Source organism: Patescibacteria group bacterium (assembly GCA_041651155.1).
Classification (GTDB): Bacteria; Patescibacteriota; Patescibacteriia; order CAIXNZ01; family CAIXNZ01; genus JAPLYF01.
On record JBAZJU010000004.1, the window covers coordinates 1 to 115343 of the forward strand.

99 protein-coding genes and 3 tRNA genes (1 of these 102 running past the window's edge) are annotated in these 115343 nt (G+C 37.7%); 82 read left to right on the forward strand and 20 right to left on the reverse strand.

Translation table 11 applies throughout. From position 1 onward, the window contains the following. Nucleotides 1-530 precede the first annotated feature (530 nt). Both topA and dprA read right to left on the reverse strand, forming a co-directional pair. Nucleotides 531-2738 carry a type I DNA topoisomerase gene (gene topA / locus WC460_03680; GenBank protein MFA5188435.1) on the reverse strand — a complete coding sequence of 736 codons (2208 nt, stop codon included), beginning with the start codon at nt 2736-2738 and terminating at the stop codon, nt 531-533. Between the two features lie 152 nt (nt 2739-2890). After that, nucleotides 2891-3988 carry a DNA-processing protein DprA gene (dprA, locus tag WC460_03685; protein ID MFA5188436.1) on the reverse strand — a complete coding sequence of 366 codons (1098 nt, stop codon included), beginning with the start codon at nt 3986-3988 and terminating at the stop codon, nt 2891-2893. Between the two features lie 648 nt (nt 3989-4636). On the opposite strand from dprA, the gene WC460_03690 reads away from it, so the two are divergent. Beyond that, nucleotides 4637-5254, forward strand: coding sequence for a hypothetical protein (locus WC460_03690; GenBank protein ID MFA5188437.1), 618 nt, complete (start codon nt 4637-4639; stop codon nt 5252-5254). A gap of 198 nt (nt 5255-5452) precedes the next feature. Here WC460_03690 and pth read toward each other — a convergent pair whose 3' ends face one another. The 5 genes from pth to WC460_03715 all read right to left on the reverse strand — a co-directional run bounded on the left by pth (nt 5453) and on the right by WC460_03715 (nt 10157). Continuing rightward, nucleotides 5453-6025 carry an aminoacyl-tRNA hydrolase gene (gene pth, locus WC460_03695; protein ID MFA5188438.1) on the reverse strand — a complete coding sequence of 191 codons (573 nt, stop codon included), beginning with the start codon at nt 6023-6025 and terminating at the stop codon, nt 5453-5455. A 66-nt stretch (nt 6026-6091) separates the two neighbouring features. Then, nucleotides 6092-6436, reverse strand: coding sequence for a four helix bundle protein (locus tag WC460_03700; protein ID MFA5188439.1), 345 nt, complete (start codon nt 6434-6436; stop codon nt 6092-6094). A gap of 41 nt (nt 6437-6477) precedes the next feature. Further along, nucleotides 6478-7347 (reverse strand): diacylglycerol kinase family protein, encoded by an 870-nt coding sequence (locus WC460_03705; GenBank protein MFA5188440.1) that lies wholly within the window; start codon nt 7345-7347, stop codon nt 6478-6480. Further along, nucleotides 7348-8721 (reverse strand): ribosome biogenesis GTPase Der, encoded by a 1374-nt coding sequence (gene der, locus WC460_03710; GenBank protein MFA5188441.1) that lies wholly within the window; start codon nt 8719-8721, stop codon nt 7348-7350. A gap of 38 nt (nt 8722-8759) precedes the next feature. Continuing rightward, nucleotides 8760-10157: an LCP family protein gene (locus WC460_03715; protein MFA5188442.1), complete on the reverse strand. Its 1398-nt coding sequence runs from the start codon at nt 10155-10157 to the stop codon at nt 8760-8762. A gap of 159 nt (nt 10158-10316) precedes the next feature. On the opposite strand from WC460_03715, the gene lepB reads away from it, so the two are divergent. The 37 genes from lepB (at nt 10317) to WC460_03900 (ending at nt 68359) form a co-directional block, all read left to right on the forward strand. Further along, nucleotides 10317-10934 (forward strand): signal peptidase I, encoded by a 618-nt coding sequence (lepB, locus tag WC460_03720; GenBank protein ID MFA5188443.1) that lies wholly within the window; start codon nt 10317-10319, stop codon nt 10932-10934. A 40-nt stretch (nt 10935-10974) separates the two neighbouring features. Next, nucleotides 10975-12336 carry a histidine--tRNA ligase gene (gene hisS / locus WC460_03725; GenBank protein MFA5188444.1) on the forward strand — a complete coding sequence of 454 codons (1362 nt, stop codon included), beginning with the start codon at nt 10975-10977 and terminating at the stop codon, nt 12334-12336. Between the two features lie 140 nt (nt 12337-12476). Then, entirely contained in the window at nt 12477-12698 is a 222-nt protein-coding gene (locus tag WC460_03730; GenBank protein MFA5188445.1) for a 30S ribosomal protein S21, read from the forward strand. A 110-nt stretch (nt 12699-12808) separates the two neighbouring features. After that, nucleotides 12809-13249, forward strand: coding sequence for a GatB/YqeY domain-containing protein (locus WC460_03735; GenBank protein MFA5188446.1), 441 nt, complete (start codon nt 12809-12811; stop codon nt 13247-13249). Between the two features lie 25 nt (nt 13250-13274). Further along, nucleotides 13275-15377, forward strand: coding sequence for an Ig-like domain-containing protein (locus WC460_03740; GenBank protein ID MFA5188447.1), 2103 nt, complete (start codon nt 13275-13277; stop codon nt 15375-15377). 11 nt (nt 15378-15388) lie between these two features. Further along, on the forward strand, nt 15389-24964 hold the full coding sequence (locus WC460_03745; GenBank protein ID MFA5188448.1) for a LamG-like jellyroll fold domain-containing protein: 9576 nt from the start codon (nt 15389-15391) through the stop codon (nt 24962-24964). A gap of 13 nt (nt 24965-24977) precedes the next feature. After that, nucleotides 24978-30473 (forward strand): carbohydrate binding domain-containing protein, encoded by a 5496-nt coding sequence (locus WC460_03750; GenBank protein ID MFA5188449.1) that lies wholly within the window; start codon nt 24978-24980, stop codon nt 30471-30473. Between the two features lie 17 nt (nt 30474-30490). Beyond that, nucleotides 30491-32911, forward strand: coding sequence for a DUF1566 domain-containing protein (locus WC460_03755; protein MFA5188450.1), 2421 nt, complete (start codon nt 30491-30493; stop codon nt 32909-32911). A gap of 77 nt (nt 32912-32988) precedes the next feature. After that, complete coding sequence (locus WC460_03760) at nt 32989-33675, forward strand: hypothetical protein (protein MFA5188451.1); 687 nt, start codon at nt 32989-32991, stop codon at nt 33673-33675. Between the two features lie 59 nt (nt 33676-33734). Beyond that, a complete protein-coding gene (locus tag WC460_03765) occupies nt 33735-34802 on the forward strand; it encodes a hypothetical protein (GenBank protein MFA5188452.1) in 1068 nt (355 codons plus the stop codon). Nucleotides 34803-34833: 31 nt separating this feature from the next. Continuing rightward, the gene (ybeY, locus tag WC460_03770; protein MFA5188453.1) at nt 34834-35277 is read left to right on the forward strand and encodes an rRNA maturation RNase YbeY; all 444 of its coding nucleotides are present in this window, start codon (nt 34834-34836) and stop codon (nt 35275-35277) included. Then, nucleotides 35274-35645, forward strand: coding sequence for a diacylglycerol kinase (locus WC460_03775; protein ID MFA5188454.1), 372 nt, complete (start codon nt 35274-35276; stop codon nt 35643-35645). The genes ybeY and WC460_03775 overlap by 4 nt, the downstream gene beginning before the upstream one ends. Nucleotides 35646-35663: 18 nt before the next feature. Next, nucleotides 35664-36908, forward strand: coding sequence for a cell division protein FtsA (gene ftsA, locus WC460_03780; protein MFA5188455.1), 1245 nt, complete (start codon nt 35664-35666; stop codon nt 36906-36908). Nucleotides 36909-37013: 105 nt separating this feature from the next. Next, on the forward strand, nt 37014-38183 hold the full coding sequence (gene ftsZ / locus WC460_03785; GenBank protein ID MFA5188456.1) for a cell division protein FtsZ: 1170 nt from the start codon (nt 37014-37016) through the stop codon (nt 38181-38183). Nucleotides 38184-38468: 285 nt separating this feature from the next. After that, nucleotides 38469-38975, forward strand: a complete 507-nt coding sequence (gene nrdR, locus WC460_03790) for a transcriptional regulator NrdR (GenBank protein MFA5188457.1) — start codon at nt 38469-38471, stop codon at nt 38973-38975. Nucleotides 38976-39065: 90 nt separating this feature from the next. After that, nucleotides 39066-41111, forward strand: coding sequence for a ribonucleoside triphosphate reductase (locus WC460_03795; protein MFA5188458.1), 2046 nt, complete (start codon nt 39066-39068; stop codon nt 41109-41111). Between the two features lie 71 nt (nt 41112-41182). Then, nucleotides 41183-41311, forward strand: a complete 129-nt coding sequence (gene nrdD, locus WC460_03800) for an anaerobic ribonucleoside-triphosphate reductase (GenBank protein ID MFA5188459.1) — start codon at nt 41183-41185, stop codon at nt 41309-41311. Between the two features lie 331 nt (nt 41312-41642). Next, nucleotides 41643-42338: an anaerobic ribonucleoside-triphosphate reductase activating protein gene (locus WC460_03805; protein ID MFA5188460.1), complete on the forward strand. Its 696-nt coding sequence runs from the start codon at nt 41643-41645 to the stop codon at nt 42336-42338. Nucleotides 42339-42364: 26 nt separating this feature from the next. Beyond that, nucleotides 42365-42670, forward strand: coding sequence for an MGMT family protein (locus WC460_03810; GenBank protein MFA5188461.1), 306 nt, complete (start codon nt 42365-42367; stop codon nt 42668-42670). 52 nt (nt 42671-42722) lie between these two features. After that, nucleotides 42723-42950 carry a hypothetical protein gene (locus tag WC460_03815; GenBank protein MFA5188462.1) on the forward strand — a complete coding sequence of 76 codons (228 nt, stop codon included), beginning with the start codon at nt 42723-42725 and terminating at the stop codon, nt 42948-42950. 67 nt (nt 42951-43017) lie between these two features. Further along, entirely contained in the window at nt 43018-44283 is a 1266-nt protein-coding gene (locus WC460_03820) for a trypsin-like peptidase domain-containing protein (protein ID MFA5188463.1), read from the forward strand. Nucleotides 44284-44487: 204 nt separating this feature from the next. Then, the gene (locus tag WC460_03825; GenBank protein ID MFA5188464.1) at nt 44488-45213 is read left to right on the forward strand and encodes a hypothetical protein; all 726 of its coding nucleotides are present in this window, start codon (nt 44488-44490) and stop codon (nt 45211-45213) included. 142 nt (nt 45214-45355) lie between these two features. Then, complete coding sequence (locus WC460_03830; GenBank protein MFA5188465.1) at nt 45356-45700, forward strand: four helix bundle protein; 345 nt, start codon at nt 45356-45358, stop codon at nt 45698-45700. Nucleotides 45701-45730: 30 nt separating this feature from the next. Further along, nucleotides 45731-46825 carry a peptide chain release factor 2 gene (prfB, locus tag WC460_03835; protein ID MFA5188466.1) on the forward strand — a complete coding sequence of 365 codons (1095 nt, stop codon included), beginning with the start codon at nt 45731-45733 and terminating at the stop codon, nt 46823-46825. A 2-nt stretch (nt 46826-46827) separates the two neighbouring features. Next, entirely contained in the window at nt 46828-47772 is a 945-nt protein-coding gene (locus tag WC460_03840) for an NAD-dependent epimerase/dehydratase family protein (GenBank protein ID MFA5188467.1), read from the forward strand. After that, a complete protein-coding gene (locus WC460_03845) occupies nt 47759-48433 on the forward strand; it encodes a glycosyltransferase family 2 protein (GenBank protein MFA5188468.1) in 675 nt (224 codons plus the stop codon). The genes WC460_03840 and WC460_03845 overlap by 14 nt, the downstream gene beginning before the upstream one ends. A 79-nt stretch (nt 48434-48512) precedes the next feature. Continuing rightward, nucleotides 48513-48854 carry a DUF2304 family protein gene (locus WC460_03850; protein MFA5188469.1) on the forward strand — a complete coding sequence of 114 codons (342 nt, stop codon included), beginning with the start codon at nt 48513-48515 and terminating at the stop codon, nt 48852-48854. A 142-nt stretch (nt 48855-48996) separates the two neighbouring features. Then, nucleotides 48997-49866: a 16S rRNA (adenine(1518)-N(6)/adenine(1519)-N(6))-dimethyltransferase RsmA gene (gene rsmA, locus WC460_03855; protein ID MFA5188470.1), complete on the forward strand. Its 870-nt coding sequence runs from the start codon at nt 48997-48999 to the stop codon at nt 49864-49866. An 80-nt stretch (nt 49867-49946) separates the two neighbouring features. Continuing rightward, nucleotides 49947-50801: a thrombospondin type 3 repeat-containing protein gene (locus WC460_03860; GenBank protein MFA5188471.1), complete on the forward strand. Its 855-nt coding sequence runs from the start codon at nt 49947-49949 to the stop codon at nt 50799-50801. A 35-nt stretch (nt 50802-50836) separates the two neighbouring features. Beyond that, nucleotides 50837-59182, forward strand: coding sequence for a hypothetical protein (locus WC460_03865; protein MFA5188472.1), 8346 nt, complete (start codon nt 50837-50839; stop codon nt 59180-59182). Nucleotides 59183-59190: 8 nt separating this feature from the next. Continuing rightward, a complete protein-coding gene (locus WC460_03870) occupies nt 59191-62289 on the forward strand; it encodes a hypothetical protein (GenBank protein ID MFA5188473.1) in 3099 nt (1032 codons plus the stop codon). Between the two features lie 15 nt (nt 62290-62304). After that, the gene (locus WC460_03875; GenBank protein ID MFA5188474.1) at nt 62305-63636 is read left to right on the forward strand and encodes a hypothetical protein; all 1332 of its coding nucleotides are present in this window, start codon (nt 62305-62307) and stop codon (nt 63634-63636) included. Nucleotides 63637-63757: 121 nt separating this feature from the next. After that, a complete protein-coding gene (locus WC460_03880; protein ID MFA5188475.1) occupies nt 63758-64204 on the forward strand; it encodes a PrgI family protein in 447 nt (148 codons plus the stop codon). A gap of 104 nt (nt 64205-64308) precedes the next feature. Beyond that, the gene (locus WC460_03885; GenBank protein ID MFA5188476.1) at nt 64309-64962 is read left to right on the forward strand and encodes a hypothetical protein; all 654 of its coding nucleotides are present in this window, start codon (nt 64309-64311) and stop codon (nt 64960-64962) included. A 27-nt stretch (nt 64963-64989) separates the two neighbouring features. Beyond that, on the forward strand, nt 64990-66930 hold the full coding sequence (locus WC460_03890) for an ATP-binding protein (GenBank protein ID MFA5188477.1): 1941 nt from the start codon (nt 64990-64992) through the stop codon (nt 66928-66930). A gap of 30 nt (nt 66931-66960) precedes the next feature. Next, nucleotides 66961-67599, forward strand: a complete 639-nt coding sequence (locus WC460_03895) for a hypothetical protein (GenBank protein ID MFA5188478.1) — start codon at nt 66961-66963, stop codon at nt 67597-67599. A 37-nt stretch (nt 67600-67636) separates the two neighbouring features. Next, entirely contained in the window at nt 67637-68359 is a 723-nt protein-coding gene (locus WC460_03900) for a ComF family protein (protein ID MFA5188479.1), read from the forward strand. Between the two features lie 208 nt (nt 68360-68567). On the opposite strand, the gene WC460_03905 is transcribed toward WC460_03900, so the two are convergent. Continuing rightward, nucleotides 68568-68654 (reverse strand) — tRNA-Ser (locus WC460_03905). A gap of 163 nt (nt 68655-68817) precedes the next feature. Continuing rightward, nucleotides 68818-68908 (reverse strand) — tRNA-Ser (locus tag WC460_03910). A 105-nt stretch (nt 68909-69013) separates the two neighbouring features. Here WC460_03910 and WC460_03915 point away from each other — a divergent pair. The 3 genes from WC460_03915 (at nt 69014) to recG (ending at nt 72122) form a co-directional block, all read left to right on the forward strand. Then, complete coding sequence (locus tag WC460_03915) at nt 69014-69535, forward strand: hypothetical protein (GenBank protein ID MFA5188480.1); 522 nt, start codon at nt 69014-69016, stop codon at nt 69533-69535. A gap of 321 nt (nt 69536-69856) precedes the next feature. After that, a tRNA-Arg gene (locus WC460_03920) sits at nt 69857-69928 on the forward strand. 127 nt (nt 69929-70055) lie between these two features. Next, on the forward strand, nt 70056-72122 hold the full coding sequence (recG, locus tag WC460_03925) for an ATP-dependent DNA helicase RecG (GenBank protein MFA5188481.1): 2067 nt from the start codon (nt 70056-70058) through the stop codon (nt 72120-72122). 65 nt (nt 72123-72187) lie between these two features. On the opposite strand, the gene WC460_03930 is transcribed toward recG, so the two are convergent. The 10 genes from WC460_03930 to WC460_03975 form a co-directional block, all read right to left on the reverse strand. Further along, nucleotides 72188-72817 (reverse strand): DNA-3-methyladenine glycosylase, encoded by a 630-nt coding sequence (locus tag WC460_03930; protein MFA5188482.1) that lies wholly within the window; start codon nt 72815-72817, stop codon nt 72188-72190. Nucleotides 72818-72894: 77 nt separating this feature from the next. Continuing rightward, the gene (radA, locus tag WC460_03935) at nt 72895-74229 is read right to left on the reverse strand and encodes a DNA repair protein RadA (protein MFA5188483.1); all 1335 of its coding nucleotides are present in this window, start codon (nt 74227-74229) and stop codon (nt 72895-72897) included. A 160-nt stretch (nt 74230-74389) separates the two neighbouring features. After that, entirely contained in the window at nt 74390-74686 is a 297-nt protein-coding gene (locus tag WC460_03940) for a hypothetical protein (GenBank protein ID MFA5188484.1), read from the reverse strand. Between the two features lie 175 nt (nt 74687-74861). Next, nucleotides 74862-76424 carry a hypothetical protein gene (locus WC460_03945; protein MFA5188485.1) on the reverse strand — a complete coding sequence of 521 codons (1563 nt, stop codon included), beginning with the start codon at nt 76422-76424 and terminating at the stop codon, nt 74862-74864. A gap of 37 nt (nt 76425-76461) precedes the next feature. After that, entirely contained in the window at nt 76462-77154 is a 693-nt protein-coding gene (locus WC460_03950; protein MFA5188486.1) for a thioredoxin domain-containing protein, read from the reverse strand. Nucleotides 77155-77195: 41 nt separating this feature from the next. Continuing rightward, nucleotides 77196-78458 carry a hypothetical protein gene (locus WC460_03955; protein ID MFA5188487.1) on the reverse strand — a complete coding sequence of 421 codons (1263 nt, stop codon included), beginning with the start codon at nt 78456-78458 and terminating at the stop codon, nt 77196-77198. A 25-nt stretch (nt 78459-78483) separates the two neighbouring features. After that, nucleotides 78484-78942, reverse strand: a complete 459-nt coding sequence (locus WC460_03960) for a hypothetical protein (protein ID MFA5188488.1) — start codon at nt 78940-78942, stop codon at nt 78484-78486. 19 nt (nt 78943-78961) lie between these two features. Then, nucleotides 78962-79747 carry a hypothetical protein gene (locus tag WC460_03965; protein MFA5188489.1) on the reverse strand — a complete coding sequence of 262 codons (786 nt, stop codon included), beginning with the start codon at nt 79745-79747 and terminating at the stop codon, nt 78962-78964. 41 nt (nt 79748-79788) lie between these two features. After that, complete coding sequence (locus WC460_03970; protein MFA5188490.1) at nt 79789-80724, reverse strand: M48 family metallopeptidase; 936 nt, start codon at nt 80722-80724, stop codon at nt 79789-79791. A 20-nt stretch (nt 80725-80744) separates the two neighbouring features. Further along, nucleotides 80745-81299: a LemA family protein gene (locus WC460_03975; GenBank protein ID MFA5188491.1), complete on the reverse strand. Its 555-nt coding sequence runs from the start codon at nt 81297-81299 to the stop codon at nt 80745-80747. Nucleotides 81300-81485: 186 nt separating this feature from the next. On the opposite strand from WC460_03975, the gene WC460_03980 reads away from it, so the two are divergent. The 16 genes from WC460_03980 to WC460_04055 all read left to right on the forward strand — a co-directional run bounded on the left by WC460_03980 (nt 81486) and on the right by WC460_04055 (nt 96700). After that, nucleotides 81486-82631 (forward strand): polymer-forming cytoskeletal protein, encoded by a 1146-nt coding sequence (locus tag WC460_03980; GenBank protein ID MFA5188492.1) that lies wholly within the window; start codon nt 81486-81488, stop codon nt 82629-82631. A 179-nt stretch (nt 82632-82810) separates the two neighbouring features. Continuing rightward, nucleotides 82811-84154 (forward strand): phosphomannomutase/phosphoglucomutase, encoded by a 1344-nt coding sequence (locus tag WC460_03985; protein MFA5188493.1) that lies wholly within the window; start codon nt 82811-82813, stop codon nt 84152-84154. Nucleotides 84155-84260: 106 nt separating this feature from the next. Beyond that, nucleotides 84261-85064, forward strand: coding sequence for a glutamate racemase (murI, locus tag WC460_03990; GenBank protein MFA5188494.1), 804 nt, complete (start codon nt 84261-84263; stop codon nt 85062-85064). A gap of 347 nt (nt 85065-85411) precedes the next feature. Next, nucleotides 85412-86521 (forward strand): RIP metalloprotease RseP, encoded by a 1110-nt coding sequence (gene rseP / locus WC460_03995; protein MFA5188495.1) that lies wholly within the window; start codon nt 85412-85414, stop codon nt 86519-86521. Between the two features lie 36 nt (nt 86522-86557). Next, a complete protein-coding gene (locus WC460_04000) occupies nt 86558-86965 on the forward strand; it encodes a hypothetical protein (GenBank protein ID MFA5188496.1) in 408 nt (135 codons plus the stop codon). A gap of 6 nt (nt 86966-86971) precedes the next feature. Continuing rightward, nucleotides 86972-87997 carry a phenylalanine--tRNA ligase subunit alpha gene (gene pheS, locus WC460_04005; protein ID MFA5188497.1) on the forward strand — a complete coding sequence of 342 codons (1026 nt, stop codon included), beginning with the start codon at nt 86972-86974 and terminating at the stop codon, nt 87995-87997. Nucleotides 87998-88097: 100 nt separating this feature from the next. After that, nucleotides 88098-88376, forward strand: a complete 279-nt coding sequence (locus WC460_04010; protein ID MFA5188498.1) for a hypothetical protein — start codon at nt 88098-88100, stop codon at nt 88374-88376. Nucleotides 88377-88380: 4 nt separating this feature from the next. Next, nucleotides 88381-89019, forward strand: coding sequence for a hypothetical protein (locus WC460_04015; GenBank protein MFA5188499.1), 639 nt, complete (start codon nt 88381-88383; stop codon nt 89017-89019). Nucleotides 89020-89040: 21 nt separating this feature from the next. Beyond that, nucleotides 89041-89241, forward strand: coding sequence for a hypothetical protein (locus tag WC460_04020; protein ID MFA5188500.1), 201 nt, complete (start codon nt 89041-89043; stop codon nt 89239-89241). A gap of 7 nt (nt 89242-89248) precedes the next feature. Further along, nucleotides 89249-89587, forward strand: coding sequence for a hypothetical protein (locus tag WC460_04025; GenBank protein MFA5188501.1), 339 nt, complete (start codon nt 89249-89251; stop codon nt 89585-89587). A 1-nt stretch (nt 89588) separates the two neighbouring features. After that, a complete protein-coding gene (gene pheT / locus WC460_04030) occupies nt 89589-91997 on the forward strand; it encodes a phenylalanine--tRNA ligase subunit beta (protein MFA5188502.1) in 2409 nt (802 codons plus the stop codon). A 51-nt stretch (nt 91998-92048) separates the two neighbouring features. Continuing rightward, the gene (locus WC460_04035; protein ID MFA5188503.1) at nt 92049-92468 is read left to right on the forward strand and encodes a hypothetical protein; all 420 of its coding nucleotides are present in this window, start codon (nt 92049-92051) and stop codon (nt 92466-92468) included. 82 nt (nt 92469-92550) lie between these two features. Beyond that, a complete protein-coding gene (locus WC460_04040; GenBank protein MFA5188504.1) occupies nt 92551-93945 on the forward strand; it encodes a hypothetical protein in 1395 nt (464 codons plus the stop codon). A gap of 110 nt (nt 93946-94055) precedes the next feature. Next, the gene (locus WC460_04045; GenBank protein ID MFA5188505.1) at nt 94056-94349 is read left to right on the forward strand and encodes a hypothetical protein; all 294 of its coding nucleotides are present in this window, start codon (nt 94056-94058) and stop codon (nt 94347-94349) included. Nucleotides 94350-94460: 111 nt separating this feature from the next. Continuing rightward, complete coding sequence (locus WC460_04050) at nt 94461-94934, forward strand: SH3 domain-containing protein (GenBank protein MFA5188506.1); 474 nt, start codon at nt 94461-94463, stop codon at nt 94932-94934. A gap of 194 nt (nt 94935-95128) precedes the next feature. Then, the gene (locus tag WC460_04055) at nt 95129-96700 is read left to right on the forward strand and encodes an L-histidine N(alpha)-methyltransferase (protein ID MFA5188507.1); all 1572 of its coding nucleotides are present in this window, start codon (nt 95129-95131) and stop codon (nt 96698-96700) included. A 102-nt stretch (nt 96701-96802) separates the two neighbouring features. Here the strand turns inward: WC460_04055 and WC460_04060 are convergent, their stop codons facing one another. Beyond that, nucleotides 96803-97540: a helix-turn-helix domain-containing protein gene (locus WC460_04060; protein ID MFA5188508.1), complete on the reverse strand. Its 738-nt coding sequence runs from the start codon at nt 97538-97540 to the stop codon at nt 96803-96805. Nucleotides 97541-97848: 308 nt separating this feature from the next. Between WC460_04060 and WC460_04065 the strand changes: the two genes are divergently transcribed. The 25 genes from WC460_04065 to holB form a co-directional block, all read left to right on the forward strand. Then, a complete protein-coding gene (locus WC460_04065; GenBank protein ID MFA5188509.1) occupies nt 97849-98157 on the forward strand; it encodes a hypothetical protein in 309 nt (102 codons plus the stop codon). A gap of 121 nt (nt 98158-98278) precedes the next feature. Further along, complete coding sequence (locus tag WC460_04070; protein ID MFA5188510.1) at nt 98279-98566, forward strand: hypothetical protein; 288 nt, start codon at nt 98279-98281, stop codon at nt 98564-98566. 147 nt (nt 98567-98713) lie between these two features. Beyond that, nucleotides 98714-99019, forward strand: a complete 306-nt coding sequence (locus WC460_04075) for a hypothetical protein (GenBank protein MFA5188511.1) — start codon at nt 98714-98716, stop codon at nt 99017-99019. 154 nt (nt 99020-99173) lie between these two features. After that, nucleotides 99174-99359 (forward strand): hypothetical protein, encoded by a 186-nt coding sequence (locus WC460_04080; protein ID MFA5188512.1) that lies wholly within the window; start codon nt 99174-99176, stop codon nt 99357-99359. Nucleotides 99360-99468: 109 nt separating this feature from the next. Further along, nucleotides 99469-99882, forward strand: a complete 414-nt coding sequence (locus tag WC460_04085) for a hypothetical protein (protein ID MFA5188513.1) — start codon at nt 99469-99471, stop codon at nt 99880-99882. Between the two features lie 36 nt (nt 99883-99918). After that, nucleotides 99919-100419 carry a hypothetical protein gene (locus WC460_04090; GenBank protein ID MFA5188514.1) on the forward strand — a complete coding sequence of 167 codons (501 nt, stop codon included), beginning with the start codon at nt 99919-99921 and terminating at the stop codon, nt 100417-100419. A gap of 122 nt (nt 100420-100541) precedes the next feature. Then, a complete protein-coding gene (locus WC460_04095; GenBank protein ID MFA5188515.1) occupies nt 100542-100895 on the forward strand; it encodes a hypothetical protein in 354 nt (117 codons plus the stop codon). Nucleotides 100896-101088: 193 nt separating this feature from the next. Next, nucleotides 101089-101535, forward strand: a complete 447-nt coding sequence (locus WC460_04100; GenBank protein ID MFA5188516.1) for a hypothetical protein — start codon at nt 101089-101091, stop codon at nt 101533-101535. Between the two features lie 137 nt (nt 101536-101672). Then, nucleotides 101673-102167: a hypothetical protein gene (locus WC460_04105; protein MFA5188517.1), complete on the forward strand. Its 495-nt coding sequence runs from the start codon at nt 101673-101675 to the stop codon at nt 102165-102167. 111 nt (nt 102168-102278) lie between these two features. Further along, the gene (locus WC460_04110; protein MFA5188518.1) at nt 102279-102647 is read left to right on the forward strand and encodes a hypothetical protein; all 369 of its coding nucleotides are present in this window, start codon (nt 102279-102281) and stop codon (nt 102645-102647) included. Nucleotides 102648-102803: 156 nt separating this feature from the next. After that, nucleotides 102804-104660 (forward strand): hypothetical protein, encoded by a 1857-nt coding sequence (locus WC460_04115; GenBank protein MFA5188519.1) that lies wholly within the window; start codon nt 102804-102806, stop codon nt 104658-104660. A 62-nt stretch (nt 104661-104722) separates the two neighbouring features. Continuing rightward, entirely contained in the window at nt 104723-105028 is a 306-nt protein-coding gene (locus tag WC460_04120) for a hypothetical protein (protein MFA5188520.1), read from the forward strand. A 19-nt stretch (nt 105029-105047) separates the two neighbouring features. Then, a complete protein-coding gene (locus WC460_04125) occupies nt 105048-105218 on the forward strand; it encodes a hypothetical protein (GenBank protein MFA5188521.1) in 171 nt (56 codons plus the stop codon). Between the two features lie 120 nt (nt 105219-105338). Then, nucleotides 105339-105659: a hypothetical protein gene (locus tag WC460_04130; protein MFA5188522.1), complete on the forward strand. Its 321-nt coding sequence runs from the start codon at nt 105339-105341 to the stop codon at nt 105657-105659. Beyond that, on the forward strand, nt 105646-105891 hold the full coding sequence (locus tag WC460_04135) for a type II toxin-antitoxin system HicA family toxin (protein MFA5188523.1): 246 nt from the start codon (nt 105646-105648) through the stop codon (nt 105889-105891). Before WC460_04130 ends, WC460_04135 begins: the two co-directional genes overlap by 14 nt. A gap of 139 nt (nt 105892-106030) precedes the next feature. Next, complete coding sequence (locus WC460_04140) at nt 106031-106279, forward strand: PspC domain-containing protein (GenBank protein ID MFA5188524.1); 249 nt, start codon at nt 106031-106033, stop codon at nt 106277-106279. Between the two features lie 41 nt (nt 106280-106320). Then, nucleotides 106321-107085 (forward strand): 4-hydroxy-tetrahydrodipicolinate reductase, encoded by a 765-nt coding sequence (dapB, locus tag WC460_04145; GenBank protein MFA5188525.1) that lies wholly within the window; start codon nt 106321-106323, stop codon nt 107083-107085. Between the two features lie 57 nt (nt 107086-107142). Then, nucleotides 107143-107343, forward strand: coding sequence for a hypothetical protein (locus WC460_04150; protein ID MFA5188526.1), 201 nt, complete (start codon nt 107143-107145; stop codon nt 107341-107343). A gap of 245 nt (nt 107344-107588) precedes the next feature. Continuing rightward, nucleotides 107589-107867, forward strand: a complete 279-nt coding sequence (gene yccX / locus WC460_04155; GenBank protein ID MFA5188527.1) for an acylphosphatase — start codon at nt 107589-107591, stop codon at nt 107865-107867. Between the two features lie 91 nt (nt 107868-107958). Then, nucleotides 107959-109464 carry a glycosyltransferase family 2 protein gene (locus WC460_04160; protein MFA5188528.1) on the forward strand — a complete coding sequence of 502 codons (1506 nt, stop codon included), beginning with the start codon at nt 107959-107961 and terminating at the stop codon, nt 109462-109464. Nucleotides 109465-109638: 174 nt separating this feature from the next. After that, on the forward strand, nt 109639-110667 hold the full coding sequence (locus tag WC460_04165) for a glycosyltransferase family 2 protein (GenBank protein MFA5188529.1): 1029 nt from the start codon (nt 109639-109641) through the stop codon (nt 110665-110667). A gap of 193 nt (nt 110668-110860) precedes the next feature. After that, entirely contained in the window at nt 110861-111667 is an 807-nt protein-coding gene (locus tag WC460_04170) for a glycosyltransferase family 2 protein (GenBank protein ID MFA5188530.1), read from the forward strand. Then, the gene (locus tag WC460_04175; GenBank protein ID MFA5188531.1) at nt 111654-113732 is read left to right on the forward strand and encodes a DUF4012 domain-containing protein; all 2079 of its coding nucleotides are present in this window, start codon (nt 111654-111656) and stop codon (nt 113730-113732) included. Before WC460_04170 ends, WC460_04175 begins: the two co-directional genes overlap by 14 nt. A gap of 64 nt (nt 113733-113796) precedes the next feature. Beyond that, nucleotides 113797-114804, forward strand: a complete 1008-nt coding sequence (locus WC460_04180) for a rod shape-determining protein (protein ID MFA5188532.1) — start codon at nt 113797-113799, stop codon at nt 114802-114804. A 119-nt stretch (nt 114805-114923) separates the two neighbouring features. Further along, nucleotides 114924-115343 carry the beginning of a DNA polymerase III subunit delta' gene (holB, locus tag WC460_04185; GenBank protein MFA5188533.1) on the forward strand. The gene runs 603 nt beyond the window's last position, so the window shows 420 of its 1023 coding nt (coding positions 1-420); its start codon is at nt 114924-114926; its stop codon lies off the right edge, out of view.

The following is a 115343-nucleotide window of genomic DNA, read 5'->3' on the forward strand; positions in this document are numbered from 1 at the left end:
ACTGATTGCCGTAAAAAAAGAAGACACAGAAACGGCAAGGCGCCGATAGAAATTGCCGGCGCAGACATTACAGGAATCGATTGCTTAAAGTTGTAAAATAGCAGTCGCAAAAGGGGACGCTACCTAAAGTCAAACTATTGACATAATTATTCATCTGTGATATTATAAAGTCATAATGTAAGGGTAACACCTTATTACAAAGGGAAAAAGTCCAAGGTTCATGCCTGGGATTTTTTCTTTTACAAGCCTTCGTCCCGCTTCGGCGGGACTACGGCTTGCATAGGCGAATTTTAGGATACTAATATACAAATTTGATACCAATACTACAAATGTTTCTTGGATTATTTTTAATAATTTGTAGAATTTGTAGTTGATTTGTACATTTGTAACTTTGACAAACTCAAAAATTTCTGATATCATTCTGATGATAGGGAAGTTGACACCCTTACATTTACTTTGTAATTGGGGTTAAATCCTTCCCTGTCATTAAAAAAATCGCCCCGCGTAACGGGACGATTTTTTTATTTATATTATTCTGTTTTTTCAAAGTCACATTCTTTATTACTGCATTTGATTTTGCCTTTGCCGGCATTGATTAAAAGAGAAACACATTTCGGACATTTTTCTCCGGTTGGTTTTGACCAGAGAGCATAATCGCAGTCAGGATAACGATTGCAGGCATAAAATGTTTTGCCGCGCTTGCTTCTTTTGGCCACAATTTCTCCTTTTTGGCATTTAGGGCAGGCAACGCCTGTTGAAGACTGGATATTTTTAGTGAATTTACAGGTTGGATAATTGGAACAGGCTAGGAATTTGCCAAAGCGTCCGATTTTGACAATTAAAGGTGATTCGCATTTAGGACATTTTTCCTTGGTTTCCTCAGCTTTTTGTTCTTCGGAAGTAACCAAAAGAGGTTGGACATTTTTGCATTCAGGATAATTGGAGCAAGCCAAGAATTTGCCAAAGCGACCGGTTTTAATTACCATGGGCGAGCCGCACTTTTCACAAGTTAAATCTGTTTTTTCTTCCACTAAATCTTTTTTAGAAATTTCTTTTTCTTTAGTTTTTAACCTTTGGGCAAAGGGCTCATAAAATTCTTTAATCACTGGCTGCCACTTTCTTTTGCCCTCGGCGATCTCATCAAGCTCCTCTTCCATTTTGGCTGTAAAATTTAAATCCACGATTTGGGGGAAATGTTCTACCAATAAATCATTAACTACCATGCCGATATCAGTTGGCTGAAGTTTTTTGTCATCATTTTTTTTAACATAATTTCTGTCCTGAATTGTGGCCAAGGTCGGAGCATAAGTGGATGGCCGGCCAATGCCATATTCTTCCATGGCTTTGATTAAAGTTGCTTCGCTATAACGAGCCGGTGGCTGGGTAAAATGCTGTAATTTTTTTAATTCAATTAAATTTAATTCATCCTTTTCATTTAAGGCTGGTAAAATATTTTCTTTAACGGCAGTTTTGTAAATTTTTAAAAATCCGTCAAATTTAATAATTGAGCCTGTGGCCCTGAAAATATAATCATTAGCTTTAATATCAACCGTGGTTGAATCCATGATTGCCGGCTGCATCTGGCAGGCCAAAGTTCTTTGCCAGATTAATTTATAGAGTTTTAATTGTCTGGGTTCTAAATAATTGGCAATTTCATCAGGGGTGCGAAAAACATCAGTCGGCCTGATAGCTTCATGGGCTTCTTGCGCGCCTTTTGATTTTGTTTTGAAAAATCTTGGCTTGTCAGGAATATAATTCGGGCCGATTTTATTTTGGATATAATCCCGCGCATTATCCAAAGAAAATGCAGATAAATTAAGAGAATCAGTTCTCATGTAAGTTATTAAGCCAACCGAACCTTCGGAACCTAATTCCACGCCTTCATATAATTGCTGGGCCAGCATCATAGTTTGTTTGGCGGAATAGCCTAATTTTTTGCCAGCTTCCTGTTGTAAAGTACTTGTGGTAAAAGGAGTTGGCGGCTGTCTTAAGCTTTCTTTTTTATCAATACTGATAACTTGATATTTGGCTTTTTGCAGATCAGCAAATATCTTCTGGGCTTCTGTTTCATTTTTAATGGCCAGCTTGGTTAATTTTTTGCTGCCAATTTTAATTAATTGGGCAATAAAATTTTGTGTGTTTTTTTCCAGTTCTGCTTCAATTGACCAATATTCTTCAGTTTTAAAATTTTGTATTTCTCGTTCACGGTCAACAATAATACGCACAGCGACTGATTGGACACGGCCAGCGCTTAAACCGCGAGCGACTTTTTTCCACAGTAAAGGAGAAAGTTTATAACCAACTAAGCGGTCTAATATTCTACGCGCTTGCTGAGCATCAACTAATTTTAAATCCAGATGGCGAGGATTTTTTAAAGCATCTTCAATTGCGTTTTTTGTAATTTCATGGAAAACAATGCGTTCGGCTTTTTTAGCATCAAGATCCAAGGCCGCGCTTAAATGCCAGGCAATGGCTTCGCCTTCGCGGTCTTCGTCAGTTGCCAGAATAACTTCATCAGCTTTGGCTGCTAGTTTTTTCAGCTTATCAACGGTTTTTTTAGCTTTGGCTGGAATTTCGTATTCTGGCTCAAAATTATTTTTAACATCAATTCCCAGGGTTTTTACAGGCAAATCGCGGATATGACCAAAAGAAGACTCCACTTGGAAGTCTTTACCTAAAAATTTGGTAATTGTTCTGGCTTTGGTGGGGGATTCCACGATGACTAGGGATTTTGGCATAATATAAATTAAAAGTTTAAAGTTAAAAATTCAAAATTACAGCTTAAAATTTAAAGTTTTTAATTTTGCATTGCCATTTTGCACTTTGCATTTTGAATTTTTAACTTAGTTATTACTACTATTAATAACATTAATTTTTGATCTTGTCAAATTTAGCCTAAAAGAATGTAATTTTGCCCGCCTAGATTTTTAATCAGGCCCTTCATTTCCATCAGGCTTAAACAGCCGGTTACCAGTGAAACTGGCAAGTTGCTTTTTTTGATTATTTCATCAATGTGAACAGGCTCATGATTTAAAGTTTGGATAATGATTTTTTCTTCATTTGTTTCTGGCAAGACCTTTTGATTTGCCACAAAATTTTTAACTTCCTGTAAATTTAATTCATCTAAAATGTCCTGATAACTAGTAATTAATTTGGCGCCTTTTTGGATTAGTTTATGCGTGCCAATTGAATTGCGATTAAATAAAGAGCCGGGCACGGCAAAGACCTCGCGGTTTTGTTCCAGAGCTAAAAAGGCCGTGATTAATGCGCCCGAAGTTTCAGCCGCTTCAATTACTAATGTGCCTAAACTTAAACCAGCGATAATTCTGTTGCGGGTCGGAAAATTATGTTTTAAAGGCAACATGCCAATGGGAAATTCAGAAATTATTGTGCCATCATTATCTATAATCCCTTGTGCTAAATAGCGGTTGGAAGATGGATAAATACTTTTTTGATCCAGGCCGCTGCCTAAGACAGCGATTGTTTTACCCCGGGCTTCAACAGCAGAATGATGAGCTAAAGCATCAACTCCAAGAGCTAAACCACTAGTAATAGTAAAACCATTTTGCACCAGAGGTTTAACTAATTCAGGCGTGATTTGTTTGCCATAATTGGAAATTTTTCTAGTGCCCACAACCGCTAAATTAAATTTATTATTTAAATTTTGTGAATCGCCTTTTATATAAAGTAAAGCCGGTGGATTGAAGATTTCTTTTAAAAGTCTGGGATAATTTTCGTCTTGGACTGTTATGACTTCAATTTGCTCCTGCTTAACTTTTTCCATTTCTATATCTGGATTTATATCTTTTTTGACAACAATAAATTCCTGGGCAATATTTGGTTCTAGCCCGCTTTTTTGCAATTCTAAAAATCCAGCTTGCCAGGCCGTTTCCATATTAGGGAAATAATTGTATAATTTTTTAAATCTGGCAGCTCCGATTTTGGCAAACTGGGAAATTGCTAGCCAATATTTTAGATCGCTTGTCATTTTTATTAATTGACAATGGTTTGTTAAATATATAGGTTTTAATTTTAAATTTTTAATTTCTAATTTTTAATCAATATCTAATGAAATAATGTCTAAATTCTGTCATTAGAACATTTAATCATTGCTTAGAAATTAAAAATTAGTCATTAGTGATTAGAACCTTTTTATATTGTACAGGCATTTTTAGAAAAAGAAAAATTTTGATAAGTTGGGCTTGACAAACTGGTCTTCGGATGCTATAATGCAAAGTATTGAAAATTGATACTAATGTACTAATTATTACTAATGATACTGATAGGTTGAGTCAGGAAATAATTAGTATAATTCGTACCTGATTCGTAAATTAGTATCTATAGCTCTATCTGCCAGCGGGAAATTAAAAAGGCCCTCCTCCTTTTTGAAAGTACTGGAGTTAGGGTATCTAGCTTAATGCTTGATATTCTACGCTGGTGGGTAGAGTTGTGGATATTAAAGTAATATGTAATAGGTAATAAGTAATTTGTTCTTGGAAATTTTTTAAAATGGCAATTTGCGCTGGACTTGGTTCGGCGCTTTGTATCCCTTTTTGTGAGTAACATCAAGGGATTAAATACGCCCATGAGTAATGGGTAAGAAAAAGTGGCACAAAGTGCCAAAGGAGGAAAAGACATGAGAAATGTCAGTGAGAAGCAAGCCAATAGGATCTGGAAACTCCAGACGCAAATTGGCAAAGGGTTGATGGATGGGACACATGATCCGGAAAAGTTTGCAGATTCTCTGCAGAAATTTTTGGGGAAAAAAGATGAAATACTTCAAGGAGCTCGAGCCATTTTGGAATTGGAAAGTTATCGGTTGTTCATTAATTCCGACCAGACCATGGCCGAAATGATCAAGAAAGGCAAGTACAGCTCATTTGACGAGGACATCAACAATGAACATTTTAAGATTCAGCATACTCGTCAGCATGAGGTTGAGCTTGAACTGGTTCATTTTCGATTTGCGCATTATGGTATAACGGGCATCCATAAAAAAATAGTGCTCGCCCATTTAATAGAGGAGGGACTTAAGCCAGCCAAGATAGTGCATTTGCTCTTTCTTTGCGCGTTATATCCCGAATTACAAAGGCCATGGATAACTGCTCTCGGTTCAGAATGGGTCAATTCAAAAGGTAGACGCCTCTCTCCATATCTGAAATGTTTTGATAATCAGCGGGAGCTTAAACTTAATTGGGGCGGTGACGGTTTCCATTGGAAGGCCGATACCTGCTTCCTGGCAGTACGCGAATAAAATAAAATTTATATCATCTAAGGGCGATTTGTGAAAACGAGTCGCCTTTTTTAATTGGGGTAAGATGGGTAAGAAGGGAAAAAGGGGTAAGAGGGGAAAAGCCGAAGGCGCGAATTATGATTCGCGCCTTCGGCTGGAGAGAGAATATGTTATTCCCTCGTAGGCGCGACAAGCTTGTCGCGCCTACGAGGAGAGAGATTAATTATATTTATTTTGAACTTTGGCTAGTTTTTCACCTTCAATTAACATTTGGACAGCGTTGAGTGCGGCCAGAAAAATATTTTTTAATTTTTTTTCATCTTCAAGAGAGAATTTTTGGAGAACAAATTTGTCAACCGGGATTTTGGTTCTTAATTCATTGGCAATGCCAATTCTAATGCGAATTAGATTTTTAGATTTTAGATTATAGATTATAGATTCAATCCCTTTGTGCCCACCCGAACTTGCATCTTTGGAAATGCGCATGACTCCAATAGGTAAATCTATATCATCATGAATAATAGTAATATCTTGAGGTTTGATTTTGTAAAAAGTTTTGATTTTCTTGACCGCAATTCCGGAATTATTCATGAAAGTTTGAGGCTTGGCTAAAATAATTTTTTGTTCGCCAAAAGTGCCTTCGCAGATTTCTGCCTGGAATTTTTTATTTAGTTTTAAGGATTTTAAAATCAGATCTTCAGCGATTGTGTCAATAATGTGAAAACCAATGTTATGTCGGGTATTTTGATATTCTGGGCCGGGATTGCCGAGGCCGACGATTAATTTGGTCATATGTTTAGTATAAAGTATAAAGTAGAAAGTTTGTAAAGTTTGGAATGATTTATTATAGTAGAAAGTTTATAAAGATTTTATTAAGCCGGAGAGGATTTTTGAAATTTCTAAAGCCATATTATAATTTTTTTCAAAATCTTCTCTTGAAATATATTTTAATTCTAAAGCTAAATATAACATTGATCTTGCTTCTCCGCACGAACCCTTGGCCATATATAAAAATCTTATAAATTCCTTGTTTGTTTTTCTCTCAAATCCTTCGGCAATATTATTCATAATTGAAATAACAGCTCTTTGTATTTGATTCCTAAAACTATAATCTATGCATTCTTTAAAACAAGCATAGGCAGAAATGACTAATTCTTTACTTTTTTGCCAAGCAATAATATCCTCAAATCGTTCAAATTTCATAATATTTTCTTTATACTTTATAAACTTTATAACTTTAAACTTCACGGTAGTTTATTCGCGATTATATTTAAAGCTTGGGGCAGTACTTTGATGTCCAGATAAGGCAATTCTATCACTTCGCCGTCAATTTGCATATGAGTTTTTTTATTAAACGGCAAAATATAAACATCTTTGACTTTATGGAATTCATAACGCCAATCTTTTTGATAATCTTCAAATAAAAAGCGGCGGATTAAGATAATTAAATCTTTGAGGCGCAAGGTTTTTAAAATGCTAATATTCAAATTCCCATCGTCAATTCTTGACTCAGGATTTAATTTAAGATTAAAGAATTTAGCAAAATTGGAAATGAAAATGCTCTGGGCAGTGACCGTTTTGGAATAGCCGTCAAATTTTATGAAGAATTTATCCGGTTTAACATTGAAAAAATTTAAAATAAGGCTCAAGCCATAAGCTAGAAAACCCCAGGCTCTTTTGGCTTTACGAGAAGTATTTTTAATTATCCTGGCATCAAAGCCACAGCCAGCAGCAATCAGAAAATAATGGCGATGATTGATTAAACCAACATCAATTTTTTTTATCTGGTCAGAAAATCCGAGTTTTAAAGCTTTGGGAGTATCTAAAGGAATGCCCAATGATTGTGCCAGGATATTGCCGCTGCCTAAGGGAATGATTGCCAGGGGAGTCTGACTGTTATTATGCAATATCCAGGAGCTAATTTCTTTAATCGTGCCATCGCCGCCACAGGCAAAAATACGCTCAAAGTCATTTGGCTTTAAATTAGTAAAAGGACCGATTGAGGTATCATGCCAGACAATTTCAAAATCATATTGTTTTAAAAGGTTTTTGATTAGTTTATCTTTTGTGTTTTTTTTACCAGCAATCGGATTATAGATGAATAACGCTTTCATTTATTCTCCTTTTTTAAGGCTTATATTTAAAGGTGTCCCAGTAAGATTAAATTTATCACGTAGCGCATTTTCTAAATATCTTATATAGGATTGGTTTAAAGTGTCTCGGCGGCGAATTTGTAAGGAAAAACTCGGGGGATTGATATCTGTTTGTTTTAAATTTGTCAGATAAGGATGGAGAGCGCCTTTTTCTTGCGAAGGCTTGTGCATTTTTATAGTGCGTTTTAAAAATTTATTTAAAGCGCTGGCAGATATTTTTGTTTGGCGAGCCTGATAGACTTTTAAGGCCAGATCTAAAACCTTATGGATGTTTTGTTGAGTTAAAGCAGAAACAAAAATTACCGGCGCCCAAGTCATGTAGGGAAAATTGCGAAAAAGATATTTTTTAAATTTGTCAGCGCTTTTAGTATCTTTTTCCGGCAGCAAATCCCATTTATTTGCAATAATGACAATTCCCACTCTGGCATCAAGCAAGATTTTACTGAGCTTATTATCCTGAATGGTAATTGGCTGGGAAATATCCAAAACAAGAAAGCAAACATCAGATTGCTTGGCATTGTTTATGCTTTTTCTGACTGATTGTTTTTCTAAACCTTCACCCACATTGGCCTGCTTACGAATGCCAGCAGTATCTATTAAAATATAATTTTGTCCCTGATATTCTAAAGATGTATCAATGGCTTCGCGCGTGGTAAATGGAATAGGTGAGACAATTACCCGTTCTTCGCCTAATAGCGCATTTAAAAGCGATGATTTGCCGACATTGGGTTTGCCGATGATTGATACCTTTATGGCTTTTTTTACTTCAAATTTTTTAGATTTTCTTACTTTTTTTATTTTTTTTAAATTATTAATAACTACATCAAGCAGATCTCCTGTGTTTGAGCCATTTATAGCCGAAACATAAATTGGTTCGCCCAAGCCTAATTTGAAAAACTCAGCGCCTTGAGCTCGCCACTTGAGAGAGTCTGTTTTATTGCCTACCAAAATTATATTTTTATTAAATTTTTTTAAAGCCAGGGCTAATTCCTTGTCTTGCGGCATCAGTCCGGCTTGGATGTCAACCAATAACAAAATTAAATCCGCTTGTTTTAAGGCAGCTTGAGTTTTTTTTATAATTTCTAAGGAATATTCAAGCTGAGGTTGAGCCGAAAGTGTTTTAAGCTTTTTGGGCGGGATTATTGTTTCAATTCCACCCGTGTCCATTAATTCAAAATTAATGCCCTGCCAATAAACAGGGCTGATTAAAAAATCACGGGTGGTACCGGCTATAGCAGAGGTGATGGCTTTAGGCTTTTCTACTAAACGGTTAAAAAGCGTTGATTTGCCGGTATTCGGTCGCCCCATAATTATGACTTTGGACAGTTCTTTCATAAGAGGATTTTTAACTTCTGGATTAAAAAGTCAGAGTATTATTCTGCTCGGGAGATTGTCTGTTGATCTTGGCCTAAAATAATTAAAAAGTCAATATTTGCTGAGTAGGTAATCCCTGGTTCGGGCTGGTTAAAAGTTGCGTTGGCATTTAATTTTGCTTTTAAATCCTGCAGTTCTTCAACTTTTTGGCCATTGGTTAAATCATAAATAACGGTAGTGGTAAAATCTTGTTTTTGCGCATTGCCAATTTTTATGACTTCATAGCCTTTCTTTTTTAAATTCGTTGATGTTTGATAGGCCAGACCTTCAATTTTAGTGCCGTTTTGAATTTCCACTTTAATTTTTTCTTTGGCTTTGACCTCTTTGGCTGGTTCAAAAACATATTTAACCATTTGCTTTAGCTGGTAAAAAGACATATCTTTGGGCAAAAGCAAATAAGCGCCATTAATCATGGTGGCATAAAGCGGGCTGTTCTCTCCGTTATCTAAAACTAAAGTGGAAATATTTTGTTTATCAACTTTTTTCGCCAATTTAACGAACTTGAACATTTCCCAGATGTCCATATTTGTTGAGACGTGCTCGCTGTACATTTTCATTAAGGCAGAAATTTTGTTATAGCTTAAAAATGTTGTAAAAGATAAAGCCTGATCTTTGACTGCCTGCAGCACCTGCTGCTGTCTTTTTGAGCGGGCAAAATCAGAGCCTTCATTATTTGTGCCATGGCGAGAGCGGGCATAATTTAAAGCAGTCAATCCATCCATCTTTTGCCAGCCGGCTTTGAAGGAAATAGTCTGGTAGCCATTTGGATTTGAACTAAAATCATCAGTCGGAAATTGATTGTCGGTAAAACTATTTTCTACGTTTACGTTTACTCCGCCAAGCGCGTCAATAAGTTTTTCAAAACCAGAAAAATCAACCCGTACGTAGTAGTCAATAGGAATATCAAAAACTTGGCTGATTGTTTGCGTGGCAAATTCTGCACCTGAACCGGATTCTTTTAATTCACCAAAATGATTAGCCTCATTTATCCTGCGCCAGCCATAACCCGGGATTGGGATAGACAAATCGCGCGGAATGGAAGTTAAAACAACTTTATTTTCCGAAGGCTTAAGCGAAGCCAGAATAATTGTATCGGTCAGATAAGGGCCGGGATGGCCTTCCCCGCCCATGCCTAAAAGCAAAATATTTATCCGGTCGTTTTCTTCTCCTTTTAATAATTTATCCTGGCTGAGTGAAAATCCGAAACCGCCAAAAGGATTAATTTTTTCCAGATTCTGCGCGATGCCTTCGCCGGAAAAGATTACTTGAAATGAAAAAAAGGAGATAAAGATGATGAAAAAAATTAAAGGATAAAAAAAGATCTTGGACAAAATTTTCTTTTTTTGCTTATATTCTTTTTCAATATATTCTAGGAAGTTTATTTTTGGGATTGGCATTTTTTATAAAATAAAATAAGGCAGGAATACTTTATCATTTAATGTTCCTCTATATATTTAATCAGAAAAAGTAAAAAATTTCAAGTTATTTGAATTTGCCTAAATTATTTTTCTGTGGTATAATTTCAACAATTCTATTTATTATTAATTTTATCTCAGATGAAAGAAAATAACCAGTTTGAATGGAATACGAAGTCTACCTATGACTCTATCTGGAGAACAATAAGCGAATTTATAGGGGAGATAGTTAAAGTAATTATAATTTCCTTAGCCATTATTATCCCGGTGCGCTATTTTTTGATCCAGCCTTTTTATGTCAAAGGCGCTTCAATGGAACCAAATTTCCATGATCATGAATATTTAATAATTAATGAAATAGTCTATCGTTTTGAGAATCCCCAAAGAGGAGACATTGTTGTATTCCGCTATCCTAAAGATCCCAGCCAATATTTTATAAAAAGAGTTATTGGCTTGCCAGGCGAAAAAATTAAAATTAAAGATAATAAAGTATACGTTTATAATGATAAGTATCCTAATGGTCTGGCGATTAATGAGGATGTTTATCTGCCAGAAGATGAACAAACGCCCAATTTGGGGTTAACTGAATTTATTTTAGGCAGTGATGAATATTTTGTCATGGGTGATAATCGCGAGGCAAGTTTAGATTCGCGACGTTTTGGGCCAGTACCCAGACGCTTAATTATCGGCAAAGCCTGGATAAGAGGCTGGCCATTTGATAAGATAACAATTTTTCAGACTCCGCAATATAATATTTAACAATATGCCCAAAGTTAAAAAGACAAAGGCAAATAAAAAAATGAAAAAAATTAAACCAGTTGTGGCTAAAGAAAAAATAGAGCCGACTAGCAAAGCCGTTAAGGTGTCAAAAAAAACACCTCAGGTTTTGCGTGGCTTCAAAGATATTCTGCCGGGTGAACAAAAATATTGGAATTTGATAAAAAATAAAGCCGCGGCCATTGCCAGAGATTATGGTTTTGAAAGAATTGATTTGCCATTTTTGGAAGAGACCGGTCTTTTTAACAGAGCCGTTGGCAAGGATACTGATATTGTAGAAAAGGAAATGTTTTCTTTTGAAGATCGCGGCGGAGAAAAAATCAGTTTGAGGCCAGAAGCGACAAGCCAGATAGTGAGAGCCTATATAAATCATGGCATGTTGAATTTGCCTCAACCTGTTAAACTATATTATATCGGTCCGATGTTCCGCTATGAGCGTCCGCAATCAGGCAGATATCGCCAGCACACTCAATTTGGCTTTGAAGCCCTGGGAGACAAAAATCCGATTTTAGATGCGGAAGTCATTATAATGGCTTATAATTGTTTGCAGGAATTAGGTTTGAAAGTAAATATTCAGATCAATAGCATTGGCTGCCCTGATTGCCGTAAAGAATATAAGACGCAATTGGTTAATTATTATAAAACTCAGAGAACTGATTTGTGTCCTGATTGCAAAATCAGGTTAGGCAAAAATCCTTTGCGACTTTTAGATTGCAAAGAAGAAAAATGTCAGGCCATAGCTGAAGATGCGCCGCAAATTGTAGATTGGCTGTGTGAAGAGTGTAAAGTTCATTTTGTCAAAGTTCTGGAATTTTTAGATGAATTGGAAGTCCCATATAATTTAAATTCGCGCCTGGTCAGGGGTCTTGATTATTATACAAAAACAGTTTTTGAAATTTGGACTAATTTAAGTGAACAAGAGCAGCAAACCGAAGGCAAAAAAGCCCAGATAGCTTTGGGTGGAGGCGGACGCTACGATGATTTAGTTGAACTTTTGGGTGGCAGAAGCACGCCCGCGGTCGGCGCTTCAATTGGAATTGAGCGAGTAGTCTTAAAAATAAAGGAAGCAAATATTGAGGTTCCGGAAATTGTTAAATATGATATTTTTGTAGCGCAATTAGGTGAAGCGGCTAAAAGAAAATGCCTGGCCTTGTATGAAGTTTTACGCAAAGAGGGCTTGAAAGTTGCTGAATGTTTTTCCAAAGATGGTTTAAAAAATCAGCTGGAAATAGCTAATAAATTAGGAGTAAAATATGCTTTAATTTTAGGCCAGAAAGAATTGTCAGAAGGCACAATTTTGCTTCGTGATATGGATGGCGGCGTTCAGGAAACAATTAATTATGATAAGGCAGTTAAAGAAGTAAAAAAGCGTTTGTCAAATTAAACTGTTATATATTTTCAAATAAAAAGCGCTGGGGATAAAACCGGCGCTTTTTAGTTTATTTTAGCGATTTTCAATTTGACTTAACATAATTTTATTGGTATTATTAAAATATCTTTTAGGAAGGGAGATGTTTATACTTAATGACAGAAATTAAAAGGAAAAAAGGCGAGACTTTCGAAAGCTTGCTGCGACGTTTTAATAAAAGAATGTTGCAAAGCGGTAAGTTGCTCCAGGCTAAAAAGATAAGGTTTTTAGAAAAAGACCCGAACAAGAATTTAGCCAAAAAATTGGCTTTGAGAAGATTAAAAATCAAAGCCAAAAATGAATATTTAAAGAAAATTGGCAAGGATTTAGAAGAATAATTAAAATGCGAATGATACGAATTGGTTAAGTATTTGTAATAATTTGTAGTAGATTCGTAAATTTGCCTTCGCAGAACGTAGTTTGCTACGGCAAACGAAGGTTTGTAACTATGTCAATTTTAGAGCAAATCAACCAAGATTTTCAGCAGGCTTTTAAAAACAGGGAAACAAGCACAATTTCTACATTGCGCTTAGTTTTGGCTGCTGCCAAAAATGAAAGAATAAAAAAAATGGCTGATTTGCAAGATGAAGATATTATTCGGGTTCTTAAAAGCGAGGTTAAAAAGAGGAAAGAATCTATTAGCGATTTTCAAAAAGGAGAACGGCCTGATTTGGTTGCGAATGAAGAAGCTGAGATTAAAATTATTGAAAAATATTTGCCAGCTACCCTAAGTGAAGAGGATTTAAGACAGAAAATAAAAGCCATTTTGCAAGGGGCGGAAGACAAAGAAAATCTAGGCAAGGTTATCGGGTTGGTGATGAAAGACTTGAAAGGCACGGCAGATGGCAGCCTGGTTAGAAAAATTGTGGAAGAAGAATTGAATAAATAAAATAAAAAACATTTTAAAAAAACCCATGCTCCAGAATTTTCTCCTGGCTTTTAGCCAGGAGCAAAAAAAGAAAAAACTTGTCAGTCAAGCTGCCAAATTATTTGTAATTATGCTTTTATTTTTGGCAGTTTTTTTATTTGTTCAGCCAGTTTGGGCGGCGACAATTGAACCTGGTTTAAATACTCTTGCTCCATATATTGGCCTAACAACTACAGATGTCAGAGTAACCGTAGCAAGAATCATCCAAGTTGCGCTGGGGCTTTTGGGTATTATCGCATTAGTGATTGTGCTCTATGGCGGATTTATGTATATGACTTCACTGGGTGAAGCAGATAAGATTGATAAGGCTAAAAAGATTTTAACAAATGGTGTTATTGGTTTGATAATAATTTTAGCAGCCTTTGCTATCGCCAGTTTTGTTATTAACAATCTTATTGAAGCTACTACAGGCGGCGGTGGAGGCGAACCTCCTGGTTATGGCGATGAGGGCGGCGCTTTGGGCAATGGGATTATTGAAAGCCATTATCCGCCGCGCAATGCTATTGAGATTCCTCGCAATACCACTATTGTGGTGACTTTCAAGGTGCCAATGAATGTTGATTCTTTAGTTGATGCGAATAATAATATTGCGCAGACAAATAGCGTGCCGAATATAAAAATCCATCCAACAGCGAGTACGGCTACAGCTGATAATGTGGTTGATGTTCTTGCTTCATATACGCCTGATTTTAAAACTTATATTTTTAAACCCAATGTTTTATTAGGCAGAGATGATCAGGCAGTTAGTTATACGGTTGAATTAACCAACAACATTAAGAAATTTAATGGCAGTGATGCTTTTGGCGCTTTTGGCAGTTATAAATGGAATTTTGAAGTTTCAACTATTATAGACATCACTCCGCCGCAGATTGTTTCAGTCATTCCACAACCAGTGAATAATTCCGGCGCAACAGTGCCACGCAACATTGTCATTCAGATTAATTTTAGCGAACCAATCAATCCTCTGACAATCAGAGGCCGGGTTGAAGTGCAAAATGGGCCGTCACAGACACTGGGAGAATTAAAGCCGGGTACATTTAATAATATAAATGTCACAACAACAAGCAATAATAATACCTACAATATTGCGGGTGAATTTAGTTATGGCAATGAATATAAAACAGTAGAATTTGTGACTAATGATTTGTGCGGCACCAATTCCTGCGGCGGTGATGTGTTTTGCTTGCCCGGAGGCGCTCAAATTAATGTTTTGGCAAAAGCCGCTACTTTGTTAGGCTCAGGGCCAGCTGCGATTTTTCCTTATGATGGCTTGGTAGATATGGCCGACAATTCTTTAGACGGTAATTTTGACAATATCGCCCAGGGACCGAGCGCAAAAAGAAGCCCGCAGACAACAGCTTATGATTTAAATAGCCAGGCCAATAACAGATATGTCGCAGATACGAATGTGGGTGATGATTTGCAATGGAGTTTTTACACCAATAATCTGATTGATTTAATGCCGCCTGAAATTGATACTAATCCAGCCAACAGATATTCACCGACAGCCAATAAAACCAATGTTAGTCCGCAAGCAAATCCGATCATACCTTATACTAAATTAATGATGGCTTCTAGCTTAAAACCAGATAAAGGATATGGCGATGGTTACTGTAAATGCTCTGCTACTAATAATCCCTGTGAATTTGGCTGCGATTTTACCAAGGGCTGGTGTAATGACAGTAATGGGGCAAGGTTTGTCTGTACTAACAGCGTCCCTTTAATTAGTTGCCCGCAAAATCAAGCTTGTTTTGAAGAAGATCATATGACTTTGATCCAACCCACAGATGCAGCGCCACGAGGTTATTGGATAAGCAGCGTTAATAATAGCGCGCTGACAGCCACAATTGCAACACTTAATCATGACAACCCATTGATTGGTGAAAAAACATATAGTCTGACAGTTGGGTCTGGCGTTAAAGATTTAATGCAAAACTGTTATCAGCCTTGTTCTGGTCCAGGCTGTGATAAAATTTTAAAACCAGGCGGCAAGCCAAATGAATATATAGAAGGCTCAGTTTGGCAGCCAAAAAATACCAGTTCTGATCAGGGAGGGTTCCCGTCTTGCCAAATAACAACAACGCCATAAGGCGGTTAATTATGAAGATAGAAAAAACAAAAAAAATAATTTTAGTCGCATTAGCCATTTTTATAGGCTTGATTGCAATTTTATTGGTCAGTCCTGTTTTGGCTCAGGTTGAACCAGGTCTAAACACTCTGTCTCCATATATTGGCTTAGGCACTCAAGATCTCAGAGTGACCATTGCCAGAATTGTTCAGGTGGCTTTTGGCTTACTAGGCATTATCACTGTTGTTTTAGTTATAATTGGCGGAGTAATGTATTTGCTTTCTGGAGGTGAAGCGGAAAAAATCCAAAAGGCAAAAAATTTGTTAGTTGCCGCAGTCATTGGCCTGGTTATCACCTTATCAGCTTTTGCTATTGCCAGTTTTGTGATTAATGAATTATTAAAAGCCACTGGCGCGGGAGGGCCTGGTTTTAATATAAATACCTGTCCAAATTGTTATCCGCCATGTGATAATTGCGGTCCAATTCCGGGCCAGTGTCCTGATCCGAATAAAGACAGCCCGGCGCCATATATCTGCAGTTTATCGGGGATCAATAATGAGCCAAAAGGCGCGACAGGAGATTTTATTACAATTATGGGAGGCAAGTTTGGCGCCACTCAGGGGAATTCCAAAGTATTTTTTAGAAAAGGGCTGGCTCCAAATTATCAGTATATTGAAACTACGATTGTTAATTGCGGCAATGATCCTGTTTGGCACGATTCTCTTATCAAAGTTGAAGTTCCATCAAGCCTGCAATTTGATAATGTAAATGCTGAGCAAAATATTTATAAAGTCGTAATTAAGACAGGAGCTAATAATGAAAATACCAGTGAAGACAAATCAACCGCACTTTATCCGCCATACAATGATGATTTTACCTTGTTAGCCGGATTGCCCGGACCTGGTGTTGCCTGCCTCCAACCGGATAATGGCGCAGAAGGCACAACAGTTACTGTTTTGGGCAAACGATTTGGCACTCAGACTGCTGGTGCAGATTTTTTAAAGTTTCCCATGAATGTTAATGCACAAGTCGGGCATTGGGATGATGAGACAATCCTGAGCAGCGTACCTCCAGGCGCAGTGAGCCAGCCCAGCAATTTAGTTTTTGTGCAAAAAGGCACTATCACCAGCAATGGTTCTCCTTTTTATGTTAAATGTGACAATATAACCGCGAAATGTTCAGCAGATAATTGCTGCAGTGGAGGATATTGCTCTTTTACCACTTCAGATTATTGTAAAGGCGGGCCAGGAGAGCCATGTTCCGGTTGTAGTACGGCAGGCTGTCGGGCAGGCAATTATTGCGACACAACTAATCCTTCAAGTTGTATTTGTAAGGAAGCTGGACCTGGCGCACCCTGCAGTTCCAACACCGCCAGTTGCGTCCCTTCTAATGATTTATGCGGACGCGGATTTTATTGCGCGACTAATGCAGCGACTGCTTGCACTTGCCAATCTCTGCCTCAGATAGATTCTGTCAGACCTGATAATGGAGCCCCGGGAAATTTTATAACTATTACTGGCCAGGGTTTTGGCACTTACGATTCTAATATAAGTAAGATTATATTTTTAGGTACGACTGCCAATAATGACGAGCAAAATGCTAGTTTGCCAACAATTTGCGGCGCCGCTGTTATCTGGCAAGATAAGCAGGTTGTAGTTGAAGTGCCAGCAGGCGCTGTAAATGGCCCGATTAAATTAATAAATGCAGACAGCCAGGAAACAACTTGGGATAATCAAGGGGCAGGTGGATTTACTGTTAATAATGTTAAAAGGCCAGGATTGTGTCCGCTTAGTGCAGCCAGTCCCGATAGAGGTGAGTTTGGAACCTTAGTAAGTTTGAGCGGAAAAAATTTCGGGACAACTAAAGATTCAGCGACAATTGGTGGTGGTGAATTTGATAATAAAAACATATGGACTTGGCTTGATGATTCAATTAAAAATCTTAAAGTGCCGAATATATTGCCCGGTGTTTTACCTGTTCAGGTTAAAGTCGGGTCAGAAAATAGCAATCCGGTTAATTTTACGGTTACCCAGCCGGCAAAAGTGCCAAAAATTGATTATCTTGATCCATCAAGCGGGCCAATTGGTCAGTATGTGACAATTTTTGGCAGTAATTTTGGCGAGCAGGCTAATCTGGTTAAATTTTTAAATCTGGCTGGTGAAACTGATTTTGAAAGCTCTAATTGGCTGATTGCTGATACAAATTTTCCAGCAGGCTGTTCAAAAGCTGGGTATTGGCACGATACATATATAATAGTAAAGGTTCCGTCTGGTTTAAAAATAAATAATAGCCAGGTGGTAGTTAAATCCCAGAATAATCTTTACAGCAATACAATGGATTTTACCCGTAATAATAATCCTGTCACTCCGGGCATTTGCGCCATTGCCCCTGATCAAGGTCCGGTTGGAATCAGCGGTGTGACTTTATATGGTGAAAATTTTGGTACATATTCTTCCTCAACCAGCAGCCAGGTTAATTTTTGGCAAAATAAAATACCTGCTGATCAAGCTTTGGATTGGTCAGCGAATAAAATAGGCGCAGGACTTGATGGCAAGCAGGGTCAGTCCGGAAGTTCATTAACTGTTCCAATAGGCGCCATAACCGGACCTGTGCAGGTAACTAATTCAGCCGGTGTTTTAAGTAATAAGGTTCAGTTTAAAGTCAATGATTGCCGGGTGCAAAATATTTGTGCTGGCAGCCAAATTTGCTGTCAGGCTGACGGAGTTTGTAAAAATCCTGAAGACTGCGGCCAGGCTGTTTATGGCCAGATGTGCACGTATTCCTGGTCATTTACAACCGGCAAATTAGTTTCGGCTCTGCCCCCGCAAGTAATTGAGGATATTGCCTGTACTGACAAGCCACAGAGCCCGACGCCCTGGAAAAAATCAGTTGATAATTGCACAAATATATGGGTCTCTGCCAGATTTAACAAACTAATTGATCCAATTACCTTGCAAAAATCAGCTAATAATATTGAAGTCAAAGCCTGTGGCACAGCAGATAATTTTAATTTTGCTGATTGCAATACCCCTGCGCTTGTTCCATCGGACATTACAACTTTTTCATTCAATTTAGATAATCAAGGCGCAGAAGCCAGCGGTTTTGAATTCCAGCCAGACGGCAATTTAGAGCCAAATACCTGGTATCGGGTCACCTTAAAAAGCGGGGCCAATGGAATTTATTCATTAGAAACTGAGAATCAGGCCAGCCTGCAATTAGATGGTGATTTTGATGGCCAGCCAGGCGGGGAGTATAGTTGGTATTTTAAAACAAAAAATTCAAATTTAGCCTGCGATGTTGAGAAGGTGGTTGTTACGCCCCAAGACGCTTTAATTATCAGAAAAGATCAAACTCAAGATTATAATGCTTTTGCCCTGGCAAATAATTGCAATATATTGGATAGCAATTTTTATGACTGGAATTGGTATAAAGTATATAGCACTCAGCAAACAGAAAGCGCACAATGCGATCAGCCTGCAGACCCTGCTCCTCAAACAAATTACTGTACTGCCAAAATTTCTTTAGCAGACAATCTGCCTTTGCCTGATGGAAATAATAAAATTGATTATAAACAAACGGCTACGCCAGAAAAGCAAGGTTTAATTTATGTCGGAGCCAAAGTCTCGGATAAGAAGGATGATAATAATAGACTAGTCATTGATTTAAATATTCCAGAAATAGATTATTTTACACCGACTAACGGCCTGGTACGTCCAGAAGTAAAAACTTATGTCACAATTTATGGCAAAAATTTTGGAGCTGCTCAAGGTACAAGCCAAGTTTTCTTTGATAATATTCCTGCGCAATTAGCTGATTGTAAAGAATCCTGGTCAGACACTATGATTAAAGTCCAAGTGCCGCAAGGCCAGTCAATCCCTGCTGGAAATTCAGCCACTTATAAATTACCAACTCCAGGCAAAGAAGACGGCATGCTATTATTTTATGATTTTGAGGAAACTAGCAATGTGCTTATCAGTGATAGAATTAATGGTTTTGACGGTGAAATCAAAGGAACTCCGGCTCACATTAATGATTTATTTAAGCAGGCATTATATTTAAATAATTATCCGGTTTCCAGTGATTATAAAGATTACGTTAAATTGCCAAACCAGAATTTAGGCACCGGCAGTTTGGAATTTTGGTTTAAACCGCAGGGTAGCGGTACTTTATTCAGCGCAACAGACGGGACAGCTGTAAATGCCTTTTCCTTAGATTACAGTACGGCCGCCAATACGAAAAAGATTATTAAAGATAATGACTGGAATTATTTAGCTTACACTTATGATGGCAGCCAGGCGAATTTATATTTAAATGGTTTTAATTTTAATGATTTTACCGGTACTGGCATTATTTTGACTGGAAATTTTATTGGCACTGATAAAAACAGCATTTTGATTGGCGCAAAAAATATTACCAATCTCAGCAATTACTTTAAAGGCGAGATAGATAATTTTTCAATATTTAGCGCGATTTTGACGCAAGAACTTATTAGCCGGTATTTTGGTTTAAGCGCTGGCCAGGTTTTATTTTTAAAATTTGAAGATACTGGCAATGAAATTATTGATTCTTCACCCAATAAATTTACGGGGATTGCGTCTTCGGGCAATATAGCCAGAGTCAATGAAGGCATGTCTGGCAAGGCCATAAGTTTTAATTCTGATAATCAATATAGTTTAAATATAGCCAATGACCCTTCTTTAAATTTCAACAAAGAATTTTCAATTGAAGGCTGGATAAAAACAGGCGCAAATCCTGCTACGCAGAGTTTTTATTCATCAGATGAAGCTGCTTTCCGCACAATTGCCGGAGGCTTTTTGCGTTTGACTTTGCAAATTAATAATGGCAGTGATGTAGCGACTTATTATGCTCAAAGCACTAATAGACTCCTGCCAGATCAGTGGAATTATTTTGCCGGCACTTATGATGGACAAAAAATTCAAATAAATTTAAACGGCACAAAAACAGAATTTAACGCGCCTGGCTTTATTTCTCAAAGCAGCAATTTTAATTCTGCCTGCATCGGCTCCTGCTCGGGCACTTTTATAGGTTCGCTTGATGAAATTGCAATTTACAATCGTGTTTTGTCAGATTCTGAAATAAACAGCCGTGTTGGCGCAAAAGATATGTCGCATCTTGTTATCACGACTGATTTTGGCAAAGCAATTAGCCCTGATGTTTTTTCATTTAGCAATAATATTTATCCTTTTTTGTGTTCCTTAGAGCCGAATTTCGGAGTTGAGAATACTCCGATCACTGCGACAGGCGCAAATTTTGGCGATTCCAATAAAACTGTTTTTAATAATATCCAATATGGCGTAGGCAGTTATGTTAATTTTAATAATCTGCTTTTTAGCTTATTTTTAACTGATGATAAAATAAAATCATGGTCAAATCAGATATTAAATATTTTAAATCCTTTAAAAATTGATGCTAGTAGCTTGCCTGAGAATCAGGTTTATGTGGCAATTGATCCTTTTTCAGAACCATATAATGATTTATTGAATGCCGGCACATTTAGTGAAGGAGATCCGTTTGCTGATCTTAATAATAATGGCGTTCATGATCAGGCTGCTTATAATAATGGACAAGAGCCGGACTTAAAAAGCAACACCTTGCCGTTTTATTTGTCTCCGGTAATTACTTCTATTTCACCGGATAATGGCCCGATTAGCCAATGGGTGACTATCAGCGGATATAATTTCGGCGATACTCCAGGCAAGGTATATTTTTTCAATAATCAGGCAGCAGAATTACCGCCAGCGCCCTGTGAAAGATACTGGACCAATAATCAGATTATCGTGGTTGTGCCGGCTGGCACGCAGTCAGGTGATGTTTATTTGGTGACTGCCCAGGGCGGCTTAAATAATGAAGGTATTGAAAGCAATCGGGTCAGATTTACAGTCAATGACAATTTGCTTGGCGCAGGTTTGTGCCAAATTTTACCTGCTAAAGGTAAAATTAATCAAGCGGTGACAATAAAAGGCGTAAGATTTGAAGATACGCGAGGGGAAAGTAATTTAATTTTTAGTAAAAGTAAAATTGCTTCTATTAATAATTGGTCAGCTAAAAATATCGCGGCCTCTGTTCCTGCTGGCACTGAAACTGGCTCTGTGGTGGTGACAAAGAGAATTTTAACTGGCAAAATTTGTGCCGGCTTTCATATCGGCGCTTTTTGCCCAAGTAATACTTATGAAAATTCTTATACTGAAGTAGTCAGTAATCCATTAAATTTTAAAATTTTAACGAGTACTGGCTGTACAAGTGATACTGATTGTGAGGCTTGCGGACTCGGAACAAGCAGTTGTGTTAATGGCATTTGTACTCCATATATTGCAAATTTTACGCCGCTCAATGGCAAGGTGGGGACATGGGTTGACTTACAGGGCTGTTATTTTGGCTGTGAGACGGGCAATGCTTATTTTAAAGGCCTAATAACAGACCCACCTATATCTACTAATGATTATAAGGCCTACTATCAATTAAAATCAGATGCCAGGGACGTTACCACTAATTTTGATGGCTCGTTTTGTGTGCTTAATAATTGCCATGAGGCTAATTATACTGACCCGGCTTATTTTAATAATAATGAATTGCTTTTGAATGGCAGTGATTATGTTAAAGTGCAAAATTATTCCATAACTTCAAGTTTCACTGCTCTTGCCTGGGCAAAATCAGGGACTAATAATTGGAATCAGAATGGCTGGATTATGAGTTCAAGGAGCAACAATGGCTTTATAATTCACCCTAATAGCGGCAAAAACACCTGGACAGGATATATTTTAAATAAAGATGGTCTCTACCTTCCTATTGGCGATTACACTGTAAATGATATAAAACAATGGCATCAATATGGGGTTAGCTATAATGAGGCGACTAAAATAGGGCAGATGATTTTTGACGGGCAAGTTGTCGCCACCAGAAATTTTACGGATCTAACTCCAGTATTTCTTAGAGAAAACAGTAAGATTGATCTTTATCTGGGGGTTGATTCTCCTCCATTCATGAACAGATTTGGTCAGGGTTCAATTAACGAAGCGCGTCTTTACAACCGCGAGTTGGCGATCAATGAACTTCAGGGGATTTATACTAAAGGCGGCGGTTCATTGCAGTCCTGGATTCCGGCGCAAAAGCCGAGTGATTGTAAATTCTGGCAGTGCTCGCCAAATGCCGATAATGATCATATTATTGCTGAAGTCCCGAACAAAAATACAGCTACCACTTTAGATGATGCGATTACAGGACAAATTAAAGTTATTACGTCTTTAGGTTTGGAAACTGTTACGGCCACGAATTTTGAGGTTAATGATATTGTTCAGCCAAATATTTGCACTCAAATCAGCCAATGCGGCAATAATTCAATTGAGGCAGGGGAGCAATGTGACGGCACTGCCTTGCCATCGCCTTTGCCCGAGTGTCCTGGCAATTTGCCCAATTGTACTTATCAGTGCGCTGATACTTGTACTTTATTAAGATGTGATGCCAATGATCAAAATTGCACAACGGCAGATCAATGCGGCAATAACGCAATTGATAATGGAGAAGAATGTGATTATTCTGCAAATCCCCCTGTTCCCAGCGGTTTAGATTGCACGAATTTCGGTTATCCGACAAATTCTTGTACATTTAATTGTGATAACCAATGTCTCTTGTCGCACTGCGATATTAATGGTCAGAATTGCGTTCCGGTTGATTCTCTTTGCGGCAATGGCAATATAGATACAATAGCTGATGGCAGCGGCAATATTATTTACCAGGAAGAATGCGATGGTACAAATTTGAATAATAAAACATGTGCAGATGTGCCTGGCGGTTTTGTGGGAGGAACTTTAAGTTGCTTTGGACAAGGTAATGCCAATCAATGCAATTTTGACACTGCTTTGTGCGCTAAAGCTATTACCAGGCCAAAGGTAGAGGCAATCTCACCAGCTGACGGAGAAACAGCTTTTTGCAGAAATGGCATTATGGACATATTTTTTGACAGCTTGATTGATCAAAAGACCTTGGAACAATATCAAGATAATGTTTTAACCAACAGAAATATAAAATTGGAAGCATGCACAAATCAAACTGTAAAAAATCAGGAAAATGGCTTAACGAAAAATGTTCTGGCTTATTTTAGAAATATATTTAGCAGGCTCTTTGGCTATGAAAAGCCAGCTTTGGCCCAAACAACTTGTACTGCTTTAAGCGATGAAGATTTTTACCTAAGAATTTATAACATTAATAATAAGACAGTAATTTCAGTCACCCCCAATTATTTATTAGATCCAGCCCAAATATATAGAGTGCAGATTGTCGGCGGTGATCAAGGCGTAAAAAGTTTGAGCAATGGTACTTTGGATGTTGCTAATTCAACCGCATGCTCTAGTGCTGACACGAATAATTGTTTAGCAACCTTCCTGACTCAGGGAACTGCAGGTGATGACCAAAGCGGCATTTGCCAGGTTAACTGGATAGATACGAAGGTTTATCGCGCGCCGTTTACCAGTGAAAATGACCGTATTGCCGAATATAATAATAATGATTTATTTGTTTGCGCAGGCAAAGATGACTGCCATCTTGATGCTGATTATGATCAAGACGCGACAACTTCTGGCAACCAACACATTTATGAGGCAGTCGCCAAATATAATAATGGCTGGACATTGAAAGCTAATTATCAGTGGTCCAGGACTGAAGATATTGATCCGCAAAACGCACTGGAAATTTATAACAGGATAGACAATTTATCAACGGATATAAATAAAGTTAAAAATACAACGGGCAGAGTTTATACTACAGCTAAGCCAATAAAAGAAGTTAAATCCCAATTATTAGTAGAAGCCCAGGCACAGGGCAGTTTGCTTGCGCCTGTTACGCAAAGTTTTAATGTCTTAATTTTAATGTGCGAAAATCCCTGGCCTTCAATAAAAGAAAAGTTTCCGTTGGCCTCAATTCCACAAGCTTTTAATTCCCAGACATATTATTGCCGCGATAACCCAGCCGGACTTTTGCCTGAGGCGCGTATTTTAATTCCGCCTGTTGAAAAACGAACAACTATTGAAAATCTGGATTTTCAGTATGGCAATCTGTTTAATTGGATTCCAGAAACCGGGCAGGGTGAATTATGGTTTGTCCAGCCAGTTGAAAGCTTGATCGTCAATGAGGGCTGGATAATTAATACTGCTTTAGGCTCTTTTGGCGGCAAAGATTTTAATTTAGGCAAGCAGCCGACTGGTATTTTGTCTTCACGGCAATTTGTAATTGAAGGCGATGAATTAAGATTTAAAATTGGCGGCAGTAATCATGCCTGGCCTAGCGCCAGATTAAATCAGGATCTGACAATAACTACTTCTGAGATTGAAGAACCGGGCGCAGGCAATCTGCCTGATAATGTTACGGCCGTAACTTTAGAAGCGGCAGATGCGCCAGAATCTACATTTTATGTCCGGGCACAAGCAACTGGCAGCGGAGATAATATCTTGAGGGATATAAGTTTTAAATTACCTAGCAATTATACTGGAAAAATTGGTATAATAAAGATATATGATAATAATGTAGATGGTTATGTAATGTTTGATGATTTGAGGCAATATGAAAAAGGCGTGCGAATACCGATAAGGTTTTAATTTTTAATTTTTTATGGTGAAAATAAACAAAAATAAATATTTATTGTTTGCTATTTTTATTATTTTTTTGGTTTTGCCAATTATGGGCAAAGCCCAAAATGAACGGGTGGCTGGCGCTGATACTTTATTAAGAGAATTTTTATTTCCCATTAGTTCTTATAAAGAATCCGGCAATGTTATTAGCAAATTGGGTGTTGAGTGCGATAAGTACAGCCCTTTAAACCAAGATTATGGCAATAATTCGTGCGCAAGCACTTTAACTGACACAGGTGAGATAAAAAAAATGCCAGACAATAATAGCATTACTACCTCTGGCCAAGCCAAATTTAGCTATAAATTTAATGTCAGCAATCAAGGAGATTATGTTTTTAAAATTAGCGCGTCCAATGATTCTGATAGTTTTTCTCGGTTAACACGCCAGCAGATTGATCATATTTTAACATCTCAAGAAATGAATGGCCTTAAAGATGTTGACACTATTTTAGCTTATTTGGGAGAGGGTCTGACTGTTGCTGATTTATCACTGATTTCTACCAAAGGTGATGAAGTTTATCAGCTGGTTAAGAATCTGGTTTTTAGCGTTTACGTAGATGGTAATAAACAGGGTTATATATTTGTTAAAGACACTGATCCTGCCCAGCTTCAGGAGGGTTCAGTAAAAATTGGCAATCTTTTGCCAGGAGAACATATTATTTACCTGCATTTTTTAAGTGATTATTATTATAATTTTTATGATGCCTGGAATCAAGGTGTTTGTTCTGGACAAGAAGAGGTGAATGGGGATACATGCGAGACATCGGATGCCAATGCCTGTCTGTCTGCCGTTGCCTCTGTTTGCCAAAATTCAGTCTGCACTGGAGGTGTTAAAAATGGCTTAGCCTGCCAAACTGAGACTGACTGTATTTACCACGGTACGTGCGTTTCTCAGCTGCCTGCTATTTTAAATAATTTTAGCAATGCTGATTTAAATAATAATAAAATTTTAGATACAAATCCTGTTATTTACGGCACGGCCATTGATACGATTATGCCGACCGATGATGTTATTGGCATAAGGATCTACAGTAATTTACTGAAAAAAGATGTTGTTTCCTGGTATCAGGATAATGTAGATAATGCTGCATCAAGTTATGACTCAATTACAGTTGACGGCTATCAGGCGGTCAGAGATGAGCGCACTGTTTATGTTAATGCGGCTAATATCGTAGAAACGCCCATACCAAATACTGATCCGCCTCAAACAGCCAAGCAATTTTTTACCAATATCTATGTCATGGCCTATAATCAATCAGCACCGTCAGAGACAATTAATATCTTTAACCAGATGCTGGATAATTGGGTTTTTAATATAAACGTGAGCGCTGATGTCAAGGATAAATTAAGGCGCGATATGACTCGTTTGGTTGATTTAAATACGATTAATGATTTGTTGCAGCAATATCAGGCCAGCCATGGCAAATATCCTGTTTTGGATGCAGGAACTTTTGTCCAAGGGCATTCTCTTTCTACCTGGCCATCCTGGCAGGCAACTTTAGGCAATGAGTTAGGTTCTGGGTTGCCTCTTGATCCTTTAAATTTAATGGCCACCTCTCAGAGAGGCACTTATAATTGTCAGGATTCAGTGGAAAAAGTTAATTGTGTTAATATCTGCACTAGAGATGCTAACAATGCAGCTCTCACAGGTTGTCCAGCTAATGAGCAGTGCGTTGACAACCAATATTGCAGTATTTGTCCGGCCCCCTATGATGTCCAGACTTGCTGGGATGCTATTAATTCAAAATTTGCTTTAAATACATACGCTAATTGTTGTCCTTTAACCGCACCTTACACTACAAACATTTGTCCTATAGTAAATGGTGCACAAGCTGATGCAAAATTAAACGGTGCTTTTAATCTGGGTGGGACAACATGCGTAGAGCAGGCTTTAAAGCCCGAGACTTATGACGGGGCATATGTTTATCAATACACTGCTTTAAATGGAGGTAAAAATTATCTTTTAAATTACCGTTTAGAATATCAAGATGCAAATCTCTGCGGGCCTGACCAGTGCTATTTTGATAATAAAGATAATGATCCAACCAATGATTGCTATGGCCCAGGCAGTTGCTTGGCTGCCTGCGATTCTACTGGCCAAAATTGCGGTACTTGCAGCGATAAAAGTAAAACAACTGAAGCTGACTGCAAAGCGGCAATTGGAACCTGGACATCAATGGATCAATATAAAGATAAAAGATGCGTTTTGGGAAATTGGCAGACCTCTTGTAATGACGGCTATATTGAAGGCCAATGCGGTGAAGCCTGCGATCCAAGTGTTAATTTAGAAAATCAGGCTTGGTGCGATTTAGAATACGGCGCGCATAATTGGTATAATAAACAACTGCAGCCAAAATGCACTGCCAGTTGCACTCTTGAAGGTTTAACTGCACCTCCCCCAGCTTATTCTTCTCAACCAGGTGTAAATAATTGCGGCGGTTTTTGCGGGGATTATAAAACGCAACAAGAATATAAAGAACAGTGCGACCAGGGTTCTGTCTCTGCGCCTATTCCCACGCCAGACAAAGGGGGGATTGGAGGCATAAGCACTACTTCGCAGTATATGTGCTCTGGCCAGGCTGGCGGGACGCCTATTTCGCTTAATGGCGCTAGTTGTAATCAATTTTCTGATGACTGGTTTCTGCCCTTAGCGCAAAGTTGTGCCGCTTTGCCAACAGACAGAATAAGCAATGATAACAATATCCTATTAGCCAAGGGCGGTTTTAGAGTCAGCTATAAATTTAACGTGGCTAAAAGCGGTTCTTATTCTGTGAAATTAACAACCGCTAATTTTGGTGATGATTTAAGTTTGCTGACTAAAGATCAAATTGATTATTTTAGCCAATTAAAAACCGCTGGCCAACCTGATTTATACAATATTAATAATGATGGCAGCCTCTTTATCCCAGAATACGGCGAAGTAACCTCTGACCAAAAATACAGTCTTTTGCGCAGCTTGATTTATAGCGTCTATTTAGATCAGGACTATATTGATGAGGCCAATTCTGGCAACAGGATCGGATTTATCATAGTACCGGCCACTAACCAGGATAAAAAGCAAGAAGCTACTTTGAATCTAGGCAGCCTGCAAGCCCGAAGCAGTGATTACACGGTTTATTTGCATTTTGTCGGCGATCATTTTTATCTGCCATTTGATCCAGCCACTTTACCCGTTTATGTTGATAAATTTACCGGAGTTGATACAGATGGCAATAATGTTTTAGATATAAACCCGGCAATTTTTAATGTCCAGTTTTTCTCGCCCGAAGCAAATGTGGGCAGCTGTCAAAGTTTTGGCGGTTATTGCGGAGATAGGGAAGTGGAGCTGCAATATGGCGAGCAATGTGATTATAAAAACTATGTAGTGCCTCAGCCTGCGGAAACAGCTAATCTGGCCAGAAATCCCAGTTTTGAAAAAATCTTTTCTCCCTGGGAAATTGTGGCAGGAAATGCCAGTCTGGACGAGGGTTCTTCTTTTAATGGACAGTATAGCTTGCTTTTGAGTTATGATGCTGCCAATGAATTTTGGCTTAAGCAATTTAATACCTTTTTTGCCAATAAACAATATTTAATTTCACTGAGGTTAAAGCTCTTAGTTGGAAAAATAAATTCCCTTAGTTTCCAGACAGGCGACCAAACAAATAGCGAGACTTGGACTGAGACTGATAAAGTTGATTTTCCTTTGCCAGATTCCAATGAACAAAAAGCCGGCTGGAATTTATACCAGGTTAATTTTACACCGAGCCAAGCGGCTTATAAATTTAGAATTATTTTTAATGTAGAGCCAGGTACTAAATTTAATTTAGATGAAGTTAAGATATTTCCTGATGTGAGTGTAAGACCGCAGTATCAATGCGGCATTAATTCAGCAGGGAAAAGATGCCAATATATTGGCGGCTATTGCAGCGATGGGATTATTCAGGATGGCTCCAATAACACTGTCCATTCAGCTGAACAGTGCGATGACCGAGTGGGCTTAAGTTGCGCCAATAGTGAAGGCTGCGGTAAAACTGGCCGTTGTGAGAATGGAATTTGTCTGAGTGATAATTGCAGTGATGCTTGTCTGAATGCCTATTGCGGTGATGGCATTGTCCAGCCTAATGAGATTTGTGATACTGGTAGTGATCCATACTGCGCTGATGGCTGTAAGAGCATTAAAATGGGTGGGACTTGCAGCGCTGTTAAGCCTTGCGCTCAGAATCTTTCATGTTCAATTAGAAATTATGGTGATTATGATACAAAATGCCTGGGTGCGCGAGGCAGTTTAGGCTGTAATAGCAATAATGATTGCGTTTTAGGCTATTATTGTGATGCGAGCACGACCAAATGCGAGCCGGAAGTATCTTCTTATTTAGAGTATCATTCTCAAACTGAGACAAATTTATTTTTTCCCAAACCGCCTTATACTGCTGACATCGGGTACAGCATAAATAATTCTAAATGTCCTAATTTCAAGGTGATTATTACAGCAGACAACAAGAATTTATTAGCTGATACTTGTACTGGCTTAGTCTGGAATTCAGCTGATAATATAAGCAATCCAAATACGAACTGGACTTACCAGGCAGCTGTTGATACGGGTTGCGGTGAAGCCACGGCGACGCGATTGCCAAATATTAAAGAGCTTTACAGTTTGGTTAGACAAACGAATATTGGGCTTTTTTATGCTGACAAACAAGTTTTAAAGCTCTGCCCATTAAATTGCAGTTATAACCAGGATGGTTTATGCAGCGATTGTGGTGATGATAATTACCTTTACTGGTCAAGTACTTGCGTTGAAACCGATGCTAATAATAATTGTCTTAGTGCTTTGGCCATAAATTTTAAATATGGCAGTATTGAAAAATATGGCACTGATTCTGCTTTTAAAGTTCATTGTCTGCGGGAGACCAAATGCGGAAATGGCAATTTGGAACTGGGTGAAACTTGTGAATTTAATAAAGGCCATACATGCTTGGGAGGAGAGAACGCAGGCGCAAATTGTATTGATGATACTAATTGTCCAGGCAGCACTTGCACTCCAGGCTTAGTTGAAAAAGAAATTACTAACCAGTCATGCAAAACTAATGGTTATGACGGCGGCTTTTTACACTGCGATCCGCAAACCTGCACTTTCAGGTATGATAATTGCTATAATGATACTTTGCCGAATAAGTCATGTCAGGATATTTGCCAGGTAAAGAATTTGGATTGCAAAGCAGTCGGTACAAATATTGATAAGGCTGAGGAAATATATAATCCGGTCACAAATGAATTTGGCATTGCCAATAATAATCAAATGATGAGCATTGATTCAGGCAATAATTGTCTTTTGCAAACTATCCCTGAAACAGAAGGAAAAAATCAAGTCAATAAACGCTGCAATTATCCTTTTAACGATAAAGGCGCAAATTGTCTTGAGACTGGCACCGGACAAAGTGTCCCGGCGCCATTTAGATCTGAATATTCTTATTGTAACTGCCAGCCGAAACAATAAAAGCAGATTAAAATTTTATGAGACGAATTAAGAAAAAATTTACGTTTACCTGGTTTAACTTTTATATCTTTTTAATAATTTTAATTAGCCTAGCTTTTATTAGTTTGAATCTGCTGGCTGATTTTGAAGAAACACCGGCTAATTTACAAGATTATTTCAATAACCAGAATTGTCCGCAATTAGCAGACAGTACTGACTTAACTGTTAAGGACGTCTGCACTGGCCTGGTTTGGGTGCGCCATGAATTGCCAACTTTTAAAATTATCAATGATCCCAAGCCCGGATATGCCTGGCAAGAGGCAGCTGATAAATGCGCAGCCTTAGAGCCAGCAGGCATGTTTCGCTTGCCAACTGTTGAAGAATTATTAAGTTTAGTAAAGTATAAATGTGATGAAACAGGTTGCCAGGCAAACGCGGATATTGTGAATGATCAAGCAGGCACCAGGCCTTCTTTTTCAGGCGGTATTTACTGGACGGGCAGTGATTTCAATGAGACTGCAGCAGGGATTGCCAACCCGCAGCGGGATTATAAAAGAACAGTCAATTTATTAAATGGCAAGGCTGATAATCCGATTTTTGCCCAGGATATGAAATTAAATGTTTTGTGTATAATGGATCGCCAGCCAGAAATTTTTGAGCGCAAATTTATAAGTGCGACAACAAGCAATATTGCCAATGGCGCGCAAGTAACCAGAGGAGAATTGCAAACTATTTATCACCGTGATTGCACTGAGGCTTCACAATGTTTGGGTATTGGGGCGACTGCCTGTATCTCTTTAAGCGTGTCAGCCCAGACCAAAAATTTTTGTGCCAAAACAGAAGCAATTAACTTGACTACGCCGAGGATAGTCGGCTGTAATTCAGGTTTTCATATAGAAGGTTCTAATTGTGTGACTAATGCCGGCACTGGTGACTTGAATTGGCTGGGCACGGCTTTTAATGGTTTATGGGCAAAGGCAGCCTCCGGCGCTCACATTGCACCAAGTATTACTGTTGCGACTGATAAAACCAGTTATGTTTATCCAGCCTCAGTAATTTTGTCAGCCACAGCCAGCGCAAGCAGCCCAAGTACTATTACTTCTGTTGATTTTTATTATAATAATACAAATTATATTGGTACAGTGACAGAGCCGATTGACGGCAAATATATTTTTACCTGGAGCAATATGAGCATGGGCGCTTATGAAATTATCGCCCGGGCCATAGACAGTGCCGGCTCAACCAGCTTGTCAGCAGGCGTAAACATTACAGTTGGCAGCAATACGCCTCCGAGCGTGACAATTGCTACTGATCCGGCTTATGATGCTGCCGGTATTTCTGGTCCGGCTGATGTGGCGATTAATGTTTCGGCGCATGATCCTGACGGCAATATTACTTTGATGAAAATTTATCAAAGGAAAGATCCGGGCGGGGTGGATGCCTTAATTGCAGACTGCAGTTCTATAAATAATTTAACTAATATTGGCGGGCCTGATTTTACGGGCAGTTGCACCTGGTTATCTGTTCCGATTGGGAATTACATTATTACAGCCAGAGCAATTGATAATAATGGCGGTATGGCCGAGGCCACGGCTCAATTAAAACTTGTTAATCAGCCGCCGAGCGTTGCAATTACCCAAATTATTTATAGATTAGCAGATGGCAGCTTTAAAACAGTTGCGGGCGCTGATCTGAATAATGCGCATTTTCCACCGGGTGAAAATTTAGAAATACATGCCACAGCTTCCGATGATGTGAGAGTAAATGAGGTGAGGTTTTATAATGGTCCTGATGAGATTGAGGCGAAAGAACTGATTTGCCGTAACAATAATCTTAGATTTTTAAACCCAACGCCATGCGATTATGTGGTTACCTGGAAAAATGTGCCAGCCGGAAGTTATGGTTTGAAAGCAATAGCTTTTGATAATGGCGGGCAACAAACCATTTCCGACACGATCTATATTATAGTTTCACCGGAAATTTGCGGTAATAATTCAGATGATGATGGTAACGGCCAGATAGATGAAAATTGCTATCCATTTATGATAAATGTGCATGATTATAATGCTAATAATGATGAATTTACAGTTTATATTGCGCCTGAAAAAGAGGATACATATGAAGAAATAGGCGTGGCTGCGCTTTTTGCCGGTGCGACTTTCAATCAAGAATTGCAGTCTGGAAAATATAATATCAAAGTGGAATTTAAATGCACTGATGATCCTAAAAAGGCGGGTACTCCAGAAGTTGAAATTATAGGCAGTTTGGGAGTATCTAAAGTAGTTGTCTCTGAGCCAAGTGTTACAGGCAGGACAAGTAGTTGTGATTCTGTGGGTTTAAATAAATATGACTGCAAGTTAAATTATGCTAAATATACGAATTATCCAAGTTGTACAGTTTTAAATACTAATTCCCTTGGCACTGCTATTTTTCCAATAACTTTGACGGCTATGCCTTAGATTGAAGGCATCTCTGTCGGCAATATTCTATTAGTTCTAAAATAAAATTAATAAATTAATATTTAAGAAATAAATTTATGTTTGATCAACCAACCAAACCGCAATCAATGCCACAGCCAGGCCAGTGGCCACGACCAACAGGTCCAGCTCCAGTCGGGCCAGGGCAAGCTCCCATGGCTCCAAAACCGCCAGTCAAAGAGCCAGAAGATATTTTTTCTGGTGTTAATACAGGCGGACCAAGCACAGGACGCTCTCCAATGCCTCCTGTCATGCCAAGACGAGGAGGAGGCAAAAGAATCGCATTAATTATTCTAATCATTGTTATTGTAATTCTGGTAGCAGTTGGCGGAGTTTTGGCTTATTACAGCTTTTTTAAACAGCCCAGCCAGCCAGCAGCCAATGCTAATTTAAATGCCCAGCCCAATGTAAATCTTAACCAAAATATTAATGCTAATTTGAATGTAAATGAAAATCTCAATGCCAATGTTAATGAAAATGCCAATACAAATCTTAATGTGGAGCCAACCCCAGCGGTTGATAGCGATAATGATGGCTTAAGCGATGTTCAGGAAGTGACCTTGGGTACTAATCCGCAAAGTGCTGACACAGATGGCGATGGTCTTTTTGATGGTGAGGAAGCCAATATCTATAAGACAAATCCCTTAAATCCTGATACTGATGGCGATGGATATTCTGATGGCGTAGAGGTAAGAAGCGGCTATAACCCCAATGGCCCTGGAAAATTGCCAGTCCCTGCCATATAAATTATTGGTTAGGATTTGTCGTTTAATTATTGCTATTAAATTTATAGTTATATTTATTTATGTTTGGAAAAAAAACAGAGCCTGCGCAGCAACCTGCTGAAGCAAAGCCAAAACTTGAACCATATGAAATTCATGTCATGCCGTCAAAATTCCATAAGTATTTGGCAGTAAAAAAATCAAAGCTTGGCCGTTTACTGATAATTATTGCCATAATTATTTTAGTTTTAGGCGCAGTTACTCTGGCAGCTTACTATTTTGTTGTTCCGATGAGTCAGCCTGCTCCAGTTGCCAATCTTAATTTACCTGTAGCCAATTTACCCCAAAATCTTAACCAGCAGAACTTGAATTCTAATCAGAATTTAAATGCCGGCATAAATGCCAATGCCAACATAAATGCAAATTCTAACGAGAATTTGAATGGCAATACAAATATCAATTCAAATCTTAATACTAATGTTAATTTAAATATCAATTTAAACGTAGCGCCACCTTTGGCTGTAAATTATACAAGCAGTCTGGATTCTGATAATGATGGATTAACTGATGTGGAGGAAGATTTATATGGCACGGATAAAAGGAAGCCAGATACGGATAATGATGGTTTTCTGGATGGTGCAGAATTAGTCAATCTATATGATCCCAAAGCTGCGGGCGGCGCCTTATTGGAAAATTCCGGCTTGATAAACGTTTATACTAACCCTAATTTTAAGTATCAGATATTTTATCCCTCTTCCTGGCTAGCCAGACCAACCGATTCTAGCCTGGCAGAAGTGATTTTTCAATCAGCCACAGGTGAATATATTGAAGTTTTGGCCGAAGATAATCCAGAAAGATTAGATTTAGTGCAGTGGTTTTTAAAGCAATCACCTTTAAGCGATTTGAATCAAATCAAAAGGCAAACCACGAAACAGGGCCTGGATGCTTTAATTAACCCTGACCAATTAACTTTTTATTTGATTGGAAACGCCAGCCCGGATGAGGTTTTTGTCATTACTTACAATATCGGCACCAGAATTCAGGTGAATTTTTTGACTACCTTTAAGATGATGATAAATAGCTTTAACTTATTGCCCCAAGCCGCATTGCCGACAATTAATACCAATTCAAATACCAGCCAAAATCCGTAAGACCCATGCCTAGTTCATTAAATCTAGCATTATGATAATTAATTTTTATGTCCAGACAAAAGTAAAATTGCCTTTTAAACATAGCATTGTAAAACAGATTATCTCCCGCAGCGTAAAAGTACTAAAAGTCAGGTACAATTTTGAAATCACGATTTTGTTAGTCGGTACCAAAAAAATAACTGCTTTAAATAAGAAATTCAGGAATAAAAACAAGATTACTGATGTTTTAAGCTTTAGTCAGCAGGAAGGGAAACAGTTTATTCTTCCTCCTCAGGAAAAGAAATATCTGGGAGACCTTATAATTTGCTATCCCCAGATAAAAAAACAAGCTAAATTTTTTTCTACGAGCATCCAAACGGAGTTTTCTTTAATCCTTATACATGGCTTTTTGCATCTGCTTGGATATAATGATGAGACCCTAAAAGGGGAGAAGGAAATGCAAAAATTACAGGAAAAAATATTAACCCAACTATGATAAAATTAAGGCGCTTATTAAAAAGTTTTAAATATGCCCTGGCCGGCTTGGGCAAGGTCTTTTGGGAAGAACAAAATTTTCGCCTAGATTTGATAATTGCTTTAATTATTATACTCCTGGCTATTTATTTGGAAATTGCAGCCTGGGAGTTTATTATTCTGATCTTAATCATTTCTTTAGTCTTAATTTTGGAAATAATAAACAGTATTATTGAAAGACTGCTTGATTTGTTAAAACCCAGGATTCACCAGTATGTTAAGGATATAAAAGATATGACGGCTGCTGTAGTTTTTGTCGGAGCGCTGGCTTCAGTCTTAATAGGGATTTTAATTTTTTTACCGCCTATTATTAATAAATTTTTTAAATAAATAATTAATTAAAATACAATGCCTCAAGAAGACATTATTGTTGGGCTAGATATTGGTTCAACTTCAATAAAAATAGCGGTTGGGCAAAATACAAGCAACGAAGGCAATCCGCAAAAATTACATATTATTGGCGCGGTTGAACAGGAAGCCGAAGGTATTAATCGTGGAGTTATAACCAGCATTGAAGATGCTGTTAATAGTCTGACTAAAGCTTTAGAAAAAGCGGAAAAATTAATTGGCATGCCGATTGAGCAGGCTTGGGTTAGTATTTCCGGCGGGAATATTACTTCGCAAATTTCTAAGGGGGTAGTCGCTGTTTCCAAAACCGATGGTGAAATCAGGGAAGAAGATATGGAAAGGGCGATTGAAGCTGCGAAGACAGTGACTACGCCGCCTAATTATGAAATAATTCATGTCATCCCGCGAAGCTTTACGGTTGATGGCCAAAGCAATATCAAAGATCCGGCTGGCATGACGGGCGTGCGTTTGGAAGTGGAAACATATATTGTGGAAGGCTTGAGTTCACAAATTAAAAATTTGACTAAGTGCATTTATCAGACAGGCTTGGATATTGAGGATTTAATTTTAGCCCCTTTAGCCACGAGTGAGGCTGTTTTGACTAATAGACAGAAAGAATTGGGTGTAGTGGTGGTTAATATTGGCGGGGCAACAACAGGCATCGCTGTTTTTGAACAAGGCGATCTTTTGAGCACAGCAATCTTGCCGTTAGGTTCAGAACACATAACTTCTGATATTGCTATTGGCTTGAGAACTTCTATTGATGTGGCAGAAAAAATTAAATTAAAATATGGCCAAGCTTCGTCCAAAGGAATGGATAAAAAGGAAGAGTTTGATTTAAATGAATTTGATGAAAATGAAGAAGGCTTGGTTTCCAAAAAATATTTAGCTGAAATTATTGAAGCACGTGTTGAAGAAATTATGGATAAAGTTGATCAGGAACTGAAGCATCTTGAGCGCAGCGGCGCATTGCCAGCTGGTGTTATATTAACAGGTGCAGGCGCAAAACTGCCAAAAATAATTGATGTATGCAAAAAAAATTTACGATTGCCAGCGACTTTAGGATATCCTTATGATATTGTGAGCGTGATTGATAAAGTAAATGATTTGTCCTTTACCACTGCGGCCGGCCTGGTAAAATGGGGCAATCAGATGACCAAAAAACGCAAAGGCATTTCCAAATTTAAGAGTGTGGCAGGTGTGACAAAAAATATAAGGAAGTGGTTTAAAGCTTTGATGCCCTAAAATTCTGGTGAACAAAAAATGTATACAAAACTGTGTAAAACCGGTTTTACTAAATATGGTCAGACTGGTACAATAAGAAATAAGAGATAATAATTACTAAAAAATATGGAAATAAAGCCCGAAATTCAAACATTTGCTAATATTAAAGTAGTCGGCGTAGGCGGCAGTGGCGGCGCAGCTGTTAATCGTATGATCAATTCCAAAATCAAAGGCGTTGAATTTATAACGATTAATACTGATGTTCAGGCTTTGCATTATTCTCAGGCCAATAAGAAATTACATATTGGCAAAACTTTAACCCGTGGCTTGGGCGCAGGCATGGATCCCGAGACTGGGGCAAAAGCAGCTGAAGAAAACCAAAATGACATTAGAGATGTTTTAAAGGGCGCAGATATGGTTTTTTTGACTTGCGGTTTGGGTGGCGGCACTGGCAGTGGGGCAACGCCAGTTATTGCGAGCATAGCCAAAGAATTGGGAGCACTGACAGTTGCTGTAGTTACTAAGCCTTTTTCTTTTGAAGGCGCGCAACGTAAAACAATAGCTGATCAAGCCTGGGGAAAATTAGCTGAAAAAGTTGATACCATTATTACTATTCAAAATGATCGCTTGCTGCAGATTATTGATAAAAAGACTTCATTGCTTGAAGCCTTTTCAATAGTTGATGATGTCTTGCATCAAGCTATCCAAGGCATTTCAGAATTAGTAACAGTGCCTGGTTTAATCAATGTTGACTTTGCCGATGTAAAAGCTATTATGAAAGATCAAGGCACTGCGTTGATGGGCATTGGCCAGGCCAGCGGTGATAACCGTGCAGTGGAAGCTGCGAAGGCAGCTATCTCCAGCCCTTTGCTGGAATTATCTATGGATGGGGCAAATGGCGTCTTATTCATTATTGCCGGCGGTCCTGATCTTAGCATGCACGAAGTTAATGAGGCAGCCAAGATTATTACTGCTTCAGCTGAAAGTGATGCCAAAATTATTTTTGGCGCTATTATTGACGATGATTTGGGAGATCAGATGAAGATTACTGTGATTGCAACCGGCTTTGATTCAAATTCTCCAAAAAACAGGGAGGCTGATATAAAAGTTATAAAACGCGAGGAAATAACCTATAAGCCTAACCAATTTTTGGCTGAAGAAAATGATAAGGAATCAGAGGAAAAAAGTAAAAAGAAAATTAAGGAAGATTATAAAATTTCAGTTTCCAAAAAAGACAATGAAGCAGCTGAAGAAGATTTGGATATTCCAGCCTTCATCAGGAAAAAAATGGGATAAATTCCTAATATTTATAATATAAATAAAAGTCCCTGGTTTATACCGGGGGTTTTTTAGTTTTTTAAATGCAGCCAAAATTTTTAATTTTTAAATTCATCAAATAGTTATCCACACAATATTTTTACGACACCAAGACAAGCCTTGATTTTGGCGGGAAAATATTGATTTAGACAAAAATTTGACAGGCACAACATCTAGTATTAAAATTAATGCAGTAGACACTAAATATTGTAGTAAAAGCAAAATTGCCTTTTGCAAGTGTGCTTTTGCTTCTTTAAAAAAAGCATGAAATGTCCAGTCTGCAATTATAAAGAGACAAAAGTCGTAGATTCCCGCGTGGCTTCTGACGAAATAACCATAAGAAGACGGCGGGAATGCTTAAAATGTGGTTTTCGGTTTAGTACCTATGAACAAGTTGAGCTCTTGGATTTAATGGTCATTAAGCGGGACGGGCACAAAGAAAGCTATTCCCGTGATAAGGTTGAACAAGGCTTGAAAAAAGCTTTTGAAAAAAGGCCAATTTCTGAAGAAGCTTTTAAAATTTTAGTTAATAAAATAGAAAGAAATATTCAGGCTTTGAAGAAAAGCGAGATTACCAGCCAGGAAATCGGGGAAATAATTATTAAGGAATTAAAGAAAAAAGACCCCGTCGCTTATATAAGATTTGCTTCAGTTTATCGGGCGTTTGAAGATTTGCAGACATTTCAAAAAGAAATCAATGCTGTTTTTGGCAAAAAGAAAAATAGGGGGTCAAACTCTGAAAAATTTACACGAAAGAACGTGAAAAATTAAATATTTGCATATTTGTTTATTAGGATTAGTCTGCTGAGCTTGGATGAAAGCAGAATAATAAATTTGTGTTTAAGTTATCAATATAAAAACATGGGAAAGATTACAAAAATTAAAAAGCGCGATGATCGGATTGTAGATTATGATTTAAGCAAAGTTGAATTGGCTATATATAAATCCATGGAGGCGATTGGTGATCCTAATAAGAAAAAGGCGAAAAAGTTAGCTTTGGCAGTAGAAAAGGAATTGAATAAAAAATTTCATGAGCGAACTATTCCGGCAGTTGAAGAAGTGCAGGATTTAGTTGAAGAAATTTTAATTAAAAATAAACAGATTAAAACAGCCAAGGCTTATATTTTATATCGTGAACAGCACGCTCAGATCCGTGATTTGAGGACTTTGATAGATTCTGATGCATTAATGGAAGGCTATTTGGCGCAAAGTGATTGGCGAGTTAAAGAAAACAGCAATATGGCTTATTCCTTGCAAGGCTTGAATAATCATGTTGCTTCGGCTGTTTCAGCCCATTATTGGCTGCACAAAGTTTATCCGCAAGAAGTCAGAGACGCACATTCAAATGCGGATATTCATATTCATGATTTGCAGACTCTGGCAGCTTATTGCTGTGGCTGGGATTTGCGTGATTTATTAATGAAAGGCTTTGGCGGGGTAATGGGGAAGGTTTCTTCTAAGCCAGCTAAGCATTTTAGAACAGCTTTGGGCCAGATCGTGAATTTTTTTTATACCTTACAAGGCGAAACAGCAGGCGCTCAGGCTTTTTCCAGCTTTGATACGTATTTAGCGCCTTTTATTGCTTTTGATAATTTAACTTACGGCGAAGTGAAGCAATGCATACAGGAATTTTTATTTAATATGAATGTGCCAACACGCGTTGGCTTTCAAACGCCCTTTACCAATATAACGATGGATTTGATTATTCCAGACATGATGAAAGACGAGCCTGTCGTGATTGGCGGTAAATTCCAGGATAAGACTTATAAGGAATTTGCCAAAGAAATGGATATGATTAATATTGCTTTTACGGAAGTTATGACTGCAGGAGATGCGAGCGGGCGTGTTTTTACTTTTCCAATCCCGACTTATAATATTACCAAGAATTTTAGCTGGGATAATGAAGTAGTTGATAAAATCATGGAAATGACAGCGAAATATGGCATCCCATATTTTTCCAATTTTATTAATAGCGATATGAAACCAGAAGATGCGCGTTCTATGTGCTGCCGTTTGCGCTTGGATAACAGGGAATTAAGAAAAAGAGGCGGCGGACTTTTTGCGGCTAATCCTTTGACCGGCTCAATTGGCGTAGTGACTATTAATTTGCCGAGATTAGGCTATACTTCAAAAGATAAAGGTGAATTTATGGAAAAATTAGAGCGGATGATGAATATTGCTAAAACTAGTTTAGATATGAAGCGCAAGGTAGTAGAGAAATTTACTGACGATGGCCTGTATCCGTATTCCCGTTATTATCTGCAGGATATTAAAAGTAAATTCGGCGAATACTGGAAAAATCATTTTAATACCATTGGCATTAATGGGATGAATGAAGCGGCTTTAAATTTGCTTGGCAAAGATATTACCACCGAAGAAGGCCATAAGTTTGCAGAAGAAGTTTTGGATTTTATGCGGGAAAAATTAATGGATTACCAAAATGAAACCAATAGTTTGTATAATTTAGAAGCTACGCCTGGAGAAGGTATCACTTATCGCTTTGCCAAAATTGATAAACAGAAATATCCGGATATTATTGCAGCCAATGAAAAATCTTATCGTGAAAGCGGGGCAGATCCTTATTACACTAATTCTTCGCATTTGCCGGTTGATTATACTGATGACATTTTTGAAGCGCTTGATTTGCAGGATGGCCTGCAAACGCGCTATACTGGAGGTACAGTGTTACATGGCTTTATTGGCGAGAAATTACCAACCATTGAAGCAACTAAAAAATTGGTGAAAAAGATTGCAGAAAATTACCATTTGCCGTATTATACAATTACACCTACATTTTCTGTCTGTCCGGTTCATGGTTATATTGCAGGTGAGCATTATTTTTGTCCAAAATGCGACGCGGAAATAGGTTATGTGGAAAAAGTTGGCAGTATCCATTCAGCGAGCTAATAAAAATATTTAAATAAGTTTGTCTATTTTTAACAAATAGGCAAAACTGGGGAATTATTATGAATACAAAAATGCAACGCACACCCTGTGAGGTGTATTCCCGAGTAGTCGGCTATATTCGCCCTGTCAATCAGTGGAACAAGGGGAAAAGAGCAGAATTTGCAGACAGAAAAGAATATAACAAGCAGCTAGCCGGGTAATGGTTCCTTAAAGGAGGACAGTCTAGTTCTTTAAAGATAAAAACCAGTCCGCGCAGAAATTTTGGGTACAGTTAACCCATAAAAGCGTCAGATAATTTGGCACTCTTATGAGTTAACTGTATTCTCCTTGCAGAGACTGGTTTTTTTAATTAAAATGAAACTACGAATAAGGATACCCGGCTAATTTACAAACCTTCGTTCCGCATGGCGGGACTACGGTTTGCAAAGGCAAATTCAATACAAATATTACAAATTAGTTTTTAGTAGTTTTGTAAATTATAAATTGGACAAATATTAGTATAATTAGTATTAAATTAGTAAATTAGTATCTATGTTAAAGATCGGCGGTTTGCAAAAAATAACTTTAATTGATTATCCTGGCCATTTAGCAGCTACGATTTTTTTAGCTGGCTGTAATTTTCATTGCGGTTTTTGCCATAACCCTGGTTTGGTAGAAATTAAACCCGGCCGAGAGTTTATTTCTGCCCAAGAAATTTTAGATTATTTATGCAAAAGAAAAGGGATTTTGGAAGCTGTCTGCATTAGTGGCGGTGAACCCTTAATCCAGCCGGATTTAAAGGATTTTTTAGCTCAAATTAAGTCTTTGGGTTATTTAATTAAACTGGACACCAATGGGTTTAACCCCGCTTTCTTAAAAGAATTACTAGCCCAGAATTTAATAGATTATATTGCCATGGATATTAAAGCTTCGCTTGCTAAATATGGGGAGATTACAAATGTAAAATCTGATTTTAAAAATATAGAAGAAAGCATCAAGATAATTTTGGCAGGGAACTTGCCATATGAATTTAGAACAACTGTTTTGCCAAAATTTCATGACCCAAAGGAGATGGCAAAAATCGGGCAAATGATTACTGGCGCAAAAAATTACTATTTGCAAAATTTTAGAAATTTTAAAACTCTGGATCCCTCTTTTGCGCAAGAGCAGGCTTTTACCGAGGCTGAATTGCAAAAATTAAGAGAAATAGCCTTAAAATACGTTAAAAATTGTGAAATCAGGAATTAGATTTAAGATATTTGAGATGAATTAAAATGACGATTTTAGAAAAAAAGATTTTATCTTTAGTTAACAAAATCCCCAAGGGGAAAGTAACAACTTATGGCCTTTTAGCGTTAAAAATAGGTAATAGCCGTTTAGCGCGTGTTGTAGGAAATGCTGTACATAAAAATTTAAATATAATCGTGGTTCCTTGCCATCGGGTAGTCAAAAGTGATGGCCAGATCGGCAATTATCGCCTGGGTATTGCCAAAAAGACAGAATTGTTGCAAAATGAGGGTATAAAAATAAAGGCAGGTAAAATTTTAAATTTTACTGATGTCCTTTATAATTTTAATTAAATTTAAAGTTTAGTTAAAATCTGTCCAGGTTTTGACTATTAAAAGGAACTATATGAAAAAATGTAAAAAATGCGGGGCGCCTTTGGAAGGTTTTCTTTATAATACCATTGGCAAATTAATGGGCATTAAGCCATCTGCTTCAGATCCAGAAACATGTAATAAATGCGCTGAAGATAAGACTGAAGAAGCGCCAAAGGCAGAAGAAAAAACTCCAGAAGTTGCCACTCCAGCTGAACCAATAGAAACTCAAGCAGAAGAAAAAGAAGATACTTCACTTTAAAAATTTTTATTTAAAAAATTAAGGGACAGGAAAAATTTATTTTTCCTGTCTTTAATTGGGTAAAATTATGTTTGCACAAAATAATAGTCAGGAGAAAATTTTTTCTAAAAATTTAATAGTTTTGGTTTTGATTTTTAGTTTGATTTTTGGCGGTTTAGCCGGAGCAGGCACAACTTTTTTAATTTTAAATAATTCAGGCAAGGCGGGTATTTTAAATATTCAATCCCAAGAGCAGAATAATTCTAATTTGACTAATAATGCAGGCACCTCCGGCATTGACTTAGAAGCGGCAACTATCAGCGCAGTTAAAAAAACTCAACCTTCAGTTGTCAGTATAATTATTTCCAAAGAAGTCAGCGCTGTGCAGACTCCCAATTTTAATGATTTTTTCCAGCTTGGTTTTCCTTTTCAATTTAATTTTGGCGAACCTGCCCAGCCTGCTCCTTCTCAAGATCAAAAGCCGCAAAAGCAGGAGATTGGCGGTGGTTCTGGTTTTATTGTTTCCAATGATGGCTTAATCATTACCAACAAACACGTGGTGGCAGATGATGCCGCAAGTTATACTGTTTTAACCAATGATGGCAAAAAATATGAGGCTAAAGTTTTAGCCAAAGATCCAACAAATGATTTGGCGGTCATAAAAATAGAGGCCAAAGATTTAACCCCATTAACTTTAGGCGATTCTGATAATATTGAAGTTGGCCAAACAGTGATTGCGATTGGCAATGCCCTGGGAGAATATAGAAATACTGTTACCAGAGGTGTAATTAGTGGGATTAACAGGACAGTCCAGGCTGGCGGCCAGGGATTTACAGAAACTCTGGAAGAAGCGATCCAGACTGATGCAGCTATTAATCCGGGCAATTCAGGCGGTCCGCTTTTAAATTTAAAAGGCGAGGTCATTGGCATGAATACCGCAATTTCCCAATCAGGCCAATTAGTTGGCTTTGCCATACCGATCAATGAAGCCAAACAAGACATAGAGAGCGTGCAAAAAACTGGCAAAATTGTCAGGCCATATTTGGGTGTGCGTTATGTTCTTATCAATAAAGAAATTGTTGAGGCTAATAAATTATCAGTTGATTATGGCGCTTTAATTTCCCGAGGCCAGACAGCAGATGAACTGGCTGTGGTGCCTGGTTCTCCGGCTGATAAAGCGGGCTTGGTTGAAAATGATATTATTTTGGAAATAAATGGCCAGAAAATTGATGAGAGCCATTCATTGGCCAGACTTTTGGCAAAATATGCGCCGGGCGATGAAGTTGAACTTAAGATTTCACACAAAGGGGAAGAAAAGACTGTTAAGGTTAAATTGGAGGAAAGGAAGGATTGATAAATTGTTAAACTGTTAAATGATTAAATTATTAAACTGATAAATTGTTGAATTGTAAAAAGAACAGTCTCGCAATATGGGGCTGTTTTTTTGTATAATATTAGCCACAAATGGGCCTTAATACTTGACTGAATTATATAAATATGCTATAATAACAAATCTAGTAAATTAACAAGTAATAAGCTCAAAAATAGGAGGATTTGGATGAGAAAATTTGAATTAGCCGATCTGGGCGGGTGCTTCCGCGAGGAAGTAGAACAAAATGGTGTTTTTGGAAAGATAATTTCTAGGCATCTCTGCGAAGTCCCCATCATTGATGGGGTATATGCCGATGAAAGATGCAAGGAACCGATTGCTCGTTTGGACGGATGCGTCGAAGATTTGCTTTCAGCCGCTGATCCAGATCTGGATGAGATTTGGACACTGGTAAAGCGTGAGCAAAAGGCCAGGTCTGACGCCATGAATCGGGAGCTTTCCGTATGGGATGCTCAAGCAGAGGCGGACTTTGACCGAGAGGGTGAGATGGAAGAACCAGACGAGCTGAGTTTTACAATCAGCGGGCGATATTTCGCCAACCTTGAAAAGCTCGATGAATTCATCGGAATCTCGGCCGATCTGCATTGGCCGAGTGATACCTGGTGTCCTGAGGAAATGAAGGAACCTGATCCCCAGGAACAATTTCCATTGCCAAAACGTCCCAAGCAGATATATGAGGAGGGGACGCCTCCGAGATTCATGGGTTCCTCTAGGCGGAATTGCGGGCGAAAGCCACGCGGCATTCAAAATTGCCGGGTGAAAATTCGCAGAGCCCGTCATGAGAAGAGGAATGAATTTCGATCTTTGGCAGAGGAAGAAATTATCGAGCAGGAATGCCAAATAGAAGAGGATTATGCTGCGGCTCTGGACTTTGCCCAGCATGGTCAAGTCTGACACTCATAACTTTACGTGCGGCGCATTGATAATCAATGTGCCGCTTTTCTTTTTAATTTAGCTCTTTTCAAAGGAGCTTTTTTTTGTTAGAATTAAGGTAAGTTTGAAAGTTATAAAGTTTATAAAGTATAAAGAAAATATTATGAAATTTGAACGATTTGAGGATATTATTGCTTGGCAAAAAAGTAAAGAATTAGTCATTTCTGCCTATGCTTGTTTTAAAGAATGCATAGATTATAGTTTTAGGAATCAAATACAAAGAGCTGTTATTTCAATTATGAATAATATTGCCGAAGGATTTGAGAGAAAAACAAACAAGGAATTTATAAGATTTTTATATATGGCCAAGGGTTCGTGCGGAGAAGCAAGATCAATGTTATATTTAGCTTTAGAATTAAAATATATTTCAAGAGAAGATTTTGAAAAAAATTATAATATGGCATTAGAAATTTCAAAAATATTATCAGGATTAATAAAATCTTTATAAACTTTCTACTTTATAACTTTTTACTAAATCATGAAAGAAGGAGAATTGATCGTAAAACTTAAAGATTTGCAGCAAAAAATAAAAGAAGCCTGGGGCTTTCTTGGCATTGAGGAAAAAATGCAGGAAATTGAAAAATTAGAAGCCATGATGGGCAAGCCTAGCTTTTGGCTGGAGCAAGATAAGGCCAAAGCGATTAGCCAGAAAGCCAGTGATTTAAAAAAAGAAACAGAAACCTGGCAGAAACTTAAAAAGGAAATTGAGGAAGCTTTAGAATTGGCAAAAATGGATGAGAAAGATCAGTCATTAAGCTTAAGGGAGGAAATTGAAAAAAAGTATCTGGAATTGGAAAAAGAATTTGCTGAATTAGAATTTTTCCTTTTATTTAGAGAGCCACATGACAAAAGCAATGCGATTTTGGCAATCCATGCGGGCACTGGCGGAGTTGATGCCATGGATTGGGCAGGAATGCTAATGCGCATGTATTTGCGCTATTGCGACAAAAAAGGCTTTAAAACAGAAATTTTAGATCAAAATTCTGGGTCAGAAGCTGGTATAAAAAGCGTAGTTATTGAAGTGACGGGAAATTATGCTTATGGCAATTTAAAATCAGAAAATGGCGTGCATCGTCTGGTGCGCATTTCACCTTTTGACGCAGAAAAAATGCGCCATACTTCTTTTGCCTTGGTTGAAGTTATTCCGGAAATTGACGAAGAGCTTGATTTGGAAATTAAGCCAGAAGATTTAAGAATTGATACATATCGCGCGTCAGGCCATGGCGGGCAAAATGTGCAGAAAACTGAAACAGCAGTACGGGTAACTCATTTGCCGACAAAAATTGTAGTTGCTTGCCAAAGCGAGCGTTCACAAGCCCAAAATAAAGAGCGCTGTTTAAAAATTTTAAAATCAAAATTGCAAAAGCTGGAAGAAACAAAAATTGAAGCAGAAAAAAAACAGCTGCGCGGCGAATTTACAGAAGCTGTCTGGGGCAATCAGATTCGCTCTTATGTCTTGCAGCCATATCATCTGGTTAAAGACCATCGCACTGATTTTGAAAAAGCTGACGTAGATGCGGTTTTGGACGGAAATTTGGAAGGATTTGTGGAGGCATATTTAAAGCAAAAATAATTATGGAAGGAAAAAGTAAAATTTTAGTCACGGGTGGCGCCGGTTTTATCGGTTCGCATTTAACCGATATATTAATCTCCGAAGGCTGCCGGGTTTATATTATTGATAATCTTTCAACAGGACAAAGGCAGAATATTCATCCTGGAGCAAATTTTTTCAAATTTGATATTCAAGATAAAAAAGTTGAAGATTTGTTTAAAGACATAGGTTTTGATTACGTCTTTCATACAGCCGCTCAAGTGAATTTGCGCAAATCAGTTGATAATCCTGTTTTTGACGCCAAGACAAATATTCTAGGCACTTTGAATATTTTAGAAAACTGCCGCAAATACGGGATTGAAAAAATTATTTTTTCTTCAACTGGCGGAGCAATTTATGGCGAAGCAAAAATTGTTCCTACCCCGGAAACTTATGAAGCTAAACCTGTTAGTCCCTATGGCGTAGCCAAATTGACAATTGAAAATTATTTGTATTACTATCGTCGTGTATTTAATCTGAATTATACTATTTTGCGTTATGCCAATGTTTACGGGCCACGGCAGAATAGTTTAGCCGAAGCTGGAGTAGTTTCAATTTTTATTAATAAAATTTTACAAGATGAACAGCCGATTATTAATGGCGATGGTCTGCAAACGCGTGATTATGTTTATGTTGACGACGTAGTTAGAGCCAATTTGCTGGCAATGACTGTAAAAGATATTGGAATTTATAATGTGGCTACTGGCCAGCAAAACACCGTTAATCAGATTCTCAAATTAGTCGCAGCCGGTTTTTTTGATAAGAAAGTTGAAGAAAAGCATGGGCCGGCCATGCTGGGAGAACAGCGCATAAGCTGTTTGGCGATTGATAAAATTAATAAATATTTAAATTGGCAGCCCAAAATCAGCTTAGATCAGGGTATAAAATTAACAGTTGAGTGGTTTAAACAAAATTATGATAGACAATAAAGTTTGGATAATTATTCCAGCCCACAATGAACAAGAAAATATTTTTGGTGTAATTAAAAGCGTTCAAGAATTAACGCCCAATATTGTAATTGTAAATGATGCCTCAACCGACAGGACAGGGGATATTGTTAAGGCTTTAAATTGCTATATGTTAGAACACATGGTAAATCGCGGCCAAGGCGCGGCTTTGCAGACCGGCACGGAGTTTGCTCTAGCCAATGGCGCTGAGATAATTGTGCATTTTGACGCTGACGGCCAGATGCAGGCCAAGGATATTTACCGCATCATTAATCCAATTTTAGACAGGCAGGCTGAGATTGTATTTGGCACGCGTTTTTTAGGAAAAAAATCAAAAATGCCCTGGACAAAAAAATATTTCATACTAAAACCGGCCATAATTTTCAACTGGTTTTTTACGGGAATTAAATTAAGCGATGCGCACAATGGCTTTCGCGCGCTTTCCAGAAAAGCAGCTGAAACGATTAAAATTACTCAGGATAACATGGCTCATGCCACGGAAATTTTAGATCAGGTCAGAGCGCATGATTTAAATTACACTGAAGTGCCGGTAGAAATTGTTTACAATCAGTATGGTCAGAAATTTACTAGTGGTTTTAAAATTATCCGTGATTTAATTTTTGCGAAAATATTTGGAAAATGAAAATTAATTTTTTAATTTCAAACTTAAATAAAAAATTTAATCCTTAATTATCTAGTTTCTAATTTCTTATTTCAAACCCATGATTATTCAGATATTTTTAATCCTCTTTATAATTTACGTGGTGATTAAAGTCGCGCTTCGGTACCGCGATAAAATAATTTCTCTGCAGGAATTTGTGCTCTGGACGATTTTTTGGTTTTTGGTCGGTTTTGTGGTAATTTTGCCTGATACAACTTCAATGGTGGCCAATATAGTCGGTGTCGGACGCGGTGTGGATTTAGTGACTTACATTTCCATCCTTATTCTTTTTTATCTAGTCTTCAGGATATTGGTGCGAATGGATAAAATTGATAAAGATGTGACTAAGATTGTGCGCAAAATCGCCTTGGGATCCAAAGATGAGGAAGATGAGCAATCTTAGAAAAACAAAAATCAAAATCCAAAAAACAAAACAATTTCAAAATTCAAAAGACAAAATAAATTCTAAATTCAAATGACAAATGACCTGCCTTCGCCAAGGCTACGGCAGGCAGGCAAATAATGAATATTAAAATTATTTAGGCATGACAATAAATGAAATTAAATATCTTTTAGAACAATATGGAATTAGACCGAGCAAAAGCAAGGGGCAAAATTTTTTAATCAATAAAGAGATCTTAAAAAAAATTGTTGCAGCAGCTGATTTGAAAAATGATGATAATGTCTTGGAAATTGGCCCGGGTCTGGGAATTTTAACTGAAGATTTAATCAAAAATTCAAAAAAAGTTTTAAGTGTAGAATTAGACAAGCGTCTAATCTTTTTTTTAAAGCAAAAATTTGCTCATCAGAAAAATTTGGAAATTTTTGAAGGTGATATTTTGAGGATTAAAAACAGCCAAATAGCAAACCTGCTTGATTGCCAAAAGGCTGGTTACAAAGTAGTGGCGAATTTGCCCTATAATATCACAAAACCGGTTTTGCGAAAATTTTTAACTTATGAGCCGAGGCCAAAACTAATGGTTGTTCTGGTGCAAAAAGAGGTAGCCCAAAAAATCACAGCCAAGCCAGGGGAGATGAGCCTTTTAAGCTTATCAGTGCAACTTTATGGCCAGCCAGAAATAATTGGCTATGTTGGCAAGGAAAATTTTTATCCCCAGCCAAAGGTAGATAGTGCGATTTTAAAAATTGTGTTTTGGCCGCAAAATTTGGCGCCGGAAATAAGCCAAATTTTAGACAAAAACATGCAATTTGCAGCCAATAAGTTCTGGCAAATGGTAAAATTTGGCTTTAGTTCGCCAAGAAAACAGTTGCAGAATAATTTATCAGCCGGTTTTAAGATACCTAAAGATGAAGTCATTTTGAGGTTAAAAACAGCTAAGTTAAGTGCAAAAATCAGGGCTCAAGACCTGGCTTTGAGTGATTGGCTCAACCTTTATCAGAAATTTGTAGTTTAAAGAAGCTTTTTGTGTTATAATTATATTCAGAGATCTGAGAGAAAGGCCCAGGAAGTTTTAAAATTTAAAAGATAAATATAATGGCCTTTGGTAAAGAAAAAATTAAAGAATTTCTTGAGGGAAAAACTGAAAAAATAAGTGAAAAAATTGAAAAGACTCCCATTGACAAGTTCTTCCTGTTTTTTTTGATTTTAATTACAATTTCAGCCCTAGTTTTGGGTTACCTGCAGTTTAAGAAAAATCTGGAGTCGCCTTTAGCAGACAGTTATTTAAGGGAAAAAAGAGGCCAGCTAAGGGACCAGTATGGTTTGCTTAATTTAATTAATGGCAATGAAAATACCAACCAAAATTTAAGCCAGGCAGATATTGATAAATTAAAAAGCCAGGATAGTGATTTGGACGGCCTGAATGATTATGAAGAAATATATATTTACCATACCAATGCTTATAACGAAGACACTGATGGAGATGGCCTTAGCGATAAGCAGGAAGTTTTAAATAACACTGATCCTAATTGCGCCCAAGGCCAGGATTGCACTGCCTTACAAACAGCAGGCACTGTTACTTCTGCAGGGGATAATATAAATACAAATCAAGACTCGTCTGCCAGCCAGCCAGATTTAGCAAGCCTGGATCAGAATGCAATTTTAAATTTGGAAACCCAGCTTTTATCAGGCGAAATTACTTTGCAGGATTTGGGCATTGATGACCCTGAATTGCAAAATACTTTTGATCAGATTAGAAACGGGCAAGCCACTGATTTGAGCCAACTGCAGCCAGAGGAAAAGAGCGCGGCAATTGAGACTTTAAAAAATTTAACTCCGCAGCAAATCAGAGATGAATTGATCAAGCAAGGAATGTCTGAGGCTGATTTGGATAAAATAGATGATCAGACTTTGCAAAAAGTATTTTTGGACACAATAGGCAAATATTAAAAATTTTAAATAGAAAAATAAAAAGCCTTTTGACCATGCAAAAGACAAAAAAAACAAAATTGCGTAAAGTAATAATCGGGTTTATTGCCGTATTTTTTGTTGTAAATAGTTTCAGCGCAATATTGATTTTTAATGTTGAACAGGCAAGCGCTCAAGATAAGGCGGGGTCTGAAGTGGGAGTGACAGCAGGCATACCGGTTACAAATCAGGCATATGCAATAGAAAGATTTTTGGGCAGTGTAACTGATGAACTAAAAGCAGTGTTTTTCAAAAATATTTTAGGCAATTTGCTTAATAAAATCGCTTCCCAGACAGCTACTTGGATTGCCACAGGCGCCAAAGGCAAAGGCCCATACTGGATTACCAATCTAAAGCAATTTACCACTGATTATGCTCAAGGCGCGATCACTGATATGGTCGTTGAATCCATTAAGAATGTGACGGGCATAAATATCTGCGAATTTGATCCGCGCATGGCTATTGATTTAGCCCTGCAAATTCCCATGTTCCCGGAATATAAAGGTTATCAGCCTAATTGCGATTACACAAAATTAAAAAATCATTGGGATGAAATCGGCAAGTCAAATTTGCTGACTTTTAATTATAGCATTACTGCCGGCGGAGAATTTCAGAAAAATTCAGCTCAGCTTTCCAATTCAGTAAGCGTTGACAGGACTTTGTTGGTCTGGGATAAATCATTACTGCAATATCTTTTAAAACTGTCTCCTTGTGAGCCAAGCGGCATTGGCGAAATTACCTGCGTTGCTCCTGGAATGACTGAGAATCCAGAACAATATATTAAGTCCCAATTGCAGCAAATAGCTGATGCTTTGGATACTTTAACTGGCAAATTAGCTTCTGATGTTGAGCTGATGACTAAAAATGCCCAATTAAATACGCCTGTGCAATTATATGTCGGTTCTTTTATTATCCAGCCGGAAAGAATAAATGACATTAAAGATGCCTGGAATAAAGAAATGGATATATGGGTGACCAAGGCTAATAAAATTAATGATCAATTCAGCAAATGCCAGAATAAAACCAGGGAGCAGCTTTTAGCTGATCCTAATTGCGTTTCTGTCTTGATTGAATTAGGGTTTGGAGCTTTAGATGTGCCTGGTGCGCAGTCATCTGTGCTTGTGCCAGATCCTGCGGCACAAACCGAATGCCAAATAATTGCTGGTTGTATGAAAGCTGATGATTGCGCAAATATCCCTGCTTGCACAGGCGGTGATCCAATATGCCCGCCAGAATGTACTCAAGCAGATTGCAAAGAAACGCCAAAGCCATTGGGATGTATAAGGACTCAAAATTGCCAGGATTGCCTGGATAATATTGACGATTGCAGTAAGGTTCCTGCACGATGCAAAATAAGCGGATCTCAGGCTGTTAATACTTTCCAGAGCGAAGTAACAGCCAAAACAACTTATGTCGCGGCCACAGCCACTTCTTTGATTAGCGGTTTTAATTATTTGAAAACTCAGATGAATGACAATCTCAACCCTGCCAATTTTGAAGGCGGGGCAGCTTACAGCGCTAAATTAGCCCAGGGACTTTTTGATCCTCAGGCCAACCAGTTTAATACCTATAAAACTTTATATGAGCAAATGGCCAAGGAAGGTTTAGGGACATTTGCCGAAAAGCAATTGCAGGCTACGGTTAATCAAGGCTGGAAAAATGCAGAGGACAAAATTTCCGGTTATATTAATACGCCGGCAGAACTTTTAAAAGCCAAGGCAGTTGAGGATTTGACCAAAAATGATACTTCATTAACCTATACCAAAAGCATAATCGCTGATTCTTTGGGTGTATTTTTAAAAACTTTGTGGAATAAATATATGCAAAAGCTTTTGAGTTCGCTTTCAAATTCCCACCAAGAACAAAACACCCAGCAATCTTTGGCAGCTCTTTCCGGAACGTCTGTGACTGCGCCCCAATCATCAAGCGATCAATATACGCAAAGGATTATAAGCGCCCAGGGAGTGGAAAATTATATTACCAAATTAGCCCAGCAGTTTACAGTTAATTTTTCATTTAAAGATGTGGATCTTTTAAGCGCCTTCCAGACAAATTTAAGCGGCGAAGTTAATCCGGATCTTTATAATAATGTCATTGATCAGAATTTAGCCCAGGCTATCAATGATAAATTAACCATCAAAGAGGCTCTGGCTCAAAATAAATTAATCGGCACATATACATTTTCCTGGAATGAAAAAGCAGATTTGGGGACATATAACTTAGCTAATCTGAAGAAATTAAGAAAAGCGCGCGTTATCCCTCTGGGTTTGGAATTAGCCGCTGAATTAGTCAGGGATTGCAATTATCGCCAAGATTTGGGGGCTGATTATGCGCAATATAAAGATTTAGATTTTGATGATACGAATTTTTCCAATGCTTCATTGCAGGGCTATAGCAATACAGCAGATCCTTTAAAATACCAAAGGTTAAGAAATTGTTTATTTAAGCCTTTGACAGAAAGTACTTCAGATGCGGCTGCGGTCAGGAATTATAACAGTAAACGATTAAATGAATCAGTTAAGGCAACTTTGGCTGAGGTGGTCTCTGGGTTTGATAAGTCTGGGACAGGCGCTTGCGGCGGCAATGATTTAGATGAAGAGGAGTCTCCTTTCTGCAATTTAGTCAATCCCAACTGGGTTTTAAAATTGCCAGTGACTAAATGTTCCCTGCCGACTGAGGCTGAGCCATATGGTGAGATATTGCAATCAAATAATGATGTCTCACGCTATTCCCATTGTCCGGATTTTGCCAGCTGTTTGCAGGACGATGGCAAAGGCGGCTGTGTCGGTGAAAATTATGGCTTCTGCGTGAAGGAAAAAAACGTCTGGCAATTCAATGTCAATACTTGCCCGGCTGACTTTAATAGCTGTCAGACTTTTAAAACAGATAAGTCAGATAACGCCAGCCTGGTTTCATATTTAAAAAATACCTTAAGCGGCAGTGATGTTTGCAGTGCGGCCAATGCCGGTTGCACTTCGTATTTAACTAAAACAGATCAGGCCAGCGCCTGGAAAGATCCATTTGTAATTTATAAAAACAGACAGGACTGTGAAACGGCTGGTTTTGGCTGGTTAGCTGAGCAAAATGTTTGCGATCCGTCTAGGATCTATCTGAATAGAAATGTTAATAGCTGCGTAGTAGCTGATGAAGGCTGCCATGAATTTATGTATTACCGCAATCCGACGAATAATTTACTGCCTGATTCCAGTTTTGAATTCGCCCAGGATAATACTTTTCCGGCTCATTGGGATTTACTCCTGCAAAGCGAGGTTAGCCAGGATATTTGTACTAATTTGAATGACCCAGCGAAAAATGTAGGCTGTCAAAGAGAAGGCAATTGCGGATATATCAAAACTTGTTTGAATTATAATTATAAGGATAAAGCTTTGTGCTCAGAAAATAACGGGCAGTGGTTTCCTGGCGGGTTTTGCAGTGATGGCTCAAGCCCTGATCAAGCTGCTTGCGCTGCTAATTCTGGCCAGTGGTTATATTGCGTTGGTGGCATCAAGGCCAATGCTGAAAAAAATGATTGTGCCAATAATGCCGGCCAGTTCAGGGAGTATTGTTTAACCAGTTTATTAAAATATAATCTTTGCTCAAATCCTCAATATGATAACCAAGCTGCCTGCACAAGTCAGAATGGCACCTGGCATGAAGAATGCCAAAAAGGAGGCCAGGTCGTTACTAATTTGCTGAGACAAGATGACTGCGAAGATCCAAATAACGGCGGAACCTGGGTGAGTTTTTGCCAAGGCGCGCAATTATATAATTCCACTAAAGCGCAGTGTCAAAAACTTTTAGGCGCCTGGCAAGGCGAAGGGCCTTTTACAAGTTTGGGCAGCGTTTCTAAAAATGGCAATGATACCGAGCAAGGCCTGGGCAAATTGCAGATTAATATCGGCAGCCTGACAGCTGGCCAGGAATTAAGATTAATTTACAAAAATAGCTTTAGCGATACTAGTAAAGTCTTAACCAAAGCAGGTGATGTGTATACCGCTTCAGTTTACATTAAATCCGATCAGGCTTTAAGTTCTCCGATAATATTTAGCTTAATCGGCGGTCAAGGTGAAAGCGAAATTAGCAGTAATAGTATAACCGTTGGGCAATCATATGAGCAGGTTAGCAGTACGCTAATTACTTCCAGTCCGGGCAATGATTTAGAGTTGCGTATAAATTTACCAGCGGAACAAACCGGCGCAAATATCTTTATTGATACTGCTTCCTTGATAATGAATTCACTGGATCAGGTTCGCAGTTATGATTTTGTCCAGTCTTACCAGGATTATGACCTGAATAGCAAGGTTTATTATAAAAAACCTGCAGAAAATTTATCTTGCCATGGTTACGGGCCGAATGATCCTCCTCCAAAATTAGAATCAAACGGCTGTTCTGATAATGGCCAAACTTATTGTGAAAATACATGCAACGGCTATTGGGATGGAACCAATATTTATTCCACTGCCAAGTTCTGCTATCAGTACGCGCCAGACAATCCTTCATGCAGTAATTTTATGAAAATGTGCGAGCCAGAAGAAGTCGGCTGCCAAATGTATACGCCTGTAAATGGCGATCCGTCTATCCCAGGCGTGGTTAGTTTGACTGACTATTGTCCGGCTGAATGCGTTGGCTTCCAAACATATAAGCAAGATCCGACATTGTATGAGCCAGAACCCGATCCTTTATTTAATAATTTTATTTCCGAAACTGCAACAAGTTGTACTTTGGATGAAGTCGGTTGTTCGCAATTTACAAACTTAGACTCTGTAGCTCAAGGCGGAGAGGGCATTGAATATTATTCTTACATCAGGCAGTGTATTAAGCCAAATCTAGGTTTGGGCGAAAAGACCTTTTTCACCTGGCAAAGCTCAGCCAGCGGGCCGCCTCAATTAGTAAAATACCAATACCAAAGCGATAAAATAACAGGTGCGCCGAAAACCATTGATAATTCCGGCGATTGCACAATATCATTGGGCGCAGAAGATTTTAATTGCATTAAATTTTTTGACAGCGCAGGCATAGAATATTACCGCGATAATCGAAAAACTATTACAGTGGCTGATGATTGCCATCCCTACAGAAAGACAGAATCTACACAGGCTAATTGTGTGGCAACCAATGGACGCTGGCAAGCCGACATTAATGCCTGCCTTTATGATGCGATCCCAAGTGAAGGCTTAGCTTGCAGCGCAGCCTCTAATAATTGCCGGGCTTATGTGGGTAATCGCGGCAATAATGTATATTTCCAGATTTATGATACTTTTGAAAATGGCCAGATATCAGATTGGTTTACCGGAACTGACGGGACTGGTACAGAAGGTTTGTTGCCCTCAAGCGAATCTTTAGTTCTGGGCGGACATTCATTGTCTGTTGCAAATTCAGTCAGGGAAATTCATAAATCTGTGAGTCTGGCCAAAGGCAATTTATACACTTTGTCTTTTTGGGCGAAAACTGACAATTCCGCCGGCAATAATATAGGTGTAAAATTTAATGCGGGTCAGGCTAAATCTTTTGCCGCGGTTGATGATAAAAAAGTTGCTTTAACAACTAATTGGAAAAATTATAATTTAGGCCCGATTCTAATTGACTGGGATCCAAGCGGCAATGACAGTTTAAATTTTAGCGGCTTAAACAGCAAAATTTATCTGGACAATATAGTTTTGAAAGTCGTTAAAGATAATGTTTATGTGGTCAAAAATAGTTGGAATACGCCTGATTCTTGCAACCAAAATTTCTTTGGGGCAAAGGCAGCTTCTGATGAAATTCCGCCAATGCTTGGTTGCCAGGCTTATACTGATACTTTAGGCCAAACGCATAATCTCAAATCATTCACCAGCTTATGCCGTTCAAGCGCGGTCGGTTGCCAGCTGCTGATAGATACGCAAAATTCAACAAGTCCAAATCAGCAGATATTTAATGGTGATAATGCTTCTTATCTTGATGATTATACTGTTTCCCAAGATCAATTGGCTGCCTATATTCTGAATGATAGTAATCGTTGCACTGCTGAAAATAAAGGCTGCCAAAAATTAGGCTTGCCAAGCTATGGAACGACAGGTGACCCGACATTTTCGGATAAATATCTGAAAAACGATCCCAACCTTTATGTTAACGCGCCAAACTCCATCATGTGCAGTGAAGAATCATTGGGTTGCAGTGAATTAATCAATGAGTCAGGAACTCCTGAATATTATAAAATAGACCAGACAAAACTCTGTGAATTCAAAACAGGTTTAGTGGCTGGAGTGAGTGTTGACGGCTGGTTTAAAAAAGGCAGTGCAACTTTGGGTTGCGGTTCTCTGCCGTATGACCAGGCTAATTGTCCAGTTGGTGCAGGCGTTTGGAGCGAGAAATACAACCAGTGCGTGATTGTTTTAAATGATGTAACCAGCCAGGATATCTGCGTAGCTGGCAAGGGCGAATGGCTGGGCAGCAAATGTCTGGCTAATCCTTTTACAATTTATAAAATAGCTGAAGCCAATAAATATAATGGCTATGTTGGAATTTGTGAAAATAAATGGAATGGCTGTACCCAGTTTACAGATGTTAATCCAAATTTTGTCGCTAATAATAGTTTTGAAACAACAAGCGAAGGCGCGCTTTTGTCCTGGAATTCAGCAGCATCTGAGAGCTTGGGAATTTACAGGGTAGTTAGCGACAGAGTCCAGGAAGGCAATAATGCTTTGCAATTAATAAAACGAACAGAGCAAAATGCAAGCGGAGATACTTACGGGTTTGGCCAAACCATTTATCGTTTAGAAAAAGGCAAAACTTATAAAGTTTCTTTTTATTATCGTGTGCCAGCTGAGGCCAGCGGACGTGGCGAGAGCTGTCTGAGTCCGAGCGCTGCTTTTTCTTTTAATTCCTCAGACGGTATCTGTTCCAACCCTAATCATTTGACCAAAGAAACATGCACAGCCACAGAAACATGGAAAGCTGCGCCGCAAACTGCGGTAAATTATTATAACGCAGAAGGCGACTGGAAAAAAGTAGAAGTTTTGTATTCTGTGCCTCTGGGGATTTGTTCCACTCCTGGCAGACTGACTCAGGCAGATTGTCTGGCAGGCGGCGGCAGCTGGCAAGACCTTAAGCAGCTGCAGGATTATAAATTGGTTTTATACGCGCCAGCTAATGCAAATTGTCCGGATTCTTATGTTTTATATGATCAGGTTGAGGTTAAAGATTATCAGGAAGACAGCTATTATGTCATTGATCAAGGAGATAATCTTGATCGCTCCAGCTGCAATAGCATCAATTGGGATTCAGGTTGCGTGCAATTTTTGAATTCAAATACTAATTCTTACGAAATAATTCAGGTTGCCAACGACCGCAATTGCGAGGAATGGGCAGTTTGCACCAGTCATTGTTCTGACACCGTGTCTGCCACAGAAGCGGACTGCAAAGCTAATGGACAAACCTGGAATGCTAGTCTCTGCACTGCCACGAATTTGTGCACTCAAGGAACAACAGATAACTGTACGGCCTATGCGCCTAAAAAAGATAATGTGCGCTATGGTTTAGACAGCGCGCCATTGGATGTAAAAAGAATAAGCGATTTTACAAACCAACAAGGCTATATTTACCGTTATGGCGCGGGTCCTTTGAGCCAGCTGACAGAGTGGCGGGCAGGTGACTATTCCGGCTATACAATTCCTGACCGTTTGCCGATTGAAGAGGAAATTAGTTTAGCGCCTGATCAGCAATTTAAGACATTCCAGCCGGTTAATGATCTGGGAACCAATACTGATGATAGGCGCTATACTGAAGCGATTTGCAAAATTTTTCCCAGCGCTGACTCGCCAGTGCCTTATGTTTTATCCCAGCAGCCGGGCTATGAAAATTTGAAGAGTTTATACAGTCAGACTTATGGTGAAAAATCCATGTCTTTTGAAGTGCTGCAAAGTAATTTGAATAAAATCGGCACAGGCTGTTTTTATGCCAAGGCAGAAGGCTCTGGCGTAACTACTTATGTGCCGCGCCTCCTGAACCCAGCCGCTGTCTGCACCTCGCCTTTAGATTTGCAAGGGAAAGTTTGCGAGATTAATGCGAATAATTGTAAAACCAGCTTTGGCGGGATTGAAACAGATGCCTGCAGTAATATTGAAAAAGTCACTGAGTTTAACGGCCTGGAAGGCATGTGTTTGGAATTTGACACTTTAAATCCGCTTTTTAGCACGATTTATAAAGATTTATATAAATCACTTGATGAATCAGAAAATTTAACCGGGTCTGATTATCAGCCTTATGCGTGTTTAACATATTATCCGTTTTTGACTGATACCTGCCCGTTTCACGATGCAAATAATTGCGCTGCTGATCCCGGCTGCAATTGGACTGAGCCTTCAGGCCCTTGTATCCATAAATAAAAAAATAAATGTTGGCTAAAATAAAAAATTTTTTTCTGCACAATAAGACTGCCCAAATATATTTATTAAATGTGGGGCTGGTTGTTTTTATTTTGTTAATTGTTTTTTATCCGTTAACTGTCCATGCAGATATACTAAGCGGTATTGTTAGCAATGCTTTTAATTCCGGCATTTCTATTATTATATTTATCCTGAATGCTTTTATTAAATTGTTCGGCTCGCTTTTAACAGTGGTCATGGGCGTTTTGACCTGGATTGCCCAGTATAATAAATTTATTGATAATCCATACGTCAATGAGGGCTGGGTGATTTTGCGCGATTTGGTCAATATGTTTTTTGTTTTAGGCCTGCTTTTTATTGCTTTTGTGACTGTTTTGGGCATTGAAAAACAGCCCTGGAATAAGCTTTTAGCCAGGCTTTTGATCATGGCGATCATGGTTAATTTTAGCAAGACCATTTGCGGCTTAATCATTGATTTTTTTCAGGTTTTAATGCTGACGTTTGTTAATGCTTTTAAAGATATAACTTCAGGTAATATTGAAAAAGCTTTAGGTATGGAAAATTGGTTTAAAATTCTTCCAACTGCTACTGGTGCCCAAGGAGAAATTACAGGAGGTACAGACTGGAGGCAGGGTTTAACAGCAGTGGCCGGCAGTTTATTAGGTCTGATTTATGTGATGGTTGCGTTTATTGTTGTCCTTATTTTTTGTGTGGTTTTGGCTTTTAGAATGGTTGCTTTGTGGATTTTGGTAGTTTTTTCACCTTTGGCATTTTTTGCCTGGGCCTTTGAAGGCGCTGCTGGCAAGGTTGGCAAATTTGCCAATGAATGGTGGGATCAATTTTTCAATTATTGCGTGGTGGGACCTTGCATTGCTTTTTTCTTATGGATCTCTCTAATTACCATGGCGAAATTAAATTATGATCAGATGAATACATCTGTCACGGCAGCTGATCGGGCAAAGATAAATGCTGATATAGGAGCTGGTTCCAGCATGGATCAAGTTTTATCAGTTTTAATCGGCATTATAATGCTGGTTTCTGGCTTAACAATGTGTTCAAAATACGCTGGCGCAGCAGCCGGAGTCATGACCAAAGGCGCTAATTTTATCAAAGATCAGACAGCAGGCAGGCTGGAGCGGGCGGCAACTAGAGTTGGACGCGAAACTGCTGGAGTAGTTGGTGCGCCATTCAGAGCAGCTGGCGCAATGGCTAAATTGCCTTTTAAGGCTTTAAAGCCATTTGCCACCGGGGCGGCTGAAGGTGCAAAGGAAAGATTGCAGAGAGGTCCTTTTTCAAGACTTTTAACAAAAGAAGGTCGCGCTCAAACAGCTGAAGCTATGAGAGAAAGAGGCAGAGCTCTTGTTCCAGGCGTCGGTCGTTTGGGTATTAGAGAAATGCGTGCTAAACAAGCGGAAGATTTTAAAAAAATCAGAAAGGATATAAATTGGGAAAATCCAGATCAAATTAGAAAAATACAAGAAGCAGCCATAGAAAGAGATCCAAAAACCAGTAAAATTACCAGAGTAGAAAATAAAGACAGGCGTTTTTGGGAATCAACTTATACAGCTTTGGCTGATGCCGGCAAATTAAAATACAGTGATATTGAAGACATGAAAAGTTTACCTTTTTACCAAGAAATGCAAACGGAGTCAGGCGATAGAGGCAGACAAGTCTTTTTAGAAGATATGGAAAAAAGATATGAAAAGAAGACTCAAATTAAAAAAGCTTTTTCCTCCTTGATTTATAATGCCGATACTAATGAATACGATGATATTGAGGATTTAGAAGAAAGAAGCGACACTGCCAAAAGCAGAGCCAAAACAGCTGGTCGTGATTTAAGCGGCATTGATTTTAATAAAATAAGACGCAAAAAAGACGATGGGACATATGAATTTGATGTTAATAGTGATGAGTACAAAAATTTGGCCAAAAATGACCCTGATAATTTAGCATATTTACAAAATCTTCAAGCACAAGGAACCGGAACCAAATCGGATTTTTATGCTTTAGCCAGATCAACGGAAATTAGGGAGAAAAAATTCAATGAGATTAGAAAAGCAGCCGCTACTGCTTCAGAACCCAATCTTAATGAAGCAGGGAAACAGGCTAATTTAGGCGATATTATTCAAAATCCGCCCGATTATGCAGTGGCAGAAATTGACGGCTTTACAGACCAAATACCCAGAATTGGCAAACTTGATAAAATTGCCCGGGATAATGTCAATGCCAAGGCCAGATTTTTAATGGGAGATAATCGTGAGCGGGCGGCTTTAATTGAAGCCAATAAAAATCTTTTTGATAAATCTTTGCATCGTCAGGAAAATGAAACAGAAAATGAGCATGCAACGCGGTTAGGGGGCATGTCGCAAATTAAAAAAATTGATGATATTAAAGGTAAAATGAAAGAGGAACAGCTTGAAAAATTTCAGAATTTAATCATTGAATCAAGCTCACAATTTAATGCCATCGGCCAGAAATTACCAGGGGGAGAAGGCCAATCAAGCGCTAACCTGGATTCCATAATACGCCAAAAGAGAGTGCAAAGTGGTGTCACAGCTGGCCTTAAAGCATTTATACCGAATGTTAATGATTTGGAATTTGTTGATGCCCAGGCAGCGCAAATGTTAGCTCAAACAGCAGACTTCCCAAGAGAAGACAGGATAAACAAAATTTCAATTCGCTTGGCGGTTAGAAAAAACCTGCCAGAAGAAAATAGGAATAAAATTGCAGAATATTTGATTGACAATGAAGTTATTGTTAGAACTCGCGAGAAAAAAGAGGAAGCTGTGAAAGAAAAAGTAAAAGTAAATATCAAGACAACCATTGATGAAGTGAAAAAGCAGGTGCAAAGCAGAGTAATTGATCAGGGTAAAATAGAATTTGCCATTGATAATATTATTTTCAGGATAAATAAAGAAATTACAGAAGGCGCTTTGCCAGAGGAAACTTTTAAGCCCGAGTTATTAAAGCAAGAGTTATCAAAGCTGGTAGAGATGTTGGGTAAATTTGAAAGTAAAGAAGAGGCAACTTCAGCAGTCAAAAAAGTTGAAGACGCTGTTGAGGCCTTGGGTTATAAAGTTAAAACTCAAAAAGGGAAAAAGAAATAATTTTCAAATAAAGATATGCCGGAAAGAAATTATAAAATAGAAAATTTAGGGAATTTTCAAGACATATTTTTTCAGGTATTAAAAAAAAATAATGTGGAAGCCGAAACTGAAAAGATTTTTGATTTTTTAGTCCAAACAATTTTAGGCAGGTTTAACGTTTTGCAGTTGAGCAATTCATTTGAAAGTGATTTGAATCTTGATTTTGAAACCGCCAATAGTTTGGCATATGATTTAAAAATTAAGATTTTGGATAAAAAATCTGATCTGGACGAGGTAAAAAACAAGTTGCAAGGCAAAACCTGGCAAAAATATTCTCCGCTGGCCATTGCTGATGAGTTTTTGGCTAAATTAAATTATTCGCTAAAGGATGAAAATAAGAAAAAAAGATATTACGAAGCGATTTTGAGCTGGCTAAAGGAAGTGCGCGATCTGCCTGAACTGAAAGATATTTTGACCCGTTCAGAAAAAATTGGCGGCATAGGCATGAGTGAAGAAGTTTTTAATCGACTTTATGATTTGCTTGTTGCTAAAAAAGAGGAAATCAGAAAAGAAAAGGTTGATTTGATCAAAATAATTGCGGATTATGAGTTAGGACAGAAAAAAGAAACTGTGGCTATGCCAAGTGGAATTAAGGAAGAAGAGATAGATGTTTCGGCCAGACCAAAACAAATTTCCATTGTTAAAGAAAATCCAACCGGGGGTGATGTTACCATTGACCATTTACTAAAGGAAAAAGGGGTGCCCTTTGAGGAATTAGCGCAAAAGGAAGAGATAAAGAGGCAGCTTGGCGAAATAGCAAAAATTGCTTCCAAGCCGGAAGCCCCCTTAGTTGAAGAGATTAAGGCGAATGAAGAATTCATAGAAAGCCGAAAAGAAATTGAACCGCCAGCCCAAACAAATTACCAGCTCAGGCAGCCAGTTATACATCCAGAAATGCCGATACCTTCAGAGCTTAAAACCGAATTTAAGCAGCCGATGGTTAAAAACACTGACAACGAGATCAGGCCGAAATTAGATGACGTGAAATTTACCCCTCAATTATACGGGCCCGTTGATGAATTAGGAGCCTTTAAAATTGAGGATCTGCGCCGCTTATCTAAAGATCCGCAGGTCGCAGTCCAGAAAATAAAATCCAAAATTGAACTTTTAGAAGACGATTCGCTTGTTAAGAGAAATGAAGGCCTCAAGGCCTTAAAAAACAGTCCGCTTTATAAAGCTTATGCTGAAATTATGAACACAGCAATTAAAGAAGGCAAATCATTTGCTCAAGTCATAGCAGCGAAGCCAATTATGACTCTGGCCGAGTTTAAAGCAGTAATGGATTTAAATAAAAGTCTAAAGTATTGAAGCCTATAGGCTATTTTGTGGAATTAAAATTACCTTCGGCGTATTTGAAATCCGCCGAAGCAAAAGAAGGTTATCTAATAGATTTATTTTTGTAACATTCCGCGTAGGCGGATAAAAATTTATGGCTGATGAAGTACAGGAGACGCAATCATTATCGCATTTTTTAGTGCCGCAATTCATTGATATAGAATCAAAAATTATCGGGCCAATCACCACCAGGCAATTTCTGATTATGATGGTTGCCGGCATGCTGGATTTTATTTTTTATAAGATATTTTATTTTAATACATTTTTAGCCGTGGGGATCATAGTTTCAGGCATTTTTGGCGTAGTTGCTTTTGTAAAAATTAATGGCATGCCTTTTCACTTTTTTTCCCTGAATGTAATTCAGACATTAAAAAAATCCAAACTAAGGCTGTGGTCAAAAGAAGCAATTACGGCTCTGCCGCCGGTTGAAAAGGCAGAGGTTAAAAAAGAATTTATAGCCAAGCCTGCTTTGGTCAGTTCCAGGCTGTCCAGCTTATCTTTAGTGGTCAATACAGGCGGCGCTTATCGGGAAGAAGAATAATTATAATTAACCGCAGATTTTATTCACAGATAACACAGATTTGTGAATAGTATCAGTGTAAATCTGTGATAATTAATCTGTGTTTAAGATATCAAATCAAATCTATGGCAAAATCATCAACCCAAAAATATCTGGATATTGCGGAAATAAGGGAAGATACGGTTATTTTAAAAGACGGCACCTTACGCTCGGTAATTTTGTGTTCCAGCATTAATTTTGCTTTAAAATCAGAAGAAGAACAAAATGCTTTGATTTTTGGCTACATAGAGTTTTTAAATTCTTTAGATCATCCTATGCAGATTGTTATCCAGTCAAGAAAACTGGAAGTTGATAATTATCTTAGAAGACTTAGAGAGGCGCAGAGAGTGCAAACTAATGAATTATTAAAAATACAAATAGCCAGCTATATTGATTATATTCAAGAGCTGATTGAAATTGGTGAAATAATGACCAAGAAGTTTTTTATTATCATCCCTTATAATCCCTTAGGTGATAAAACCAAAAGCTTTTGGTCCAGATTGAGTGAGGTTTTTAGCGCCAGCCGGTCTATTAAAATAAAAAAGGAAAAGTTTTTGGGATATAAAGAAGCTTTAAACCTGCGCTTGGCTAATGTCCAAACCAATCTGAAAGGCATGGGTCTTGATTCAGCGGTTTTGGATACGCAGAGTTTAATAGAACTTTATTATAGCGTGTATAACCCAAAAACAAGCCAAAACCAAAAATTACGGGATATCAGCCAGCTTGGGATTGAACGCTAAATTATATTTTTTAAAATAAATTTTTTTATGGCCATACCAATTACACCAGAGACACAAACAGAGCTGAGACCAGCGCCTGCTCAGCTTTCAAAAAAAGAACAGCAAGCAGCGATTAAAGCCGAAGCAATTACCCTGGAAGAAGAAAGGCTTTTTCGCCAAGGTTTGATAGAGATTAAAGATTTGATTGCGCCGGCGGCTTTGGAAGTAAAACCGACTTATATGCTTTTGGGTGATCTTTTTGTCAGAACACTTTTTGTTTTAAATTATCCGCGTTATATCTCTGTAGGCTGGTTTACGCCGATTATCAACCTGAGCAAAACCTTGGATGTCGCCATGTTTTTTTATCCTGTCAGGTCAGATATTATTCTGAAGCAATTAAAAAAGAGAGTGGGAAATCTGGAGGCACAGCTCATGTCGGATATTGAAAAAGGCGCGCCTCGCGATCCAATTTTGGAAACAGCTTTGCGTGATATTGAAAAATTACGGGACGATCTGACTCAGGGCACTGAAAAATTTTTCCAATTTGCCCTGTATGCCACGCTTTATGCCAATACCTTGGAAGAATTAGATGAATTAACAGCAGAAATTGAAGCGATTTTGGGAGGCAAGCTGATTTATAGCAAACGAGTTTTTTACCAATCAGAACAAGGCTTTAATTCAACCTTGCCTTTGGCTGAGGATGAATTAATGGTCTCATTTAATATGAATACTTCGCCCGTTGCCTCTTCATTCCCCTTTATTTCTTCAGAATTAACTTCAGACGACGGAATTTTATACGGCATCAACCGGCATAATAACAGCTTAATACTTTTTGACAGATTTTCTTTGCAGAATGCTAATTTTGTGGTGTTTGCGACTTCGGGCGCAGGTAAAAGTTATACCATCAAGCTGGAAGTTTTGCGCAGCCTGATGTTGGGCGTTGACATAATAATTATTGATCCTGAAAGAGAATACCTGCATCTGGCAGAGGCAGTTGGCGGCACTTATGTGGATATTTCTTTAGCCTCAAAAAATAAAATTAATCCATTTGACTTGCCCAGAGCAATTGGCGATGCAAGTACTGAAGATATTATCCGCAGCGCGGTTATTACCTTGAAAGGCTTATTGCGCTTGATGCTGGGGAATTTGACTGTGGAGGAGGATTCTATTTTAGATCGGGCTTTGATTGAAACTTATGCAAGCAAAGATATAACCCCGCAGTCAGATTTGTCTGTCGCCGAAGCGCCAGTGATGCAGGATTTGCAGAGTATTTTGGAAGGCATGGAGGGTGCAAAAACATTAAGTCTGAGATTAAAAAAATATACTGATGGCACATTTGCGGGCTTGTTTAACCAGCCAACCAATGTGGATATGCATAATCAGCTTGTGGTTTTTAGCGTCCGAGATTTGGAAGACGAACTCAGGCCGATTGCAATTTATAGCATTATAAATTATATCTGGAATGTGGTGCGTTCAGAAATTAAAAAAAGGGTATTAGTTATTGATGAAGCCTGGTGGCTGATGACTCATGAGGATTCAGCAAAATTTATTTATGCCTTGGTTAAGCGCTGCCGCAAGTATTATCTCGGCGTGACTACGATTACGCAGGACGTGAATGACTTTTTAAATAATCCGTATGGCAAGGCCATTGTGACAAACTCAGCTCTGCAGCTGCTTTTAAAACAATCGCCTGCAGCTATTGATACGATTCAGGATATATTTTTGTTGACTCAGGGTGAAAAGTATTTGCTGATGGAAGGCGGCGTAGGCGAGGGCATCTTTTTTGCAGGCAATAAGCATGCGGCCATCAAAGTAGTCGCCTCATACAATGAAGACCAGCTAATAACCAGCGATCCCAAGCAGCTTTTAGAAATAGAAGCGGCTAAGCGAGAATTTGAAGAACAGACAAAAACTCCAGAGGCAGGATCCAAAAAACAATTAGTCCCGCCCAGAAAAAGAGAAGGCAGTTTTGAGGAGATGACAATTTAAAACTATTTTAAAAAAATAAATAAATTCATTATGGCAATCAGAGATGAATTAACAAAAAGAAAAAAAGTAATCTGGCTTATTATTATTTTATTATTAATTTTAATTATTGGCGCGATAGTCTATCTGCTGTTGATTTATTTTAAAGTGCCTATTTTAAATAATAATACCAGCCCTAATCTTAACCAGGTTCCAGTCCAGCCCGGGGCTGCGCAGCCTATTTTTAATACTCCAAATACCGGAGTGACAGCGGAAATCCAGGAATTAAATAACACTGTTCCAGTTAATACGGACCAGCAAAATGTCATATTTATTGCTTCTTCATTTGCAGAAAGATTCGGCACATATTCAAATCAGGGTAATTATAAAAATTTTGATGAATTGGGCTCTCTGATTACGGCCAGCATGCAAACTTGGCTCACTCAGTATAAAGCGCAATTAGAAAAAGAAAATCCAGATATTAGTAGCTATTATGCTCTGGAAACAAAAGCTATTTCAACTCAGGTCAGAAGTTTAAACTCAACAACTGGCCAGGGAGAAATTCTGGTTAAAACTCAAAGGCAGGAATTTAAAAATTCTACCTCCAATCCTCGCGTATTTTATCAGGATATACTTTTAAAATTAGTAAATGTTAATAATGTCTGGAAAGTAAACGGAGCATATTGGCAATAGCCTGGATATTGGAAATAAGAAATACGAAATTAGGATTATGGAATTTAAAAAAATTAAGAATTTTATCCTGGATTTATTTTTTCCTAAAGAATGTTTTGGCTGCGGGGAGGAAGGCTTATATTTATGCCATCAATGTTTGGGGAAAATTGATTTAAATAAAAGATATTATTGCGCCTTGTGCAAAGCTGAAAGCCGGCAATCGCTTATCTGTCCGAATTGCAGGACAGGCAGTTCACTTTTAGCTGTCTGGGTGGCAACAGATTATAATAACAAAATTTTACAGGATCTAATCCATCATTTAAAATATAATTATCTGGAAGAATTGGCAGAAGATTTAGCTAATTTAGCCATCAGCTATTTGGAGACAAATAATATTTTAAATACATTTGAGCTGAATCAAGCTAATACAATAATTGTGCCGGTACCTTTGCACAAAAAGCGTTTTTTAAGCCGAGGCTTTAATCAGAGTGAATTATTAACAAAAAAAATAGGCAATTATTTCCGGTTTTCTAATAAGGGATTAATTACTAGAAATATAAATACGCCCAGTCAGATTAATTTGAAGAGAATTGACAGGCAGGCTAATGTAAGAGACGTTTTTTCTTTAATAACTATAAAAGATTGTGATAAAAATAAAAAAATCATCCTAATTGATGATGTAATTACCACAGGGAGTACATTAAATGAGTGCGCAAAAATTTTAAGCGAGCATGGCTTTAAAGAAATTTACGGTTTAGTAATTGCCCAGAGAGAAGATTAATAAGGAAATCACTATTAAGCTATTAAGCGGATCAAAATCCGCCGAAGCCCGACTCAGAAAATTTTTATTTAAAGCCTTCCCTCTAAAACTATAGAGGGCGAAGGCGGAGCCCAGATGCAAGTTTGTGTATTTCATCGGTAAAGCCGTATAAATAATATTGATAAATATTTTACGGTTGAATTATAAATTACACAGACTTGCATCTGGGCGGAGAGGGTAGGATTCGAACCCACGGCCCCGTAAACGGGGCTCCGGTTTTCAAGACCGGTGCATTCGACCGCTCTGCCACCTCTCCATATTTTATAACTATAACAAATAACTATATTATCGCCCAGCTACAAGTTTATGTGAAGGACGGAGACCCGATAAAAGTTTATGAATTTTGTTGTTCAAATCCGTTAAATAACCATTTATTATTAAATCAGTTGCAGATATTTATTCACAGACTTTTATCGGGTCGGAGAGGGAGGGATTCGAACCCTCGCGCCGGGAAAACCCCGACCTACAGGTTTAGCAAACCCGCCCCTTCAGCCTCTTGGGTACCTCTCCAAAAGCGCTTTGCTTTCTCTTATCTTAGCAGAAAAAAATAAGAGTGTCAAAAGTTTATTACCTGAATATAATCCCTTAAATCTTAAATTATTTTAGACAAAAAATATGGCAGCTGAAATATCCAATGATAATAATGAATTACAACCGCAAGATAATGATTTTGGCGAGGTTTTATTCCAGTGGACAATTCCAGAATATATTGCCCACGAACGAAGCTTAATTTGGTATTTAATAATGATAGGTTTGGCTTTGATTTTGATTATTTATAGCATTTTTACAGCTAATTTCCTATTCGCCCTGATTATTATTGTGGCGATTTTTATTGTCTTTTTAAAAAGCTATTCTCAGCCTAAAGAATTAACATTTCAAATTACTGATCAAGGCCTGATTTTGGGCACACAATTTTTCCCATATAGCAGAATAAATAAATTCTACATTATTTACAAACCGCCAACAGTAAAAAAGATATTTTTTGATTTAAAGGGATTATCGCCAGACTTGTCGGTTTGGCTGGATGAAATGAATCCACTAGAGGTCAGAGAAACGCTTTTAGAATTTTTGCAGGAAGATTTGGAAAAAGAACGCCAGACTATTGATGATATTCTGGATACCCTTTTAAAGTTGTAAATTTTATGAAAATAGTTTATACTTTTTAAGGAGATATTCGTATCTCCTTATTAGTTTAAGTCCTCGGATAGATGTAAGTTTATGTAAAATTTAAAATTAATGTCCCCGACCAGATAAAAGTTCGTGTATAAATTTTAATAATTGAGTCCTCGGACAGATAAAAGCTTATGTGTTAGCACGTTAAACCAATTACATTCTTCGTACACCAATAAAGGTTATTTCGACAAATACACAAGCTTTTATCTGTCCTCGTAGTTTCCACCTTCGCCCCGCGTTGCGGGGCTACGGTGGACGGGCAATGGATTTTATATTTTAAATTAAGTCCTCGTAGTTCAATGGATAGAACGCAAGATTGCGGATCTTGTGATCTAGGTTCGATTCCTAGCGGGGGCACAGGTTCTCAGCCAAAGGCCTGGCCTTGGCCAAGACAGGCTGATTCGCCTCTGGCGGAGATTCCTAGCGGGGCACAATTATAATTAAAAATTCAAAGTGCGAAATTCAAAATTAAGGTTAATTTAAAATGTATTCTTTGGAAACGCCAATTGAAGAGTTAACTCGAGTTGGGAAAGCGACGGCCGGCAGATTAAATCGGTTAGGGCTAAAGACAGTGAATGATCTATTGTACTATTGGCCGTTTCGCTATGAGGATTTTAGCCGCCTTATCGCTATCAAAGATTTACAGCCCAACCAGATAGTGACAATTAAGGGCAAAATTGTTTTAATTGAAAACAGGAAAAGCCACAGGAAAAGAATGACCATAACAGAAGCTTTAATTGAGGATGAGACAGGTTCAATTAAAGTTGTCTGGTTCAACCAGCCTTATTTAATAAAAAATTTAAGAGCAGGCGAGGAAGTTTTTATTGCCGGCACGACTGAAATAAAAAACATGTCATTGCAGTTTACTTCGCCGGCTTATGAAAAAATTTCTGATCGAGCGAGTATAAATACTGCAAAAATTGTCCCTGTTTATCCTTTAACCAGTAATTTAACTCAAAAACAATTGCGTTTTTTAATTAGTCTAATTTTAAATTCCACTAAGTTAATTACAGATTGGCTGCCAAATGAAATTAAAGAAAAATATAAATTGTTGAGTTTAAACTTAGCTTTAAACGAAATACATTTTCCTAAAAATTTGGAAACAATGGAACAGGCTCGTTATCGCCTTAAATTTGACGAGCTTTTTTTAATTGCCTTGCAAACCCAGCTTTTAAGGAAATTTTTAACACAAAATCCTGCTCCGGCCATTAAATTCCATGAGGCTAAAATTAAAAGTTTTGTAGATTCTTTGCCTTATGAATTAACAAATGATCAGAGAAAGGCTGCCTGGCAGATCATGATTGATTTAGCCAAAACCAAACCAATGAATCGTCTTTTGGAAGGCGATGTTGGTTCGGGCAAGACCGTTGTTTCTGCACTGGCAATATTAGATACTGTCTTGAATGGTTATCAGGCTGTTTTAATGGCGCCGACAGAAATTTTAGCCAGGCAGCATTTTAATTCTCTAAGCAAATTTTTTCATAATTTTGCTATTAAAATAGCGCTCTTGACCCACAGTGAAAAGCTGGTAAATAATGATGAAAATTTAGAAAAAAACGAAGTCTTAAAAAAAATTAAAAATGGAGAAATAGATTTGATTATTGGTACGCATGCCCTGATCCAAGACTCAGTTGCCTATAAAAAAATCGGGCTGATTGTAGTTGATGAGCAGCATCGTTTTGGCGTAGAACAGAGGAAAAAATTAAAAGATAAAAATAAAAATAAAAAATTGCCGCATTTTCTGTCAATGACTGCCACTCCTATCCCAAGATCACTAGCCTTAATTTTATACGGTGACTTAGACTTATCAATGATTAAAGAAATGCCCAAGGGCAGGAAAAAGATTATTACCAAGATAATTGCTGAAAAAGAGCGGTCAAACGCTTATCAGTTTATCAAAGAGGAAATAGCTGCCCGCCGCCAGGTTTTTGTCATTTGTCCGCTGATAGATCCTTCGGATAAATTGGGAGTCAAATCAGTAACTGAAGAATTTAAAAAGCTTGATAAAGTAATTTTTCCTGATTTAAAAATTGGTTTGCTGCACGGCAAATTAAAAGCTAATGAAAAAGAAGAAATAATGAGAGAATTTAAAGACAATAAAATAAAAATTTTGGTTTCCACTTCTGTGATAGAGGTTGGGATTGATATTCCCAATGCCACGATAATGATGATTGAAGGCGCTGATCGTTTTGGCTTAGCACAGCTGCATCAGTTTCGTGGCAGGGTTGGCAGGGGAGAACATCAGTCATCTTGTTTCCTGTTTACGGAAAATAATTCTCCCAAAACTCGGGAAAGACTGTCTGCCCTAACTCAATCAAATGACGGGTTCGCCTTAGCAGAATATGATCTTAAATTCCGCGGGCCTGGCGAAGTTTATGGTACGAGGCAATCAGGCCTGCCTGATATGCGGCTGGCAACTTTAAATGATTTAGACTTGATAGATCTGACGAAAAAAGTGGCTCAGGAATTTTTAGAAAAAAATAATTTAGATAATCATTCTTTGCTTAAGCTCAAATTGGAAGAAGGGAAAATGATGAATCATTTGGAATAGATTATAAATCAAAAATAAAACCGAAGAGGCGATTGGCCAATCGCCTCTTCGGTTTTTTAAGGCAACTATTTTTTAGAGATAAATTCACTATTTTTTAAATAGTACCGCCACAACTTATCTTTGTATTTGCCTGCGTAATCAACGCCAATTCTTTTGGCGCTTTTTATCTGAGAAGAATTGGTTTTAAGAGGATTTTCAGCTAAAAATAGTTTTTTGCTATTAATTAAATTTTCGCCATTTAATTTTTTATCAATTTTCAGCGCGCGACAGAGTTTGCCTGGGCCGTTGGTTAAAGAATTCTGAATTCTGAATTCCGAATTATTAAATTTGGTTTTTATTTTGTAGTTCAGGGCGGCCTGTTTAAATCCAGAAATTGGTTGTATAGCGCGGATTAAGATCGCGGCCGGGAATTCCTTGGCTTCAGTCACTATATTAAAGCAGTAATACATGCCATAAATTAAATATATGTAAGCAGTTCCGGCTGGTCCAAACATTATTTTGGTACGTTCTGTTTTGCCGCGTGAAGCATGTGAGGCAAGATCTTTGGACCCGTAATATGCTTCAGTTTCCACAATTTTACCAATTAAAATTTTTGAACCAATTTTCCTGACAATAAATTTGCCAAGGAGCGACTTGGCAAGTTTAAAAGTGTTTTGGTGATAAAATTTTGCTGGCAAGCGTTTTAATTTTGACATACCAAATAGGGTAATAAGAGGTTCGGCCTCCAATTTGGAGGCCGAACCTCTTAACAAATCGCGCCTGTGTATAATGGTTAAAGTATTTTTTTTATAGCTTCTTCCAGGCTTTTAACCATTGTTACTTTTTTATCTGTTTTAAAAACAGGCGTAATAATATTTTTAAAATTCATTTTTTGCGCTTCTTCAATTCTTTTTTCCATTTGAGAAACTGGCCGAATTTCCCCGCCTAACCCGACTTCGCCAATTATTAAAGTATCAGGTTTAATAATTTTGTCTTTAAATGAGGAAATAATTGCCAGACAAACTGCCAAATCAGCGCCAGTTTCAATAATTTTAAGTCCGCCTGTAACATTCAGATGCACGTCTTGGTTGACCAAGGGAATATTGGCTCTTTTGATTAAGACCGCAATTAACATCTGCAAGCGATTCAAATCAAAACCCGAGGTTTTTCTTTGCGGATAGCCAAACAGGGTTTTACTGGATAATGCTTGAACTTCAATTAAAAATGGCCTGACGCCTTCCATAATGCAGGTTAGACTAGAGCCAGAAATTGATTCCTGGTTATGAGGCAAAAAAAGTTCAGAAGGATTTTTTACTTCCAAAAGTCCAGTGCCAGTCATGCTAAAGACGCCGAGTTCATTTGTTGAACCAAAGCGATTTTTAGCGCAGCGCAAGAGCCGAAAATCATTCTGGCTGGAACCTTCCAAATACATAACAGCATCAACCAGATGTTCTAATGATTTTGGGCCGGCAACCAGGCCGTCTTTGGTTACATGGCCAATGATTAAAATTGGGATATTGAATTTTTTAGCAATTTCCAAAAGTTTTACAGTACAAATTCGTACCTGGTTAATTGAACCGGCTTCTGAGGGCAGTTCCGTGGAATATAAAGTTTGAATGGAGTCAATAATTAACAGACTGGGTTTTTCTTCAATGGCAAAAGCCACAATTTTTTCCATGTTATTTTCACCCAGGAATTTTAAATTTGAAAAATCAAGATTCAAGCGATCAATTCTCATTTTAATCTGAGAGGCTGATTCCTCGCCTGAGACATATAAAATAGGGGACTTAATTTTATCGCAAATCTGCAAGACCAGAGTTGATTTGCCAATGCCTGGTTCGCCGCCGAGTAAAATTAAGGAGCCGACAACAATCCCGCCGCCTAGTACCCGGTCAAATTCAGAGACCTGAGTTTGCAATCGGGCTTGGCTCGGCGGCGGCGTTTTTTGAAAATCAATCAGCTGGTTTTTATCAACTTTGGTTATTGTAGATTGGAGATTTGAGATTGGGGATGAGATTTCTTCACTTACAGTGCCCCAAGAGCCACAAGTAGTACAACGCCCAGTCCACTTGGGGAATTGGGCGCCACACTTTGAGCAGGTGAAGATGGTTTGAGGTTGTTTGGGCATAACGGGCTTTCATTGATCGGACGCTTTAGTAGTGTCCGATGGCTATCTTCGACACTAAAGTGTCAAAGAGAGGAGGTGATATCTTTATCTTAACAAATTCCCTTAAAAAAGAAAAACGTCCTATAGCTGGACGTTTTTTTCTCTAATATGTAAAAAGATTTTATAAAATTTGCGGAAAGGGCTCCATTGATAAGATTTTTTTAACATCTTCATCAGTAATTATTTTACGCTCTTTTAAAATGTCAACGAGAGCGCGTACTTTAGTATCTTCTTTACGCATGAGCACTGTTAGGTCGCCCCGCAAGTCAGCTAGTTTATCATCAAGATAATCTTTAGTGACCATTGTAGCTTCAATTTTATTAAGTCGCGACTCAACGCCGTCAAACCTTTTTTCAGTTTGATTAGCAAAATCATTTATTGACTCTAATATTTCTTGATTTGATACTTCTTTATTCATAGAAATTAAACTTATTTATAGTTTAATTATATATTGTAGGCACAATGGTGTCAAACAGCCGGATAGCGCTCAGTCCACTTAGGAAATTGGGCGCCGCACTTTGAGCAGGTGAAGATGGTTTGAGGTTGTTTGGACATAAAGGAAAAAGAATAAGAGTGGTTTTCCCTCTGATTTTTTAATTTGCTTCGCATTCTGCTTTATCAGCACATTTGCTAGCTCCAAAAAGAGCGCCAATGCAACAATTAGATTGGCAAGCATATCTTGATAGAGGCCACGCTCCGCTTTCATAATCATTAACTACCCAGCCAAAGCATGCCGTACCATTCGGGGCTTTTGGCGTGCAGACTCCTGCCCCTGTGCAGCCATTGCCATCAGAAGCGATGCCAGAAAGAAAGTTATGGCAGGCACAAAATAATCCGGAAACACAATTAAGATTACTTGTGCAGACGGCACCTTTTTGGCCTTGGAAATCTTTTGGTGCGCATAAGGCTAAAGTGCCGCCAGAACAGTTTCCGCTTAAACATACTGCATTTGTCCCGCCGCCAAATATTCCTAACAGAGTGTTATATGTTGAGTCACCTAATACAAGTTCACTGCAATTTGCACCATTTTCCCTTTTTGGGAAACAAGAACCTTGTTGATTTGCTCCTTTTGAAGCACAATACCAGTTTGCTTCGGGTTGGCATTTTGTGCTTGCATCACAGGTTAAAAGAGGTCCAATCTTTGTACAGCAGATTGGTTTAGATGTATCCAGGCAAACTCCTCCGTTAGAACTTGCTGTTAGGCCAGCGGCATCACCTTGTCCGCAAGCGCTAGCATAACATTGAGCCAAAGGATCTTTACCATTACATGTGCTGGCGAATGCTTGTTGAGCTGTGGGCACAGCAGCGCCTTGGCATTGATCAAAACTGACGATTTTACCTTTACAATCAGCCTGAGTGGAAAAATAAAAGTTTGTGCCGCTTTGGCAGCAATACTGGGCGGTTATTTGTTCAGGGGGTGTTATGGGTTGAAAGGTGATGGTGCCAGGACTAACGATTTGCAGAACAAAAATAGCAAAAAGTGAAATAAATAAGCCCAGCAAGGCTTTGATAATCGTGCTTTTGGCCTGGCCAATTTTACCGCTATCTCCGCCTGACACGATCCAACGAACTCCGCCGATTATAATCATCACAATAGCAACGACGACAACAACCGAAGAGCCAAAAGTAAAAAGAGCTTTAATATAATCGCCAATAGTGGAGCCGGAAATGGTTAATTCTGATAAGTTGCTCAAAGGTATTTGGAGCTGTAATTTTATCGTTTCTGTCGCAACAGGCGGCGTGTAAGGTTGGATAGTCGTATCTGCTGCTGTACCTGCTGCGGGGTTTGTTGCTGGGCTAGTTGGCGTCAAGGGCTGGCAGCAATAATTATTTGGCGATTTATTATTGGCGCACCAGCTATCAAGGGTAAAGCCAGCTGTTCTATCTGGGCAGGTTTTTGATTCGCACTTATTGGGATCTGCGCAAGTTATTCCAGTAGTTTTAGGAACACAGCAATATATCTCAAGCCCAGACTGGCAGTCAATACTATCAGCAACTGTTGGGGCAAGATCAGTTGTATCGCAAGCAGGCAAGGATTTGCAAGTACCTGTGGCTCCGGAAAGATTTTTACAGGTCGCCGCTAATACATTTTGAGGAAATAAGAATAATAAAGCCAGCAGGAATAAATATAAAAATCCCAGAATATTTTTTTTCATGAGGTTGGTATAAAATTTAATTTTAAAGGGGAGTGTTTTATTGGAGCTTGGCATCAATGATTTTTTTAAGCGTATCCACGTTTAGGTAGCCTTCAACTTTTTCATCATTGATATAAACAGTCGGGATGGAAACAATTTGTAAATTTATGGCGTCATTAATATTTTGAGTCAAGACCGGGTTGAATTTTTTAGCCTCATAGCACTGGTTGAATTTTTCCAGATCCAGGCCTAATTGATTGGCATACTCGCGATAGATCTGTAAATTTAAGTTGTTAAGATTTTGAAAAATCAAATCTTTGTAGGGCCAAAATTTTCCTTGGTCGCTTGCGCAATAAGCAGCAGTCGTGGCATTTAGGTTTTCTGCCGTATTGGTGATGGGCAGGCTCTTATACACAAAAAGCACCTTATTCCCGTATAATTTTTGTAATGAGGCTGAATTTTTTTCCCAGTCAGCGCAGGCCGGGCAGCCAAAATCAGTATATTCATAGACTGTGACCTTGGCGCCAGTTAGTCCAAGAGAAGGATCAAAACGATTAATTTGAGGTGAAACTCGAGTAAGCTCTTGCTGTTGCCCTTTATAATATTTATCCATCGTAGTTACTAAAGACCAGTAATTCCATGAATAGCCGACTATGATAAAAGAAAAAATAATTAAAACAATGACCGTAAAAATAATAAAATAAACAAAATAAAATTTGGTTGTAGTGAATTTACTTTTATCAAGAGGCATAGCTTATTTTTAAAATAATTAGGGTTTTGTGCAAGGAAAAATTATAAATCCATTTTTTTAATCTGGCCAGTATTTTTTTCCAGCCAATAAAGGGTTTTGCCGTCAGTGCTGACAATCATTTTATCAATAGTAGTGGGAAATAGAGGCTGAGCTAGAAGTTGTTTAGCGCCTGTAGAAATATCTATTTTGTAAATATCATCAGGTGTTGAATTTGCCATATCTGGACTAAAGCCCGAGCCCATTTCCAAGGTGCGCGGTACGCCGCAGTAAATAATATTTTCTGAAGAAAAAACACATTTATCTGCCCAGGTTTGCAGATCTAAATTATTGCGGCCTGTGCCAAGAATATCCGGACTTGAATTTACCACCCAAAGTTCGGGATTATAATTTGATTGGCTGTTAAATACGCTATAAACCAGCTTATTGCCGCTGGGCGTCCAGGCGAACCTTAAATCTCTGCCTTCTACAATCAGACTGGCGTAGTTTTCCCCGTTCAAACCAATAGGCAAAACTTCAGAACGGTCGCCATCTAATGGTGAACGTGCCAGGGCGACGTATGAATTATTTGGCGACCAGGTTGTATAAACATATTCATCCTCCTCTCCCAGGCGCTCAATTTCCTTATAATTGCCGCCGTTAGAATCAGCTATTGCCAGAAATCTATTTTCGGGGTCTACGCGCATATCTTTAAAAGCGATTTTTGTCGAGTCGGGAGAAAATACAAAGTCTTTCCAATGGCTAGGCAGAGTTACTGATTTATTTTGGTTAAAATCATAAATTAATTTTGAGCCATCAGGATATTCTAAAATTGCTTTTTGCTTATTAGGTGCAAAGATGGCGTTGGACACATTTTTGAAAATCTGGTCTGAAAAAAATTGTTTCTGTCCATCAGGCGTTAAGTCATAAAAATAACCAGTAGTTGAATCATAATAAATTAAATCTTTGCCATTTGTCGCTAAAGCAGGACTTTTGGCAGGGGTATTAATTAAAGTTTGGAATGAGGTGATGCCGCCATTGGCTTGATAGGCAATCGCTGGCGTAGATGGGCCGCTAGGCGTTAAAGGAAGACTAGGAATTTCCGGGCGTAAACCGGGCGGGATGCTGACAGTAGGAGGAATATTTAAATTTAGCGCAGGGGGAATTGTAGGCAAGCCTATGGTGGAAGGAGGCGTAACAATTGGCCCAGTGATTGTTGGAGGAGAAATGATTGGCCTAAAAAATAAATAATATATAGCTAGAGCTAATAGCAGAGTAACAACTACAAAAAGAATTACGAGTAATATTTTTTTTGTGCGGTCAGACATAATATTTTTTTTAAAATTAAATAATTTAAGAGATAATGCCGACAACTATTAAAGCCGGTGTAAATATTATAATTAAGGCGAATAAAACCAAAATGATTAAGATGAAATCTAAAAGGAAAAGAGCGATAATTTCAAACCATTTTGGCGCGCCTCCGCCTTTTCCCGGCATGGCCTCGCTGGCTGTTTTTGGCAGCCATTCTTCTCCGAAATCACTAAATAGATTTGAACCCGCAATATATTTGCCTAAAAAATGAAAATTAATATAGATAAGCGTCAAACCAAAAGAATCAATCAGGTTTAACCAGGAAAATTTTAAGGCTTGAGCTGTAAATTTAGCGCCCACTTTTGAAACTGGAGATTCTGCATTTTCCTGAGTCTGATTTTGTCTCATTGCTATTAATTGTCGCTTGCGCAGCTGCAACGCTCTAGCAGTTTCGGCATTATTTTTATTCTCTGATTCTTGTTTCTGAGTTTGAGCACACATAATTCAAGACCTTATCTCATTAAATATTTTTAAGTTTTTTCAAGTCCAGGTAAATGGCAAAAAGATAAGCAAAACTAAGATAAATCATTAGGAGCAGGATAAAAGCACTGATAATTACGCCAATATATTGCAGTTTTAGAACAACCGTTGAGAGGCTGTTTAATATTAGTAAAACAAGAACCAAAATTAGGATTTTAAATAAAATATTTCTAAAAAATCCGCTAGCAAGAAGAAAAGATTTTTTTAATGATTCTAGCCAGGACAATTTTTTATCTAAAAGAATAAAAGGCGAAAAAATTAAATAGCTAGAAAAGAATAAAATTATAATTGCGCCAAATAAAAGGCAGGCAATGCCCAGCCAAGTATTTCCCGTTAATAAAAGAAAAAGTCCTACATAGAGGGGCAAAGAAAAAAGCAGTAAAGCCAGGTTTAAAATAACATTTAAACAAAGCCAGTCCCAAAATAAGTTAAAAAAGGCTCCGATGTTTTCTCTCAATTTTATTAGGGGATTTAAAAGGTAATTGATAATTAAAAATTGAGCTAAGAGAGTAAGCAAAAAGAAAACCACAAAAGAAATTATTGTCCAGCCGAGATTAAAGGTTAAAAAATAGGATGGCTGGATCAGATTCAACATTATGCAAAGTTGCCAGATTACCCACAAAATAATTAAAATGGCGATTATTAAACCCGTGATAAAAATTATAATTGACAAAAGATTAAGCCAATTTTTTCTAATAATTTCCCAAGTATTTTGCCATATTTTAATCACGGCAAGAGGTTTTTGTTTTAAAACAGGATTGTCCATTTTATTTTTTTAATTTTTTAATTTTATATAATTTTATTTTTTTAAGCCATCTGCCTAAGACTGGCAATGCGTTCTTCAATCGGCGGATGAGTGGAGAAGAGGGAACTTAAAAATCTTTTAGTCTGGCCAAAAGGATTGGCAATATAGAGATGCGCAGTGGCATTATTGGCTTTTTTCAAAGGTTCTTGATTAACTTGTGAAATTTTTGCCAGGGCGCTGGCCAGGCCTTCAGGATATCTCGTTAATAAAGCGCCGTCTGCGTCTGCCAGAAATTCTCTTTTGCGCGAAATAGCCAGCTGAATAATCTGGGCAATTAAAGGCGAGAGAATTGCCAGCGCAATGCCAACTATTAATAAAATCAAGCCCAGCTGGCTGTCTCTATCCCGATTGCCGTTTTTGCGCCAGAAAAAGCCGCGCATTAACCAATCAGAAACTAAAGCAATGATGCCGACTAAAACAATGATGACCATCATCAGGCGAGTATCGTAATTTTTTACATGCGAGAGTTCATGGGCGACAACTCCTTCTAATTCTAAATTATCTAGTTTATCCAAGGCGCCTGTGGTAATCGCCATAGATGAGTGCTGCGGATCTCGTCCTGTGGCAAAGGCATTGATATCAGGATCATTGATTATATAAATCTGGGGCATGGGCAACCCGGCAGTAATGCATAAATTTTCCACTAACCTGTAAAGATCAAGATTTTCTTCTTTTGTAACTGGCTTAGCACCGGCTGTGGCCAGCGCAACTTTATCCCCGGCAAAATAGCTTAGGCTGGTCATAATTAAGGAAATGATGATTGCAATCGCTAAGCCAAAATAGCCGCTTTGGGAGATTTGTCCATATAGCCAGCCAATAAACAAGACAAATATTATAAATATCGTAATTAAAATGATTGTTTTTCTTTTGTTTGAATCTATTTGGTTATACATTTTGGCTTTATGGCTTACGGCCAATGGCAATGAAGCATTGGCCATCCAGCCAATTTTTGGCGAAGTTAGAATTTAACCGCTGGCGCCATTTTTTCTTGTTCATTTTCCACCTGGAAAAATTCATAAGCTTTGAAGCCCAGCATGCCCGCCACCATATTATTTGGGAAGACCTGAATTTTGATATTAAAATCCCGGACATTGCCATTGTAAAAGCGGCGCGAAGCCTGGATTTTATTTTCAGTGTCTGATAATTCACCCTGCAATTGTAAAAAATTCGTGCTGGCTTTAAGGTCTGGATAATTTTCAGCCACGGCAAATAATGATTTAAGAGTTTGGCTTAGCATGTTTTCCGCCTTGCCTTTTTCATCTAAAGACTTGGCTTGCATGGCAGAAGAGCGCGCTTCTGTTACTTTGGTAAAAACTTCTTTTTCATGGCCGGCATAAGCTTTAACAGTTTCAACTAAATTGGGGATAAGATCATATCTTCTTTTTAATTGCACATCAATGTCTGACCAGGCTTCATCAACGCGATTTTTACTTTTAACCAGGCCATTATAGACGGCAATTAACCAAAGAATTATTGCGCCGATAATGATAATTACAATAATCCAAAGTGGCATAGATTTTTGCATTAATTAATTAAATTTTATATACTAAAAACAGTATATGTTGTGCTTTAATTATAAAGAAAAATAAGCATTCTGTCAAAAGAAATTCAATTAATTTATATAAGCTCAAACAAGTTTAATAAATTAGCTCTAAAAATTATGAAATTTTCTTTAATGTTAGTAAAAAAGAGGCTAGGGATGCTTATTTTTTTTATAGCTGGTTTTTTGTTAATTGGCAGCGCCTGCTTGGCACAAACAGCAAATACTCCGATGAATAAGGATGTTTTTTTGCCTAACAATATAGTTATTTCTGATATCTACTTTACAGCTGGCCAAAATGTTAATCTCAATGCGCAAATGAAAGATGATGTGTATGTCGCTGGCGTGAATGTTGAGATTTCCGGCCCGGTTGATGGAGATGTGATTGTGGCTGGTTCAAATGTGGTAATTAATTCTGAAATTAAAGGTAATTTGAGAGTAGTCGGAGGAACAATTTTGATCAATGGTAAAATTGCGAAAAATGTCACTGTCGCAGGCGGCATGGTAACCATATCTGAGTCTGCAGAAATTGGCCAAAATCTGATAATTGGCGCTGGTAATGCTCAGATAAAAGGCAAAATTAATAAGAATTTATATGGTGGAGCAGGCAATTTGACGATAGATAGTGAAGTTTTAGGCAGCGCTTATTTAAAAATTGATCCAGAAGGCAGCCTGATTCTATATCCTAGCGCTAATATCCATGGCAATTTAGAATATACAGCCACAAAGACAGCCGATATCATGGCCGGTGCCCAGATCCAAAATGAAGAAAAATTCAGCCAATGGCCGCAAGCGCCAAAAAGTGTTGAACCAAAATCCAAATTTACGATTTGGTTTCTGACCTGGTGGCTGGCTGGCTTATTCGGGACTTTGGTTGTAGGTTTGGTTGTGATATTTATCTTTAAAAATCAGACGTTAAAAGTTGAAAAGAAAATGTCCGGCAATATCTTTATGTCTATTTTAAAAGGTTTGGTATATTTAATTGTAACACCGCTGGCTTTGATACTATTAGGCATTACTATGATTGGACTGCCCTTAGCTTTAATTCTCGGAGCTCTCTATTTAATTTTGCTTTATTTAGCCATTATTTTTGTGGCAATTTTTATTGGTGAAAAAATCCTGCGTCTATTTTTTAAACATCAAGAGATTCCCTTAATTTGGCCCATGATTGTAGGCACTTTAGCCATTTTTATTTTAATTGCCTTGCCTTTAGTCGGCTGGCTAATAAAATTAATTGCAATTTTGTGGGGACTGGGAGTTTTGATGACAATTATTAAAAGTGAACTTAAATTAGAAAACACATAAGGAATGACAAAATTAAAATGACAAAAAACAAAATAAATTCAAAATATAAAATCCAAATAACAAAATTTTTGATTTAGTTATTTTGATTTTGGTATTATTTTGTAATTTGCCTTCGCAAACCGTAGTTTGCTAAGGCAAACGAAGGTTTGAGCTTTGTCATTTGTTATTAAAATAATTTTATGGTATTTAATCCCAATATTTTCAAAGCATATGATGTGCGCGGCATTTATCCCGACGAGATTAACGAAGAGGCTGTTTATCAAATTGCCCAGGCATATGTAAAAGTTTTTAAGCCAAAAGGAGCCATAGTCTTAGGCAAAGACGTGCGTTTATCATCACCAAGTTTATGGCAGTCTGCAGCCAAAGGCATTACCAATGCAGGCTTTGATGTGATTGATATTGGCACAATCTCCACAGATATGCTGTATTTTGCGGTTGCTAATTATGATTATGCCGGTGGCATGACTATTTCAGCTTCGCATAATCCCAAGGAATATAATGGGATAAAATTTGTCAGGGAAAAGGCAATTGCGATTTCCGCAGATACTGGCTTGGAGGATATTAAGAAAGAAGTTTTGAAAGGTGAAGAAATCATGGAACCAGAGAAAGGCGATATTATTGCAAAAGAAATTTTGTCCGATTACGTAAAACATTGTTTGTCATTTATTGAGCCCGAAGTTATTAAGCCAATGAAAATCGTGGCTAATGCTAATTTTGGCATGGCTGGCGTGGCAGTAAATAAAATTTTAGAGTTTTTACCAATAGAAATTGTGCCCTTGAATTTCCAGCCTGATGGCAGTTTCCCCAAAGGCAAACCAGATCCTTTGATCCCTGAAAATCGCCGGGAAACAGAGGCTTTGGTCAGGAGTGAAAAAGCCAATTTAGGCGTGGCGTGGGATGGCGATGCGGATCGCTGTTTTATTTTTGATGAAAACGGTGAATTTGTTGATGGTTATTTTTTAACTGCAATTTTGGCCGATTATTTTTTAAAAAAGAAGCCAAAAAGTAAAATTATCAGCGACCCGCGTTTAGTTTGGGCGATAGCTGAGACTGTTAAAGCTGACAATGGCAGCCTTATAATTAATAAACCGGGCCATGCTTTTATCAAAGATCGCATGCGAAAGGAGGATGCTTTATTTGCCGGTGAAACTTCAGGCCACTATTTTTTTCGTGATAATTTTTATTGTGATAATGGCATGATCCCATTGCTTATAATATTAGAAGAATTGAGTAAAAAGGGAATTAAAATGTCTGATTTGGCCAGGCCATACCGCGAGAAATATTTTATTTCCGGAGAGCTAAATCAGGCTGTCAATGACCCAGATGCGGTTTTAAAAAATGCTGAAGAAAAATATTCTAAAGGCAGAATTGAACATATTGATGGCGTGTCTGTGGAATTTGAGGATTGGCGTTTTAATTTACGAAAATCAAATACTGAACCTTTGATTCGTTTGAATGTGGAAGCAAAGACGCAGGAATTGGTTGATGAGAAGGTTAAGGAATTGATGGAATTGATTAGATAAATTTAAAGTTCAAAGTTCAAAGTTTAAAAATGCATTTTAAAATTAAAAATTTCGGATTTTGATATGTAATTTTGTATTTTGAATTTTAAATTTTGAATTTATTATTATGAAAATAGGAATTTTTGACTCCGGGCTCGGAGGTCTTATTATTTTAAATGAAATTATAAAAAAACTGCCTCAATATGATTATATTTATTTGGGCGATAATGCGAGGACTCCCTATGGCAACCGCTCCCAAGATGTAATTTATAAATTCACTGAACAGGCAGTTGATTTTTTATTTAAGCAGGATTGTGAGCTAATTATTATTGCCTGCAATACTGCTTCGGCTAAGGCCTTGAGAAAAATCCAGCAGCAATGGTTACCCTTAAATTATCTTGACCGTCGAGTTTTGGGCGTGATTCGGCCAGTAGTTGAAACGGCTGTCGCATTTGCCAAAAATAAAATAGGAGTAATTGGCACTAAGGCTACTGTAAATTCTCAAGCTTATATTCGGGAAATTGAAAAATCAAATCCACAATTGGAGGTAATCCAGCAAGCTTGTCCATTACTCGTGCCTTTGATTGAAGAAGGCTGGGAAAAAAGGCCAGAGACAAAAAAGATTTTGCGCTCATATTTAAAACCATTGAAATTTTCCCAGGTTGATACTTTAATTTTGGGCTGCACTCATTATCCGATTTTGTTTAAGGAAATCCAGGGAATAATGGGAAAGAAAACAAAAGTTTTAAATTCTGGACAGATTGTGGCAGATTCTTTGGCAGATTATTTAAGTAGACATCCGGAAATTGAAAATAAATTGGAAAAAAATTCTCAATATAAATTTCTTGTCACTGATTTTGCAGAACATTATCAGGAATTGGGGGAAAAATGGTTTGGTAAGGGGATTGAGTTTGAAAAGGTGGAATTGTGAGTAGGGTCAAAAAGAGGTTCGACCTCCAATTTGGAGGTCGAACCTCTTAGCTCACACCTACAGTGGATTTTTCGCCCGCTTTGGCAAGGCCATGTCCGCGTAAGTAAAAGGGAAACACGGGAAAAAGATTTATTCGGAATCCGATTCCGAACTCAGATTTTAAAATAGGGAACTTCAGAATGTACTTAGGAATCGGATTCCTTACTCATTCCAGAAATGTTCCTTGATGATCTAGTTACCTCACGGGGACAAAGTCTCCTGTAGGAACAATCCAATTGCCTATTTGATATTTATTTTCATTTACGCTAAAATTAAAGCATAAGTCTTAATTATTTTTAAAAAAATACATGATTGTCACTGTATTGATTTTTATAATTATTCTGGGGGTATTGGTTTTTGTCCATGAATTCGGGCATTTTATTTCAGCCAGAAAATTAGGCATGAAAGTGGAAGAATTTGGCTTTGGTTTCCCGCCAAAGATTTGGAGTAAAAAGGGCAAGGACGGAGTTGTTTATTCAATTAATGCCATACCTTTGGGCGGTTTTTGCAAGATAAAAGGCGAAGATGGTGAAAATAAGAACGAGCCAGACAGCTTTGGGGCTAAAAAGCCGTGGCGCCGGGCCATTGTTTTAACTGCAGGCGTAGCCATGAACTTTTTGCTTTGCGCTGTCTTGCTTTCAGTTGGTTTTATGGTTGGCTTGCCACAGGCAGTTGACCAACAGGCTTTGGATCAAGGCATTGTAAAAAATTATAAAATTCAGGTTGTTTCAGTTTTAGATAATATGCCGGCCAAAGAAGCAGGGATTGAAGTCGGAGATGTTATCCAATCAGTAGATGGCTCAAAGATAATCAGCGTAAAAAACTTAATTGATTATACTTCTGGCAAGATTGGCCAACAAGTTACTTATGACATTATGCGTGGCAAGGAAGCATTGGCTAAAGAAATAAGCGTGGTTGATATTGGCCAGGGCAAGGGTGGGATTGGCATTGGCTTAGTAGAAACAGGCATTGTCACTTATCCTTTTTTTAGCGCAATTGGCCATGGATTTGTTTTAACAGGAATTTTAACAGAGCAATTTGTCTTAGCTTTTTATAATATAATTAAAAATTTAGTGATCGGTAAGCCGGTTGGAGTACAGGTTTCAGGTCCGGTAGGTATTGCAGTTTTAACTGGCCAAGTCGCCAAATTGGGCTTTATTTATTTACTGCAGTTTACCGCGCTTTTGTCTTTGAATTTAGCGATAATAAATTTTGTTCCTTTCCCTGCTCTTGATGGCGGCAGACTTTTATTTTTAGCAATTGAAAAAATCAGAAGAAAACCCATTAGCCAAAAAATTGAAAGCGCTATTCACACCATTGGATTTGCGTTACTAATGCTTTTGATCGTTGTTATAACTTTTCAGGATGTGATGCGCTATGTGAACTTTGGTAAAATTTTTAGCGGGTTTTTTCAATAATGTAAATATTTATTTAAAAAATAAAATCGTTTTATTATGGAAAGAGCAAAGATTATTAAACCTACTACTGAACAAGCTGAGGCAATAAAAAAATGGAAAGAATCAAAAAAAGGTCATTTTGAAAGTATGGTTGATAAGATGCATAAATTAGATCCTGAGAATGATGAACTTTTTGTAGCTGTAAACAATTTAAAAACACCTGAAGAAATCAGGCAATTTATCGGTGATTACCTAAATTTAAAATATCCTGTAATAGAAAAAGGGACAATGTGGTTTGGAAGCACTGCGGAAGAAGCAAAGAAACAAAAAGAAAATTTAAACAGGGAATTTAGGAGAAATTTATATAGAAATCTGGTTGCGTTTATTAATAGTCACTATCTTGACAACCAACCTGAACTGCAAAATCTTTGGAAAAAAATATCTCAAGAATTCGAAAGGAAATAAATATTTATGGAGTTAAATCTTAAAAAACTTAAAGGGCAGGCTTTGAAAGAAATTGAGGGAGTTAGAAATTCAAAAGAGTGGCAAGAAATTGAGAATAAATATTTTTCCAGAAAAAGCGGGGAACTGGCCAAACTTTTGAAAGATTTAAAAGATGTGTCTGAGGATATGCGTCCTAAACTTGGAGCTTTAGCAAATGAAGTTAAAGTTGAAATTAATAATGCTTTGCAGAAAAAGCAGGCTGATTTAGGTATGGAATCAGATTCAGATTTGGACAGGGATTTTATTGATGTGACTTTGGAAATTGAAAAATATAAATTGGGACATTTGCATCCCTTAACGCAGGTTCAAATGGAATTAGAGGATATTTTTAAATCAATGGGTTTTATGATTTTGGACGGGCCGGAATTAGAATCTGATTATTATAATTTTGAAGCTTTAAATATTCCGACTTGGCATCCGGCACGTGATTCCCAGGATACTTTTTATATTGAATCAAAAGATAAATTAGTTTTGCGCACGCAAACTTCTCCCGTGCAAATTAGGGCTATGCAAAAATATGGTGCACCTTTACGTTGCATAGTCCCAGGTCGGGTTTTCCGTAATGAAGCGACTGATGTCTCTCATGATCACACTTTTTATCAGCTGGAAGGTTTAATGATTGATAAGGATATTGCTATCACTCATTTGGTGGCCGTGATGAAGGAAATGTTATCTGCGATTTTCAAAAAAGAAGTAAAAGTAAGATTACGGCCCGGTTATTTTCCTTTTGTGGAGCCGGGATTTGAATTGGATTTTGGCTGTTTGATTTGCCAGGGTAAGGGCTGCCCCATCTGCAAACAGAGCGGTTGGATTGAATTCGTCGGTTCTGGTTTGGTCCATCCCAATGTATTAAAAGCCGGAGGCATTGATCCAAAAAAATGGACTGGGTTTGCGTTTGGTTTGGGTTTGACTCGTTTAGTTATGATGAAATACAAGATTGATGATATACGGTTATTACAAAGTGGAGATTTGAGGTTTTTAAATCAGTTTTAAATAGGATACTAATATACTAATTTAATACAAATAATACTAATATTTCATCCATTTACAATTAGTATTATTAGTAAACATTCGTTAAATTAGTAACATAAATATGGATTTGACCATAATAATCGGTTCTTTAGGCGCTTTGTTGATTCTGATCGCTTTTATCATGAATCAATTGCATAAATGGCAAGAAGATTATTTAATTTATGATTTGGTTAATGCGATTGGCAGTTTGCTTTTGGTGACTTATGCCATTATTCTGGCAAGTTATCCGTTTTTAATCTTAAATCTGGTTTGGCTAGCACTTTCTTTAAGGGATGTAGTTGTGGACTTAAAAAAGTCAGGCACAAGAAAAAAACATTTAATTTCTAAGTGGGTTAAATAAAAATATGAAAACAATATCTGAATTAAATTCAAAAGGGTGGTATAGGCTAATAAAGGTTATTTTTATTTTAGTTTTTATAATTGTTTTAATTGGCTATAATATTTTTGTTTTTTATAATGGAGTTAGGCATGTAGATCAGAAACAAACAATAATACAATGTAATTTAGGGGCTAAAACAAATTTTACAGCTCAAAGTATCGGGCTAGATCTGAGCGTAGATGATTTTACAAATGGACAATTTGACTATGAGGAGTTTTTTAAGGGATATAACTCTTACAAGGCTGAAGATATTGTGAGTGCCTGTTATCCCAAAAGGGAGGCTAATATTTATGATTCGCAAAAGCTGGGAGAATTATTAAATAAATATGGATTCATTGGTAATGAAAATTCATTATCCCAAGAGCAAAAAGATATACTTCTACCTGAATATAATGAGTATAAACAACAAACGAGTAAAATATTCGGGACTGATAAAGCAAAATATTTAGATTTTAGTTTTAAGATGTTTGATATAATGCCAATTTTTACATTCAATTACTTTTTAATGTATTTCTTTATAGGTAATGTAATAATAACACTTATTTTTGAAGGCTTAAGGCGGGCTTTTTATTATGTGGTTCTGGGCACAATAAAACCTCAATAATAAAATTTTAATTATAAATATATGGGAATAAAATTCGGTGAAGTAGATTCAAGCCAAATAATAGAAAATGAATTTAGAATTAACGTTTTAGAGAGAGTTATTGAATTTATGGCAAATAATCAAGGGGTTCTACCTTCGATCGTGCAATTGAATGAAATAAGAAAAGAAGTGGCACGTTTGTTAAAAACCAAGTATCCTAATTCTATCAAATTACCCGAATAATAAATTTATGCCTATAGATTTTAATAATCCAGACGACGTAAAAAAGTTTATGGAGGAAAAAGCCGATAAAGATGATATTAATAAATTAGCGGTTGATCTTGAACAAAGATTTGATAAAAAAACGAGGGATCTAATTTATGCTGTTGGAATTGTTTTATTAGTAATGACAATATCAATTTTATGTTCTTTGTGGATTGATTATAAAAATTCTACTAGACCTGAATGGGAATTAGTCAATAAGTTGACCGAAATTAAAACCGAACAAAATCTATTAAGATCAGATTTTGAAAATTTAAATAAAAAAGTAAAGGATTTAGAAAATTATTATATAATACCATCAAAATAATATGTACATCTCCCGCAATTGGTTAAAAGATTTTGTTAAAATACCGGACTCATTGAGCGCGAAAGATTTAGGTTTGAAATTGACCATGGCCATGGCTGAAGTAGAAAGTTTTACTGACCAAAAGGAAAGTCTTAAAGGTGTTGTGGTTGGTGAGATTTTGGAAGTAAAAAAGCATCCTAATGCTGATAAATTACAATTAACAGTGGTTGATATCGGTTCAAAGAAATTAAACATTGTCTGCGGGGCGCCAAATATTGCCAAAGGACAAAAAATTCCAGTCGCAACTCTGGGTACTGTTTTGCCAAATGGTATGAAAATAGAAAAAGTAAAAGTGCGCGGTGAGGAATCAGAAGGCATGCTTTGTGCTGAAGATGAGTTAGGTTTGGGTAAAGATCATTCAGGAATTTTGATCCTTGATAAAAAAGCCAAAATTGGAGAGCCATTAACAAAGGTTTTAGGCTTAGATGATGTTATTTATGAAATAGATAATAAATCATTAAGCCACAGACCAGATTTGTGGTCGCAATATGGCGTGGCTAGGGAAGTGGGAGCAATACTTGGTGAAAAATTGAAAGAGTACAAGGTCACCCTTCGACAGGCTCAGGGTGACAAACGATTAGATATTAAAGTTGAGGACTATAAATTATGCCCGAGGTATATGGGAGTTGTTTTGGAAGGGATTGAAATCGCTGAATCGCCGGAATGGTTGAAAAAAAGAGTGAGCGCCATTGGTATGAGGCCGATTAATAATATTGTTGATATAACAAATTATGTGATGATGGAAATCGGCCAGCCTTTGCATGCATTTGATTATGATAAATTAGAAGGGCATAAAATCATTGTCAGAACTGCCAAAGCAGGTGAAAAAATTAAAACTCTAGATGATCAGGAGAGAAAATTGGATGAATATATGTTAGTCATTGCCGATGCCAAAAAACCAGTGGCGATTGCAGGGGTAATGGGCGGAGCCAATACTGAAATTGATAATAAGACTAAAAAGATAATTATTGAATCAGCTAATTTTGATCATGTTTTAATCAGAAAAACTGAAGCCAAATTAAATTTAAGGACAGAAGCTTCAATCAGGTTTGAAAAATCATTAGATCCTAATATCACTGAATTAGGCATAAAAAAAGCCATTGAATTAATCTTGCAGATTTGCCCTAAAGCTAAGGTGGTTTCTAAAATTGAAGACGTAAAGAAATTCGGTCTGAATCAGGGGCCGATTAAAGTAAACTTTGAATTTTTAAATAAAAAAATTGGTCAGGCAATTGAACCTAAAAAAATCATTGATATTTTAGAAAGCTTGGGATTTGGGATTAAAAAACAAAAAGACGGGCTCTCAATTTTAGTGCCATCTTGGCGAGCGACCAAAGATATTTCTATTCCCGAAGATATTGTGGAAGAAGTGGCGAGAATTTTCGGTTATGATAATTTACAGATCAATATGCCCATGGTTGCCATGGAACGGCCAGAAGTAAATAAAGAAAGGGAACTGGAAAGAAAAATTAAGAATATTATGGCTTGTGGCCTGGCCATGACCGAAGTCTATAATTATTCATTTAACAGCGAAGAACAAATAAAAAATGCTGGTCTGGATCAGGCTGATCATATTAAAGTTGCAAATCCGCTGTCTTCCTTAGCCGGATATATGAGAACTTCTTTAGTGCCCAATCTTTTGGAAAATGTCGGTTTGAATGCCAGATTTTTTGAGGAAATAAAAATATTTGAAGTCGGGTCAATTTATTTGAAAGAAGAAAAAGGCGAGAAAATTTCCGATCAGGGCAGCAAGCGCCTGCCTTTGCAGGAAAAATATATTAGCGGCCTAATTTATGAAAAAGGCAATGACACGCCTTTTTATGCGGCTAAAAATATTGCTGAAATAATTTTAAAGCAATTAAGATTTGATTATAAGCTGGCCAAATCGCCAATGGCCATGCCCTGGGGAAATTCAAAAAGATCCCTTAGAATTTTAATCGCCAATAAAATCGTGGGCTTAATAACTGAATTAAATCCAAGCATTGGCGCTAATTTTTATATAAAAAATAAAGTGGGAATTTTTTCTTTGAATTTGAGCGAACTCGTTAATTTTTATAATGAAGAAATGATTTATCAGCCTATACCTAAATTTCCTAGCATTGATTTGGACATTTCCATGATTGTTTCAAAGAAAATTTTGTGGGCAGAGGTTAGGCAGGCAGTAATTGGCGTAGAAAAAGATTTAATTAAAGAAGTGAAGATTTTTGATGTATTTGAAGGTAAGGGAATCCCTGAAGGCAATAAATCAATTGCTTTTAGGATTGTATATCGCTCTGATGACAAAACATTGACCATGGCAGAAGTGCAGATTATTCAGCAGAAAGTTCTAAAAATTCTGGCAGAAAAATTTAATGCCCAAATAAGGCAATAAATTTTGACTTTGAGTTTTATTTAAATTATAATAGAAACATAATATTAAAATATGCCAGAAGATAAAATTTTACAAAAATTAGAGCAACATGACCAGAAATTTGACGCAATTTTAGGTAAATTGGATGAGCATGATGTAAAATTAGATAATCATGCAAGAAAATTAGAATCCATTGATACAAAGCTGGAAGATCATGCAATAAAATTAGGATCTATTGATGTTAAACTAGATAATCATGCAAAAAAATTAATAGAACACGACGAATTGTTGAAGCCTCTTTGTGGAGACGTTAAAACGCTTAAAACTGACGTAAAGAATATTGCAAATAATCAGGAGCAAATGATTACAATTTTAAAACGACTTGATGAAGATCGTGTTTTTACTCATGCGTGGGTAAAAAGGATTGAAAAAGAAGTTGAGGATCACAGCCAAGAAATTAAAGACATGAAGCTGAAATTAAATATTGCCTAATTAATCCCGAGCCAATCGGGATTTTTATCCTGCCTGCCGCCTGCCTGTCCGGTAGGCAGGGCAGGCAGGTCTAATAATTACCATGAAAAATTTATTTAAAATATTTTTGCTGCTATTAGTGGCAAGTTTGTTTTTAAATTTAAGGTCAGCAAATGCTGTCACAAGTTTAAATAATGTTACTCTGAGCATTGAGCCAAAAAACGCTAGTAGTCTGGCAACCTGGAATATTAGTTTTACTTTACCCGCTACAACCCCAGTCGGTCATGTCCTAATTTCTTTCGGCGGTTATGCGCCAGATTTAAGCCAGGCTAGTTTGTCAGTCTCTGGTTTGTCCGGGGGCACAGCAATTGTGGGTAAAAGCAATCCCAGTTGCGTGTCAAATTGTGATGATGTGCGCTATTACTTTAAGGATCCAGTGCAAATCCAAGCTAATACAAGAGTGACATTTGCCTTGAGCAAGGTTAAAAATTCTGACCAAGCCGGGCAAACAGGCCTAAATTTTATTAATATTTTTAGTTCCAAATATCCAAATATGACCTTGGCTTTTTCAACCGGCGAACAATTAATTAATCTTGAGCCGGCCTTAGCATTAAATGAAGAAAATTTAATTCCAGCTACGGCAACAGCAGAAAATACGAATCAAGAGCCGGAACAAATCCAGCAGGTTATAATCAATGAATTATTTTATAAAGCCGGAGCTAAGACTACAAAGCTGCGGGAAATTAAGGATCCGACCAAGGTTGAAGATTTCACTTTGGATTTATTAGGCAAAATAAAAGTTACATTTAAAGGCCCAATAGATCTTTCTAAGCCTCAGGCCATTTCTTTTATTGAGAACTTCACAGCCTATATGACTTTTGATATTTTGTATTTCAAAGTTGATAAACAGTTAATGGATTATTTCAAAGTGCCCTTGGAACTTACTTATTATGATTTGCCTTTTGTCTGGGATCCGGATGTTTTGAAAGATGATAATGAGGTAATAACCAAAGATAAATTGGAAAATTATAGCTCTTATATTATTGATAATAAGTCTCAGGTTGCCTTTACTATCAAGGAAGCCGGGTCTTATCGTTTAGTGCCGCATTTTGAACTTTATATAGCAGACAATCAGGAAATAAATAAAGCCAGCAATTTATCAACTTTTACCGGCAGAATTTCTGATCCAAAAGCGATTATTAAAATTTCTTTAAACGGCAAAGAGCTGACAGATATTAAGCCGACTATTGATCAGCAAAGAGGGGAATTCACTTTTTCAGTTGCCTTATTGGAAGGGCCGAATTTAATTGAAGCCCAGGCGCAAAGCGAATACGGCAAAATTAACAAGATAACAAAGATTATCCAATATCTGCCGCCGACACCAGGTAAGGTTGCGGCCAAAAGCAGTATAAGCCCGTTAAATATTGTGGCAATTGGCCTGGCTGTTTTAGCCATAATTTTAATTATTGTTTTGCGTTATTTGGTAAAGAAAAAATAAAATGCTATACTTAAACAAGTAGAAAGTTCTTAAAGTTTATAAAGTATAAAGATTAAACAACGCAACGAAAACTTTATAAACTTTATACTTTTAACTTTATAACTGCATCTATGATTTCAACCTCCAAAGACATTTTTTATCTCATTCTTTCTTTCAGTATTCTGTTGTTTACAGTTTTTCTGTGCTGGGCAATTTATTTTATGGCCATGATTTTGCGCGAGTTTAAAAAAATAATTGCTGATGTGAGAAAGAAAATTGAATTAGTTGAAGGTTTGATCGTGGCGCTAAAAGAAAAATTAGAGCATACTTCCAGCCATATGAAATTATTAGTTGAGACCGTTTCCAATTTGGCTGAATATTTTAGAGAAAGAAGGGGAGAAAAGAAAAGCAAGAAAAAGAAATAATTATTTTACATATTTTTTTAAGCACTCCGCTACGCGGGGTGTTTTTTTGATGCTTGACTTTTTTAATTTTTTTGCCTAAAATAAAGGCAAATTTAAAGGAGGTGCCATGTAGTGAAAAAAATTGTGATTTTAACAATCTGTCTGAGCCTTTTGCTGAATAGCGCCTGTCTGAAGAAAGTCTATCAGAAGCTTGACAGCCTTGATGCCAAGGTAACTCAATTCCACCAAGAAGAAATGAGTGCCATGCAAAAGAACCATCAGGAGGCTATGGCTGCAATCTCTGACTTGAATAAGGCCATCAGTAAAAACAGCCGCAAAGTGGAAGAGCTGGGCAAAAAGTTGGATGTGCTCATTCAAAAAGGAGTCATTGTTTCTGGCCAGATGTATAGCTATGCCACTGTTCACGTGCGCGAAGGCCCTTCTGTGCGATTCAAAAGCGTTGGCTACCTAAAAGGCGGCGAAGTAATCAAAATTGACCGCATTGAGAAGAAATGGGCCAGAATTAAAGAAGGGAAATGGCAAGGCAAATGGTGCACGCTACTTTACATGCAATTAAGCGTGGAACCGATTGCTGAACCGCAATAATCAGCATCAAAGGGCGAGGAGAAATCCTTGCCCTTTTTTAATTGGGATACTAATTTACTAATTTGTTACTAATATACGAATATTTCCCATATTAATAACCTAATAGCCAAATTACCTAATAACCCAATTATCCCTATTACGTTTGAATTTTTCACTAAATTGTATTAAACTCAAGATAAGCTAAATTTTAAAATATGCTTGAAAAAATGCCGCAATTTGAGGAAAAAGAGAAACCTTTAAAAGATAAAAAGGAGGCTTTTTCATATTGGGCACTTTTAGAGTCAACTTCTGACAAATCAGTTGCCGAATCAGTTAAAAATATTGCTAAAAGAAAAAAGGCTTTAGTAAAATTGCAGGAAATGGGCTGGGAAAATTTTGAGGATTTTAAAATTCATGGCATTAATATAGACTCTATTGTCAAAGGTTCAAGGGAAAGAAAGGGCTTATGGGAAAAGTATTCTGCCTTTGGCAATTTTCCCGCTAAAACAGTAGAAACTATTAATGGCCAGATTGATTTAAGCGGACCAGTTTTTGGTGCAAAGCCCGAGGCTTACAAATGGAAAGCTGTTTTGTCCGAAGAAAGTTTAACGCCTGAGAAAACATATTTTACATTAGATATAGCTTTGCTTGATGAAAAAAAACCTTGGGAAACTCGCGAGGGCGCAGATGAAATAATTGAGCAAATTGAAAAAAATATTAAGAAAAATAAACTGGATATAAGTTTCCCTTTTGCTCGTTCCTTGGGGCAGGAAGCTCTGCGACGCGCTTTGCCTGATATTTTTAAAGAAATAAAAAAATATATCTGGGAAAAATGTTATCCGCTTGCTGCTGTTGATAAGAATGTGGCTAATTTAGAATTTCGCTTGGAGACTGAAATTTCCAGGGAAATTGACCAGGCAAGAGAGGCGGAAATTATTGAAGGTTTAAAAAAGAGGGAATTTGATGAAAAAATATTTTATTTAGGTGCTGGTGCGGAAAAATATTTGGAATATTTAAAGAGCGAGGAAAACCTATTGTCTAATTTTGAATTGCAACTGATGAAAAAAAGTTTGGACAAATTAGTGCCTTTTATTAATAAGAGAACAATCTATGATTTAGGCCCGGCAAATGCCTTGAAAGTTATTCCACTTTTAGAAAAACAGCTAGAAACACAAGAAGAAGTTGAGTATGTGCCAATTGATATAAATCCGGCCATGATTTTTGCAGCTGCGGCGAATATAAATAATCCCAAGGTTAAGGTTGAAGGTAAAATTTTAGATTTTACAAAGCCAATGGCCGGGAAATTAGAGATCGGCTCTAAATTTTTTACTTTGCTCGGCAACACCCTGGGTAATGGGGATGAAAATTATCAGAAAGGACTTTTGAAAAATATAAATCAGGCCATGACTGCGGCTGATTATTTAATGGTTGGCATTCATTTAAAAAGCGATTGGCAAGAGATATTAAAAAGTTATGAGTCAAAAAGCGGCAGGGAAGTGTTTTTAACTGCAGTTGAGAATATTGGCTTTCCTTTGGCTAAAATTGATTTAGAAATAATTGCTGACCAAAAAAATAGGCAGATTAAAGCCATTGTTAAAATTAAAGAAGATTTACAGGTTAAAGGGGTTGATTTTAAGCAGGGAGAAAATTTAACAATTTTTGTCTCGCAAAAATATGAGGTGGGTGAATTGGCCAAATTAGCGCAAAGCGCTGGTTTGGATGTTGAGAAAACTTTTTTGGATGAGAAGAATCAATATGAGTTGGCTGTGTTGAGGAAAGGGAAATAAAAAAAAGACAAACCGTCCACGTGTCATCCAGAACGAAGTGAAGGATCCTTAACTTCAAGGATTCCACGCTTTGCTCTGAATGACGGTTTGTCTTTTTTTATTTTATTTCAATTTTTCCCAAAAGAATTTATGGATCAGGGCCATGGTTTTGGCGATTTCTTTTGATTCAATAATCACGCCCATGAGTTCATTTGCTTTAAATGACATGAAAGCGACTTTATTGCCATAGATATTTATTTCAATGGAAAAGGGATAATCTTTTTCCGGAATTAATTTTGTTTCTCGTAATTCCTTAGTATCTCTTTCTTGATATTCTTTGGCTAAAGGCGCATCAGGCGCAATGACTTTGGCCATTATTTTTTTCTCTATTCTTTGCTGGACATATTGCTGGGTTAGATAATCTATAAGAGGGGATTTATAAGCAGTAGCCACAGAAACAAAAGCCAATATGTCTTTGCCTTCTTTAATCGTATCAGCATAAACACTTTTAATGCCTTCTTCACCTTCATAAAACCTGATTTTGGGTTTAACAGGTGAAACCTTGCTTAAGGCCTCTAATTCAGGCAGGATTTGGTTTAAGGTTTTTTGCTTTTGGGCAATTACCTGGGCTAAATGGCTTGGTTCAGCAGCTAAAAAATAACGTTTTTTGCCTTTGGGTATAACAGTAATAAGATTCTGCTTAATTAAATTTTCTAGTAATTCATAAACAGTGCTTCTTTTAATTTGGGCTTTTTTAGCAATATTTTGCACTGAAGTTAGCCCCAATTCCAGGGAGGCCAGGTAAATACTGGCTTCTTTTTGGTTTAGGCCAAGTGTTTGGAGTTGGTCTTGTAATGACATATGAATACTTAAACCACAGAATTTAGCTCACAGAATACACAGAAAATTCAGTGTTTTTCTGTGAATTTATTCAGTGGTTTATTATTTCCTTAGTTTTGTCGCCTAAAAAGACAATATTATAATCTAAAGTAATCATAGCATATCATGGCAAAAATGTCAAGATTTCCGCCGACATTTGAAATTATTGTCGGAAGTATTGACAAGAATAATAATAATTGCTATAATTTAGTGTTTAAGAATGAATATTTAAAACAGAAACCAAATCCGCTATCAACGGGTATAAAACCAATCTTAAAGGAGTACAAGAAATGGATTTAACGCGCATTAAAGAAGAGTCAAGAAAATTTGCACTAGGTATAGTTACAGATTATCTCAAAGAAGTAAGGGTCTCCTTCATAAACGAAAAGGATGTTGTGTATTTGGTGGATGTGCAGGAAATAAAGAATTTGTTTGATGAGGTGGGCATAACTGTCCGAGAAAAAGAATTGGCTGATATGTTGAATGAATTAATGTTCGGCCAAAAAAGGGTCGCAAACTTCAGAGTGGAGCATCTATTTCCGGAGTTTTGCAAGGACGGAACCCATTTCAGGGTAATAAAGATTTCGGAATTGGAATAAACATTCCTGAAATTTCGGGCAAGTTAATTATAAAAGTTAGCTTGCCCATCGTCTTTAGCCCAGAAAATTTTTTCGTGGGTTAAAAAACGGGAATGTTCTTTACAAAAGAAAGGAGAAAAAAATGAAAAAGAAGATACATTGGGCAATTTGGCTGGTTATAATTCTGATTGTGCTTTTTGTGGTTTTGGGCAACTGTTGGTTAGCAATATTATGCGGCTATAAATTAACCGCAGATATTATTGCTATATGGAAACATCCTGAAATAATTACGATCTGCAAAATCCTTATTCTTCTGGCGGAGGTCTGCATCATTCCGATGTGCATACTTATGACAATTTGTTTGTGCAAATCTGCCAATAAGAAAAAATTGTTAGAAGAATTTGGCGAATGGGAGGATATATCGGAATAGAGATTTGCAATCGCTTGTGATTTATCGGGCAGAAATTGTCCTGCAATTTTTGCCCATCGTCTTTAGCCCGGGAAATTTTTTCATGGGTTAAAATACGGACTTTAAAACAAATCAAAACTCCGCTGAAAGCGGGAAGGGAGAGAAAAAATGCCCGAATTGGTAGAAGTAATATCCATAATCGTATCAGATGAAGAAGTCTACATTACAACAAAAGATGGGGAAACAACTGCGGAAAGGCAGACAACACTTGAAGAAATAGATATAACAAATATCTTCATGTCTGATCCTGCAGCAGTTTTGTATGACACTCAAAGAAATGCAATAAGGCTGGATCATAGTTATTGGCAGGCTAAATTTTTCAGCGAAATTAACCGTGATATCTGCCGGCAAATCGCATATTTAGCCTTAATGAAGGTAATGCAGCATTCTTTCTTGAAAGCTCACAATAGGTAAAAAAGTTAAATCCAATTCGGGCGATTTCGCTGCACCAGGCTTCGGCCTAGACAACGGAATCGCCCATCGTCTTTAGCTCAGGAAATTTTTTCGTGGGTTAAAAAACGGATTGAACTTTAAAACTAAAGGCACGAAGTGCCAAAAGGAGGAAGAAATGAAAGATAAAATTATCACTCTATTTTGGCGGACAATTATTTGTCTGGGCGCGGTACGGGCAATATGTCCCATTGTTATAGGGGACTTTAACTTTGATGATTTTTTTTGGGGTTTTTTCTTTTTTAGTTGGGCTGTATGGATGTACGACATTCATAAGTGGGGCAAAAAATTAACTAAAAATTAACCCAAAATTATCTTTCGGGCGATCCCAAATCGCCCCTCGTCTTTAGCCCAGGAAATTTTTTCGTGGGTTAAAAAACGGAATTGTTCTTTAAAAACAAAAGGAGGAAAGAATGAAAATCAACAAAAATAGCTGGCATTATCGTTTGGTTTTAAAACAGGTAAAAAACGAAATCTGCCCTTTCAATGAAAGCTATTATATGCCTGACACCAGTTGCGCATATTTTGCCAAATTGATTAAAGTGGCTTTTCTTAATTTTTGCAAACTGGTTTTGGGCCTTTTTGTTCTGGGAATGAGCTATGGATTTTCCTGGGCCGTGATTGAAGATCCTTTACCGTTAATCTGCGTTCTCGTCTCTGTATCTTTGGCCATCGGACTCACGATTGGATTACGTTTTCTTAGTGAGATGATTAGTGGCCTGTATTGGCCGATCAAACTAAGGTTAAAGCAATTCTGTCTGTATCGTCTGTATTGGCCGATCAAACTAAGGTTAAAGAAATTCTGTGCCAAGATTGAATATACCTAAAAACGGAAATGTTCTTTACAAAAGAAAGGAGAGAAAATGAAAAGTCTAAATGAAATGACTGGGGTAGAGGCTATTGAAGCTTTTATTGAAGGCGCTAGAAAATTTACGCTTCAAGATATTGTTTCAATTTTCGGGGCTAACGACTTTCAAATTCTTAGCCGCAAAGCGCGAATAAGCATTATGGAATTTTTCAGTGAACAATCTTTTCTTTTTAAGCCCATGGATAGGGCGAACTACGAAGAAGAATATCTTCAAAAATTCTTTTCATTCATTGGCGTGGACTCTACCTTGCCAATAAACGAAGTAGAGATTATTGAAAAGTCAATGAAAAATGGCAACGGTAATGCGGTGCGTAATATATTTAGCATTGTCATCCGTGCCAACCCTTTAGTCCTCGGTGATTTAAGCAAAAAAGCCAAGGAACAAATGCTTTACCATTTGCACGATGGAAGAATTAATGCAGAAGAGGAAGTTCTTAACAAAGACAATTTCCGCTCCCCCGAATATATCGCAGGGCTAAAAGCCTTGCTTTCCTGATAAAACTTAAATTTTCGGTGAACCAGATTCTCTTGGGAACTGGTTCACCTTTCGTCTTTAGCCCAGGAAATTTTTCGTGGGTTGAAATACGGAAATGTTCTTTTAAAAAGAAAGGAGAAAAAATGTCTGCATTGTATGTTCTGATTATGGTTTTAGTGGCAGTAGTATTATTTCTTGTCTTAATGGGAGGTGGAGATGATGATCGAACAAGAAGACAAAAATTTGTCCGAGACAATCCGGATCTCTGCAACATTATCACCATTGAGCCAGACAAGGAATATCTGGTGATAATCAAATCTGACGTACCAATATGGGTATTTGATGATTATGCTGTCCTAAAACAGGGTTTGGCAAGTTTAGTAGCAACTCATCCTCGCTATTATTTAACCAAAATTTGGACGACTAACGGATCAGATAACCCAGACGAGATGATGATTAGAATGGGATACCGAGTTTTTGTTCTCAATAATACGTAAGAAAAAAAATAATCTTATCGGGCGATTCCGCTGCGCGGAATCGCCCATCGTCTTTAGCCCGGGACAATGTGTCATGGGTTAAAAAACGGAAAAATGTTCTTTAAAACAAAAGTCCGCCTTTGCATCCATCCCCCGTAGAAGTAGTCTGCTAATGAGGACGAGCAAGGCTATGGCGGACAAAGGGAGGAAGAAAATGAAAATTTTGTTGTTCGGTCTTGTCGTCTTAGGATATTCAGGCGCATTAATTTGGTTAGCCCGGAGATGTAAAAGAGAGGGTCTCCCTAAAACAGTGGCTCATTCACTTCTGATTGCTACCCCCGTTTCCCTTTTTGTAGTCATGCCGCTTTTTGCCTGGAATGAAAGTCTAACACTTATTGAATATTCCGGCTGGCTTGCTTTAGGAATTATGTTGCCAATAACAGCATTGATTGCTTACGACAGAATTAACGTGGGAGATGAATCTGAGGGAATATTGGAAGAAATGGTAGCGATTAAAGATATATTGTCGCTTGTTTTTTCCAATATTTTTCTAGTTATTGCCGTTGCCATGTTTTTACTTCCCATGGCTCTGTCTCATCTGATTTTTACGCTGATATCCAAAAAAATGAGAGGCGAGTTATCTGAAGATGATGGATTCTAATTTTGAAAACCTAGCCTGAACCCTCTGTGTTTCATGCTATGCCGCAAATCCAACATGGTTTGCGGCTTCAACTCGAGCATAGGACAGTGTCATATGTTGGAGATTGAAAAAAGTACCTTAAAAAGGAGAATTAAATTATGCCTATAGTAACTGGAGAATTCAGAGATCATTTTACAGTAGAAGTAGAGGAGATGCCTAATCAATATGGTAAATACACTCTTTACGTGGATTTAGGTGAAGAAGTAAAAATTTTTATCCGCTATAGTAAAAGCGGCGAAAAATACCCTTGCAAAGAATTAAAAATGGAAATCAGCGGAATTACTAGAAGAGGATGCTGGAGAAGAATAACTAAGCCTAAAGAAAAATTGGAATCCTGGAAAAATAAACAAGGGTTAGGTCATTGTGTGGTATTTCATGATTGGCAAAGACCAGATATTCATCGGTTATTTGTTGATCTGGGAACTGAAGTAATAATTGAAATCAGGCGCTATACCGGTAAACTACTCTGGGGACATTGGCCGGAGCTAAAAAGCAATACTGAAATCGGCACAATAACAGCTAATGGGACTTGGAAAAGAAACATAAAACCAAAGGAGGAATCAATTTCGGTCAATCCACCTTTGGCGGATTGACCCTCAACTTGAGCATATGACAATGTGTCGTATGCTGGAGATTGGGAAATGAACCTTAAAAAAGAAGGGTCGCTTTCGCATAAAGCTATGGCGACCAAAAGGAGGAAGAAAATGAGAATCAACAAAAATAGCTGGCATTATCGTTTGGTAGAAAAAACGATTGAAGATCACAGGTTTCATGTGGGGTGGAACCACAAATTACCTGAAAAAAAATGCAGATATTTTTTAATCTTACTGCATGGTATTTTTTCTTACGCAGTTGGGCCTGCATTAATAATGATAGGTCTTTGGCTCTTTATTATTCACCGTAAGGAATGGGTTTACATTTTACTAACATTTGCAATCTTTGCATTTGTTAGTACTGTATTTACTCTATTTGGTTACGGCTTGCATAAGCTGTATAAGTCACATGAAGAGGACTTCAAAAAATGGTTCAAAAAATGCAAAGACAAAATTTGCACTGATGTTGAGTATTTCTAAAAAATTTTCGGTGAGCCAGATCTAATAATCTGGTTCACCTTTCGTCTTTAGCCCGGGAAATTTTTTCATGGGTTAAAAAACGGTCAATGCTAACCGTAGTCCCGCCAACGCCGGGACGTAGGTTGGAAATGTTCTTTACAAAGAAAGGAGAAAAGAATGGGAAAAAAAGAAATGCTTGAACTTTTTCACAAACAAGAAAGTGTCCATGTTTCCAGGGATGATGCCAGGTTAAGTGATTTAGAAGCTGTGCTTGGTGTTAATGTTTTTGATTTAGCTATTACAGATTTAGCAGAAATCAAAGACAGGCAAGAGGTTTTTGTTTACTTGCTAAATAATCCACAGATTTTTGATCGGCTATTTGTCGCTTGGACTGAAATTGGCAGTTGTACTGTCCCGACAGACAGCGGCCAGCAGTTTCTATCTTACTATGAAAACCTGCGCTTTAAAAATACCGATTTTTGGCTCTGGACGGAAGGGGTGCTCAAGAATCTTACAGGTGAATTGCCAAAACGGATTGAACAAGCACTCGAAGTTATTAAGCAGGAAAAAGATGATTATTGCCAGGAAGAACTAGATCTGGCTGAAGCTATGGTCGCGGATTTAACCAGGTCAATAGTCGTTGAAGGTGTTTTGGATTTGCAGGTTAAGCGCCCAGGCCAATTTTTTCAGACGTTAGACTGGTCAGAATTGGTTTGTTGTGGTGTGGATTTGTATATTTCGCCTCAAATCCCAGAGCAATTCCAGGCGCCTGAATGGCTGGGCTCAGCCGGCCGTTATGTTGCTCAAAAAGTAAACAGCAAAAGAACGCCTGTCGAAAAAGAGAAAAGCTTCCAGATCAGAACAATTCCTGGCCCTATTCTGGAGGATATACTTGATTATTTCAGAAGCTGCTTCAAAGACAAATCTGAGTTTTTCAGTGCATTTCATAAGCTGAATCTGAAAATTTACTACAGCTATGAAAAAGGGCGATTGCACGTCAAAGTCCTTGATTGGAATTACAATGTCGGCAAGATTAGCCCTGCTGAAAAAAGAGATGCTGAAGCGCCTAATTTCTGTGGCCTGGAAAATATTGAGGACAGAAGAAAAATTGATAATATCATTATCGAATCTCTTACTGTCAGGTCTTCTGAAAATGAGCAGGGACGTTTGAAAGATGGTTTGAATAAGTATGTTTCTTTGACGCAGATCGATGCTGAAAAAACCTCTGCTTATTATCATTCTGCTGATTTTTCTACTTTGCTTCGCAAATACAGTGCTCAGCTTAAGATGATTAATGACTGGCATCAAAGAGTGGTCAATCTTTTCCAAGAGTTGTACAGCTATTATCGGGTGACCCAGTCATTGGTTCGAATTTCCGAAAATTATAACCTGCCCTTGGTTATGCCTGAAGTATCAGATCATGGCAATGTTTTGGAAATTAGCCAGTTTGCGCCGATCAGAATAGGGCAGAAAAGGCATATTCAGCCGTTTAGCCAATTTTTAGTTAATGGTCAAATGCTTAACTTAACTGGCAGAAACGGTTCAGGCAAGACCACTATTCTTTTAGCCATGCTTGATCTTTGCCTGATGGCCCAGTCTGGATTGCCAGTCTTTGCACAATCAGCCAAAATGTCAATTAAAAAGTATTTTCTGCTTAGCTTTTTGGAACGTGTTTCTGATGACAGTACTTTCAAAGCCAAATTGCGCAAAGACATGGGCGTAGTTTCTGCCATTAAAGGCCTAGACGCTGATGACAGGAAAAATGTTTTGGCTATTATTGATGAGCTGGGTTCAGCCACAACACAGGGAAGTGTTAATGCCGTAGTGATGCCTTTTGCAAATTGGCTAAGCCAAGCCGGTGTCAGCGCCATTCTTTCTACGCAGATTCCAGAGCTTAGCCATTATATGGCCGATAATCTGGGCGTAAAAAATTTTAAGATTGGCTCTAATTTTACCCTGGAAGAGGGAATTGGTGAAGGCGAGCCTGATATTGTGGCCGAAGAAATGGGCTTTTTCAAACTCTTAAGCTCCTAAATTTATTTGGGCAATTCCGCGTAGCGGAATTGCCCTTCAACTCGAGCATAGGACTTTGTCGTATGTTCAAGGATGAAAAAATGTTCTTTACAAAGAAAGGAGAAAAAATGGACTTTTGGTTTTTTAGTATTTTGATTATTGCAGATTTTTTTGCAATAATCTGGATCGCATATCATTTTAAAAAAGAAAATGCTCCCAAAGTTGAGGTTTATTTTAAGCTTATCGGAATCCCAATTTTTTTCGGAGCAATAATGCCATTATTATTGGGAGAGAAAAATTTCTCAGAATATTGCTTCTGTGTCGGTTTTGGACTTTTAGTATCCTTAACCGGCTTGATTAGCTACAAAATAATCAAGGTCAAGAAATAACCTGCGAAGGGAGGGAAAAATGAAAAAGCTACAAAAACACTTGATCGCTTTGGCTATTATTCTTCCACTTAACGGTTACTTTCTTGTTTCTTTCTGTCATTATCGAATGCCAACTACTTTAGTAGCCTGTTCAGTAATAGCCGTTGTATGGTTAGGGATTGCAGCAATGTATGAACAGCAAAAAAGTTAGGTAAAACCTCTAGATAAGGAAGATATAAAGACCGAGTTAAATCGGTCTTTTTTAATTGTCCCCATTATTGTAGCATGATATAATTGACATATATATTTAAAAAGGGTATTATTTAATATTATGCCATTAACTAAAAGAGTAAAAGATCAGCTATTAAAAGCTTTTTTTGGAAAAACTTATGTTCCAAGCGGGCTTTATGAACTTGAGCATTATTTCCGGTTATATGAGCCGATCCATTTTAATTTTGAGAAAAAAGACGATAATATTATAGCGATTAGTACAAATTTTAAGTATGGTTCAATTATTACTTCTGCTAAAGATGAAAAAGAGCTGGATGAAAATATTAAAGATGCGATTTTAACTTCATTTGAAGTCCCTTCTTCTTATTCTAAGACAGCAAATATACATAAAGTAGAACAAGAAGAATATGCCCTCGCTTAGCGAATTGCCAGGAGAAATCAAAAGAAAGAAATTTACCAAGGCGTTAATTCGGCTTGGTTTTATTATTAATAAAAAGGGCGGTGATGGCAGCCACTATAAAATAACCTGGCCAACTACCCAAAAATCAATCACTATCCAATCCAAATTAAGAAAAGATGTTTTATATTATTTATTAAAGGAAATTGAAGAAGTAAGCGATATTACATGGGATGACATAAAAAGGGAATTATGAAAAAAGTTTTTTTGGGTGTGCTGGACTAATTACCTAACTCATTGACAAAAAGATATATTTTTGCTTAAGTTAAAGCAATCTTTGAAAATTTTTAAAAGCCATCTTAACTGAAAGTTTTAGGTGGCGAGGAGGTAATCAGATGGGTGTGATCGTAAGTTTTATTTTGCTACTCAGTGGTTTGGTTGGCTTTGCCATTATTGCCAAAACTGTCGGCCTTAAGCGTGATCCAGATAAAATGCTTATTGCCGGGGTTTGTGCAGGCATTGCCAAAAAGTTTGGCGTAAAACCAGTGGTGGTACGCCTGGCTTTTGTACTTTCGGTTTTATTGGTAGGTTTTGGCATTTTGCCTTATGTCATTCTCTGGATTATTCTGGAGAAAGAGAAATAAACACGCGTAAAAACCAAAGGAAATAGGAAAGGAGAAATAAAATGGATGAAAGACCAATTCAGGTTTGCATTGTAGGAGCTCGCGGAAAAATGGGACTGGAAATAGTCAAAGCTGTTAAACAAGATCCTGATCTCACAATAATGTGGGAGATTGATCTGGAAAATGCGCCGGTTAAATCAATAACCGCTGTACCCTGGAAATTTGCAAAAGACACGCTTGATGTTGTGCTTAATTTCACCAACCCTGAGGCCACTATGGAATCAGCCATCTGGTGCGCAGAACATTCAAAACCCTTGGTAACAGGGACAACTGGCTTAAGCGAAGAACAGCTAAAAGAGCTGGTGCGTTTGGCCAAAAGAAGAGTCCCAATGGTCTTTGATTCAAACATGAGCCTGGGAGTCAATCTGATTGACAAGCTGTTACCGAAATTCGTATCCACACTCACTGGCTTTGACATTGAAATGGTAGAACTCCATAATAGCAATAAAAAAGATTCGCCTTCAGGCACAGCCATCCGTTTTGCGCAGACTTTAGCCAAAGCCAAAGGCGGAAAAATCTCCTTTGGCCGGGTCAAAGGCCATTATGATGAACGCCCCATGAATGAAGTGGTAGTGCATTCAATTCGCGGCGGCACAGTGCCCGGAGAACACACTATTTACTTTATTGGCCCTGATGAGGTGATTGAAATTCATCATCGCGCGCTTTCCCGCAGGATTTTTGTCCTGGGCGCGCTCAAGGCAGCCAAATGGGTTGTCAAAATGGCAAGACCAGGGCTTTACAACATGAATGATGTTTTGGGTCTGTGACCATCATAATCGGCTGGACAATGCTTCAGCCAATTTCAAGATAAGGAGGAATGAAAAATGGCTGCCAAAAATATGGAGGCTATCAGAAAATGGGTACGGGAAAATCGCCCGGGTTTAAGTAGAGAAATGGACAGAATTCTTGATTCAGATAAAGAGCAGGGTCCGGGTATGTTATCTCTCTTAGCCATTGGCTTTGAAGCCGGTCGTGCTTTTCAAAAAGAACATCCGAATGCGCCTGATGGAGCCGAGGCGTATTAATAAGGGGAATAAAATGACATTCAAATGGGCTATGATATTATCATGGTCCATTTTTTTATTAGGTTACCTTTTAAATTAGATGCTAATTTTAGCCTTAAAATAGTATTTTCCACTTGATTTTTTATGCTTAAAATGATATTTTTAGATTAGATATTAGAAATAAGAAATTGGATATTAGGGAATGGAAGATTATTTAAAATTTTAACCAAATATCAATCTCAAATTTCAAGTATCTAATTTCAAGTATGAATGAAAAAGCCAGAATTTCCCTAATAATTAAAGGCCGAGTGCAAGGCGTTTTTTTTCGTTATGCCACAGAAAAAGAAGCTGAAAAACTTGGTTTAACTGGCTGGGTTAGGAATAATAATGATGGCACAGTTGAGATTTTGGCTGAGGGTGATAAAGATATGCTTGATGAATTGATTGTTTGGTGCAAAAGCGGATCAAGATTGGCAAAGGTAGAAAATATTGATGTGAAATGGTTGCTATATGTCGGGGAATTTAAGGATTTTGAAATTATTTAAGGAAACTAATATACTAATTAGTTACGAATAATACTAATGGGATAGGATGATATTAGTATTATTAATATAGTATTTGTAAATTCGTATCAATATGCATTTAGATAAATTCACACCAGCTGAAAGAAAAAAATATAGATGGCGGGAATATATTCCAGGTTTAATGATCTGGACTACTTTTATCGGCTCAATTGTTTTATCTTTTATCAAGCCGCTGTGGGTAATTTATATAATTATCCTTTATTCTTTATACTGGATCTTGCGGCTTTTTTATTTTATTTTTTATTCTATTTTGTCGGCTTATACTTTTAATAAGCATATTAAAATAGATTGGAAAGCAAAAAGGGAATTACTGCCAAACTGGCAGGATTATTATCATTTGTTTATTTTGCCAACATATTCAGAACCATATGAGGTTTTGGAATCTTCTTTAAATGGTATTTTAGCCACAGGCTATCCGACTGATAAAATTATAATTGCCATTTCCTGGGAGGAAAGGAAAAAAGAAATATATGATGTTGTGGAGCCAATAATCCGGGAAAAATTTGGCAATAAATTTTTTAAATTTTTAACCACTATTCATCCTGATGGCCTGGAAGGTGAAATCAAGGGCAAAGCTGCCAATGCCAATTGGGTGGGCTGGAAATGCAAGGAATTGATTGATCAATTAAACATTCCTTATGAAAAAGTAATCGTGTCATATTTTGACTGCGATACTTTTGTCCATCCGAAATATCTGGACTATCTGACTCATGCCTATATGACACATCCAAATCCGACTCGTTCATCTTTTCAGCCAGCTGTTTTGTATAATAATAATATCTGGGATGCGCCAGCGCCCATGAGAATTACTGCCTTTTCAACGGTTTTTTGGCTGCTGGCAGAATTAATGCGCCCGGACAGGCTCTATACTTTTTCTTCGCATGCCATGAGTTTTAAAGCTTTAGTGGATGTTGGCTTTTGGGAAAAAGATATTGTGACTGATGATTCGCGCATTTTTTTGCAATGCTTTATCCATTACAATGGCGATTATGAGGTTACGCCAATTTATATCCCAGTTTCCATGGATACGGTGATTGCCGATACTTCAATTTGGGAGGGTTTTAAAAGTTTGTACAAGCAGCAAAGAAGATGGGGCTGGGGTGTGGAGCATTTTCCGTACATGCTGTACCATTTTAATAAAAAGAAAGATTTGATTCCATTTAAAACCAGGATCAAATATATTTGGAATTTGGGCGAGGGCATGTATTCCTGGGCTACTGCGCCGATTTTGCTTTTTGTTTTGGGTCGTTTGCCTCTGTATGTGGCTGGTCCGGCAGTTAAAGCCACAGTCATTGCCCAAAACGCGCCTTTTGTCCTGCAGTGGCTAATGAGAATTGGCATGATTGGAATTTTTGTATCTGCTATTTTAAGTTTAAGGCTTTTGCCGCCACGGCCACAGCACGAGACCAAGTTTAAATGGTTGATTATGGCTTTACAATGGGCTTTATTACCTATTAATATTATTATCTTTGGCGCTATCCCTGCGGCTGAAGCCCAGACTAGATTGATGATTGGAAAATACTTGGGGTTTTTCGTGACGCCGAAGACGAGAAAATAAAATTCAAATAACAAATGACAAATAACAAAATAAATCCAAAGCTTAAAATTCAAATTCCTAGTTTTAAATTTTAACATTTGATATTTGAGATTATTTTGTCTTTTGCCTTCGCTCCGCGTTGCGGAGCTACGGCAAACGAAGGTTTGAGCTTTGTAATTTGTCATTATAAATATTATGAGTAAAGTTTCTATTCATCTAATCACCTGGAATGGTGAAAAATATATTGAGGAATGCTTAAATTCAATTTTAGCCCAGTCTTTTACAGACTACATGCTGATTATTATTGATAATGGTTCCGTAGATCAGACAGTCAAAATAGTGGAAGAACAATTTTTGCCTCTGTTTGGCGAAAAATTGCGCTGGGTTAAAAATAAAGAAAATTTGGGTTTTTCAAGAGCTCATAACCAGGCGCTTTTGTGGACTGACTCAGACTATGTCCTGACTTTGAATCAGGATGTGATTTTAGAGCCAGAATTTATCAGCCAGGCTGTGGAATTTTTAGACAAACAGCCGCAGGTTGGCTCTGCCACCGGCAAAATTTTACGTTGGCAATTTGAAAATGACGGAACCTTGAAAAAAAGCGAAAAATCAGATATTATTGATACACTAGGCTTGAAGATTTTTAAATCTCAGCGGGTGATTGATATTGGAGCCGGAGAAAAAGATCAGGGCCAATATGATCAGCCGGTAGAAATTTTCGGAGTCAGCGCGCCCTGCGCAATTTATCGGCGTAAAGCCTTGGCTGATGTGCGGTATAAAGACGAATTTTTTGATAATGATTTTTTCAGCTATAAAGAAGATGTTGATCTGGCATATCGCCTGAGGTGGCGCGGCTGGTTGAGTTTTTATTTGCCACAGGCCGTGGCTTACCATAAGCGCAGCGCCAAGTCTGAAAATAAAGAAAATCTTTTGAATAAAGTTAATTTGCGCAAAAATAAAAATCAGTTTATTAATTATCATTCGTATAAAAACCATTTATTTGTCTTGGTAAAGAACATGAGTTTGAAAAATTATTTTAGATATATTTTTAAGATTAAATTTTACGAATTTAAAAAGTTTCTTTACATCTTATTTTTTGAATGGTCAACGCTGGCCAGTTTAAAAGAATTTTTTGCCAGATTAAAAAATATCAGGGCCAAACGTAAATTTATTATGTCAGGCAGGTTGGTTAAGGATGAGGAAATTAGGAAATGGCTGGCTTGAAAAATGACAAATAACAAAATCCAAAAAACAAAAAAATAACAAATAACAAAATTCAAATAACAAATTTTAGTATTTAGATTTTAGATTTATTTTGTCCGACTTCGGCTCGGCTAATTCCCGAAATAGTGCAAATAATTTTCCTGCGAAGCCGAGACGAGTCATTTGAGTTTTGACATTTGAATTTTAGAAAATTATGGATTTATCAATTATTATTTTGAATTACAAGACCAAGGGGCTGGTCAAGCAGTGCATACGCAATGTGATGGTCTCAACTGCAGATTTGGCTTATGAAATTATTGTGGTAGATAATGGTTCTGGCGATGGTTGCGAGCAAATGATGAGAGAAAATTTCCCAGATATTAAATTTATCCAGACTGGCAAAAATTTAGGCTTTGCCGCTGGCAATAATTTTGGACTCAAAGAAGCAGCCGGCAAATATATCATGATATTAAATCCTGATGTGACTGTTTTGAACCATTCAATTGAAAAAATGGTGGAGTTTATGGAAAATAATCCAGCAGTCGGCTTAGCCGGGCCAAAGCTCATTAATCCGGTCGGCACGTATCAGATTTCCTGCCGCACCTGGCAAACCCCGAAATTAATTTTGTACAGGCGAACGCCAATTGGGCGCTTGCCCTTTGCCAAAAAAGAATTGGCTCAGCATCTGATGCTGGATTTTGACCATCAAGCCAATCGGCCAGTTGACTGGGTCATGGGCGCCTGCATGCTGGTGAGAAAATCTGCCCTGGAAAAAGTCGGCCTGCTTGATGAAAGATTTTTCTTTTATGTGGAGGACATGGATTGGTGCCGCAGATTTTGGCAAAATGGATTTAAAGTTTATTATTTAGCTGAAGCTGAAATGGTTCATTTATATGAAAGAGCCTCGGCTTTGGAAAACTGGAGCTTTTGGACTTTTAATAAAATGACCAGGCGGCATATTGCTTCCTGGATAAAATATTTTGCTAAATATTTAGGGACTAAAAACAATGCCAGACAATAACAGCCAAAATTTAAATGAATTCAGGCCGCAGGCACCGCAACCTGATTTTTCCAAAATTACAGAAAAACCAAGAAAGCCCCGCGCTAAAAAGATTATTTGGCTTGCGCTAAAAATTTTGGCAGCTCTGCTTTTAATTTTAATAATCGGCGCAGGTATTTTAGCAGCTATCTATTATAAAAATTTACAGCAGTCTTACAGCCTGACAATGGAGGCGCGCACTAATTTGGAAACAGCTTTGCATCAGATTATTAACCGAGATTTTAAAGGCGGCGCAGATTCCATTGCCAAATCCAATGCTGATTTTATTCAGGCCAAAGCTTTGCTTGATAAAATTGTTATTGTCCGCCAGATCCCATATTTAGGCCAGCAAATAAAAGCAGTGGATCAGGTTTTGATTGCAGGCATAAAACTCACAGACAGCGGCTCAAAAGTTGTTTTATTAATTGATGATATCGTGGCTCCTTTAGCTAATGAATCAATCACTTATGCCAGCATTACTACTGCGCAAAAATTAGTAATTTTAAATAAAATCGTGGCTTCAGAAAGTTTGCTGACCCAGGTCCAGGCAGATATTGATGAGGCAAATAGCGCGATTGAATCAATCCCGGCAGATGATTTGGTCAAGCCTTTGAAAGACGCAATTGATCCTTTAAAAACCAATTTGCCCAAAGCCAAACAGCTGATTGACCATGCTTTGCCCATGCTGAGCGTGATTCCCAAGGTTGTGGGTTTTGATGCGCCCAAATCATATTTATTTTTACTGCAGAATAATGATGAGCTTCGGCCAACCGGCGGATTTATCGGCACCTATGGCGTTTTAAAATTGCAAAACGGCGAGATACTACAATTTGATACGGACAACATTTACAATTTGGATGGTTCTACTCAGCACATTATCAAAGAACCAGCGCCTCTGCCCATTGCCAAATATCTGGAACAAAAAGACTGGGCTTTGCGCGATGTTAACTGGGCGCCTGATTTTCCGACCACTGCCAAAAATGCTTTAGACCTTTATAAAAAAGAAAATCTGGCTTTGATTGATTTGAAAAAATCAGGCCAAAAAGTCAGCGGGGAAAAAGGCGCTGCTCTTGTTGAGACTATTCCTTATGAGCCAAATTTATATGGGGTCATTGCCATGACTCCGGAAATTTTGGGCGGACTTTTAAAATTAACCGGGCCGATTGTAGCAGGGGACATGGTATTTACAGACAGCAATTATCAGGATCAGCTGGAATTAATGGTCGGCAAACTTTATCAGGAATTAAATATTCCGATTTCCCAGAGAAAAGGCATTATCAAACAATTAGCAGATCAGATCAGAGTAAAATTAATGGCTTTGCCTTTGACTAAGTTGCCGGATATTTTAGATGTGGCTTTTACTGCTCTTGATCAAAAGCAATTAATTTTTTACAGCCTTGATTCTGATTTGCAGAAATTAATTTTGGAGCGCAACTGGGGCGGTGAAATAAGAGATACTAATGATGATTTTTTAATGGTGGTTGACAGCAATTTGGCCAGTTTAAAAACAGACCAGTATGTTAAGCGCATCATTTCCTACGGACTTAAATGGCAAAATGGAGATTTAATTGGCCAGGTTAAAATTACTTATCACAATAATGCTGATTTTACCTGGAAATCAACCAGATTAAGAAGTTATACCAGAGTTTACGTGCCTTTAGGCAGTGAATTGGTCAGTTCAAGCGGAGCCATGGAAAACGATAAGATCAAAGATCCCAGCCATCAGCCAGGGCAGGTAGAAGTGAACCAGGAATTTAATAAAACTTATTTTGGCGCTTTTATTTCCATTGAACCGCACGAAACAGGTGTTTTAAGTTTTGATTTTAAATTGCCTCAGCGAATTAAAGACCAGATCAATGCAGGCGCCTATAATCTACTGGTGCAGAAACAGCCGGGTGTAATCCCTGATTTGACTTTAGACCTTAAATTTGATAAAACTATTAAATCTGCCAGCCCAGCTGAAGCAGAAAGTGAATGGTTTAATACCTCGTACAACTTGAATACAGCTTTGGATAAGGATGAGAGTTTTACGGTTAGCTTTAAATAAAATTTTCATTTATCAATTTTCAAACATTGTAAATTGAATATTGCAAATTGTAAATTAATTCCATATGTTTAGAAAAAAAATCGGCATTGATTTAGGCACTACAAATATTTTGGTTTATTTGCCCAAAAAAGGCGTGGTGATTAATGAACCATCAGTGGTGGCCATCTCAACGACTGACAAAAAAATAATGGCAGTAGGCATTGAAGCCAAAGAAATGTTAGGCAAAACGCCTGACACGATTATTGCGCGCCGACCTTTGAAAGACGGCGTGATCGCTGACTATAAAACAACTGAAGCCATGTTGCGCTATTTTATAAATAAAGCCTTAGGCGGCATCAGATTCTTGCGGCCTGAAGTCATGGTCGCTGTGCCGGCTGGAATTACTTCAACTGAAAGAAGAGCAGTGATTGACGCCACCATGGCAGCCGGAGCCAAGGCCGCTTACATTATTAAAGAACCGATTGTGGCTGCGATTGGCGCTAATATTCCGATTGGCAGTCCGGCCGGCAATATGATTATTGATATTGGCGGAGGCACGGCTGAAGTAGCTGTTATTTCTTTGGGCGGCATTGTGGCCAGTTCTTCAGTCAGAGTTGGCGGCAATAAATTAGACCAGGCCATAGTTGAATATACGCGCCGCAATCATAATCTGGCTATTGGTGAAAGAACAGCTGAAGATATTAAAATTAACATTGGCGCAGCTCTTTCAATGGAAGAACCTTTACTCATGGAGGTTAGGGGCAGGGACATGATCACTGGTTTGCCGCGCACAATTACCATGACCACCAATGATGTGGTTGAAGCCATTGAATCTCCTTTGGAAGGCATTATTGAAGCAGTAAAGGACGTCTTGCATAATACTCCGCCAGAACTGGCTGCTGATGTAATTGATAAAGGCATAATCATGAGCGGCGGCACTTCACTTTTACGTAATATTGACCAGCTTTTATCCAAAGCAACTGGCGTGCCGGCCTATGTAGTTGATGACGCGCTTTTCTGTGTGGCCAAAGGCACAGGCATTGCTTTAGAAAATTTAGAATCATATAAACGCTCAATTTTAGGGCAGAAGTAGGTTAGAGATTAGAATTAAGAATATAGAATATAGAATATAGAATTAAGACGCTTGGCTAAGGCCAGGTTTTTTAATTTTAAGACCTTTACGAGCTTTATATTTTTCGCTATAATTAACACATGAAAAACTATAATTGGGGAATTATCGGACACCAAAAAATTAGCCAGTTTTTGCAAAAAAGCCTGGATAATAACAAGCTGGCCCATGCCTATTTGCTGGCTGGGCCAGAACATCTGGGCAAAAGTCTGCTCGCGGAAAATTTCATGGCTTCTATTTTATGTCAGGATTATCATGCCAATTCAGGGCTAAAAGCTGAGAGCCTGCCCTGTGGCAAGTGTATTTTTTGCGACCAGCTAAAAAAAGGCATTCATCCTGATGTTTATTTTTTAAAAAAAGAAGAAGAGAAAAAAAATATCAGCGTGGAGCAAGTCAGAGAAATGCAAAAATTTTTATATTTAACTTCTTTTTTAAATTCCTATAAAATCGCATTAGTTGAGCATGCCGAGGATTTAAGCGAGAGCGCGCAAAATGCGCTTTTG

Coding starts and splice junctions, on each gene's coding strand:
- WC460_04170 (MFA5188530.1), top strand. CDS start 110,861: ATGGATTTATCAATTATTATTTTGAATTACAAGACCAAGGGGCTGGTC.
- WC460_03740 (MFA5188447.1), top strand. CDS start 13,275: ATGCTCCAGAATTTTCTCCTGGCTTTTAGCCAGGAGCAAAAAAAGAAA.
- WC460_03885 (MFA5188476.1), top strand. CDS start 64,309: ATGGCAAAATCATCAACCCAAAAATATCTGGATATTGCGGAAATAAGG.
- ftsA (MFA5188455.1), top strand. CDS start 35,664: ATGCCTCAAGAAGACATTATTGTTGGGCTAGATATTGGTTCAACTTCA.
- der (MFA5188441.1), bottom strand. CDS start 8,721: ATGAAAGAACTGTCCAAAGTCATAATTATGGGGCGACCGAATACCGGC.
- WC460_04160 (MFA5188528.1), top strand. CDS start 107,959: ATGCATTTAGATAAATTCACACCAGCTGAAAGAAAAAAATATAGATGG.
- dprA (MFA5188436.1), bottom strand. CDS start 3,988: ATGACAAGCGATCTAAAATATTGGCTAGCAATTTCCCAGTTTGCCAAA.
- WC460_04000 (MFA5188496.1), top strand. CDS start 86,558: ATGGAAAGAGCAAAGATTATTAAACCTACTACTGAACAAGCTGAGGCA.
- WC460_03775 (MFA5188454.1), top strand. CDS start 35,274: ATGATAAAATTAAGGCGCTTATTAAAAAGTTTTAAATATGCCCTGGCC.
- WC460_03875 (MFA5188474.1), top strand. CDS start 62,305: ATGCCGGAAAGAAATTATAAAATAGAAAATTTAGGGAATTTTCAAGAC.
- WC460_04070 (MFA5188510.1), top strand. CDS start 98,279: ATGAAAAAGAAGATACATTGGGCAATTTGGCTGGTTATAATTCTGATT.
- WC460_03810 (MFA5188461.1), top strand. CDS start 42,365: ATGACGATTTTAGAAAAAAAGATTTTATCTTTAGTTAACAAAATCCCC.
- WC460_03880 (MFA5188475.1), top strand. CDS start 63,758: ATGGCTGATGAAGTACAGGAGACGCAATCATTATCGCATTTTTTAGTG.
- WC460_03950 (MFA5188486.1), bottom strand. CDS start 77,154: ATGCCTCTTGATAAAAGTAAATTCACTACAACCAAATTTTATTTTGTT.
- rsmA (MFA5188470.1), top strand. CDS start 48,997: ATGACAATAAATGAAATTAAATATCTTTTAGAACAATATGGAATTAGA.
- WC460_04085 (MFA5188513.1), top strand. CDS start 99,469: ATGAAAATCAACAAAAATAGCTGGCATTATCGTTTGGTTTTAAAACAG.
- WC460_03870 (MFA5188473.1), top strand. CDS start 59,191: ATGTTGGCTAAAATAAAAAATTTTTTTCTGCACAATAAGACTGCCCAA.
- WC460_03975 (MFA5188491.1), bottom strand. CDS start 81,299: ATGCCACTTTGGATTATTGTAATTATCATTATCGGCGCAATAATTCTT.
- WC460_03895 (MFA5188478.1), top strand. CDS start 66,961: ATGGCAATCAGAGATGAATTAACAAAAAGAAAAAAAGTAATCTGGCTT.
- pheT (MFA5188502.1), top strand. CDS start 89,589: ATGTACATCTCCCGCAATTGGTTAAAAGATTTTGTTAAAATACCGGAC.
- WC460_04165 (MFA5188529.1), top strand. CDS start 109,639: ATGAGTAAAGTTTCTATTCATCTAATCACCTGGAATGGTGAAAAATAT.
- nrdR (MFA5188457.1), top strand. CDS start 38,469: ATGAAATGTCCAGTCTGCAATTATAAAGAGACAAAAGTCGTAGATTCC.
- dapB (MFA5188525.1), top strand. CDS start 106,321: ATGGATGAAAGACCAATTCAGGTTTGCATTGTAGGAGCTCGCGGAAAA.
- WC460_03985 (MFA5188493.1), top strand. CDS start 82,811: ATGGTATTTAATCCCAATATTTTCAAAGCATATGATGTGCGCGGCATT.
- WC460_03805 (MFA5188460.1), top strand. CDS start 41,643: ATGTTAAAGATCGGCGGTTTGCAAAAAATAACTTTAATTGATTATCCT.
- WC460_03940 (MFA5188484.1), bottom strand. CDS start 74,686: ATGAATAAAGAAGTATCAAATCAAGAAATATTAGAGTCAATAAATGAT.
- WC460_04025 (MFA5188501.1), top strand. CDS start 89,249: ATGCCTATAGATTTTAATAATCCAGACGACGTAAAAAAGTTTATGGAG.
- radA (MFA5188483.1), bottom strand. CDS start 74,229: ATGCCCAAACAACCTCAAACCATCTTCACCTGCTCAAAGTGTGGCGCC.
- WC460_03840 (MFA5188467.1), top strand. CDS start 46,828: ATGGAAGGAAAAAGTAAAATTTTAGTCACGGGTGGCGCCGGTTTTATC.
- WC460_04060 (MFA5188508.1), bottom strand. CDS start 97,540: ATGTCATTACAAGACCAACTCCAAACACTTGGCCTAAACCAAAAAGAA.
- WC460_03970 (MFA5188490.1), bottom strand. CDS start 80,724: ATGGCCAATGCTTCATTGCCATTGGCCGTAAGCCATAAAGCCAAAATG.
- WC460_03955 (MFA5188487.1), bottom strand. CDS start 78,458: ATGTCTGACCGCACAAAAAAAATATTACTCGTAATTCTTTTTGTAGTT.
- WC460_03960 (MFA5188488.1), bottom strand. CDS start 78,942: ATGTGTGCTCAAACTCAGAAACAAGAATCAGAGAATAAAAATAATGCC.
- WC460_04105 (MFA5188517.1), top strand. CDS start 101,673: ATGCCTATAGTAACTGGAGAATTCAGAGATCATTTTACAGTAGAAGTA.
- WC460_03795 (MFA5188458.1), top strand. CDS start 39,066: ATGGGAAAGATTACAAAAATTAAAAAGCGCGATGATCGGATTGTAGAT.
- WC460_04135 (MFA5188523.1), top strand. CDS start 105,646: ATGCCCTCGCTTAGCGAATTGCCAGGAGAAATCAAAAGAAAGAAATTT.
- WC460_04020 (MFA5188500.1), top strand. CDS start 89,041: ATGGGAATAAAATTCGGTGAAGTAGATTCAAGCCAAATAATAGAAAAT.
- WC460_04175 (MFA5188531.1), top strand. CDS start 111,654: ATGCCAGACAATAACAGCCAAAATTTAAATGAATTCAGGCCGCAGGCA.
- WC460_04125 (MFA5188521.1), top strand. CDS start 105,048: ATGAAAAAGCTACAAAAACACTTGATCGCTTTGGCTATTATTCTTCCA.
- WC460_03845 (MFA5188468.1), top strand. CDS start 47,759: ATGATAGACAATAAAGTTTGGATAATTATTCCAGCCCACAATGAACAA.
- WC460_04110 (MFA5188518.1), top strand. CDS start 102,279: ATGAGAATCAACAAAAATAGCTGGCATTATCGTTTGGTAGAAAAAACG.
- WC460_04115 (MFA5188519.1), top strand. CDS start 102,804: ATGGGAAAAAAAGAAATGCTTGAACTTTTTCACAAACAAGAAAGTGTC.
- WC460_04130 (MFA5188522.1), top strand. CDS start 105,339: ATGCCATTAACTAAAAGAGTAAAAGATCAGCTATTAAAAGCTTTTTTT.
- WC460_03820 (MFA5188463.1), top strand. CDS start 43,018: ATGTTTGCACAAAATAATAGTCAGGAGAAAATTTTTTCTAAAAATTTA.
- WC460_03860 (MFA5188471.1), top strand. CDS start 49,947: ATGGCCTTTGGTAAAGAAAAAATTAAAGAATTTCTTGAGGGAAAAACT.
- WC460_04015 (MFA5188499.1), top strand. CDS start 88,381: ATGAAAACAATATCTGAATTAAATTCAAAAGGGTGGTATAGGCTAATA.
- WC460_04120 (MFA5188520.1), top strand. CDS start 104,723: ATGTTCAAGGATGAAAAAATGTTCTTTACAAAGAAAGGAGAAAAAATG.
- WC460_03865 (MFA5188472.1), top strand. CDS start 50,837: ATGCAAAAGACAAAAAAAACAAAATTGCGTAAAGTAATAATCGGGTTT.
- WC460_04090 (MFA5188514.1), top strand. CDS start 99,919: ATGAAAAGTCTAAATGAAATGACTGGGGTAGAGGCTATTGAAGCTTTT.
- WC460_03735 (MFA5188446.1), top strand. CDS start 12,809: ATGTCAATTTTAGAGCAAATCAACCAAGATTTTCAGCAGGCTTTTAAA.
- WC460_03930 (MFA5188482.1), bottom strand. CDS start 72,817: ATGTCAAAATTAAAACGCTTGCCAGCAAAATTTTATCACCAAAACACT.
- topA (MFA5188435.1), bottom strand. CDS start 2,738: ATGCCAAAATCCCTAGTCATCGTGGAATCCCCCACCAAAGCCAGAACA.
- pth (MFA5188438.1), bottom strand. CDS start 6,025: ATGACCAAATTAATCGTCGGCCTCGGCAATCCCGGCCCAGAATATCAA.
- WC460_03965 (MFA5188489.1), bottom strand. CDS start 79,747: ATGGACAATCCTGTTTTAAAACAAAAACCTCTTGCCGTGATTAAAATA.
- murI (MFA5188494.1), top strand. CDS start 84,261: ATGAAAATAGGAATTTTTGACTCCGGGCTCGGAGGTCTTATTATTTTA.
- yccX (MFA5188527.1), top strand. CDS start 107,589: ATGAATGAAAAAGCCAGAATTTCCCTAATAATTAAAGGCCGAGTGCAA.
- WC460_04065 (MFA5188509.1), top strand. CDS start 97,849: ATGGATTTAACGCGCATTAAAGAAGAGTCAAGAAAATTTGCACTAGGT.
- WC460_03730 (MFA5188445.1), top strand. CDS start 12,477: ATGACAGAAATTAAAAGGAAAAAAGGCGAGACTTTCGAAAGCTTGCTG.
- WC460_03900 (MFA5188479.1), top strand. CDS start 67,637: ATGGAATTTAAAAAAATTAAGAATTTTATCCTGGATTTATTTTTTCCT.
- WC460_03755 (MFA5188450.1), top strand. CDS start 30,491: ATGAGACGAATTAAGAAAAAATTTACGTTTACCTGGTTTAACTTTTAT.
- WC460_04140 (MFA5188524.1), top strand. CDS start 106,031: ATGGGTGTGATCGTAAGTTTTATTTTGCTACTCAGTGGTTTGGTTGGC.
- WC460_04045 (MFA5188505.1), top strand. CDS start 94,056: ATGATTTCAACCTCCAAAGACATTTTTTATCTCATTCTTTCTTTCAGT.
- WC460_03745 (MFA5188448.1), top strand. CDS start 15,389: ATGAAGATAGAAAAAACAAAAAAAATAATTTTAGTCGCATTAGCCATT.
- WC460_04180 (MFA5188532.1), top strand. CDS start 113,797: ATGTTTAGAAAAAAAATCGGCATTGATTTAGGCACTACAAATATTTTG.
- WC460_03850 (MFA5188469.1), top strand. CDS start 48,513: ATGATTATTCAGATATTTTTAATCCTCTTTATAATTTACGTGGTGATT.
- WC460_03890 (MFA5188477.1), top strand. CDS start 64,990: ATGGCCATACCAATTACACCAGAGACACAAACAGAGCTGAGACCAGCG.
- WC460_03915 (MFA5188480.1), top strand. CDS start 69,014: ATGGCAGCTGAAATATCCAATGATAATAATGAATTACAACCGCAAGAT.
- WC460_04035 (MFA5188503.1), top strand. CDS start 92,049: ATGCCAGAAGATAAAATTTTACAAAAATTAGAGCAACATGACCAGAAA.
- WC460_04100 (MFA5188516.1), top strand. CDS start 101,089: ATGAAAATTTTGTTGTTCGGTCTTGTCGTCTTAGGATATTCAGGCGCA.
- WC460_03980 (MFA5188492.1), top strand. CDS start 81,486: ATGCTTATTTTTTTTATAGCTGGTTTTTTGTTAATTGGCAGCGCCTGC.
- nrdD (MFA5188459.1), top strand. CDS start 41,183: ATGCAACGCACACCCTGTGAGGTGTATTCCCGAGTAGTCGGCTATATT.
- WC460_04080 (MFA5188512.1), top strand. CDS start 99,174: ATGAAAGATAAAATTATCACTCTATTTTGGCGGACAATTATTTGTCTG.
- WC460_04150 (MFA5188526.1), top strand. CDS start 107,143: ATGGCTGCCAAAAATATGGAGGCTATCAGAAAATGGGTACGGGAAAAT.
- WC460_04040 (MFA5188504.1), top strand. CDS start 92,551: ATGAAAAATTTATTTAAAATATTTTTGCTGCTATTAGTGGCAAGTTTG.
- WC460_03715 (MFA5188442.1), bottom strand. CDS start 10,157: ATGCCAATCCCAAAAATAAACTTCCTAGAATATATTGAAAAAGAATAT.
- WC460_03760 (MFA5188451.1), top strand. CDS start 32,989: ATGTTTGATCAACCAACCAAACCGCAATCAATGCCACAGCCAGGCCAG.
- prfB (MFA5188466.1), top strand. CDS start 45,731: ATGAAAGAAGGAGAATTGATCGTAAAACTTAAAGATTTGCAGCAAAAA.
- WC460_03705 (MFA5188440.1), bottom strand. CDS start 7,347: ATGAAAGCGTTATTCATCTATAATCCGATTGCTGGTAAAAAAAACACA.
- hisS (MFA5188444.1), top strand. CDS start 10,975: ATGAAAAAAATTAAACCAGTTGTGGCTAAAGAAAAAATAGAGCCGACT.
- WC460_04055 (MFA5188507.1), top strand. CDS start 95,129: ATGCTTGAAAAAATGCCGCAATTTGAGGAAAAAGAGAAACCTTTAAAA.
- WC460_03815 (MFA5188462.1), top strand. CDS start 42,723: ATGAAAAAATGTAAAAAATGCGGGGCGCCTTTGGAAGGTTTTCTTTAT.
- WC460_03830 (MFA5188465.1), top strand. CDS start 45,356: ATGAAATTTGAACGATTTGAGGATATTATTGCTTGGCAAAAAAGTAAA.
- ybeY (MFA5188453.1), top strand. CDS start 34,834: ATGATAATTAATTTTTATGTCCAGACAAAAGTAAAATTGCCTTTTAAA.
- WC460_03825 (MFA5188464.1), top strand. CDS start 44,488: ATGAGAAAATTTGAATTAGCCGATCTGGGCGGGTGCTTCCGCGAGGAA.
- WC460_03700 (MFA5188439.1), bottom strand. CDS start 6,436: ATGAAATTTGAACGATTTGAGGATATTATTGCTTGGCAAAAAAGTAAA.
- WC460_03945 (MFA5188485.1), bottom strand. CDS start 76,424: ATGAAAAAAAATATTCTGGGATTTTTATATTTATTCCTGCTGGCTTTA.
- WC460_04095 (MFA5188515.1), top strand. CDS start 100,542: ATGTCTGCATTGTATGTTCTGATTATGGTTTTAGTGGCAGTAGTATTA.
- pheS (MFA5188497.1), top strand. CDS start 86,972: ATGGAGTTAAATCTTAAAAAACTTAAAGGGCAGGCTTTGAAAGAAATT.
- rseP (MFA5188495.1), top strand. CDS start 85,412: ATGATTGTCACTGTATTGATTTTTATAATTATTCTGGGGGTATTGGTT.
- ftsZ (MFA5188456.1), top strand. CDS start 37,014: ATGGAAATAAAGCCCGAAATTCAAACATTTGCTAATATTAAAGTAGTC.
- WC460_03750 (MFA5188449.1), top strand. CDS start 24,978: ATGGTGAAAATAAACAAAAATAAATATTTATTGTTTGCTATTTTTATT.
- WC460_03765 (MFA5188452.1), top strand. CDS start 33,735: ATGTTTGGAAAAAAAACAGAGCCTGCGCAGCAACCTGCTGAAGCAAAG.
- lepB (MFA5188443.1), top strand. CDS start 10,317: ATGAAAGAAAATAACCAGTTTGAATGGAATACGAAGTCTACCTATGAC.
- recG (MFA5188481.1), top strand. CDS start 70,056: ATGTATTCTTTGGAAACGCCAATTGAAGAGTTAACTCGAGTTGGGAAA.
- WC460_04075 (MFA5188511.1), top strand. CDS start 98,714: ATGCCCGAATTGGTAGAAGTAATATCCATAATCGTATCAGATGAAGAA.
- WC460_03690 (MFA5188437.1), top strand. CDS start 4,637: ATGAGAAATGTCAGTGAGAAGCAAGCCAATAGGATCTGGAAACTCCAG.
- WC460_04010 (MFA5188498.1), top strand. CDS start 88,098: ATGGATTTGACCATAATAATCGGTTCTTTAGGCGCTTTGTTGATTCTG.